Source organism: Streptomyces sp. NPDC007164, from assembly GCF_040634135.1.
In the GTDB taxonomy this organism is placed as follows: domain Bacteria; phylum Actinomycetota; class Actinomycetes; order Streptomycetales; family Streptomycetaceae; genus Streptomyces; species Streptomyces sanglieri.
This window is the reverse complement of sequence record NZ_JBEYFB010000023.1, coordinates 1-113,456: the sequence shown is the minus strand read 5'-3', so window position 1 is coordinate 113,456 and position 113,456 is coordinate 1. Positions and strand designations below refer to the sequence as shown.

At 71.2% G+C, this 113,456-nt stretch carries 100 protein-coding genes (1 of these 100 running past the window's edge); 51 read left to right on the top strand and 49 right to left on the bottom strand.

Annotation, left to right across the window (positions count from 1 at the left end):
* Positions 1-1,042, top strand: the 3' portion of a protein-coding gene (locus ABZ622_RS26040; protein ID WP_360547063.1) for a carboxylesterase family protein. The gene continues 446 nt to the left of window position 1, outside the view; only the last 1,042 of its 1,488 coding nucleotides appear in the window; its start codon lies off the left edge, out of view; the stop codon is at positions 1,040-1,042.
* A gap of 38 nt (positions 1,043-1,080) precedes the next feature.
* On the opposite strand, the gene ABZ622_RS26035 is transcribed toward ABZ622_RS26040, so the two are convergent.
* The gene (locus tag ABZ622_RS26035) at positions 1,081-1,296 is read right to left on the bottom strand and encodes an EF-hand domain-containing protein (protein WP_360547061.1); all 216 of its coding nucleotides are present in this window, start codon (positions 1,294-1,296) and stop codon (positions 1,081-1,083) included.
* Positions 1,297-1,461: 165 nt separating this feature from the next.
* On the opposite strand from ABZ622_RS26035, the gene ABZ622_RS26030 reads away from it, so the two are divergent.
* Positions 1,462-2,100: a GNAT family N-acetyltransferase gene (locus ABZ622_RS26030; RefSeq protein ID WP_360547059.1), complete on the top strand. Its 639-nt coding sequence runs from the start codon at positions 1,462-1,464 to the stop codon at positions 2,098-2,100.
* A 12-nt stretch (positions 2,101-2,112) separates the two neighbouring features.
* On the opposite strand, the gene ABZ622_RS26025 is transcribed toward ABZ622_RS26030, so the two are convergent.
* The 7 genes from ABZ622_RS26025 to ABZ622_RS25995 all read right to left on the bottom strand — a co-directional run bounded on the left by ABZ622_RS26025 (position 2,113) and on the right by ABZ622_RS25995 (position 9,520).
* Positions 2,113-2,736, bottom strand: coding sequence for an ADP-ribosyltransferase (locus ABZ622_RS26025; RefSeq protein ID WP_360547090.1), 624 nt, complete (start codon positions 2,734-2,736; stop codon positions 2,113-2,115).
* 91 nt (positions 2,737-2,827) lie between these two features.
* Positions 2,828-4,021, bottom strand: a complete 1,194-nt coding sequence (locus ABZ622_RS26020; RefSeq protein WP_360547057.1) for a hypothetical protein — start codon at positions 4,019-4,021, stop codon at positions 2,828-2,830.
* Complete coding sequence (locus ABZ622_RS26015; protein ID WP_360547055.1) at positions 4,021-4,833, bottom strand: polysaccharide deacetylase family protein; 813 nt, start codon at positions 4,831-4,833, stop codon at positions 4,021-4,023. Before ABZ622_RS26015 ends, ABZ622_RS26020 begins: the two co-directional genes overlap by 1 nt.
* Before the next feature lie 353 nt (positions 4,834-5,186).
* Positions 5,187-5,702 (bottom strand): ATP-binding protein, encoded by a 516-nt coding sequence (locus ABZ622_RS26010; RefSeq protein WP_360547053.1) that lies wholly within the window; start codon positions 5,700-5,702, stop codon positions 5,187-5,189.
* Between the two features lie 251 nt (positions 5,703-5,953).
* The gene (locus ABZ622_RS26005) at positions 5,954-6,721 is read right to left on the bottom strand and encodes an enoyl-CoA hydratase-related protein (RefSeq protein WP_360547051.1); all 768 of its coding nucleotides are present in this window, start codon (positions 6,719-6,721) and stop codon (positions 5,954-5,956) included.
* A 110-nt stretch (positions 6,722-6,831) separates the two neighbouring features.
* Positions 6,832-8,076 carry an Ig-like domain-containing protein gene (locus tag ABZ622_RS26000; RefSeq protein ID WP_360547049.1) on the bottom strand — a complete coding sequence of 415 codons (1,245 nt, stop codon included), beginning with the start codon at positions 8,074-8,076 and terminating at the stop codon, positions 6,832-6,834.
* A 214-nt stretch (positions 8,077-8,290) separates the two neighbouring features.
* Entirely contained in the window at positions 8,291-9,520 is a 1,230-nt protein-coding gene (locus ABZ622_RS25995) for an Ig-like domain-containing protein (protein WP_360547047.1), read from the bottom strand.
* Positions 9,521-9,673: 153 nt separating this feature from the next.
* On the opposite strand from ABZ622_RS25995, the gene glgX reads away from it, so the two are divergent.
* Positions 9,674-11,896 carry a glycogen debranching protein GlgX gene (glgX, locus tag ABZ622_RS25990; protein ID WP_360547045.1) on the top strand — a complete coding sequence of 741 codons (2,223 nt, stop codon included), beginning with the start codon at positions 9,674-9,676 and terminating at the stop codon, positions 11,894-11,896.
* Between the two features lie 19 nt (positions 11,897-11,915).
* Here the strand turns inward: glgX and ABZ622_RS25985 are convergent, their stop codons facing one another.
* From ABZ622_RS25985 to ABZ622_RS25970, 4 genes are read right to left on the bottom strand one after another with little or no spacing between them, the layout of a single operon-like run.
* Positions 11,916-12,566 (bottom strand): response regulator transcription factor, encoded by a 651-nt coding sequence (locus tag ABZ622_RS25985; RefSeq protein ID WP_360547043.1) that lies wholly within the window; start codon positions 12,564-12,566, stop codon positions 11,916-11,918.
* A 19-nt stretch (positions 12,567-12,585) separates the two neighbouring features.
* Positions 12,586-13,875, bottom strand: coding sequence for a sensor histidine kinase (locus ABZ622_RS25980; protein ID WP_360547041.1), 1,290 nt, complete (start codon positions 13,873-13,875; stop codon positions 12,586-12,588).
* Positions 13,876-13,907: 32 nt separating this feature from the next.
* Positions 13,908-14,705 (bottom strand): ABC transporter permease, encoded by a 798-nt coding sequence (locus ABZ622_RS25975; protein ID WP_360547039.1) that lies wholly within the window; start codon positions 14,703-14,705, stop codon positions 13,908-13,910.
* 1 nt (position 14,706) lies between these two features.
* Complete coding sequence (locus ABZ622_RS25970) at positions 14,707-15,609, bottom strand: ABC transporter ATP-binding protein (RefSeq protein ID WP_360547037.1); 903 nt, start codon at positions 15,607-15,609, stop codon at positions 14,707-14,709.
* Between the two features lie 222 nt (positions 15,610-15,831).
* Between ABZ622_RS25970 and ABZ622_RS25965 the strand changes: the two genes are divergently transcribed.
* Together ABZ622_RS25965 and ABZ622_RS25960 are read left to right on the top strand one after the other, a co-directional pair.
* Positions 15,832-17,652, top strand: a complete 1,821-nt coding sequence (locus ABZ622_RS25965; RefSeq protein WP_360547035.1) for an ABC transporter ATP-binding protein — start codon at positions 15,832-15,834, stop codon at positions 17,650-17,652.
* Positions 17,649-19,502, top strand: a complete 1,854-nt coding sequence (locus ABZ622_RS25960) for an ABC transporter ATP-binding protein (RefSeq protein WP_360547033.1) — start codon at positions 17,649-17,651, stop codon at positions 19,500-19,502. Before ABZ622_RS25965 ends, ABZ622_RS25960 begins: the two co-directional genes overlap by 4 nt.
* A gap of 70 nt (positions 19,503-19,572) precedes the next feature.
* Here the strand turns inward: ABZ622_RS25960 and ABZ622_RS25955 are convergent, their stop codons facing one another.
* Positions 19,573-20,820, bottom strand: a complete 1,248-nt coding sequence (locus ABZ622_RS25955; protein ID WP_360547031.1) for an FAD-dependent monooxygenase — start codon at positions 20,818-20,820, stop codon at positions 19,573-19,575.
* Positions 20,821-20,899: 79 nt separating this feature from the next.
* Between ABZ622_RS25955 and ABZ622_RS25950 the strand changes: the two genes are divergently transcribed.
* Positions 20,900-21,487, top strand: coding sequence for a TetR/AcrR family transcriptional regulator C-terminal domain-containing protein (locus ABZ622_RS25950; RefSeq protein WP_360547088.1), 588 nt, complete (start codon positions 20,900-20,902; stop codon positions 21,485-21,487).
* Between the two features lie 121 nt (positions 21,488-21,608).
* On the opposite strand, the gene ABZ622_RS25945 is transcribed toward ABZ622_RS25950, so the two are convergent.
* Positions 21,609-22,208, bottom strand: a complete 600-nt coding sequence (locus ABZ622_RS25945) for a LysE family translocator (protein ID WP_360547029.1) — start codon at positions 22,206-22,208, stop codon at positions 21,609-21,611.
* Positions 22,209-22,490: 282 nt separating this feature from the next.
* Between ABZ622_RS25945 and ABZ622_RS25940 the strand changes: the two genes are divergently transcribed.
* The 3 genes from ABZ622_RS25940 (at position 22,491) to ABZ622_RS25930 (ending at position 25,290) form a co-directional block, all read left to right on the top strand.
* A complete protein-coding gene (locus ABZ622_RS25940; RefSeq protein WP_360547026.1) occupies positions 22,491-23,240 on the top strand; it encodes an FHA domain-containing protein in 750 nt (249 codons plus the stop codon).
* Complete coding sequence (locus tag ABZ622_RS25935) at positions 23,237-24,775, top strand: protein kinase (protein ID WP_360547024.1); 1,539 nt, start codon at positions 23,237-23,239, stop codon at positions 24,773-24,775. The genes ABZ622_RS25940 and ABZ622_RS25935 overlap by 4 nt, the downstream gene beginning before the upstream one ends.
* A 119-nt stretch (positions 24,776-24,894) precedes the next feature.
* Positions 24,895-25,290: a peptidase inhibitor family I36 protein gene (locus ABZ622_RS25930; RefSeq protein ID WP_360547021.1), complete on the top strand. Its 396-nt coding sequence runs from the start codon at positions 24,895-24,897 to the stop codon at positions 25,288-25,290.
* A 61-nt stretch (positions 25,291-25,351) separates the two neighbouring features.
* Here ABZ622_RS25930 and ABZ622_RS25925 read toward each other — a convergent pair whose 3' ends face one another.
* Both ABZ622_RS25925 and ABZ622_RS25920 read right to left on the bottom strand, forming a co-directional pair.
* On the bottom strand, positions 25,352-25,564 hold the full coding sequence (locus tag ABZ622_RS25925; protein WP_360547019.1) for a ferredoxin: 213 nt from the start codon (positions 25,562-25,564) through the stop codon (positions 25,352-25,354).
* Positions 25,561-26,772, bottom strand: a complete 1,212-nt coding sequence (locus ABZ622_RS25920; RefSeq protein ID WP_360547017.1) for a cytochrome P450 — start codon at positions 26,770-26,772, stop codon at positions 25,561-25,563. The genes ABZ622_RS25925 and ABZ622_RS25920 overlap by 4 nt, the downstream gene beginning before the upstream one ends.
* A gap of 205 nt (positions 26,773-26,977) precedes the next feature.
* Here ABZ622_RS25920 and ABZ622_RS25915 point away from each other — a divergent pair, with 205 nt between their 5' ends.
* On the top strand, positions 26,978-27,637 hold the full coding sequence (locus ABZ622_RS25915; protein ID WP_360547015.1) for a MarR family transcriptional regulator: 660 nt from the start codon (positions 26,978-26,980) through the stop codon (positions 27,635-27,637).
* A 55-nt stretch (positions 27,638-27,692) separates the two neighbouring features.
* Entirely contained in the window at positions 27,693-28,475 is a 783-nt protein-coding gene (locus tag ABZ622_RS25910) for an isoprenyl transferase (protein ID WP_360547013.1), read from the top strand.
* A gap of 24 nt (positions 28,476-28,499) precedes the next feature.
* Here ABZ622_RS25910 and ABZ622_RS25905 read toward each other — a convergent pair whose 3' ends face one another.
* From ABZ622_RS25905 to ABZ622_RS25895, 3 genes are all read right to left on the bottom strand, one after another.
* Positions 28,500-28,709 carry a DUF397 domain-containing protein gene (locus ABZ622_RS25905; protein WP_360547011.1) on the bottom strand — a complete coding sequence of 70 codons (210 nt, stop codon included), beginning with the start codon at positions 28,707-28,709 and terminating at the stop codon, positions 28,500-28,502.
* Positions 28,710-28,819: 110 nt separating this feature from the next.
* Positions 28,820-29,029: a DUF397 domain-containing protein gene (locus tag ABZ622_RS25900; protein ID WP_360547009.1), complete on the bottom strand. Its 210-nt coding sequence runs from the start codon at positions 29,027-29,029 to the stop codon at positions 28,820-28,822.
* A complete protein-coding gene (locus ABZ622_RS25895; protein ID WP_360547007.1) occupies positions 29,026-29,856 on the bottom strand; it encodes a helix-turn-helix transcriptional regulator in 831 nt (276 codons plus the stop codon). The genes ABZ622_RS25900 and ABZ622_RS25895 overlap by 4 nt, the downstream gene beginning before the upstream one ends.
* 104 nt (positions 29,857-29,960) lie before the next feature.
* Here ABZ622_RS25895 and ABZ622_RS25890 point away from each other — a divergent pair, with 104 nt between their 5' ends.
* The 5 genes from ABZ622_RS25890 (at position 29,961) to ABZ622_RS25870 (ending at position 35,275) form a co-directional block, all read left to right on the top strand.
* Positions 29,961-30,221 carry a hypothetical protein gene (locus tag ABZ622_RS25890; RefSeq protein ID WP_360547005.1) on the top strand — a complete coding sequence of 87 codons (261 nt, stop codon included), beginning with the start codon at positions 29,961-29,963 and terminating at the stop codon, positions 30,219-30,221.
* Positions 30,218-30,673 (top strand): hypothetical protein, encoded by a 456-nt coding sequence (locus ABZ622_RS25885; protein ID WP_360547003.1) that lies wholly within the window; start codon positions 30,218-30,220, stop codon positions 30,671-30,673. The genes ABZ622_RS25890 and ABZ622_RS25885 overlap by 4 nt, the downstream gene beginning before the upstream one ends.
* Positions 30,674-30,726: 53 nt before the next feature.
* Positions 30,727-32,355, top strand: a complete 1,629-nt coding sequence (locus ABZ622_RS25880) for an ABC transporter ATP-binding protein (RefSeq protein WP_360547086.1) — start codon at positions 30,727-30,729, stop codon at positions 32,353-32,355.
* Positions 32,352-34,124: an ABC transporter ATP-binding protein gene (locus ABZ622_RS25875; protein WP_360547001.1), complete on the top strand. Its 1,773-nt coding sequence runs from the start codon at positions 32,352-32,354 to the stop codon at positions 34,122-34,124. The genes ABZ622_RS25880 and ABZ622_RS25875 overlap by 4 nt, the downstream gene beginning before the upstream one ends.
* A 119-nt stretch (positions 34,125-34,243) precedes the next feature.
* Entirely contained in the window at positions 34,244-35,275 is a 1,032-nt protein-coding gene (locus tag ABZ622_RS25870) for an alcohol dehydrogenase (protein ID WP_360546999.1), read from the top strand.
* Between the two features lie 19 nt (positions 35,276-35,294).
* On the opposite strand, the gene ABZ622_RS25865 is transcribed toward ABZ622_RS25870, so the two are convergent.
* Complete coding sequence (locus ABZ622_RS25865; RefSeq protein WP_360546997.1) at positions 35,295-36,845, bottom strand: MFS transporter; 1,551 nt, start codon at positions 36,843-36,845, stop codon at positions 35,295-35,297.
* Positions 36,846-36,982: 137 nt separating this feature from the next.
* Between ABZ622_RS25865 and ABZ622_RS25860 the strand changes: the two genes are divergently transcribed.
* Together ABZ622_RS25860 and ABZ622_RS25855 are read left to right on the top strand one after the other, a co-directional pair.
* The gene (locus ABZ622_RS25860) at positions 36,983-37,897 is read left to right on the top strand and encodes a TetR/AcrR family transcriptional regulator C-terminal domain-containing protein (protein WP_360546994.1); all 915 of its coding nucleotides are present in this window, start codon (positions 36,983-36,985) and stop codon (positions 37,895-37,897) included.
* A gap of 163 nt (positions 37,898-38,060) precedes the next feature.
* Positions 38,061-40,097 (top strand): M4 family metallopeptidase, encoded by a 2,037-nt coding sequence (locus ABZ622_RS25855; RefSeq protein WP_360546992.1) that lies wholly within the window; start codon positions 38,061-38,063, stop codon positions 40,095-40,097.
* Between the two features lie 82 nt (positions 40,098-40,179).
* On the opposite strand, the gene glgP is transcribed toward ABZ622_RS25855, so the two are convergent.
* A complete protein-coding gene (gene glgP, locus ABZ622_RS25850) occupies positions 40,180-42,786 on the bottom strand; it encodes an alpha-glucan family phosphorylase (RefSeq protein ID WP_360546990.1) in 2,607 nt (868 codons plus the stop codon).
* 594 nt (positions 42,787-43,380) lie between these two features.
* Between glgP and ABZ622_RS25845 the strand changes: the two genes are divergently transcribed.
* The 5 genes from ABZ622_RS25845 to ABZ622_RS25825 all read left to right on the top strand — a co-directional run bounded on the left by ABZ622_RS25845 (position 43,381) and on the right by ABZ622_RS25825 (position 51,702).
* Positions 43,381-45,429 (top strand): alpha-1,4-glucan--maltose-1-phosphate maltosyltransferase, encoded by a 2,049-nt coding sequence (locus ABZ622_RS25845; RefSeq protein ID WP_360546988.1) that lies wholly within the window; start codon positions 43,381-43,383, stop codon positions 45,427-45,429.
* Positions 45,426-47,132 (top strand): maltose alpha-D-glucosyltransferase, encoded by a 1,707-nt coding sequence (gene treS / locus ABZ622_RS25840; protein WP_360546986.1) that lies wholly within the window; start codon positions 45,426-45,428, stop codon positions 47,130-47,132. The genes ABZ622_RS25845 and treS overlap by 4 nt, the downstream gene beginning before the upstream one ends.
* Before the next feature lie 239 nt (positions 47,133-47,371).
* Positions 47,372-48,775: a maltokinase gene (locus ABZ622_RS25835; RefSeq protein ID WP_360546984.1), complete on the top strand. Its 1,404-nt coding sequence runs from the start codon at positions 47,372-47,374 to the stop codon at positions 48,773-48,775.
* 54 nt (positions 48,776-48,829) lie between these two features.
* Positions 48,830-51,163: a 1,4-alpha-glucan branching enzyme gene (gene glgB / locus ABZ622_RS25830; RefSeq protein WP_360546982.1), complete on the top strand. Its 2,334-nt coding sequence runs from the start codon at positions 48,830-48,832 to the stop codon at positions 51,161-51,163.
* A 185-nt stretch (positions 51,164-51,348) separates the two neighbouring features.
* The gene (locus tag ABZ622_RS25825) at positions 51,349-51,702 is read left to right on the top strand and encodes a beta/gamma crystallin domain-containing protein (RefSeq protein ID WP_329589167.1); all 354 of its coding nucleotides are present in this window, start codon (positions 51,349-51,351) and stop codon (positions 51,700-51,702) included.
* Positions 51,703-51,744: 42 nt separating this feature from the next.
* Here the strand turns inward: ABZ622_RS25825 and ABZ622_RS25820 are convergent, their stop codons facing one another.
* From ABZ622_RS25820 to ABZ622_RS25810, 3 genes are all read right to left on the bottom strand, one after another.
* On the bottom strand, positions 51,745-52,086 hold the full coding sequence (locus ABZ622_RS25820; protein ID WP_360546979.1) for a thioredoxin domain-containing protein: 342 nt from the start codon (positions 52,084-52,086) through the stop codon (positions 51,745-51,747).
* Between the two features lie 3 nt (positions 52,087-52,089).
* Complete coding sequence (locus ABZ622_RS25815; RefSeq protein WP_266912018.1) at positions 52,090-52,494, bottom strand: MerR family transcriptional regulator; 405 nt, start codon at positions 52,492-52,494, stop codon at positions 52,090-52,092.
* Between the two features lie 97 nt (positions 52,495-52,591).
* Positions 52,592-53,950 (bottom strand): cation:dicarboxylase symporter family transporter, encoded by a 1,359-nt coding sequence (locus tag ABZ622_RS25810; protein WP_266912020.1) that lies wholly within the window; start codon positions 53,948-53,950, stop codon positions 52,592-52,594.
* A gap of 166 nt (positions 53,951-54,116) precedes the next feature.
* Between ABZ622_RS25810 and ABZ622_RS25805 the strand changes: the two genes are divergently transcribed.
* The 3 genes from ABZ622_RS25805 to ABZ622_RS25795 all read left to right on the top strand — a co-directional run bounded on the left by ABZ622_RS25805 (position 54,117) and on the right by ABZ622_RS25795 (position 57,324).
* A complete protein-coding gene (locus ABZ622_RS25805) occupies positions 54,117-55,856 on the top strand; it encodes an ATP-binding protein (protein ID WP_360546975.1) in 1,740 nt (579 codons plus the stop codon).
* The gene (locus ABZ622_RS25800; RefSeq protein WP_360546973.1) at positions 55,853-56,527 is read left to right on the top strand and encodes a response regulator; all 675 of its coding nucleotides are present in this window, start codon (positions 55,853-55,855) and stop codon (positions 56,525-56,527) included. Before ABZ622_RS25805 ends, ABZ622_RS25800 begins: the two co-directional genes overlap by 4 nt.
* Before the next feature lie 158 nt (positions 56,528-56,685).
* Positions 56,686-57,324, top strand: a complete 639-nt coding sequence (locus ABZ622_RS25795) for a helix-turn-helix domain-containing protein (RefSeq protein ID WP_360547084.1) — start codon at positions 56,686-56,688, stop codon at positions 57,322-57,324.
* 46 nt (positions 57,325-57,370) lie between these two features.
* On the opposite strand, the gene ABZ622_RS25790 is transcribed toward ABZ622_RS25795, so the two are convergent.
* Both ABZ622_RS25790 and ABZ622_RS25785 read right to left on the bottom strand, forming a co-directional pair.
* Positions 57,371-58,351, bottom strand: coding sequence for a helix-turn-helix domain-containing protein (locus ABZ622_RS25790; protein WP_360546971.1), 981 nt, complete (start codon positions 58,349-58,351; stop codon positions 57,371-57,373).
* Positions 58,352-58,604: 253 nt separating this feature from the next.
* Positions 58,605-59,630, bottom strand: a complete 1,026-nt coding sequence (locus ABZ622_RS25785; protein ID WP_360546968.1) for an ATP-dependent 6-phosphofructokinase — start codon at positions 59,628-59,630, stop codon at positions 58,605-58,607.
* A gap of 220 nt (positions 59,631-59,850) precedes the next feature.
* Here ABZ622_RS25785 and pta point away from each other — a divergent pair, with 220 nt between their 5' ends.
* From pta to pyk, 3 genes are all read left to right on the top strand, one after another.
* On the top strand, positions 59,851-61,923 hold the full coding sequence (gene pta / locus ABZ622_RS25780; RefSeq protein WP_360546966.1) for a phosphate acetyltransferase: 2,073 nt from the start codon (positions 59,851-59,853) through the stop codon (positions 61,921-61,923).
* 5 nt (positions 61,924-61,928) lie between these two features.
* The gene (locus ABZ622_RS25775; RefSeq protein ID WP_360546964.1) at positions 61,929-63,221 is read left to right on the top strand and encodes an acetate kinase; all 1,293 of its coding nucleotides are present in this window, start codon (positions 61,929-61,931) and stop codon (positions 63,219-63,221) included.
* A 74-nt stretch (positions 63,222-63,295) separates the two neighbouring features.
* The gene (gene pyk / locus ABZ622_RS25770) at positions 63,296-64,726 is read left to right on the top strand and encodes a pyruvate kinase (RefSeq protein WP_124716322.1); all 1,431 of its coding nucleotides are present in this window, start codon (positions 63,296-63,298) and stop codon (positions 64,724-64,726) included.
* Between the two features lie 112 nt (positions 64,727-64,838).
* Here the strand turns inward: pyk and ABZ622_RS25765 are convergent, their stop codons facing one another.
* The 4 genes from ABZ622_RS25765 to ABZ622_RS25750 form a co-directional block, all read right to left on the bottom strand.
* Positions 64,839-66,107 carry a hypothetical protein gene (locus ABZ622_RS25765; RefSeq protein WP_360546962.1) on the bottom strand — a complete coding sequence of 423 codons (1,269 nt, stop codon included), beginning with the start codon at positions 66,105-66,107 and terminating at the stop codon, positions 64,839-64,841.
* Positions 66,097-66,666, bottom strand: a complete 570-nt coding sequence (locus tag ABZ622_RS25760; protein WP_360546959.1) for a DUF6114 domain-containing protein — start codon at positions 66,664-66,666, stop codon at positions 66,097-66,099. Before ABZ622_RS25760 ends, ABZ622_RS25765 begins: the two co-directional genes overlap by 11 nt.
* A gap of 94 nt (positions 66,667-66,760) precedes the next feature.
* Positions 66,761-67,402, bottom strand: coding sequence for a DUF6230 family protein (locus ABZ622_RS25755; RefSeq protein ID WP_360546957.1), 642 nt, complete (start codon positions 67,400-67,402; stop codon positions 66,761-66,763).
* 600 nt (positions 67,403-68,002) lie between these two features.
* Positions 68,003-68,980 (bottom strand): tetratricopeptide repeat protein, encoded by a 978-nt coding sequence (locus tag ABZ622_RS25750; protein WP_360546955.1) that lies wholly within the window; start codon positions 68,978-68,980, stop codon positions 68,003-68,005.
* Between the two features lie 318 nt (positions 68,981-69,298).
* Here ABZ622_RS25750 and ABZ622_RS25745 point away from each other — a divergent pair, with 318 nt between their 5' ends.
* Positions 69,299-69,928: a TetR/AcrR family transcriptional regulator gene (locus ABZ622_RS25745; protein WP_360546953.1), complete on the top strand. Its 630-nt coding sequence runs from the start codon at positions 69,299-69,301 to the stop codon at positions 69,926-69,928.
* A 58-nt stretch (positions 69,929-69,986) separates the two neighbouring features.
* Here ABZ622_RS25745 and ABZ622_RS25740 read toward each other — a convergent pair whose 3' ends face one another.
* The 4 genes from ABZ622_RS25740 to ABZ622_RS25725 all read right to left on the bottom strand — a co-directional run bounded on the left by ABZ622_RS25740 (position 69,987) and on the right by ABZ622_RS25725 (position 74,039).
* Positions 69,987-71,687, bottom strand: a complete 1,701-nt coding sequence (locus ABZ622_RS25740) for a methylmalonyl-CoA mutase family protein (protein WP_360546951.1) — start codon at positions 71,685-71,687, stop codon at positions 69,987-69,989.
* A 100-nt stretch (positions 71,688-71,787) separates the two neighbouring features.
* A complete protein-coding gene (locus tag ABZ622_RS25735; RefSeq protein ID WP_360546949.1) occupies positions 71,788-72,120 on the bottom strand; it encodes a DUF3817 domain-containing protein in 333 nt (110 codons plus the stop codon).
* A gap of 64 nt (positions 72,121-72,184) precedes the next feature.
* Complete coding sequence (locus tag ABZ622_RS25730) at positions 72,185-72,694, bottom strand: MarR family transcriptional regulator (protein ID WP_360546947.1); 510 nt, start codon at positions 72,692-72,694, stop codon at positions 72,185-72,187.
* Between the two features lie 10 nt (positions 72,695-72,704).
* A complete protein-coding gene (locus tag ABZ622_RS25725; protein ID WP_360546945.1) occupies positions 72,705-74,039 on the bottom strand; it encodes an MFS transporter in 1,335 nt (444 codons plus the stop codon).
* A 77-nt stretch (positions 74,040-74,116) separates the two neighbouring features.
* On the opposite strand from ABZ622_RS25725, the gene ABZ622_RS25720 reads away from it, so the two are divergent.
* Entirely contained in the window at positions 74,117-75,112 is a 996-nt protein-coding gene (locus tag ABZ622_RS25720; RefSeq protein ID WP_360546943.1) for a DUF5937 family protein, read from the top strand.
* Positions 75,113-75,169: 57 nt separating this feature from the next.
* On the opposite strand, the gene ABZ622_RS25715 is transcribed toward ABZ622_RS25720, so the two are convergent.
* Together ABZ622_RS25715 and ABZ622_RS25710 are read right to left on the bottom strand one after the other, a co-directional pair.
* The gene (locus ABZ622_RS25715; RefSeq protein ID WP_360546941.1) at positions 75,170-75,463 is read right to left on the bottom strand and encodes an MTH1187 family thiamine-binding protein; all 294 of its coding nucleotides are present in this window, start codon (positions 75,461-75,463) and stop codon (positions 75,170-75,172) included.
* Positions 75,460-75,807, bottom strand: coding sequence for a DUF3817 domain-containing protein (locus tag ABZ622_RS25710; protein ID WP_360546939.1), 348 nt, complete (start codon positions 75,805-75,807; stop codon positions 75,460-75,462). Before ABZ622_RS25710 ends, ABZ622_RS25715 begins: the two co-directional genes overlap by 4 nt.
* A gap of 247 nt (positions 75,808-76,054) precedes the next feature.
* Here ABZ622_RS25710 and ABZ622_RS25705 point away from each other — a divergent pair, with 247 nt between their 5' ends.
* The 4 genes from ABZ622_RS25705 to ABZ622_RS25690 all read left to right on the top strand — a co-directional run bounded on the left by ABZ622_RS25705 (position 76,055) and on the right by ABZ622_RS25690 (position 78,700).
* Positions 76,055-76,687, top strand: a complete 633-nt coding sequence (locus ABZ622_RS25705; RefSeq protein ID WP_360547083.1) for an AIM24 family protein — start codon at positions 76,055-76,057, stop codon at positions 76,685-76,687.
* Positions 76,687-77,337 (top strand): AIM24 family protein, encoded by a 651-nt coding sequence (locus ABZ622_RS25700; RefSeq protein WP_266912068.1) that lies wholly within the window; start codon positions 76,687-76,689, stop codon positions 77,335-77,337. The genes ABZ622_RS25705 and ABZ622_RS25700 overlap by 1 nt, the downstream gene beginning before the upstream one ends.
* A complete protein-coding gene (locus ABZ622_RS25695) occupies positions 77,334-78,098 on the top strand; it encodes an AIM24 family protein (RefSeq protein ID WP_360546937.1) in 765 nt (254 codons plus the stop codon). Before ABZ622_RS25700 ends, ABZ622_RS25695 begins: the two co-directional genes overlap by 4 nt.
* Before the next feature lie 125 nt (positions 78,099-78,223).
* The gene (locus tag ABZ622_RS25690; protein WP_360546935.1) at positions 78,224-78,700 is read left to right on the top strand and encodes a MarR family transcriptional regulator; all 477 of its coding nucleotides are present in this window, start codon (positions 78,224-78,226) and stop codon (positions 78,698-78,700) included.
* A gap of 17 nt (positions 78,701-78,717) precedes the next feature.
* Here the strand turns inward: ABZ622_RS25690 and ABZ622_RS25685 are convergent, their stop codons facing one another.
* Positions 78,718-80,178: a HAMP domain-containing sensor histidine kinase gene (locus ABZ622_RS25685; RefSeq protein ID WP_360546933.1), complete on the bottom strand. Its 1,461-nt coding sequence runs from the start codon at positions 80,176-80,178 to the stop codon at positions 78,718-78,720.
* Positions 80,175-80,837: a response regulator transcription factor gene (locus ABZ622_RS25680; RefSeq protein WP_360546931.1), complete on the bottom strand. Its 663-nt coding sequence runs from the start codon at positions 80,835-80,837 to the stop codon at positions 80,175-80,177. Before ABZ622_RS25680 ends, ABZ622_RS25685 begins: the two co-directional genes overlap by 4 nt.
* A gap of 119 nt (positions 80,838-80,956) precedes the next feature.
* Here ABZ622_RS25680 and ABZ622_RS25675 point away from each other — a divergent pair, with 119 nt between their 5' ends.
* Positions 80,957-81,577, top strand: a complete 621-nt coding sequence (locus ABZ622_RS25675; protein WP_360546929.1) for a PepSY domain-containing protein — start codon at positions 80,957-80,959, stop codon at positions 81,575-81,577.
* 21 nt (positions 81,578-81,598) lie between these two features.
* Here ABZ622_RS25675 and ABZ622_RS25670 read toward each other — a convergent pair whose 3' ends face one another.
* From ABZ622_RS25670 to ABZ622_RS25655, 4 genes are all read right to left on the bottom strand, one after another.
* On the bottom strand, positions 81,599-83,899 hold the full coding sequence (locus ABZ622_RS25670) for a protein kinase (RefSeq protein WP_360546927.1): 2,301 nt from the start codon (positions 83,897-83,899) through the stop codon (positions 81,599-81,601).
* A 25-nt stretch (positions 83,900-83,924) separates the two neighbouring features.
* A complete protein-coding gene (locus ABZ622_RS25665; RefSeq protein ID WP_360546925.1) occupies positions 83,925-86,396 on the bottom strand; it encodes a serine/threonine-protein kinase in 2,472 nt (823 codons plus the stop codon).
* Positions 86,397-86,588: 192 nt separating this feature from the next.
* On the bottom strand, positions 86,589-87,548 hold the full coding sequence (gene meaB / locus ABZ622_RS25660; protein ID WP_360546923.1) for a methylmalonyl Co-A mutase-associated GTPase MeaB: 960 nt from the start codon (positions 87,546-87,548) through the stop codon (positions 86,589-86,591).
* A 56-nt stretch (positions 87,549-87,604) separates the two neighbouring features.
* Positions 87,605-88,807 carry an acetyl-CoA C-acetyltransferase gene (locus tag ABZ622_RS25655; protein ID WP_360546921.1) on the bottom strand — a complete coding sequence of 401 codons (1,203 nt, stop codon included), beginning with the start codon at positions 88,805-88,807 and terminating at the stop codon, positions 87,605-87,607.
* Between the two features lie 134 nt (positions 88,808-88,941).
* Between ABZ622_RS25655 and mce the strand changes: the two genes are divergently transcribed.
* From mce to ABZ622_RS25620, 7 genes are all read left to right on the top strand, one after another.
* Positions 88,942-89,370, top strand: a complete 429-nt coding sequence (mce, locus tag ABZ622_RS25650) for a methylmalonyl-CoA epimerase (protein ID WP_360546919.1) — start codon at positions 88,942-88,944, stop codon at positions 89,368-89,370.
* A 242-nt stretch (positions 89,371-89,612) separates the two neighbouring features.
* Positions 89,613-93,506 (top strand): polarized growth protein Scy, encoded by a 3,894-nt coding sequence (scy, locus tag ABZ622_RS25645; RefSeq protein WP_360546917.1) that lies wholly within the window; start codon positions 89,613-89,615, stop codon positions 93,504-93,506.
* Between the two features lie 184 nt (positions 93,507-93,690).
* A complete protein-coding gene (locus tag ABZ622_RS25640) occupies positions 93,691-94,629 on the top strand; it encodes a cellulose-binding protein (protein WP_072486740.1) in 939 nt (312 codons plus the stop codon).
* A gap of 86 nt (positions 94,630-94,715) precedes the next feature.
* A complete protein-coding gene (locus ABZ622_RS25635) occupies positions 94,716-95,717 on the top strand; it encodes an ATP-binding cassette domain-containing protein (RefSeq protein WP_360546915.1) in 1,002 nt (333 codons plus the stop codon).
* A gap of 5 nt (positions 95,718-95,722) precedes the next feature.
* Positions 95,723-96,502, top strand: coding sequence for an ABC transporter permease subunit (locus tag ABZ622_RS25630; RefSeq protein ID WP_360546913.1), 780 nt, complete (start codon positions 95,723-95,725; stop codon positions 96,500-96,502).
* A gap of 204 nt (positions 96,503-96,706) precedes the next feature.
* Positions 96,707-97,831, top strand: coding sequence for an ABC transporter ATP-binding protein (locus tag ABZ622_RS25625; protein ID WP_360546911.1), 1,125 nt, complete (start codon positions 96,707-96,709; stop codon positions 97,829-97,831).
* Positions 97,828-98,688, top strand: a complete 861-nt coding sequence (locus tag ABZ622_RS25620; protein ID WP_360546909.1) for an ABC transporter permease subunit — start codon at positions 97,828-97,830, stop codon at positions 98,686-98,688. Before ABZ622_RS25625 ends, ABZ622_RS25620 begins: the two co-directional genes overlap by 4 nt.
* Before the next feature lie 17 nt (positions 98,689-98,705).
* Here the strand turns inward: ABZ622_RS25620 and ABZ622_RS25615 are convergent, their stop codons facing one another.
* Positions 98,706-99,038 (bottom strand): ATP/GTP-binding protein, encoded by a 333-nt coding sequence (locus tag ABZ622_RS25615; RefSeq protein ID WP_360546907.1) that lies wholly within the window; start codon positions 99,036-99,038, stop codon positions 98,706-98,708.
* Between the two features lie 210 nt (positions 99,039-99,248).
* On the opposite strand from ABZ622_RS25615, the gene ABZ622_RS25610 reads away from it, so the two are divergent.
* Positions 99,249-100,292 carry an LLM class flavin-dependent oxidoreductase gene (locus ABZ622_RS25610; protein ID WP_360546905.1) on the top strand — a complete coding sequence of 348 codons (1,044 nt, stop codon included), beginning with the start codon at positions 99,249-99,251 and terminating at the stop codon, positions 100,290-100,292.
* Between the two features lie 75 nt (positions 100,293-100,367).
* On the opposite strand, the gene ABZ622_RS25605 is transcribed toward ABZ622_RS25610, so the two are convergent.
* A complete protein-coding gene (locus ABZ622_RS25605; RefSeq protein WP_124716348.1) occupies positions 100,368-100,760 on the bottom strand; it encodes an SCO5389 family protein in 393 nt (130 codons plus the stop codon).
* A gap of 271 nt (positions 100,761-101,031) precedes the next feature.
* Here ABZ622_RS25605 and nucS point away from each other — a divergent pair, with 271 nt between their 5' ends.
* Positions 101,032-101,703 (top strand): endonuclease NucS, encoded by a 672-nt coding sequence (gene nucS, locus ABZ622_RS25600; RefSeq protein ID WP_360546903.1) that lies wholly within the window; start codon positions 101,032-101,034, stop codon positions 101,701-101,703.
* 137 nt (positions 101,704-101,840) lie between these two features.
* Here the strand turns inward: nucS and ABZ622_RS25595 are convergent, their stop codons facing one another.
* The 4 genes from ABZ622_RS25595 to ABZ622_RS25580 all read right to left on the bottom strand — a co-directional run bounded on the left by ABZ622_RS25595 (position 101,841) and on the right by ABZ622_RS25580 (position 106,784).
* Positions 101,841-104,318: an ATP-binding protein gene (locus ABZ622_RS25595; protein ID WP_360546901.1), complete on the bottom strand. Its 2,478-nt coding sequence runs from the start codon at positions 104,316-104,318 to the stop codon at positions 101,841-101,843.
* A 251-nt stretch (positions 104,319-104,569) separates the two neighbouring features.
* Positions 104,570-104,893 (bottom strand): STAS domain-containing protein, encoded by a 324-nt coding sequence (locus tag ABZ622_RS25590; protein ID WP_072486732.1) that lies wholly within the window; start codon positions 104,891-104,893, stop codon positions 104,570-104,572.
* Between the two features lie 237 nt (positions 104,894-105,130).
* Positions 105,131-105,979, bottom strand: a complete 849-nt coding sequence (locus ABZ622_RS25585) for a 3-hydroxyacyl-CoA dehydrogenase family protein (RefSeq protein WP_124716351.1) — start codon at positions 105,977-105,979, stop codon at positions 105,131-105,133.
* A 163-nt stretch (positions 105,980-106,142) separates the two neighbouring features.
* On the bottom strand, positions 106,143-106,784 hold the full coding sequence (locus ABZ622_RS25580; protein WP_360546898.1) for a TetR/AcrR family transcriptional regulator: 642 nt from the start codon (positions 106,782-106,784) through the stop codon (positions 106,143-106,145).
* Between the two features lie 99 nt (positions 106,785-106,883).
* On the opposite strand from ABZ622_RS25580, the gene ABZ622_RS25575 reads away from it, so the two are divergent.
* The 3 genes from ABZ622_RS25575 to ABZ622_RS25565 all read left to right on the top strand — a co-directional run bounded on the left by ABZ622_RS25575 (position 106,884) and on the right by ABZ622_RS25565 (position 109,108).
* A complete protein-coding gene (locus ABZ622_RS25575; protein ID WP_360546896.1) occupies positions 106,884-107,666 on the top strand; it encodes an ATP-binding cassette domain-containing protein in 783 nt (260 codons plus the stop codon).
* A gap of 106 nt (positions 107,667-107,772) precedes the next feature.
* Positions 107,773-108,522 carry an ABC transporter permease gene (locus ABZ622_RS25570; protein ID WP_360546894.1) on the top strand — a complete coding sequence of 250 codons (750 nt, stop codon included), beginning with the start codon at positions 107,773-107,775 and terminating at the stop codon, positions 108,520-108,522.
* A 13-nt stretch (positions 108,523-108,535) separates the two neighbouring features.
* Positions 108,536-109,108, top strand: a complete 573-nt coding sequence (locus ABZ622_RS25565) for a cob(I)yrinic acid a,c-diamide adenosyltransferase (RefSeq protein ID WP_360546892.1) — start codon at positions 108,536-108,538, stop codon at positions 109,106-109,108.
* 26 nt (positions 109,109-109,134) lie between these two features.
* Here the strand turns inward: ABZ622_RS25565 and ABZ622_RS25560 are convergent, their stop codons facing one another.
* Positions 109,135-109,680 (bottom strand): hypothetical protein, encoded by a 546-nt coding sequence (locus ABZ622_RS25560; RefSeq protein ID WP_360546890.1) that lies wholly within the window; start codon positions 109,678-109,680, stop codon positions 109,135-109,137.
* A 191-nt stretch (positions 109,681-109,871) separates the two neighbouring features.
* On the opposite strand from ABZ622_RS25560, the gene ABZ622_RS25555 reads away from it, so the two are divergent.
* The 3 genes from ABZ622_RS25555 to ABZ622_RS25545 form a co-directional block, all read left to right on the top strand.
* On the top strand, positions 109,872-111,029 hold the full coding sequence (locus ABZ622_RS25555) for a histidine kinase (protein ID WP_360546888.1): 1,158 nt from the start codon (positions 109,872-109,874) through the stop codon (positions 111,027-111,029).
* On the top strand, positions 111,026-111,679 hold the full coding sequence (locus ABZ622_RS25550) for a response regulator transcription factor (protein WP_360546886.1): 654 nt from the start codon (positions 111,026-111,028) through the stop codon (positions 111,677-111,679). Before ABZ622_RS25555 ends, ABZ622_RS25550 begins: the two co-directional genes overlap by 4 nt.
* 174 nt (positions 111,680-111,853) lie before the next feature.
* Positions 111,854-113,456 (top strand): glycoside hydrolase family 18 chitinase (locus tag ABZ622_RS25545; RefSeq protein WP_360546884.1); only part of this gene is annotated, 1,603 nt, incomplete at its 3' end.

The following is a 113,456-nucleotide window of genomic DNA, read 5'->3' as shown; positions in this document are numbered from 1 at the left end:
AATCGAGGGGTTCGGGGTGCTCCCGGACGCGCCCGCCAACCGGGGGCTGCTCGACCAGATCGCGGCCCTGACCTGGGTGCGGGACAACATCGCGGCGTTCGGCGGCGATCCGGACCTGGTCACGGTGTGCGGCGAGTCGGCGGGGGCGATCAGCATCGGCGCCCTGCTGGCCGTCCCCCGGGCCCGGGGGCTGTTCCGGCGGGCGGTGCTGCAGAGCGGTGCGCCGACCGCGCTGCCGCCGGGCGCGGGCGCCCGGCGCACCACGGAGCTGATCGCCAGGCGGCTCGGGGTGGCGGCGACGGCGGGGGCGCTGGCCGCGGTGGATCCGGCCGCGCTGCTGGCCGCGCAGACCGAGGTGACGGCCGGCGGCTCTCCGCTGACCGGCGGGAATTCCTTCCAGATCGTGGTGGACGGCGAGCTGCTGCCCCGCGATCCGCTGGAAGCGCTGCTGGACGGCGCCGCGTCCGATGTCGATCTGCTGCTGGGCTCGAACAGCGAGGAGTACCGGCTCTGGTTCGTACCCAGCGGTCTGACGGAGCGGCTGTCCGCGTTCAAGCTCAGGCTGGCGCTGCTGAAGTTCAGGGTGCCGGGCGCCACGGCGCGTACGTACCGGGCGAACCGGCCGGGCGCCACGCCGGGCGAGCTGCTCGGCGCGCTCGCCACCGACCTGCTGCTGCGGGTTCCGCTGAACCGGCTGGCCGACGCCCACGCGGACGGCCCGGGAAGCACCCATGTCTACGAGTTCGGCTGGCCGTCCCCGGTGCTGCGGCTGGGCGCCTGTCACGCACTGGAGATCGGCTTCGTCTTCGACACCCTGGACCGGCCCGACGCGGTGGCGCTGGCCGGTCCGGACGCCCCGCAGGAGCTGGCCGACGCGATGCACGCGGCGTGGGTGGCGTTCGCGGTGTCCGGCGACCCCGGCTGGCCGGGCTGGGACGACTCGCGCCCGGTGATGGGCTTCGGCCCCGGAAGGCCGGCCGTGGTGCGGGCCCCGCGCGACGCGGAGCTGCGCGGCTGGGCGCCGTACCGCGAGAGCGCCTGACCGGCGGCCCCCGGCCCGGAGGCCGGGGGTCCTAGGACTCAGTCCTTGTTCTGGGCCGCCCAGAACTCGTCGAACGTGAGCAGCCCGTCGTCGTTGCCGTCGTGCGAGTTGATGACGGCCTGGGCCACCGTCTCGGTGACGTAGGGGTCGCCGAGCTGCGCCATCACACTCTTGTACTCGACGGCCGAGATCAGCCCGTCGCCGTTCAGATCGAACCGCTCGAATGCCTTGCGCGCCGACTCTATGTCCGCCACGGTTCCGCCCCTTCGTCATGCCTGATCAATGCCTGGCCGATGCCTGACTGCCGGTGGTCAGATTAACGGTCGCGGCGGATGGCGGTCGCGGCGGCCGGTGGTCGATCATGGCCGGGGGGATCCGCTGCCCGGCGGACCACGGACCGGACGGGGAAGCGGACGCTGATGGATGACGCGCTGGCACGGATTCTGACGGCCTCGGCGCACGGCCGGTTTCCCCCGCCGGACGGTTCGACGACCGTGGTGCGGCAGCCCTCCGCCCGGGACGCGGGAGTGCTGGCGTTCACCGCGCACTCGGTGGTCTTCACCGACGAGGACCCCGACTGGGTGCGGGCCGTGCTGGCCGGCACCCCCGGCGACGAGCTCGCCGCGACGATGAATCCGCATTTTCTGAACGCGCTGCTGGCCCGGACCGGCCGGCACATGAACACCGTCGACCTGCTGACGGTCGCCCCCGCGCTGCCCGGCGGTCCGGAGATCGAGCTGCGGGAGATCGCGGACCCGGAGCATCCGCGGGTGGCGCGGGCGATGAAGTACCGGGACGAGGTCCGGGTCTGGGCCGCCGACGGCGGTGTGGTGATCCTCGGCCGGGGCGTCGCGGGGCGCTGGGAGACCGCGATCGAGGTGGCCGAGGAGTCCCGGGGCCGGCGGCTGGGCGAACGGCTCGCGCGGGCGGCCCGGCAGCTGGTGCCGGACGCGGCGGTGTGGGCCCAGCAGTCGCCGGGGAACGCCCGCAGTGTGCGGACGTTCCAGGCGGCGGGCTACCGGCCGGTGGGCTCGGAGGCTCTGTTCGTCATGGGGTGAGTGCCCGTCGGATCAGCTGCGCCACGGCTTGTAGTGCGGGTTGTCGACGCACTCGTTCATGATCTCGGTCTTGGTCGCCCGGTCGATCGGGCACGCCCCGGCGATGAACTTCCGGTCGACGCCGCCGGGGAAGGCGACCTCCACCTGGTCGGCGTACTTGTGGGTGTCGCCGATCGTCTTGTTCACGTCGATGCCGCCGGGGGCGTCGATGTAGTAGTTGAACTCGCTCTTCCACTTCTTGTACAGGTCGTGGTCGTACGTGGTGGAGACGAACGGCGACGACTGGTTGACCAGAACGTACTTCTCCACGTCGTACTGGCCGTAGTCGATGTCCCTGGCGTGGAAGCCCTCGTCGAAGATGGTCGCCGGGCCCCGGCCGTCCGCCCGGTAGAGCTGGCGGCAGTCGTTCCGGTACGAGGGCTGCGGGGTGATCCGGTCGAGGTCCACGGGGTCGGCGGCGGCGAAGAGGTGGTCGGCGACGACCGGGCAGCTGCCGGGCTTGAACGCGGCGGCGGGGGCGGCAGCGGCGGTCGGAGCGGCCGCGGGGGCGGCCTGTGTGGCGGCGGCCGGGACGAGCACGGCGGAGAGGGAGAGAACGGCAAGTGCGGCCCGGCGCCGCAGTCGAGAAGTGATCATCATGATGGTCACTGTCGCGCCGGTGCGACACCGGGCCAGGGAGCATCACCCGAAGGCGAGCGTGTCAGGCGGAGTGTTGACGCCGGTGCCGTCAGCGGAAGACGCCGGTGTGGCCGAGCGAGTACCGGCCCGGCTGCGGGTAGACGGCCAGTCCGTGCGGGCCGCTGCCCGCCGGGATGCGGGCGAGCTGCTTGCCGGTGGCGGTGTCGATCGCGTACACCTCGGCGTCGTAACGTCCGCTCAGCCAGAGGACCTTGCCGTCCGCGGAGACCCCGCCCATGTCGGGGCTGCCGCCGCCGGGCAGCCGCCATTTCTTCGCCAGCTTGCGCTGTGCGAAGTCGAAGACGGAGATGGTGCCCTCGCCGCGGTTGGAGATGTACATCTCCTTGGAGTCGCGGCTGACGTAGAGGCCGTGGGCGCCCTTGCCGGTGCGCAGCAGCTTCGGGGTGGTGAACTTCCTTCCGTCCAGCACCCAGATCCCGTCGGCGATCATGTCCGCGATGTAGAACGTCCCGCCGTCCGGCGACAGTTTGACGTCCTGCGGCATCGCGCCCTTGAGCGGCAGCTTCTGCTGGGCGACGACCTTCATCTTCGCGGTGTCGACCTTGAGGAGTTCGCCGGAGAACTCGCAGGAGACGATGAAGTACCGGCCGTCGGGGGTGAAGTCGGCGTGGTTGACGCCCGCGCAGTCGACCGGGACGGTCTTGGCCGTCTTCATGGTGTGGGCGTCGCGGAAGACCAGCTGACGGTCCATCGAGGCCATCACCACGGCGTACTTGCCGTCCGGGGTGAAGTAGAGGTTGTACGGGTCGGAGACCGGCACCGTCGGACCGGTCTTCCCGGTGGCCGGGTCGATGGCCGTGAGGCTGTCGCCGATGTCGTTGTTGACCCAGAGGGTCTTCAGGTCCCAGGACGGCACGACGTGCTGCGGCTGGCGGCCGACCTTGATGGTCTTGATGACCTTGTACGTCGCGGGGTCGATCACGGTCACGGTGTCGGAGTTGGTGTTGGGGACGTACACCCGGGACGGGAAGTCCTTGACGGCCGGTGACAGCTTTCCCGGCCGGTCGGCGGAGTAGACGTCCTTGGCGTCGAGCACCGGGGGCATCCCGGGGAGCCCCGGCGGCGCGGGCGGGGTGAGGCGGTCGGGCTTGACGGGCGGCGCGGCGGCCTCGCTGCCGACGGCCTGGACGTTCGCCTTCTCGGCCGAGGTGCCGCAGCCGGTGAGTACGGCCAGCAGGACGCCCCCGAGCAGGGCCGCGGTGTGCTTGGTGGAGGGAGACATCAGGTCAGCAGCTCCGTGGTCGTCACCGCGCGCAGTCGGCGGCGGTCGATTTCGGTGAGGAGGAGAGGCAGGGCGGCGACCGTGTCCGCGTAGCCGAAGTGCAGGCTCACCACCGATCCGTTGCGGATCTCCCCGGCCACCTTGCGGGTGACGGCCGCGGCGCCGGGAGAGGTGAAGTCGAGGGAGTCCACGTCGTAGGAGAGGACGTGCGGGTAGCCCGCCCGGGCGGCCAGCCGCTGAACGAGCGGGGTGGCGTACCGGGTGCGTGAGGGCCGGAACCAGGTTCCGATGGAGCCGGTGAGCCTGCGCAGCCGCCGGGCGCAGCCGTCGATCTCCGCGTACGCCTCGGCCTCGCCCATCGTGGAGATGTCCACGTGGCGCTGGGTGTGGTTGCCGAGTTCGTGGCCGCCGTCGAGGATGCGCCGGGCCATCGTGGGGTGTTCGTCGAGCCAGCTGCCGACGGCGAGGACGGTGACCCTGGCGTGTGCCCGTTCGGCCTCGGCGAGGACGGTGCGGGCGATGGCGGGGTCGCCCTGGCCGTGGAAGGTGAGGGCGACCCGGGCGCGGTCGCGGGGGCCGTGGTCGATCTGGACCGGCTGTCCGGGGAAGCGGTGCGGTCCGGGCGCGGGGGACGGCGGCCGGGTGGTCGCGTCGGCGGGGTTCTTCGGGCTCACCGTGTCGGTGACGGCCGCGGCCGGCGGGCCGGCGGCGTCATGGTCCGCGCATCCGGTGGTGAGGACACCGGCGAGGGCGGCCCCTGCTCCCGCGCGCAGGGCGCTGCGGCGATGCACCGGACTGTCGGAGGCGTTCATGTGCAGACACAGTAGGGGCGAAATCAGAAGAAAATAACAATTTAGGCATATGGGCGAAGCGAATGAATCACTTAACGAATCCCATAAATACTCACACTTTTGCAGGCAAGTGACCCATCACACCTGCGATTCACCCTGAAGATGTCCCACTATGGGGCCGAATGTGCCACTTGCACCTTTGGCGAAGAGGTCGCCCGTCTGCCATAGTCGGTCACACGACCGCATGACCCGAGCCCGGTCGTCACGAGCGGCCGTGAACACACCCCCCATTTCACGGCCCCCACACAGCAGCCCCCGAAGCGCCTCACCACGGCGGACCGGGGGCTGCTGTGCGTCCGGGGCGCCGGCCGGGGTCAGCGGTCGGAGATCCGCATCTCGAACCAGGTGGTCTTGCCGCGCGGCAGCAGATCCACGCCCCAGCGGTCGGAGAGCTTGTCGACGAGGAAGAGGCCCCGCCCGCTGACGTCCATCGCCTGGACCGGCATCAGACAGGGCAGCCCGCGCGAGGGGTCGCGCACCTCGATCCTGATCCAGCCCCGGCGGCGCAGCATCCGTAACCCGAAGACCCGGGCGCCGGTGTGGCGCACCGCGTTGCCGACGAGCTCCGAGACGAGCAGCACGGCGTACTCGGCGGTCTGCGGGGAGAGTGCCCACTGCCGCAGCACCACGCACGAGGTGAGCCGTCGGGCAGTGGCCGCGGACTCCGGACGGGAGGGCAGCCGGACTTCACCCTCCGTCGGATTTCCGAACAACTCCAGTACCTTGAACGCCTGTTCGTCCTCGACGACCGGCATCCAGCGCGCCGCTGTCGCACCACTGTGCGGTCGCGGCTGTTCCACACCCTCCAGGCCCGCCATGGACACCATCATGGTCGCAAGACGGGTCCCCCGTGGCCGTTCCGGAGGAATCCGCACCCCGGAACACGCCGTTCCGTGAGCGTCGTCGGGCATATGCCGCTGGCAGAATGCGACCCTTCATAGCCCCGCTGACCTGCATGAACACCCCCTCGGATGGCGGTTGACCGGGCCATCGGGAAGTCGACCCCCAAGGTTGCCCCACGGCCCGGCCAATCCGCCCGCACGGATGAACGCGCGTCATTCTGTGCCCAACTGACTTTCCGTCAGAGGAACTTGGCCTTGCCCGGACCCTCTTCGACGAAGCTGCGCATTCCGCGCTCCCGGTCCTCGGTGGCGAACAGTCCGGCGAACCAGTTCCGCTCGATGGTGAGCCCGGTGTCGATGTCCGTCTCCAGGCCGGCGTCGATGGATTCCTTGGCGGCACGCAGCGCCAGCGCCGGTCCCTTGGCCAGCTTGGCGGCCCAGGCGTGCGCCTGCTCGTACACCTCGGCGGCGGGCACCACCCGGTCCACCAGACCGATCGCCAGGGCCTCTTCGGCCCGCACGTGGCGGCCGGTGAAAATCAGGTCCTTGGCCCGGGACGGGCCGATCAGCCGGGCCAGGCGCTGGGTGCCGCCCGCGCCCGGGATCAGTCCGAGCAGGATCTCGGGCTGGCCCAGCTTGGCGTTGTCACCGGCGATACGGAAGTCGGCGCAGAGCGCCAGCTCGCAGCCGCCGCCCAGCGCGTAGCCGGTGACGGCGGCGACGACCGGCTTGGGGATCCGGGCCACCGCGGTGAAGGAGTCCTGCAGCGCCTTGGACCGTACGACCATCGCCGTGTGGTCCATCGCCTGCATCTCCTTGATGTCCGCGCCCGCCGCGAACACCTTCTCGCCGCCGTAGAGGACCACGGCGCGCACGTCGTCGCGCCGGGTCGCCTCCTCGGCGAGTTCACGCAGCCGGTCCTGGGTGGCGACGTCCAGGGCGTTCATGGGCGGGCGGTCAAGCAGGATCGTGCCGACGCCGTCACGTACTTCGAGGTTTGCGGTCATGGGGGCAGGTTAACCGTCGCTAACGACGGCGGGCCCGGTGCTGTTGGTCACAGCACCGGGCCCGCTCCGTACGGCTTGCGCGGAGTACTACGTCTCGCTTGCGCGCAGGACTACTTGGTCCACTCCGACCAGGACATGTTCCAGCCGTTGAGACCGTTGTCCGGCTGGATCGTCTTGTCGTGCGAGTTCTTCACGACCACGACGTCACCGATGAGCGAGTTCTCGAAGAACCAGCCCGCCGAGGTCGTCTTGCTCCAGGCGCCGCGCTCGTCCTGCAGACCGACGCAGCCGTGGCTGGTGTTGGTCGAGCCGAAGATGCCGGAGGCGCCCCAGTAGTTGCCGTGGATGAAGGTGCCCGAGGTGGACAGACGCATCGCGTGCGGCACGTCCTTGATGTCGTACTCGCCGCCGAAGCCGACGGTGTCACCATTCATCCGGGTCACCTTGAGCTTCTCGCTGATGACCATCTCGCCGTTGTACGTGGTGGTCGCCGGGGCGCCCGCCGAGATCGGGATGTCCTTGATCTGCTGATCGTCGCGGACGACCTTCATCCGGTGCGATTCGGCGTCCACCGTGCTGACCTGCTTGCGGCCGATGGTGAAGGAGACCGTCTTGGCCTGCTTGCCGTAGACACCGGGGCGTCCCTCGACACCGTCGAGGTTGAGCTTCACGGTCACCTTGGTGCCCGCGGCCCAGTAGTCCTCGGGGCGGAAGTCGAGCCGGTCGTTGCCGAACCAGTGGCCCTCGACCGGGACGGACGGCTCGGCCGTCACCTTGATGGCCTTCTCGACCGCCTCCGGGTCGGTGATGCCGCGGGTGAAGTGGATCGAGACGGGCATACCGACGCCGACCGTGGAACCGTCCTCCGGGGTGTACTGCCCGATGAAGGTGTTCTGCGGAACCAGCGTGGTGAAGGTGGTGTCCTTCGCCGACTCACGGCCCTTGGAGTCCTTGGCGACCGCGTGGACCCTGTACTTGGTCGCGGCGGCCAGATGCTGGTCCGGTGCCCAGCTCGCGCCGTCGGCCGCGATCTTCCCCTCGACCTCGGTGCCCTTGGGGTCGGAGACCTTGACCGTGGTCAGCTTCCCCTGGTCGGCCGAGACCTTCAGCGCCCCGTTCGTCGCGACGGAGTCCGCGCCGTCCTTCGGTGCGACGGTCACCACGGCCTGCGAGGCCGAGGTGTCCTCGGCCTTCCCCGCTCCGCCGCCCTTGCCGCCGGCGTCGTCTCCCCCGCCGCACGCCGTCACCAGCAACAGCAGCGCACCCAGTACCAGAGCCAGCAGTCCGGTGGAGCCTCGCCCGCCCCGTACGCCGTTCGCCCCGGCCGATGTCCCCGATATCGGCAGCCCGTTCAATGTGGTTGTCTCCCCTCACACGGCCTGGCCCCGCCATGGCCCCCGGGAGCCCGAAGGCTCCCTCCCCCGCGCGCTGCATATGCACGCTCAGCGAAAGATAATCACACCGGCCGTGTGGAAATGACCCCCCGGATGTCACCGTTCAGTCCCAAGTTGTCCCGGGACTTCTGCCAGGTGGCACGGGACTCCGGGGGCGGGGCGGCCCGACGGGGCCTCAGCGCAGGGCGGAGCCGGCCCTCCACCGGGTCCAGTCGAGATTCCAGCCGCCGAGCCCGTTGTCCGGCGCGACCTTTTTGTCCTTGGAGTTGACGACCTCGACCACGTCGCCGATGAGCGTGCGGTCGTAGAACCGGCCGGCCGGGGTGTCGATGCCGCCGCCCCGCACGTCCTCCAGCCCGACACAGCCGTGGCTGACGTTCTCCGAACCGAAGACGCCCTCGTCCGACCAGTAGTTGCCGTGCAGGAAGGTGCCGGAATCGGTGAGCCGGATGGCGTGCGGGACGTCCTTGATGTCGTACTCGCCGCCGAAGCCGACCGTGCGGCCGTCCATCCGGGTCACTTCGCGCATCTCGCTGACCACCATCTTCCCGTTGTACGTGGTCGTCTTCCCCGCGGCGCCCGCCGTGATCGGAATGGTGGAGACGAGTTCCCCGTCGCGGCGCACCTCCATGGTGTGCGCGGCCGCGTCGACCAGGGACGACTGCGAGCGGCCGATGCTGAAGACGACCTTCTTGTCCTGCGAGCCGTACACGTGCGGCGCGCCCTCCACGTCGCGCAGCGCCATCTCGACGGTCACCTCGGTGCCCGGCTTCCAGTAGCCGGCGGGGCGGAAGTCGAGCCGGTCCGCGCCGAACCAGTGCCCCACCACCTCGACCGGCGGTACGGCCGTCACCCTGATGGCCCGCTGCACGGCCGCGCGGTTGGTGACCGGCCGGCTGAACTCGAAGGAGACGATCATCCCGGTGCCCACCGTGGAGCGGTTCTCCGGTTTGAAGTAGCCGATGAAGCGGTGTCCGGGCACGAGCGTGCTGAAGGTGGTGCGGCGGGTGGTGCGTTTCCCCGAACCGTCCACCGCCACCGCGTGCACGCGGTACTCGGCGCCGAGCCTGAGCCGCCCCTCGCTCCCCCGGGGAGCCCAGGAGAGCCCGTCCCGCGTGATTCTGCCTGGCACCGCCCGGCTCCGCGCGTCCTCGGTCCGGGTCACCTCGACGCTCTCCAGCCGTTCCCCGTCGGGGACCTTCACCGCGAGCCGCCCGTCCGGGCCGATGTTCTTCGCCCCGTCCCGCGGGGTGACCTGGATCGCGTCCTGCGGCGGGCCCGCCGACCCGCCGAAGACCGATCCGGTGCCGGTGCAGCCGGTCAGTACGGCCAGCACGACGAGCAGTCCCGTCCATGTCGGCGCGGTGGCCCTGCTCGCCACCGCTCTCTTCGCTACGTGGTTCACGCCCGCCCAACGACGGGGGCCGGTCGGGGGAAACGTGAGTGCGGGCGCCCGGGTGGGCAGAAACAGGGGGAGGACCACACTCGGGGAGCCGCGGCCGGGACGCCGTGCGCTCCTTTTCGGTGCCGGTCCCCACGAGCCGCGGGAGGCGAGCAGGTGTCGAGCGCAGCCGAGCAAGAGGCGGTGCGGGAGCCGGGTACGGCCGCCGGGAGCCGGGCCGTACGGGGGCGGCCGCCCGCCGTGTGGCCCGGCTCCCCGACCCCGCTGGGGGCCAGGTTCCGGGTCGGTCCCGACGGGGTCGCGGGCACCAACTTCGCGCTCTGGGCCGGTGGTTCGGACTCCGTCGAGCTGTGTCTCTTCGACGCGGACGGGACCGAGCACCGGCTCGCGCTGACCGAGCTGACCCATGAGATCAGGCACGGCTTCGTACCGGGAGTGCGGCCGGGGCAGCGCTACGGCTACCGGGTGCACGGCCGCTGGGATCCCTGGACCGGGGCCCGCTGGAATCCGGCGAAGCTGCTCCTCGATCCCTACGCGCGGGCGGTCGACGGCTCTTTCACCCTTCCGCCGGAGGTGTACGGCCATGTGAGGGACTGGCCGCAGCAGCATGTCGCCGACACCGTCCGCGACGAGCGGGACTCCGCTCCGTACGTCCCCAAGGGGGTCGTGGTCCATGACGACGACGACTGGGCCGAGGACCGCCGGCCGAAGACCCCGTGGGCGGACTCCGTCATCTACGAGCTGCATGTGCGCGGCTTCACCCAACGGCACCCCGGCATCCCCGAGGAGCTCCGGGGCACGTACGCCGGTCTCGCCCATCCGGCGGCCGTCGGGCATCTGCTGCGGCTCGGGGTGACGGCGGTGGAGCTGCTGCCGGTGCACCAGTTCGCCCACGAGGACCATCTGCTGAGGCGCGGTCTGCGCAACTACTGGGGCTACAACTCGATCGGCTACTTCGCCCCGCACGCCGACTACTCGGCGAGCGGCACGGCGGGCGGCCAGGTCGGCGAGTTCAAGAGGATGGTCCGGGCGCTGCACGACGCGGGGATCGAGGTGATCCTCGACGTGGTCTACAACCACACGGCGGAGGCGGGCGAGCTCGGTCCGATGCTGTCGCTGCGCGGCATCGACAACCGCGGCTACTACCGCCTCCAGCCCGACGCCCGCCGCTACGCCGACTACACGGGCTGCGGCAACACCCTGCACGTCGTCCAGCCGCACGTACTGCGACTGATCACCGACTCGCTGCGCTACTGGGTGACGGAGATGGGCGTCGACGGCTTCCGCTTCGACCTGGCGGCCGCCCTGGCCCGCTCCATGCACGACGTCGACATGCTCTCGCCGTTCCTGGCAGTGATCGCCCAGGACCCGGTGCTGCGCCGGGTGAAGCTGATCGCCGAGCCGTGGGACGTCGGCAACGGCGGCTATCAGGTGGGCGCCTTCCCGCCGCTGTGGACCGAGTGGAACGACCGCTACCGGGACGCCGTGCGGGACTTCTGGCGCGGCGCGCTGCCCGACGTACGGGACCTCGGCTACCGGCTGACCGGGTCCAGCGATCTCTACGCCTGGGGCGGCCGGCGCCCGTACGCCTCGGTCAACTTCGTCACCGCGCACGACGGCTTCACCCTGCGCGACCTGGTGAGCTACCAGCAGAAGCACAACGAGGCCAACGGCGAGGGCAACCGGGACGGCACGAACGACAACCGGGCCTGGAACTGCGGCGCCGAGGGCGAGAGCGAGGACCCCGCCGTCAACGCGCTGCGCCGCCGCCAGCTGCGCAACCTGCTGACCACGCTGCTGCTGTCGACGGGTGTGCCGATGCTGGTCGCGGGCGACGAGATGGGCCGTACGCAGGGCGGCAACAACAACGCGTACTGCCAGGACAACGAGACCGGCTGGCTGGACTGGTCGCTGCTCGAACAGCCCGGATGGCGGGAGCTGACCGAGCTGACGGCGCGGGTGCTGCGGCTGCGCCGCAGCCATCCGGTGCTGCGCCGCCGGGCCTTCTTCTCCGGGCTGCCGCAGGCGGCGGACGGGCTGCGGGACCTGGCGTGGTTCACCCCCGGGGGTACGGAGATGACCGAGGGCGACTGGTACGCGCCGGCCGCCACGGTCGGGCTCTTCCTCTCCGGGCGCGACATCCCCGGCCGGGACGCGCGGGGCGAGCAGATCACCGACGACAGTTTCCTGGCGATCCTGCACGCCGGCCACCGCCCGGCCGGCTTCCGGCTCCCCGGACCGCCGTGGGCGCGGAGCTACGAACTGGTCCTGGACACCTCGCGGGAGGACCAGACCGCGGCCCCCGGCACCGTCCACCCGGGCGACGGGACGCTGACCGTGCCGCCCAGGTCGGTGCTGCTGCTGCGGGTCGAGGAGTGAGCGGGTGCGGGCGGCCGGGTCAGCCGAGGATGCCCCGGTCGTAGCCGATCGCCACGGCGGCGGCCCGGTCCTTGGCGCCCAGCTTGGCGAAGATATGGGTGAGATGGGTCTTCACGGTCGCCTCGCTGATGAACAGCTCGGCGGCGATCTCCCGGTTCGGCGTGCCCTTCGCGACGAGTTCCAGCACCTCGCGCTCACGGCCCGACAGCGCCTCGCTGCCCGCGGCCGCCGGGGTGCGCACCCGTGAGATGAGCCGGGAGGCGACGGCGGGCGAGAGCACGGTGCGGCCGTCGGCGGCGGCCCGGACGGCGGTGAACAGCTCGTCGCGGGGCGCGTCCTTGAGCAGGTAGCCGGTCGCCCCGGCCTCGATCGCGGGCAGCGTGTCGGAGTCGGTGTCGTACGTGGTGAGCACCAGCACCTTGGACCGGGCACCGCGCCCGGCCAGCTCCGCGATGGCGGCGACCCCGCCGCCGCCCGGCATCCGCAGGTCCATCAGAACGACATCGGGATCCAGCCGGCCCACCATCTCGACCCCCTCCACCCCGTTCGACGCCTCCCCCAGCACCCGGAAGTCCGGGTCCGAATCGAACATGCCGCGCAGACCGTCCCGTACGACGGGATGGTCGTCGACGACTACGAGCGTGATGACGCGTGCGGGTTCCTCAGCCATGGCAGGCCAACCGTACTGGTCAGCGGCCGTGCCGGACCAGGGGCACCCGGGCACTGACCGCCGTGCCCCGGCCCGGCTCGGTCTCCACCTCGACCGTGCCCGCGATGCGCTCGGCGCGGGCCCGCATGCCGCCGAGCCCGAATCCGCCCGCGCCGCCGGCCCGCGGCAGGGCGGCCGGGTCGAAGCCGCAGCCGTCGTCCCGTACGTCCAGGGTGAGTTCGTCGCCCATGAACGACAGCGTGACCCCGGCCCGGGAGGCCCCGGCGTGGCGGCCGACGTTGGCGAGGGCCTCCTGCGCGATCCGCAGGAGGGTGGCGGCTATCTCGTCGTGGACCGGCTCGACGGTGCCGGTGACGGTGAACTCGGCCCGGACTTCGTGGCGTTCCGCCCAGTCGGTGACCGTGCGCTTCAGCGCGCCCGGCAGGTCGTCGTGTTCCAGCGCCGAGGGGACCAGGTCGTGGACCGAGCGGCGGGCCTCGCCGAGGCTGTGCCGGGCGAGCGTGGCGGCGCGGTCCAGATGCACCCGGGCCAGCGCCGGGTCGGTCTCGCCGATCGAGGTCACCACCTGGAGCTGGGCGATGATGCCGGTCAGCCCCTGGGCCAGGGTGTCGTGGATCTCGGCGGCGAGCCGGCGGCGCTCGTCGGCGACGCCCGCCTCGCGGGCCTGCACCAGGAGCTGGGCGTGCAGCCCGGCGTTCTCCGCCAGGGCCTGTTCGAGGCGGGCGTTGGCCGACTCCAGTTCGGCGATGGTGTCGACCTGGGTGCGGGCGTGGTCGGCCTCGCGGTCGCCGATCCTGGCGAAGACCATGGTGAGGGTTGTGTGCAGCCCGAACAGGGCGGCGAAGGCGATCCAGTTCATCAGGGAGACCGGCGGCAGACCGCTGCCGCACTGCGCGCCCGCCATGATGACGGCGGTGGCCAGCAGCCCGGGGCGGACGGCCCGGGCCGGGAGCAGCCGCCCGGTGTCGAAGTACCCGAGGATCGCGTACACGGAGAAGAACGGGTTGCACCAGGTCAGTGCGAAGGCGATCAGGAGGCGGGCGACGTAGTAGCACTGCGGCGTCCGCGACCTGGGGACGACCATCGGCCCGACCCGCCCCCACCAGAGCTGGAGGGCGAGGGCGACGGGCACCAGCACCGCGGCGGCGTACACGTCCGCGCGGTCCATGATGAGCGGGGCGCTCACGGCCGAGACGAAGGTGCTCAGGCCGAGGAGCCCGTAGGGCCCGTACCGGAAGAACCGTTCCCAACCGTGCTCGGCGTTCACCGTGTCGTTCCGGTGTGCCGTCGCCGTGTCCCACGCCTTCATGGGGTGCAGTCTCCCCGTCCCCGGCGTCCCGGTCACTCCCAGCGGAAGAGACGGGCCGCGAGGAAGGTCACCAGAGCCGTCCACAGTGCCATCACGCCGAGCTGGGCGAAGCCGGGCCAGCCACCGGACGCCGCCCGGTCCAGCGCCTCGGAGGCGGCGCCGAACGGGGTGAACCGGACGATGGTGCGCAGGGTGTCGGGCATGCTCTGCACCGGGATCCAGACCCCGGCGGTGAACATCATCACGAGGTAGACGACCGAGCTGATGGCGGCGGACGCCTTGGCCGTACGGGCGAGGGCGCAGAGCAGCGAGCCGAGCGCCAGCACGCTCGCCACGGCCAGCAGCAGCGCCACGGCGTAGCCGAGCGGCTGCCCGGGCAGTGCGACGCCGAAGCCGGTCCGGCCGACGGCCATCGCCAGTGCGGCGGAGCCCAGGGCGGCGGCGCCGTGCAGCGCGATCTGCGCGGTGAGCAGCGCGGAGGGGCGTACCGGGGTGGTGGACATCCGGCGCAGGATGCCGCGTTCGCGGTAGCCGGTGAGGACCGGCGGCATGGCCTGGAGCCCGGCCATGATCATGCCGAGCAGCACCGCCACCGGCACGTAGAGGTCGATGACGCGCCGTCCCGCGAGTTCGTCGGTGTGCTCCCGGAAGGAGGGGATGAGACCGAGGATCGTCAGGAGCACGGTCGGGAAGACCATGATCCAGAACAGGCTGCCGGGTTCGCGGAGGAAGAGCCGGATCTCGGAGCGGAGCACCGCACGGTGCGCGGAGGCGGCGGAGGCCCTCGCGGGGGCCGTCGCCGGGGCCGGGGCCGGGTTCGCCGTGGTCATCTCAGACAGCCTGTTCTGTGAGGTCGAGGAAGGCGTCGTCGAGCGTCGCCTCGGAGACGCGGAGCCGGTGTGCGGTGATGCGGTGCCGGGCCAGCAGGGAGATCACCGCGTTGACCGTCTCGTCGGTGCCGCTGATGACGATCCGGTCGTCCTCGCGCTCCAGGGAGGCCGCGCCGGGCAGCAGGCCCAGCTCGGTGTCGGTGAGCGGCCGCGAGGGGGTGAAGGAGATGACCGTGGAGCTGCCCGAGCTGCCGATCAGGCCGGACGGGGTGTCGAGGGCGACGACCTTCCCCTTGTCGATGACGGCGATCCGGTCGCAGAGCTGCCTGGCCTCCTCCATGAAGTGGGTGACCAGCAGGACGGTGACGCCGCTGTCGCGCACGTCCTCGATCAGCTTCCAGGTGTCCCGGCGGGCCCGCGGGTCCAGGCCGGTGGTCAGCTCGTCGAGCACCACCACCCGCGGTCCGCCGACCAGGGCGAGCGCGATGGACAGCCGCTGCTTCTGGCCGCCGGAGAGTTTGGCGAACCGGGTGCCGTACACGGTGTGCAGGCCGAGCCGTTCGGCGAGCTCCCGCCAGTCGGCGGGGTCCGGGTAGAAGGCGCTGTACAGTTCGAGCGCCTCGGCCACGGTGAGTTTGGGCTGTAGTTCGCTCTCCTGGAGCTGGGCGCCGAGCAGCCTGGTGACCCGGTCGTGGTCGGCGACGGGGTCGAGACCGGCGACGCGGACCTTGCCCGCGTCGGGGATCCGCAGCCCCTCGACGCACTCGACGGTGGTGGTCTTTCCCGCACCGTTGGGGCCGAGGATCCCGAAGATCTCCCCCTCGTCGACGGTGAAGCTCACGCCGTCGACCACGGGGCGCCCGGCGTAGGACTTGCGCACCCCGTCCACTTCGATGATTGCCATGCCCACGAGCATCGGGGCGCGGCGGCCGGCGCACCATCGTCCATCGCGCTCGAAGCGGCATCGGCCGATCGGTTGATACGGGCTACGACCTGCGGGGCCGTGCGCCGGTCGGCGCCGGTCGGTTGATACGGGCTACGACCTGCGAGGCCGTGCCCCGGTCGGCGCCGGTCGGCCGAAAAACCACATGAGCGGTGTCAGCGGTGAACCGTAGTCTCGCCTGTGATGCCCGAAGAACATGCAGAGCCCAAGGATCGGTCCACCGTTCAGTCCCTGCTGCGGCTGTGGCCCTATGTGAAGCCGGTACGGCACCGGCTGTCCGGTGCCGCGCTGGTGGCGGTCGCCGCGTCCTGTATCGCCCTGGTGATCCCCCTCGTACTGAAGTGGATGGTCGACGGTCCGGTGGCGGACCGGGACCCCGGCGGGGTCTGGCTCGGGGCGCTGTATCTGCTGTTGCTGGGCATCGGTGAGGCCGCGCTCTTCGGGGTGCGGCGGTGGATGGTGGCGCGGCCGCTGGCCGGGGTCGAGGCCGCGATGCGGGCCGATCTGTACCGGCATCTGCAACGGCTGCCGGTGGCCTTCCACGACCGCTGGGCCTCGGGGCAGTTGCTCTCGCGCGCGACCACGGACCTGATGCTGCTGCGTCAGTTCCTGGCCTTCCCTCTGACGTTCCTGCTGGTCAACGGGGTAACGGTGCTGGTCGGCTTCGTCATTTTGCTGGTGCAGCAGTGGACGCTGGGGCTGGTGCTGCTCATTCCGGTCGTGCCGCTGATGATCATCTGCTCGGCCTTCGAGACGAAGTACTCGGTCGTGGCGCGCAGGGCCCAGGACCAGGTCGGCGATCTGACGACGGTCGTCGAGGAGAGCGTGCTGGGCATCCGGATCATCAAGGGCTTCGGCCGGCACCGCAGCCAGGCCCGCGCCTTCCGCGCCCTCTCGCAGCAACTGCGCACCACGGAGCTGGGCAAGGCCCGTCTCCTGGCGGCCATCTGGGCCGCCGTCACCGCGATCCCGGAGCTCGCCATCGGCGCGGCGCTGGTGCTCGGCACCGTGCAGGTCGCGGACGGCGAACTCTCCGCGGGCACCCTGGTCGCCTTCCTCTCCACCGCGCTCGCGCTGCGGTGGCCGGTCGAGTCGATCGGCTTCCTGCTGGCGATGAGCCAGGAGTCGGCGACGGCGACCGAGCGGTTCTTCGAGGTGATGGACGTGGCCGAGGAGAACGACTCGTCCGGCGTGGACGGGCCCGTGACGGGCAGCGGCTCGGCCCGGGGCGAAATGGTCTTCGAGGGCGTGGAGTTCCGCTATCCCGACGCGGAGCCCGGCTCCGTACCCGTGCTGTCCCGGATCGATCTGCGGGTCCGGCCCGGCGAGACGATGGCTCTGGTCGGGGCCACGGGTTCCGGCAAGACCACGCTCACCGCCCTGGTCCCGCGGCTGTACGAAGCGACCGCGGGGCGGATCACGCTGGACGGTACGGACATCACCACCATGCCCCGGGAACAGCTGCGCGAGCTGGTCTCGGTGGCGTTCGAGGAGCCGACGCTCTTCTCGGCGAGCGTCGGGGAGAACGTGCTGATGGGCGATGCCGGCGCCGGGGACGAGGAGTTGCGCAGGGCGCTGGCCATCGCCCAGGCGGACTTCGCGCACGAGCTGCCCGAGGGCGTCGGCACCCAGGTCGGCGAGCAGGGGCTCAGCCTCTCCGGCGGCCAGCGGCAGCGGCTCGCGCTGGCCCGCGCCGTGGTCGGCCGGCCGCGCTTCCTGGTGCTGGACGATCCGCTCTCCGCGCTGGACGTGCACACCGAGGCGCTGGTGGAGGCCGCCCTGCGGCAGGTGCTGGCGGAGACCACGGCGATCGTGGTCGCGCACCGGCCGTCCACCGTGATGCTCGCGGACCGGGTGGCGCTGCTCTCGGAGGGCCGGATCGCCGCCGTCGGCACCCATCAGGAACTGCTGCGCAGCAGCCCCGAGTACGCCTGGCTGATGTCGGGCGCCGAGGACGCGCCCGCCGAGGACGCCTTCCCCGCCGAGAAAGGCCTCACCCGATGACCAGTACGACGGCCACGGACACCGCCCCCGCCGAACCCACCGGGAGCACCGAGAGCGCCGGGGACCGGTTCGACCGGGACGATCTGCCCACCCCGGCCGGCGCGACCGGGGCACTGCTGAGGTCGCTGCTGCGGCCGTACAAGGCCCGGGTGGTGGTCGCCGCGCTGCTGCTGCTGGTCCAGCAGGCCGCGGTGCAGGCCGGACCGCTGCTCGTCGCGTATGCCATCGACAGCGCGGTGCCCGCGTTCCGGGACGAGCGGTACGGGCCGCTGATCGCGGTGGCGGTGGGGTACGCGCTGTGCTCGGCGGCGGCCGGGGGCATGCAGTACGCGTTCATCCGGATCTCCTGCCGGATCAACCAGGACGTGCTGCTCGATCTGCGCGGGCGGATCTTCCGTCATGCGCAGGCGCTCAGCGTGGACTTCCACGAGCGCTACACCTCGGGCCGGCTGATCTCCCGTTCCACCACGGACGTGGAGTCGCTGCAGGAGCTGCTCAGCGAGGGGCTCCAGGAGCTGATCGTCGTCGTCCTGTCCTTCGTCTCCATCTCGCTGATGCTGCTCTGGCTGGACTTCGGCCTGGGCGCGCCGGCCGTGCTCTCCCTCGTACCGCTGTACCTGCTGGTGCGGCGCTTCCAGCGGCGGGCCGGAGTGCTGTACTCCGGGCGGTCCACGGCGATCGCCGCGGTCATCGTGAAGTTCGCGGAGACGATGAACGGCATCCGCCCCGTCCAGGCGTTCCGGCGCGAGCCCGTCAACGACGCGCACTTCGAGAACCTCAACAACACGCACCGGTGGGCGAACGGCTCCGCGATGCTGGAGATGGCGCGTTACGTGGTCGGCTCCCGGCTGGTCGCCAACACGGCGGTCGCCGGAATCGTGCTCTGGGGCGCGTACCGGGTGGCCTCGGGCACCCTGGCGCTCGGCGTGCTGGCCGCGGCCGTGCTCTATCTGCGCCGGCTGTACGACCCGATCGACCGGCTCGGCATGTTCCTCAACTCCTACCAGTCGGCCGCGGCCTCGCTGCAGAAGATCGCGGGGCTGCTGACCCAGACCCCGTCCGTCCCGGAGGCGCCGAACCCGCGCGAGCTGCCGCCCCTGACCGGTGAACACCCGGGCCGTGAGGTCGTGTTCGACCGGGTGCGCTTCGCGTACCGCACCGGCGGCGAGGTGCTGCCCCGCTTCGACCTGACGATCCCGGCCGGCCAGACCGTCGCCGTGGTCGGCTCGACGGGCGCCGGCAAGTCGACGCTGGCCAAGCTGCTGGCCCGCTTCTACGACCCGACGGACGGCCGGGTGCTGCTCGACGGCACGGACCTGCGGGAGCTGGCCGTGGCGGAGCTGCGGCGGGGTGTGGTGATGGTGACCCAGGAGGCGTTCCTGTTCTCCGGGACGGTCGCCGAGAACATCGCGATCGGCAGCCCGGACGCGACCCGCGCGGAGATCGAGCAGGCCGCCAAGGCGATCGGCGCGCACGACTTCATCGCCGGACTGCCCGACGGGTACGACACGGACGTACGCAAGCGGGGCGGCCGGATCTCGGCCGGTCAGCGCCAGCTGGTCGGCTTCGCGCGGGCCCTGCTCGCCAACCCGGCGGTCCTCATCCTCGACGAGGCGACCAGCTCCCTGGACGTCCCCGGCGAACGGGCGGTGCAACGGGCCATGGACACGGTGCTGCACGGCCGCACCGCGGTGGTCATCGCCCACCGCCTGTCGACGGTGGAGATCGCGGACCGGGTCCTGGTGATGGAGCACGGCCGCATCGTGGAGGACGGCGCCCCCGCCGAACTCATCGCCGGGACCGGCCGCTTCGCGGGGCTGCACCGGGCATGGCGGGAGAGCCTGACATGACGGGGCGGGACCGCGGGTTCCGACGGCTCCGGACGCCGGGGTGCCCATTGATCACGACCCGGTACGTCCCCTAGGCGGCGGCTGGGACGGGGTACGCAGGGAGCTGCCAGTCGCCGCCGCGGTCCTCCTTCGAGAACCGCGCCACCAGGTCGGGGATGCGGAAGAAGCAGGCCAGCGCGGTGGCGCTCCGGAAGGCGTTGATCGCGTGCTGGTTCATGGGCATGCCCACGCGCAGCAGGCGGGGGTTCACCCCGGCCTGGATCTCGTTGACGAAGGGCCGCAGGACGCGGTCGTAGTTCGCCAGGGCGGTGGGCAGGTCGTCGGCGTGCCGGTTGATCTCACCGGCCAGGACGTAGGCGCCGGTCAAGCCGCCGGAGACGCCCATGCCGCTGTAGGGAGAGGCGCAGTGCGCGGCGTCGCCGGCCAGGACCACGCGGCCTTCGGACCAGGTGTCGGTGCGCACCTGGACGATCTCCTGGGAGTAGAAGAACGGGCTCGTCCTCATGCCCTCGACGAAGCGCTCGGTCTGCCAGCCGGCGTCGCGGAAGCGGTCGGCCCAGAACTCCTGCTGCCGCTCGACGGGTGCGCGGTGGATCGCGGAGGCTTCCGACGACTCCTCGCGCATCACGAAGTACACCTGGGTCTCGGTCGCGTTGTGGCTGCGGCGCATGATCTGGCGGCCGCCCGGGACCATGTAGGTGTCGCGGATGTTGCTGTCGGAGGCGATGCGCGGGACGAACCAGTAGGCCATGTGGATGCCGACGCGCCAGTACGGGTCGGCCCCCTCCGGGAGGAGCGCTCGCCGGATGCGTGAGCCCTGTCCGTCGGCGCCGACCAGCAGGTCGTACTCGCCGGAGGTCCCGTCCGAGAAGTGGGCGGTGACGTGGTGCTCGTCCTGGTCGAGGCCGTCGACGCTCTTGCCGAAGACGTACTCGGTGTCGTCCTTGGTCGCGTCGTGGAGGATGCGGACCAGGTCGCCGCGCATGATCTCGTACTCCGAGGTGAGGGTCTGGCGGCCCTTGCCGGAGGTGTTCGCCATGATCGTCGCCTTCGGTTTCCCGAGGGCATCGACGAACGCGACGCCCGCCTCGTCCACCAGCCGGCTGCGCACGGCGTTCAGCAGTCCCATGCGTTCGACCGCCTCGATGCCCTGCCCGCGCAGGTCGACCTGTGCGCCCGAGGCGCGCAGCGCCGGGAAGCGCTCGGCGACCGTCACCCGGTGACCGCCGCGGGTGAGCCAGAAGGCCAGCGCCTGCCCGGCGACGCCGCCACCTGCGACGAGGATCCGCAGAGAACGCTTCGTGATCTCGTCCGTCATGACGGCCACTCCAAAATCTATCGGTGATTGATTCCTTTCCAGGGTCGCCTATCACCGATAGATTGTCCATGTGACCAAGATGACCCGTGAGACCGTCGTAGCCGAGGCGCTGGAGCTGCTCGACGAAGTAGGGCTGGAATCCGTCAGTACCAGGCGGCTGGCCAAGCGCCTGGGCGTCGAGCAGCCGTCGCTCTACTACCACTTCCGGACCAAGAAGGACCTCCTGGCGGCCATGGCGGAAGCCGCCATGACCTCTCACGCCGGCGCGCCGCTCCCGTCACCCGCGGACGACTGGCGCGCATGGTTCCTCGACAACTCGCGCAGCTTCCGGCGCACCCTGCTGCAACGTCGTGACGGCGCGCGCCTCCACGCCGGCACCACCCCGACCGGCGACCTCGACCGGATCCGGCACAAGATGGCCTTCCTCGTCGCCTCCGGCGTTCCCGAGCGGGAGGCGCAGATGGCGATGCTGGCCGCCGGCCGGTACACGGTCGGCTGCGTGCTGGAGGAGCAGGCGGAGACGGGTCCGCAGGAGGACCTGCCGGCCGACGTCCCGGTCCTCGACCAGGAAGCAGCGTTCGAGGCGGGCCTCGCCCTCATCCTGGGCGGCCTCGCGCAGCACACCGCCACGACCGGCTCCACGGTCCGCCCGGAACGCGAACGCTGACCACGCGGAGCAGCGCTCGGGGTTTCACACGGGTCGGTGTGCCGCTCGCTCGATATCTGTCCACCGTTTTCGGGCGGGCCGGGCCCGGGGCTGCCTGAGCGGCACGCCCCGGCGGGCGGGCTCAGTGTGCCGCCGCTGTCCGAACCCCGAAGGCCACCAGCACGGCTCCTGCCAGGCGGCTCGTCCCGCGCCGGAATCGCGGTGTGTCGATTGCCGTGCGCGCGACGGCGATCACGCAGGTCCAGAACAGCAGCCACACCAGTACGACGGCTGCGTGCGCGATCGCGAGCGTCGCGATCTGTGGCGCGATGGGGCGGCCGGCGGTCAGGAACTGCGGCACCAGCGTGAGATAGACCGACGCCGCCTTCGGATTGAGGACGTTGGACCACAACCCCTGGCCGAATGCCCCGAGTTGGGCCCACGGCAGGTGCCATCGCCTGCGTGGCGCGGGTTCCACGCCTCGACGCGCCGAACGCCACGTGGTCACGCCCAGCCAGATGAGATAGACACCGCCCAGGAGCTTCACCACCGTCAGCGCCCGAGCCGACGACATGACGAGGGCGGACAGGCCGACTGCGGCGAACGTCGCGTGGACCAGGAGCCCGCACGCCGAGCCGAACGCGGCGCGCGCGCCGTCGGACCGCGAACCCGCGATCACCTGCTGTGTGACCAGTGTGAAGCTCGTGCCGGGGATCAAGGTCAGGGGTACGACCGCGGTCATGAAGCCGAGTACCGGATGCCACTGCACGCAACGAGCCTACGCAACGGACGTGCCCCGAACCTCCGGTTCCCCCTCATCCGGTCCGAGTCGAGCCGCACCAGGACCGACCGCACCCGACAGGAACGGAGGCGCTTCATCGGAGCAGGCGCGGGCAATTGAACGGACTTTCGCCATTTCTGGCCATTCTCCGCGCCTTCTGATGCCGGTCCCCCGTTACCGACTGAGTTTGATCATTCTCCGCCGCTACCATTCCTCTGGTTCCCTCGGGGGAAGGAATGGCACATGTACAGCATCATCGTGGTACCCGCGAACTGCGCCGGACCCGCCGATCAGATCCGTCTCGAACCCGGCGAGACACTTGCGTTCGGCAGGAATCCGGCCGCTCCGGCCGCAGCCGCGGCCCGCCGCCACCTCACCATCGAGCACGGCGGGGTCTCCCGCACCGCGGGCGAGATCACGGCCTCGGTGGCGTTCTGGACGCTCAGCAACCACAGCGCGCGGCAGACATACGTCGTGGAGAACCCGGAGGGGGCCGGTGAGCACATCAAGGTCGCGCCGGGGCGGGTCGAGGCGCCGATCCCGTTCGAGTTCTCCCGTGTGGTGCTTCCCGCCGGCGGCGATCTCCTCAACTTCGACGTCTGGGCACCACGCCACGACTACGCCGACCGGCCCGCGGACAGGTCCGGGGGCGAGGCCACCGCCCTGGCCTTTCCACTGGACCGCACCAAGCGCTATTTCCAGGTGCTCGCCGCCCTGTGCGAACCGCGACTGCGCGGCGAACCCCACGCGCCATTACCGACCGTCGACCAGGTGACCGAACGGCTGCGTCCCGTCTGGCCGGCCGCGGGCCGCGCCTCGGTCCAGTGGAACATCGACTATCTGGCGGTCAAGCTCCGCCTCAAGCAGCCCCCGGAATCCGCCGTTGGCGGCCCCCGCCTCAACGGGAAGAAAGAGACCCTGGTCGCCCTCGCTCTGCGCTTCGACCTGGTGAGCCAGGAACAACTGGACGTACTCGAAAAGCCGACGACGTGACCGCCGAGGACCATCCCACCGTCCCGGTCCCGGCCGGCTACCTCATCGGCCGCTGGGAAGTCCGCGAGCCCCTCGCCTCCGGAGCGTTCAGCAGTGTCTACGCCGCACGGGCCACCGACCCCGGCTCCGTCTCCGCCGACGGGCTCCCCGCCGACGCGGCGCTGAAGATCCTGACCACCGGCACCCGGACCCCGCGCCAGCTGAGCCACCTCCAGGAGCTGGCCCGTCGCGAGCTGGAGATCCACCGCAAGCTCCAGCACCCGCGTCTCATCCGGATGTTCGAGGCGCAGACCATCGACGATCCCGAACGCCCGGGGCTGGACGGTGCCACGGTCCTCGTACTGGAACGCGCCGCGGGCTCCGTCGAGGATCTGCTCGGCCGTTCCGGTGCCGGGCCGCTGCCCGCCGCCCCGGGACTGCTCGCCCAGATCTGTGAAGGGCTCGCCCAGATCCACCGGGCGGGCTGGGTCCACGGCGATCTGAAGCCGGCCAACGTCCTGCTGATGCCGGACGACTCCGTCCGGCTGGGCGACTTCAACCTCGCCTCCGAGATGGAAGGCACCCACGCCTACGCACCGGTCTTCGCGACACCCGACTACACCCCGCCGGAGCTTCTCTGGTCCGAGATCACCGAGCAGGGCCGGCAGATCCGCCCCACCGCCGACATCTGGGCCTTCGGCATCCTCGCCCACCTCCTGCTGACCAGGACGCTGCCGCTGCCCGGCGGCACCCCCTCCGCCCGCAGGGACAGTCTGCTGCGCTACGCACGCGGCGGGGAGGAACTGCGGCTCTCCGCGGAACTGCCCGAAGCCTGGCGGCCGATCATCACCGACTGCCTCGCCCGCAGCCACGAGGACCGGGCGGCACACGACTCCGGTTCCCTGCTGCGCCGGGTGGAGGCCGCCGCGGGCACCGGCCCGTCCCCGCGCCTCCCCCGCCTCCGCCCGCGCAGGGTGTCCCGCCGGGTGTGGGTGGCGGGCGTCGCGGCGGCGCTGATCGCCTCCGGCGGCGCGTACGCGCTGGGCAACCGGCCGCCGGACCCCGCGCTGTACGGCGCCGAGGAGCTGCGCACGGACCAGGGCGTCCCCGTCGCGTACCGCGCTCTGATCGTGGATGCCGCGCACACCTGCGAGAGCCGCGACGTCACCCCGGCGCTGATCGCCGCGCTGCTGAAGACCGAGTCGGACTTCGACCCCGGTCTCGCCGATCCGGCCAAGGACGAATTCGGCATCGCCCGCTGGACGCCCGAAGTCCTCTACTACTGGCTGCCCGAGAGCCAACGCCCCGCCAAGGTGAAGGACTTGGAGCCCCCCTTCCCCCCGGAGACCTCGATCCCGGCCGTCGGGCGCTACCTGTGCGACATCTCCCGCGCCCTGTCGAAGGACGTGCGGGGCAACCGGAAGGTGGCGGTGGCCGCCGCCTACCGGACCTCGGTCGAGATCGTCAACACCGCCGCCGGTGTCCGCCCGCAGGAACGCTCCTACGCCACGGAGATCGAGCGCCGACTGGACCAGTACACACCGGGCAGCGGCTGACGGAGCAGCACGGGTACCTCGGACGTCCGAGGTACCGCTGCCGGCTGCGGCACCGCATCGTTGCAGCTGTGCGCCGGTACAGGGGAACGGCGCAACCCGATTCACTGAAGGAGCCCGGCATGAGGACATTCCGTACGCTGCTCACCACCGCCGCAACCATGACCGCAGGTGTCGCGCTCGTGATGACACCCGGTACGGCCGAAGCGGCACAGAAGGCATGGTCCTGCCCGAGTGGCTATGTCTGCCTGTACACCGGCACCGCCGGAACCGGCCAGCGCTGCTACACGGACATCTCGATCACGGAGTGGACGACTCAGTCCTGCAACGACGTCAAGTTCATGTCGTCGTTCAACAACGGCACGGTGGCCGGCGGGGTCAACCACGTCCACGCGTACACGAAGTACTCGTACGGCGGGGGCGACTACCACTTCGTCCGCGGAAACAAGGGCCGCCTGACCAGCGACGAGCACCCGAAGGGCATCAGCATCAAGTCCATCAAGTGGACATCGAGCTGACCGAACTGCCGCGCCGGGTAACGGCCGTCGGGGCGAGTGGCGGTCGTCCAAGGGCGACCGCCTACGGGGCCGGGGCGCCGGGGTCCGACAGGGCGATCGCCCCGGCCGGACACAGGTCGACGGCCCGGCGTACCGAGTCCCGCGTCCCGGCGGGCGGCTCGGTTCGCAGCACGATCGCCCTGCCGTCGTCCTCGTCCTGGTCGAACACCTCACCGGCGGTGAACACGCACATTCCGGAGCCGACGCAACGCCCGGCGTCCACGGTGATCCTCATCGCTCAGGCCCCCAGGTGACCGGGAGGCTCTTCACCCCGTAGATGTCCGCGGTCTCCGGACGCAGGACGACCTCCTCCGGCGGTACGGCCAGACGCAGGGTGGGGAAGCGGTCGAACAGCGCGGGGAACGCGACCTTCATCTCGACGCGGGCCAGTTGCTGCCCCAGGCACTGATGGATGCCGTGCCCGAAGGCCAGGTGCCCGCCGCCCTGCCTGCGGAGGTCGAGCACATGGGGATCGGTGAAGCGCTCGGGGTCGCGGTTGGCGGTGTTGTACGACAGGATCACCCGCGATCCGGCCTCGATGGTCCTGCCTCCCACCTCGACGTCCTCCAGTGCCGTCCGCATGAACGTCTTGGCGACGCTGAGGTACCGCAGCAGCTCCTCCACGGCCCGGTCGGCGAGCGCGGGATCGGCGCGCAGCGCGGCCAGTTGCTCCGGGTTGCGCAGCAGCGCGAAGGTGCCGAGGGACAGCATGTTCGCGGTGGTGTCGAGCCCGGCCGCCAGCAGGAGCAGGGCCATCCCCTTCAGCTCCTCGTCGGTCAGATCGCTGTCGGTGAGGTCGCTGAGCACGTCGTCGGTGGGGTTCGCGCGCTTGGCGGCCACCAGCTCCGCGAGGTAGTCCTGGGTCGCGGTGTAGGCCGCGATCATGTCCTCGTCGCTCGTCTCCCCGTTCATGAACGAGTCGATCTGCTCCTGGAAGGACTCCCGGTCCTGGTACGGCACCCCCAGCAGTTCACAGATCACGATGGCGGGGATGGGCTTGGCGAACGCGGTCACCAGGTCCGCCGATGTCCCGGCCGCCTCCATGGCGTCCAGGTGGTCGGCGGTGATCTGTTCGATGCGCTCGGTGAGCAGTCGCATCCGCCGCACGGTGAACTTGCCCATCAGCGGCTTCCGGTAGCGGCTGTGCCGGGGCTCGTCCATGAGCAGGAACTCGCCGGGCGGCGCCGGGGGTGCCTGCATGTCCCCGTAGTCGATGGTCGGATGGAGCATGAGCTCCCTGCGCGAGCTGAACCGCGAGTCGGCCAGGACCGACCTGACCAGGTCGTATCCGGTGATCAGCCAGCCGGGCTTCCCGCCGGGGAAGGTGTAGCGGCTGATGGGGCTGTGCCGGCGGGCGTCGACCAGCTCGGCCGGCGGGTCGAAGGGACAACCGGACTGGCGCTCCGTGGGCATCGTCGTGACGGTGTGCAGTAACTCACCCATGATCATTTCCCCCGCTCATCTCGCGATAGTACGCGTTTGGTGATGCTTGAAAGCTACGTCGCCCTCAGAATTACTGTCAATCCACCGAAATGCATTTACGCAGTTCAGAGGCCATAAATTGATGCAATGACGATGCGGCCGAATGCAATATCGCGTTGCAATGGATGACAGCTAAAGCAATACTGACGGCATGCCAGGAGAACGGTTGACCCAGCAGGACCGCCAGCGCATCGCGGCCGGAATCGCCGACGGGCTCTCCTACTCCGAGATCGCGAGACGGCTCGACCGGCCGACCTCGACGATCAGCCGGGAGATCGGACGCAACGGTGGCTCCGGCGGCTACCTGCCCCAGCAGGCGCACCGGGCGACGGGCCGGCGAGCGCGGCGTGGCACACCGGCACCCCCGCGCGCGGCCGGGCCATCGGGTGACACGGCGGGAGAGGAGATCATCGAGGCGGCGGTCCGGGCGGGGCTGCCGAAGATGATGGCGCGTGTACACATGGACCTGCTGCTGTCCGAGGAGGGCAGGCGCACCGCGGCCGAGCTGACCCGCAGGCTGGAGGTCAGCCCCGCCTCCGTCTCCATGGCTGTGAACTACCTCGTCCAGCACGGCTATGTCCGGCGCGAGCGCGATCCACAACGTCGTCGCGACGTCTACGTGATCGACGACGAGGCCTGGTACCGATCCGTCGTGCTCAGCGCGCGGCAGACACTCGAAACGGCGCGGTCCGCGATGGCCATGGCAGAGGTGTCCGGGCCGGACAGCCCCGTGGGGCAGCGGATGGCCAAGGCAGGGGCGTTCCTGGAGCAGGTCAGCCTGGACATGCTGGAGTCGGCCGGCCGTCGGCGCGAGCTACTGGCGTGACGAATCCCCCTGGTAGGGTCCGCCGGGAGCTTCCACAATGCGATGGAGATGCTGAATGAGGCTGCTCCCGTTGTTCCTCCGCCGGCCGATCGAGGCGGTGTACGAGCGCCGACTGGCCACCACCCTTGCCGGGCTGCCACGGCCCCAGCATGTCGGGATCATGCTCGACGGCAATCGGCGCTGGGCCCGGCAGGCGGGTCACGCGGACGTCCGGGAGGGGTACCGGGCGGGCGGCGCCAAGACGACCGAGTTCCTGGGCTGGTGCGCTGCCGACGGAATCGAGCGCGTGACGCTCTTCATGCTCTCCGACGACAACCTCGGGCGCCCCGCCGAACAGCTCGGCCCGCTGATCGAGATCATCGAAGCGACCGTCCGGGACATCACGGCCGCGGGCCGTTCCTGGGAGGTCCAGGTGATCGGCTCGCTCGACATGCTGCCCGGCGCCAGTGCCCGGGTACTCAAGGAGGCCGCCGCCTCGACCGCGGGGCGCGGCGGGCTCAAGGTGGACGTCGCGGTCGGCTACGGCGGCCGACGGGAGATCGTCGACGCGGTGAAGAGCGCCTTCGAGGCACACATCGCCGCCGGTGGCGACCCTGCCGAACTGGTCGAACGGTTCGACATCGAGGACATCTCCCGGCACCTCTACTCGCCGACGGCCGACCACACCGACTTCATCATCCGGACCTCCGGAGAACAGCGGCTGTCCGGCTTCCTCCTCTGGCAGTCCGCGTATGCCGAGATGCACTGGGTGGACTGCTACTGGCCGGCGTTCCGTCACGTGGACTTCCTGCGCGCACTTCGCTCGTACGCGAGCCGCGAACGGCGATTCGGCAAGTAGCCGTCTTCGGCGCCGGAAAGGCAGTCAGACGGCGCCGAACTCCCCGGTCTTGACGCCCGCCACGAACGCGGTGAACGCGGCGGCGGAGGCGTTCAGCTGCGGACCGCCCGGGTTCTTCGAGTCGCGGACGGGAACCACGCCGAGCGGGGCGACGAGGTTGGCAGCGACCTCGATGCAGTCGCCGCCGTTGCTGCTGTAGGAGGACTTGAACCAGCGGGGGGATTCGGTCGTCACGGGGCGCCCTTTCGTAGCCGCTTGAAGCCCCGCCACGCTCCCGGCGGATCGCCAGGAAGCGTGGCGGGGCTTACGTCGCACTCGGTATCAGTACCCGCGAAGCCGACCGGTCAGACGGCGCCGAACTCTCCGGCCTTCACGCCCGCCACGAACGCGGCGAACGAGACGGCGGAGGCATTCAACACCGGGCCGCCCGGGATCTTCGAGTCGCGCACGGGAACCACGCCGAGCGGGGCGACGAGGTTGGCAGCGACCTCGATGCACTGGCCGCCGTTCTCGCTGAATGAGGACTTGAACCAACGGGGGGACTCGGTCGTCACGGGGTGCCCTTTCGTAACTGGTTGATCATGGCCACGGACGCCGCTCGCGTCAGCGCTTCGGCCTGCAGTTGATGGTAGTCCGTCAGGATGGGCAGCACCGATGGGCTGTCCCGCTCAAGATGGCCCCGATTGGCAGACTCCGCATACGACATGAGCGAGCGGTCCGGCATTGTGAGCACGGTTACCGGCAAGGTCATCGGGCGACGAACTCCGATGTCGAACGGGGCAACTTGGAGCACGGTGTTCGGTAGCTCCGCAAACTCAATCAGGCGCGCGAACTGCGCATCCATGAGGGAGCCGTCCCCGATGGGGCGGAGAAGGCAGCTCTCGTCGAGCACAACGAACACCAGCGGGGGTGGAGTTCGCGCGAGCGACGCTTGGCGCTGCGCAACCAGCGCAATCCGCTCATCTGCCTGCTCCCGCGAGGCAACGCCTCTCTTCACCGTGCTGTCTCCGAGCGCTGACGCGTACTCCGGCGTCTGGAGCAGGCCAGGTATGACGCCGACTTCGTAGAGCCTGATCTCTACTGCGCGCGCCTCGTGAGTGACGTACTCCGGGAATCCCTCAAGCAGCGCTCTGTACCTGACGGCCCGGCTCTGGCGCTCGAATCGGCCTCCGGTTCCAAATGTCCTGTCAGCACTTGCTGCGAACTGCCGAGTTGGTTTCCGTCGCCCAGTTTCGACAGCAGAAATATGGGCCCCGGAGCATCCCATGCGCTCGCCCAGTTCGTCCTGCGTCCAGCCGCGCTCGTCCCGCAAGCTGCGAAGTCGCGCCCCGAATGCCGCACTCGGCGACCGATCGGGGTCCAGTTCCTTCCGATTCACCATCTGACGCCTAACTTGCCTGTCAGTCTGCGTAAGTTGAAGACCCCCTGACTCTAAGCCACGCTGATCCCCCTTGGTAGCGGAACCGTTACGGAGAGGAGTGGCCCATGTCTGTGCAAGACGGCCCCCCGAGTGAGCAGAAGCCCTCGCAAGTCCCCGCCCCCGGCACGATGTTGGTGGACACCAGCCGTCGTGACCGGGTGGGTGAGTTCCGGGGAGTGGCCGGCCCGTACTGGTCCCTGCGGCCGGTCTGCGGCGGGACGGAGTGGGAGGCGGAGCCCGTAAACGTACGGGAGCCGAGTCCCATAGAGCGGTTGCGGGCCGAGATCTCGCGGTGCAACGCCCGGAGCAAGGGGCGGATCCTGTGACCGGCGACGTGAACACACGGCCCCGGCAACCGAGTTACCGGTGCGAAGCTCTTGCCGAAGGGCTCGTGTGCGGTACGGGCGAAACGGCGCGGTACGTCCTCGGCACCTTCCGGACCATCTCCCCCGTCCTCGCCCTGCGCTGGCTCGGCGGACAGGCCCTGTGGATCGTGGACCGGCTCGGCCTCGACGACCACCTCGCGGAGCTCCGCGCCTGGTACGAGGACCGCGAGGGCCAACGCGCCGCCCAGGCGCACATCAGGAGCGGCGCCCCGCTCCTCGTCGTCGTCCCCGACGCGGACTGCACGTACACGCTGTCCGTACGATCCGTGGAACAGGCACCCGTGAACACGCTCCGCCGCCACCTCGGGGAGGGATCAAGATCAGAAATCGCTCGTCGCGCCCCGTGCGACCCCCCGACCGCCGCAGTGCCCTTCGGTACCTGTGGTGGCTGATCGTCTGCCAGCGCCGCCGGGTCGCCGCCGGCGCGCTGCTCGGCAGCGCCTGGATGGTGTGCCTGACGCTGCCGCCGTACCTGCTGTCCCGCGCCATCGACGACGGGCTGCAACCGGGGCGGTGGCCCGCGCTGGCCGGCTGGGTCGCGGCGCTGCTGGGCGTGGGGGTGCTGAACGCCTGGCTGGCCGTCATGCGGCACCGCACGATGACCAGGGTGCGGCTGGACGCCGCGTTCCGTTCCGTGCGGGCCGTGGTCGGGCAGGCGACTCGGCTGGGCGGGGCGCTGCCGCGCCGGGTCACGGCCGGGGAGGTCGTCACGATCGGATTCGGCGATGTCGGGGTGATCGCCAACACGCTGACCATCACCGGCCCCGGTGTCGGCGCGGTGGTCGCCTTCCTCGTCGTGGCCGCGCTGCTGCTTGCCGTGTCACCGCTGCTCGCCGCTGTGGTGCTGCTCGGGGTGCCGTTGCTCGCGGTGCTGGTCGGCCCGCTGCTGGGGCGGTTGCAGGCGGTCGAGGCGACGTACCGGGAGCGGCAGGGCGGGCTCGCCGGCCGTTTCGCGGACATGGTCGGGGGCCTGCGCGTCCTCAACGGCATCGGCGGCAAGGAGGTGTACGCCGAGCGCTACCGGCGCGGCTCGCAGGAGTTGCGGGCGGAGGGGTACCGCGTCGGCGCGGTGACCAGTTGGATCCAGGCCCTCGGTGTCGGTCTGCCCACCCTGTTCCTCGGGGCCGTGACCTGGCTCGCGGCCCGGATGGCGGCCGAAGGAGCCATCAGTGTCGGCGAGTTGGTCGCGGTCTACGGGTACGCCGCGGTGCTCGTGGTGCCGGTCGAGTTCTTCATCGAGGGCGGCTACGGCCTCAGCCGCGGACTGGTCGCCGCCCGCCGGGTCGTCCGGTTCCTGGACCTGGAGCCCGATTCCGCGGGCGGCGAAGCGGCGGCGGACGGGCCAGGATCGTCGGCCACGCTCCATGATCCGGCGTCCGGCGTGGAGGTGGCACCCGGGCGGCTGACCGCGCTGGCCGGTGCCCGGCCGTCGGAGTCCGCGGCGGTGGTCGAGCGGCTCGGCCGGTTCACCGCTTCGGCCGCGACCTGGGGCGCGATACGCCTCGACGAGATCGACCTGACGCAGCTGCGCCGGCGGATCCTGGTCGCGGACAACGAGGCCGATCTGTTCGCGGGCCCGCTGCGCGAGGTGATCGGCGGCGCCCGGGACCGGGACGAGGAGTCCATCGGCCGGGCCCTGTACGCGGCTGTGGCCGAGGACATCGTGCGCGGGCTGCCGGACGGGCTCGACTCGCCCGTCGACGCGCAGGGCCGCAACCTCTCCGGGGGCCAGCGCCAGCGCGTCCGGCTGGTCCGGGCCCTGCTGGCCGATCCCGAGGTGCTGCTGGCGGTGGAACCCACCTCGGCGGTCGACGCGCACACCGAGGCGGCCATCGCGTCCCGGCTGCACGCGGCACGCGCCGGCCGCACCACCGTCGTCACCAGCACCTCACCGCTCGTGCTGGACCGGGCGGACACCGTGTACTACCTGGTCGACGGTCGCGTCGCGGCCGTCGGCAGCCACCGGGAACTCCTGGACCGGGAGCCCGGCTACCGCCTGCTGGTGTCGCGCGGTACGGACGAGGACCCCGCCGGTGAAGGAACCGTCCCGCCGTCCAGGGAGGCCGTGCGATGACCACCGCAACCGGAGCGGCGCCCCAGGCGCTGCCCGTCGCCGAACCGTCCCGGACACTCCGCGCGGCGTTCCGGCTGATCCGGCTGGACGGCCGGGTCTTCGCCGCCATGATCGGCCTCAACGCGCTGGCCGCCGGTGCCGGACTCGTCGGCCCGTGGCTGCTCGGCCGCATCGTCGACGAGGTCGGGGCGGGCGGCGGGGTGGCCGCGGTGGACCGTCTGGCGCTCACCATCCTCGGCTTCGCCGTGGCGCAGCTCCTCCTGGTCCGCTGGGCCGGTTACGTAGGACACCGCTTCGGCGAGCGGACCCTCGCCCGTATCCGCGAGGAGTTCACCGACCGGACGCTCGCGCTGCCCGCCCGGGTGGTCGAGCGGGCCGGGACGGGCGATCTGCTGACCCGGGGCACCACCGATGTCGCCATGGTCGGCGCCACTCTCCGGGACGCCGGGCCCGAGGTCCTCATCGCCGCGGTCCAGGCGCTGTTCATTCTCGGCGCGGTCTTCGTGCTCGACCCGCTGCTCGGGGCGTGCGGGGTGCTGGGGCTGCTCGGGATCTGGTTCGCCGCGCGCTGGTACCTGCGCCGGGCGCTCACCGCGTACCTGACCGAGGGCAGCGCCAACTCGGTGCTCGCGGAGCAGCTCGCGGCCACCGCCGCCGGGGCCCGCACGGTCGAGGCCCTCGGGCTTCAGCAGCGTCGTGTCACCGCCTGCGACGAGGCCGTCGAGGAGTGCTGGAGGACCCGGACCAGGACGCTGTTCCTGCGCAGTGTGCTCTTCCCGGCCGTGGACGTCTCGTACGTCGTTCCGGTGGCCGGTGTCCTGCTGGCCGGCGGCGTACTGCACGACCACGGCGCGGTGAGCCTCGGCGCGGTGGTCGCCTCGGCCCTTTATCTGCGGCAGCTCTCCCAGCCGCTGGACACCATCCTCCAGCGGCTGGAGCAGCTCCAGAGCAGCGGCGCCTCCTTCGCCAGGGTCGAGGGCCTGGCCCCGGCGGCGCATGTGCCGCCGGCCGCCTCCCCCGCACCGGCGGACGACCGGATCGAGGTGACGGACGTGCGCTACGCGTACGACGGCGGGGGCGACGTACTGCACGGTGTCGGTCTGACGGTCCGTCCCGGCGAGCGGCTCGCGGTCGTCGGCCCCTCCGGCGCGGGCAAGACCACCCTGGGCAGGCTGCTGGCGGGCATGGACTCGCCGCGCACCGGCTCGGTGACGGTGGGGAAGGTCCCGGTCGCCGGGCTGGACCCGGAACGGCTGCGCAGGCATGTCGTCCTGGTCACCCAGGAGCACCACGTCTTCCTCGGCACGGTCCGGGACAATCTGCGGATCGCCTCGGCCGACGCCACCGACGACGAACTGCGCGCGGCCCTGGCCGCGGTCGGCGCCGACTGGGCCGACGAGCTGCCGGACGGCCTGGACACCGATCTGGGCCACGGGGCGCACCGGCCGGACGGCGCGCGGGCGCAGCAGCTCGCCCTGGCGCGCGTGGTGCTGGCCGATCCGCACACGCTGATACTCGACGAGGCCACCGCGCTCCTGGACCCGAGGACGGCCCGGCACACGGAGCGGGCGCTGGCCGCCGTGCTCGAAGGCCGGACCGTGGTCGCCGTCGCGCACCGCCTGCAGACGGCCCACGACGCCGACCGGGTGGCGGTGATGGAGGACGGCCGGATCACCGAACTGGGCACCCATGACGAGCTGGTGGCGGCGGGCGGTGCGTACGCCGCGCTCTGGCGTTCCTGGCACGGCGAACGGCCGCCCTCGCCCTGACGGCCCCGCCCTCGCGCTGAAGGGCCCCGCCCCCGTCCGCACCGCTCGGCGCGCGCGGGCGGGGCGGAGCTGGTCTGCTGGTTCCGGGGGCCGTCCACCCATGACCCGGAGAGAGCCAGATGAGCGTCCCCAGTACCTACCGAGCCGCGCAGGCCGCAGCCGCCGGCGGCCCCTTCGAGATCGTCGAGCGTGCGGTGGCGCAGCCCGGTCCGGGGCAGGTCCGGATCTCCGTGGACGCCTGCGGGGTCTGTCACAGCGACGCGCTCTTCGTGAGCGGCGCGCTGCCGGGCGTACGGTTCCCGGTCGTCCCGGGGCACGAGATCGCCGGCCGGATCGAGGAGCTGGGCGAGGGCACGGAGAGTGCCTGGCGGCTGGGCGACCGGGTGGCGGTGGGCTGGTTCGGCGGCAGCTGCGGTCACTGCGCGCCGTGCAGGCGGGGCGACTTCGTGGTCTGCGTGAACCTGAAGGTGCCCGGGTGGGCGTACGACGGCGGCTACGCCGAGAGCGTGGTCGTCCCGGCGGACGCCCTGGCCCGGATCCCCGACGCGCTGTCGGCGGTCGACGCGGCGCCGATGGGGTGCGCGGGGGTGACCACGTTCAACGGGCTGCGGCGCAGCGCCGCCCGGCCGGGTGACCTGGTCGCCGTGCTGGGCATCGGCGGTCTCGGGCACCTGGGTGTGCAGTACGCGGCCGCGATGGGCTTCGAGACGGTGGCGATCGCCCGGGGGGCCGCGAAGGCCGACTTCGCGAAGGAGCTCGGCGCCCACCACTACATCGACAGCACCGCGGGCACCGGCGTCGCGGACGCGCTCCAGGCCCTGGGCGGGGCCAGGGTCGTGCTGGCCACCGCCGCCAACTCCGCGGCCATCACGGCGACCGTGGAGGGGCTAGCGCCGCGCGGCGAGCTGGTGGTCATCGGGGCGGACGCCGAGCCGCTGGGGATCAGCCCGAACCAGTTGCTGATGTCGGGCAAGGTCGTCCGGGGCCACCCGTCCGGCACCGCGCAGGACGTGCAGGACACCCTGGCGTTCAGCACCCTGCACGGGATCCGCCCGATGACCGAGACCGTGCCTTTGGACGGCGCGGAGGCCGCGTACCAGAAGATGATGTCCGGCGCGGCCCGCTTCCGGATGGTGCTCACCACCGGCTGATCCCCGGCCGCCGCGGGCCTCAGCGCGGTGTGCGGACGCCCCGGAGCAGGAGGACGGAGAGCACGGCGGCGCCGGTCATCACGGCGGCGGCACCGGCCGCGGCCATGCCCAGGCCGTGGGTGAAGGCCCGGTCCGCCGAGGCGAGCACCGTCTCTCCCAGCCGGTGCGGGAGCTGCCGGGCCACCGCGACCGCGCCGCCCAGGGTCTCGCGTGCCGCGTCGGGCACGGCGGCGGGCACCGTGGCGCTCATGTCCCGGCCGTAGACGGCGGCGCCGACCGAGCCGAGCAGCGCCATCCCGAGGGCGCCGCCGAGTTCCTGGCCCGATTCGAGGACGGCGGCGGCGGAGCCTGCGCGCTCGGGCGGTGCGGCGCCGAGCGCGAGTTCATTGGCGAGGGTCATCGCGGCGACCAGCCCGCCCGCGTAGACGGCGGACCCGGCGAGCGTCGTCCACAGCGGTGTGTCCACCCCGGTCCGGGTGAGCCAGAGGAATCCCGCGGCGGACACGAGGAACCCGCCGCCCATCACGTATCCGCGGTCGAACCGGCGGGCGAGCGCACCGCCCACCGGGGCGGCGACCAGTACGCCGAGGGACGGCACCAGGCTCCACATCGCCGCCTCGAAGGGGCTCTTGCCCAGGACGGACTGCACGTACTGGGAGAAGAACGGGGCGAATCCGACCGTGGCCGCCATGGCCAGCAGGTTGACGACGGCCGATCCGCCGAAGGCGCGGCGGCGCAGCAGGGCGAGGTCGACCATCGGGTGGGCGAGCCGGGCCTGCCGGCGGAGGAAGACGAAGCCCAGGCAGAGTCCGGCGGCGATCCCGAGGGCCGGCAGCGGCCGGCAGCCGTGCTTGGCCAGCTCCTTGATGCCGTGGATCAGTGGCAGCAGCGCGGCCAGCGAGAGCACCGCGCTCAGGGTGTCGAACCTGCCCCGGGCCGGTGCCTTGGACTCCGGCAGCAGCAGCGGGGCGAGGACCAGCAGCAGCGCCATGGCGGGCAGGTTGACGAGGAACACGGCGCCCCACCAGAAGTGTTCGAGGAGTGCCCCGCTGAGGACCGGGCCGACGGAGATACCGGTGGCCAGCACGGTCGTCCAGACGGCGACCGCCCGGGAGCGCTGTCCGGGGTCGTGGAAGAGGTTGCGTACGAGGGCGAGGGTGGAGGGCATCAGGCAGGCGCCGCCCACGCCGAGGAGTGCGCGGGCGGCGATCAGTGCCCCGGGGGACTGCGCGTAGGCGGCGGCGACCGAGGCGGCGGCGAACACGACCGTGCCGGCGATCAGCACCTTCCGGCGGCCGACGCGGTCGCCGAGCGCGCCCATCGTGATGAGGAGCCCGGCGAGGACGAAGCCGTACATGTCCAGGATCCACAACTGCTGGGTGGAGCCGGGTTCGAGGTCCGCGCCGATGGCCGGCAGGGCGTAGAAGAGGATGGAGACGTCCATCGAGACGAAGAGCAGCGGCAGCATCAGCACGCCCAGCGCGATCCATTCACGGCGCCCGGCGCGCGGGGCGGCGGGCTCCGGCGGGGCGGCGGCGGCCGGGGCCGGGGTGTGCGGTCCTGAAGTCATGGCGGGAGCACAGCAGTCGCCTCGCGTACACCGCAAACACCGTCGTAGTGCAGCTGCCCACCTGCTCCGGACTGCCGCCGGAATTCCCCGGGTTGACGGGGCGTACGCCGTAAATGGTGCACTAGTACAGTGCCCGGATGACGACCGAACCGCCCTACCTCAGGATCGCCGGTGAACTGCGCCGCCGGATGGTCTCCGGCGAGCTCGCCCCGGGCGACCGGCTGCCCTCCACGCGTGCGATCGTCCGGGAGTGGGGGGTCGCGATGGCGACCGCCACCAAGGCGCTGTCGGTGCTGCGCGGCGAGGGTCTGGTGCGGGCGGTGCCGGGGGTCGGCACGGTCGTGGCCGAGCGGGCCGCGCCGGGCCCCGGCGGCGCGGGCGGCGGGCCCGCGCTGAGCCGCGGGCGCATCGTGCGCACCGCCATCGAGCTGGCCGACGCCGAGGGGCTGCCCGCGGTGTCGATGCGCCGGGTCGCGACGATCCTGGCCACCTCCACCATGGCGCTGTACCGCCATGTGCCGGGCAAGGCGGAGCTGGTCCGGCTGATGTCGGACGAGGCGTTCGCGGAACACCCGCTGGGCGCCGTGCCGCACGGCTGGCGGCCGGGGCTGGAACTCGCCGCCCGGTGGCTGCGGTCGGTGTACGGGCGCCATCCCTGGCTGGCCCAGGCCGTGGCCTCCTTCACTCGGCCGACGGCGTCCCCGCACGCGATGCGGTACACGGAGTGGGTGCTGCGCGTCCTCGCCGGCACCGGACTGCCGCCGCGCACGAAGCTCCACATCCACCTCACGCTCTTCGCCCATGTCCAGGGACTGGCGATGGCCGGCGAGCTGGAATCGCAGGCACGGCAGGACACCGGGCTCTCCGCGGAGGAGTGGATGGAAAGAAACGAGCCACAATTCGACGCCATCTCGGCCAGTGGCGACTACCCCTTCCTCAACTCGTTGTTCGAACACGAGGAGTTCGAGCTCGACCTCGGGATTCTCTTCGAATTCGGGCTCAGGAGGACGTTGGACGGCATCGCGGTGATGATCGGCGAAACGTCCGCTTAACGAACACGACGTTTCCGGCAACGAACGAATTCCGGCCAACTTGTTGACGCGGTCCTGACAGGAACATCTTCCGGCTGACACTCTTCACCCCGTTCTGCGCTCTTCTCGCTCACCCCGGACGGCTCACCGTGCCGCCGGTACCCCCCTCGCAGAAGGAGTCCGCGTGAGATCCACGCCCAGCCGTCGTGCCACCGCGACCGGCGCTCTGATAGCCGCAGCAGCCCTCGTAGCCGTCGGAGTCCAGACCGGCACGGCCACTGCAACTCCCAGCAGCGCCACCGCGGCGACCTCGGCGGCGGCCGGCGCCGACCACGGTGCCCTGGCCAAGCAGCTCTCCCCGTCCCAGCGCGCCGAGCTGATCCGCAAGGCGGACGCGAGCAAGGCGGACACGGCCAAGGACCTCGGTCTCGGCTCGCAGGAGAAGCTCGTCGTCCGGGATGTCATCCAGGACAACAACGGCACCACGCACACGCGCTACGAGCGCACCTTCGCCGGACTTCCGGTACTCGGCGGCGACATGGTCGTCATGGAGTCCAAGTCCGGGGCGAACCAGAGCGTCACCAAGGCCTCCAAGGTGACCAGCGGTCAGCTGAAGGCCGTGGACCTGAAGGCGGACGTCGCGCCCGCCAAGGCCGAGAAGCAGGCCCTCGGCCTCGCCAAGGCCGACGGTTCGAAGAAGACCGAGGCCGACCGGGCACCCCGCAAGGTGGTCTGGATGGCGCAGGGCAAGCCGCAGCTCGCCTACGAGACCGTCGTCGGCGGCCTCCAGCACGACGGCACCCCCAACGAGCTGCACGTCATCACCGACGCGGCCACCGGGGCGAAGCTGTACGAGTGGCAGGGTGTCGAGAACGGCACCGGCAACACCCAGTTCAGCGGCCAGGTCACCCTCGGCACCGCACCGTCGTACACCCTGACGGACACGGGCCGCGGCAACCACAAGACCTACAACCTGAACCACGGCTCCTCCGGCACCGGGACGCTGTTCACCAACTCCACCGACGTGTGGGGCAACGGCAACCCGTCGAACGCCGAGACGGCCGCCGCGGACGCGCACTACGGCGCGGCCGAGACGTGGGACTACTACAAGAACGTGCACGGCCGCACCGGCATCCGCGGTGACGGCGTCGGCGCGTACTCCCGCGTCCACTACGGCAACAACTACGTCAACGCCTTCTGGCAGGACAGCTGCTTCTGCATGACGTACGGCGACGGCTCGGGCAACGCCGCCCCGCTGACCTCGCTCGACGTGGCCGCGCACGAGATGTCGCACGGCGTCACCGCCGCCACCGCCAACCTGGTCTACAGCGGCGAGTCCGGTGGCCTCAACGAGGCGACCAGCGACATCTTCGCCACCGCGGTCGAGTTCTACGCGAACAACACCAGCGACCCGGGCGACTACCTCATCGGCGAGAAGATCGACATCAACGGTGACGGCACCCCGCTGCGTTACCAGGACAAGCCGAGCAAGGACGGCGCGTCCAAGGACGCGTGGTACTCGGGCATCGGCAACATCGACGTCCACTACTCCTCGGGCCCGGCGAACCACTTCTTCTACCTGCTCTCCGAGGGCAGCGGCGCCAAGGTCATCAACGGGGTCTCCTACGACTCCCCGACCTCGGACGGCCTGCCGGTGACCGGCATCGGCCGCGCCAAGGCCGAGCAGATCTGGTTCAAGGCGCTCTCCACCAAGTTCACCTCCACCACCAACTACGCGGCGGCCCGCACCGGCACCCTCGCCGTGGCCGGTGAGCTGTACGGCACCACCAGCGCCGAGTACAAGTCCGTCATGAACGCCTGGGCGGCCATCAACGTCGGCACCCGTGACGGCGGCGGCAACCCGGACCCGGGCGGCAAGGTCTTCGAGAGCAAGACGACCGTCGCCATCCCGGACCGCGGCGCGGCCGTCTACAGCTCGGTCAACGTCACCGGTATCACCGGCAACGCGCCCAGCACCCTCAAGGCCGACGTGGACATCACCCACACCTACCGCGGTGACCTGGTCGTCGACCTCGTCGCCCCGGACGGCACCGCCTACCGGCTGAAGAACTCCTCGGCCGGCGACCCGGCGGACGACGTCCGCGGCACCTACACGGTCGACGCGTCGTCCGAGGTCGCCAACGGCACCTGGAAGCTCAAGGTCCAGGACGTCTACTCGGGCGACACGGGCAAGATCAACAGCTTCAAGCTCACCTTCTGAACCCCGCACCGGTCATGACCCGGTGACCACCGCCCGGCAGGAGCTCACGCCCCTGCCGGGCGGCTGCGCGTCCGGCGCGCACTCAGCGCATCAGCACACCCGCCCCGTCCACGGCCGCCTCCGCCGGCAGCGCCACCAGGCCGAGTTCCGCCCCGGTCGCCAGCAGCGGATGGGCCGGCAGCACCCGCACCGTGTAGCCGTACGGGCCCGTGCGGTCGAGGGCGAGCGGCCCCTCGTAGAGCCAGCGGCCCTCCAGGTCCTGGCCCCCGGCCGGCTTCAGCGGGAAGACCTGGGCGTCCGAGATCCCGTCGGCCGCGTCCACCCGGCCGGCCACCGCCTGCACCTCCACGTCGTCCGGCTCCAGCACCCCGAGGGCGACCCTGGCCCGGAGCAGCAGCGCCGAGCCCAGCTCGGCCGACCCGTCCGCCGCGGTGGGCGCCACTGCCTCCACATGGTCGACGGCCACCCGCGGCCAGGCGGCCCGGACCCGGGCCTTCCAGTCGGCGAGCCGGCGCGCCGTCCCGGGGTCCAGCACACGCCCGGCGCGCGCGGCGGGCGCGTACAGCCGCTCCACGTACTCGCAGACCATCCGGTCGGCCAGCACCTTGGGACCGAGCGTGCCGAGCGTGCGGCGGACCATCTCGATCCAGCGCCCCGGAAGCCCCTCCTCGCCGCCCCGGTCGTAGAAGCGCGGCGCGACCCGGTCCTCGATCAGCTCGTAGAGGGCGGCCGCCTCCAGATCGTCCCGGCGGTCCTCGTCCAGGGCCAGACCCTCGGCGGTCGGGATCGCCCAGCCGAAGTCCGGCTCGAACCACTCGTCCCACCAGCCGTCGAGCACCGAGAGGTTGAGGCAGCCGTTGAGCGCGGCCTTCATCCCGCTCGTACCGCAGGCCTCCAGCGGACGCAGCGGATTGTTCAGCCATACGTCGCAGCCCGGGTAGAGCTTCTGCGCCATGGCCATCCCGTAGTCCGGCAGGAACACGATGCGGTGGCGCACCCGGGGGTCGTCGGAGAACCGCACCAGCTCCTGCACCAGCCGCTTCCCGCCGTCGTCGGCCGGGTGGGCCTTGCCGGCCACCACGATCTGGACCGGCCGGTCCGGGTGGAGCAGCAGTTCCCGCAGCCGGTCGCGGTCGCGCAGCATCAGCGTCAGCCGCTTGTAGGAGGGGACGCGCCGGGCGAAGCCGATCGTCAGCACGTCCGGGTCGAGCACGGAGTCGATCCAGCCCAGTTCGGCCGGCTCCGCGCCCCGGGCCCGCCAGGAGGCGTGCAGCCGTTCGCGCACCTCGGTGACCAGCTGGGCGCGCAGCGAACGCCGCAGCTCCCACAGCTCGCGGTCGGGGACCTCGGCGGCGGAGTCCCAGCGTCCGGGTGTGCCGCCGTAGCGGTTGCGCAGCCGGAAGACCTCGGGCGCGACCCAGGTGGGTGCGTGCACCCCGTTGGTCACCGAGGTGATCGGCACCTCGGCCGGGTCGAAGCCCGGCCACAGCCCGGCGAACATCTCCCGGCTGACCGAGCCGTGCAGGGTGGAGACGCCGTTGGCCCGCTGGGCGAGCCGCAGCCCCATCACCGCCATGTTGAAGAGGCCGGGTTCGCCACCGGGGTAGGTCTCCATGCCCAGTTGCAGGATGCGTTCGACGCCCACGCCGGGGAGTTCGCCGTCGTCGCCGAAGTGCCGGGCGACGAGTTCGCGGTCGAAGCGGTCGATCCCGGCGGGCACCGGGGTGTGGGTGGTGAAGACGGTGCCGGCCCGGACGGACTCCATCGCGGAGTCGAAGTCGAGGCCGGTGCCGGAGAGTTCCCGGATGCGTTCGAGCCCGAGGAAGCCGGCGTGCCCCTCGTTGGTGTGGAACACCTCGGGTTCGGGGTGTCCGGTGAGGCGGCAGAACGTGCGCACCGCGCGCACCCCGCCGATGCCCAGGAGCATCTCCTGGAGCAGCCGGTGCTCGCTGCCGCCGCCGTACAGCCGGTCGGTCACCTCGCGTTCGCCCGGCGCGTTCTCCTCCACGTCGGAGTCGAGCATCAGCAGCGGTACCCGGCCGACCCGGGCCAGCCAGATGTGGGCGTGCAGCGAACGGCCGCCGGGCAGGGCCAGCACCACCCGGCTCGGGGTGCCGTCGGCCTCGCGCACCAGGGTGAGAGGGAGCTCGTTCGGGTCGAGCACCGGGTAGTGCTCCTGCTGCCAGCCGTCGCGCGACAGGCTCTGGCGGAAGTAGCCGTGCCGGTAGAGCAGGCCGACCCCGACGAGGGGGACGCCGAGGTCGCTGGCGGCCTTGAGGTGGTCGCCGGCGAGGATGCCGAGCCCGCCGGAGTACTGGGGCAGGGCGGCGGTCACCCCGAACTCGGGTGAGAAGTAGGCGACGGCGGCCGGGAGTTCGGCGCCCAGCTTCAGCTGTTCCTGGTACCACCTGGGGCCGTCCAGGTAGTTCCGGAGGTCCTGGGACGCCTCGGTCAGCCGGTGCAGGAACTGCTCGTCCCGGGCCAGTTCGGCGAGCCGGCCCGCACGGACGGCACCGAGCAGCCGCACGGGGTCGCACTCCGCCGCCGCCCGGATCTCCGGGTCGACGGCCTGGAACAGCTCACGGGTCTCGGTGTGCCAGGACCAGCGCAGATTGCGGGCGAGGTCGCTGAGCGGTTGAAGGGGATCGGGGAGGACGGGACGCACGGTGAATCGACGAATGGCCTTCACGTATTCCACCTTCGCAGGGGACGCGGGGATCCGAGGGGACGTACCTCGGTGCGTCCCACACGCCCGTTCCGGCACATCGGCCACACAGGTAATGGCCGATTCCGTTCCCTCATTCGGTCTTGTGGCACTCCGCACCAGAGGGAAAGCTGCCCAGTGGCGTCCGGAGGGGCACCGAAGGGCCCGCGGAACACGGGCCGGCGCCCGACACGAACAGGTCGTCACAGAAACACCCGAGTATTTGACAAACCACCGGATTGGCCCACCGAGAATCGTGGGAAGGCTTCTCCGGTACACAGCCCGAGTGCGCACCGGGTGCCACATGGAAGATGCCCGGATGCAGCAAGGATGCGAGGCATCCGCGGACCGGTTTTCACCCGGTTGACATCCGCGAAACATACCCGTGCCCCGCCCATTCGACTGCCATTCGAGTGAATGCGGACAGGAGCGGCCATGCCCACACACGGTCAGCCGTCAATTGAGCAGCTAGAAAGGACGGACCCCATCGGTCGCGGTGCGCGAATTTCGCCCTCCGCCGCTGTGCCGCGTCCCGTTCGGCCCGAGCCCCAGTCCCGGGCCCAGTCCCCAGGTGATTCCATGATCGGTCGCATTCCCGTCCTCGACGTCCGTCCCCTCGTCGACTGCGGCAGAAGGCCCGCCAAGGCCGTTGCCGGTGAGACCTTCCAGGTCACCGCGACCGTCTTCCGCGAGGGCCACGACGCCGTCGCCGCCAATGTGGTCCTGACGGACCGGGGCGGGCGCCCCGGCCCCTGGACGCCGATGCGCGAACTGGCCCCGGGCACCGACCGCTGGGGCGCCGACGTCACCCCGGATTCGGAGGGCCGCTGGACGTATACGGTCGAGGCCTGGAGCGATCCGGTCGCCACCTGGCGGCAGCACGCCGGGATCAAGATTCCGGCGGGGATCGACACCGCGCTCGTCCTGGCGGAGGGCGCCGGTCTCTACGAGCGGGCCGCCGGCGGCGTACCCAAGCGGGACGGGCGCGAGGCGGTGCTGGCCGCCGTGGACGCGCTGCGCGACGAGTCCCGGCCGGCCGCCGCCCGGCTGGCCGCGGCGCTCGCCCCCGAGGCACTGGCCGCGCTCGCCCGTCATCCGCTGCGCGAACTGGTCAGCGCGTCCCCGCCGCTGCCACTGCTGGTGGAGCGCCGACGGGCGCTGTTCGGCTCCTGGTACGAGCTGTTCCCCCGCTCGGAGGGGGCCAGGGTCGAGCGGGCCGGCCCGCCCGCGAGGCGCAAGGGCGGGGCCGGGAAGGGGCCGAAGGCGGCGAAGGCCCCGACGAGGATCGTCAGCGGCACCTTCCGCACGGCCGCCGAACGGCTGCCCGCGGTCGCCGCGATGGGCTTCGACGTGGTCTACCTGCCGCCCGTCCACCCGATCGGGACCACCCACCGCAAGGGCCCCAACAACGCTCTGTCGGCCGCCCCGCACGACGTGGGGGTGCCGTGGGCGATCGGCTCGGCCGAGGGCGGTCACGACGCCGTGCACCCCGATCTCGGCACCCTCGACGACTTCGATCATTTCGTTGCGACCGCCCGTGATCTGCGTATGGAGATCGCCCTCGATTTCGCGCTCCAGTGCTCTCCGGACCACCCCTGGGTGGAGAAACACCCGGAGTGGTTCCACCATCGCGCGGACGGCACGATCGCCCATGCAGAGAATCCGCCGAAGAAATACCAGGACATCTATCCGATCGCCTTCGACAAGGATCTGGGCGGACTGGTCGCCGAGACGGTGCGCATTCTGCGGTTCTGGATGGATCACGGCGTACGGATCTTCCGCGTGGACAATCCGCACACCAAGCCGGTGATCTTCTGGGAGAAGGTGATCGCGGACATCAACCGGACCGATCCTGATGTGATCTTCCTGGCCGAGGCATTCACCCGTCCCGCGATGATGAAGACGCTCGCGTCCATCGGATTCCAGCAGTCCTACACGTATTTCACCTGGCGCAACACCCGGCAGGAAATCACCGAATACGTCATGGAGCTGTCGGGCGAGACCGCTTCCTGCATGCGGCCCAACTTCTTCGTGAACACCCCGGACATCCTGTCCGGATATCTCCAGGACGGAGGCCGCCCGGCCTTCGAGGCGCGGGCCGTGCTCGCCGCGACGCTCTCCCCGGCCTGGGGGGTGTACGCGGGCTACGAGCTGTGCGAGAACACCCCGGTCCGGCCCGGCAGTGAGGAGTACCTCGACTCGGAGAAGTACCAGATCCGGCCCAGGGACTGGGAGTCGGCGGAGCGCGAGGGCCGTTCGCTGGCCCCGCTCATCACCACGCTCAACCGCGTCCGGCGCCGCAATCCGGCGTTGCAGCAACTGCGCGACGTGCACTTCCACTCCACCGACAACGACGCGTTGATCGCGTACAGCAAGCGTTCGGGATCGAACACCGTTCTGGTGGTCGTCAACCTCGACCCGCACCACACCCACGAGGCCACGGTCTCGTTGGACATGCCGCGACTCGGCCTCGACCGGCACGAGCGCGTGCCGGTGCGCGACGAGCTCACCGGCGATACCTATCACTGGGGCAGGACCTTCTACGTGCGCCTAGAGCCGGGCGTCACGCCCGCGCACGTCGTGGTCCTGCGACCGTCCCCGCCGACCGGAGGGTCACCCACACCATGATCGTCAATGAGCCCGTCCACGACACGTTCGAGGACACCCCGGCCAAGGACCGCGATCCCGACTGGTTCAAGCGTGCCGTCTTCTACGAGGTCCTCGTCAGGTCCTTCCAGGACTCCAACGGCGACGGAATCGGCGACCTCAAGGGCATCACCGCCAAACTGGACTATCTCCAGTGGCTGGGCGTCGACTGCCTCTGGCTGCCGCCGTTCTTCAAGTCGCCGCTGCGCGACGGCGGTTACGACGTCTCCGACTACACCGCCGTGCTGCCGGAGTTCGGTGACCTGGCCGACTTCGTGGAGTTCGTCGACGCCGCGCACCAGCGCGGGATGCGCGTGATCATCGACTTCGTCATGAACCACACGAGCGATCAGCACGACTGGTTCCAGCAGTCCCGCACCGACCCCGAGGGGCCGTACGGCGACTACTACGTCTGGGCCGACGACGACAAGCAGTTCCCGGACGCCCGGATCATCTTCGTGGACACGGAGACGTCCAACTGGACCTTCGACCCGGTGCGCAAGCAGTACTACTGGCACCGGTTCTTCTCCCACCAGCCCGATCTCAACTACGAGAACCCGGCGGTGCAGGAGGAGATCATCTCCGCGCTCCGCTTCTGGCTGGACCTCGGCATCGACGGCTTCCGGGTGGACGCCGTGCCGTACCTCTACCAGCGGGAGGGCACCAACTGCGAGAACCTCCCGGAGACCCACGACTTCCTCAAGCGGGTCCGCAAGGAGATCGATGCGCACTACCCGGACACCGTGCTGCTCGCCGAGGCCAACCAGTGGCCGGAGGACGTCGTCGACTACTTCGGCGAGTACCGGGCCGGCGGCGACGAGTGCCACATGGCGTTCCACTTCCCCGTGATGCCGCGGATCTTCATGGCGGTGCGGCGCGAGAGCCGCTACCCGGTCTCGGAGATCCTGGCGAAGACACCGGCGATCCCGGCGAACTGCCAGTGGGGCATCTTCCTGCGCAACCACGACGAGCTGACCCTCGAAATGGTCACGGACGAAGAGCGCGACTACATGTACGCGGAGTACGCCAAGGATCCGCGGATGCGGGCCAACATCGGCATCCGGCGGCGACTCGCACCGCTGCTGGACAACGACCGCAACCAGATCGAGCTGTTCACCGCGCTGCTGCTGTCACTGCCCGGCTCCCCGATCCTCTACTACGGGGACGAGATCGGGATGGGCGACAACATCTGGCTCGGCGACCGGGACGCGGTACGCACCCCGATGCAGTGGACGCCCGACCGGAACGCCGGGTTCTCCTCCAGCGATCCGGGCCGGCTCTACCTCCCCACGATCATGGATCCGGTCTACGGCTACCAGGTCACCAACGTCGAGGCGGCGATGGCCTCCCCGTCGTCGCTGCTGCACTGGACGCGGCGGATGATCGAGATCCGCAAGCAGAACCCGGCCTTCGGCCTCGGCTCGTACAACGAACTGCCGTCGTCCAACGCGGCGGTGCTCGCCTTCACCCGTGAGCACGGCGACGACCTCGTGCTGTGCGTGCACAACTTCTCGCGGTTCGCGCAGCCCACCGAGCTCGATCTGCGGTCGTTCGAGGGGCGTCGTCCGGTGGAGCTGATCGGCGGGGTGCGCTTCCCCGCGATCGGCAAGTGGCCCTACCTGCTGACACTCGCGGGGCACGGTTTCTACTGGTTCCGGCTGCGCAAGGACGCGCCGCCGAGCTGACCGGACAGCACGTCGTACCACCCGTCGCGGGGCGGTTTCCGCCGCCCCGCACGGGGCACCCTCCCCCCACATCGCACACGTACGGCCCCTTCCGGGCCCCATCTGGCGTTTCGATCCCATCGAGTCGAGTCCGTACGGACCATCCTGACCCGACACGTCCCGCACAGCCGGACAGCTATTGCCGCAATCCGGGACACTCTTCGCATCCTGTGGTGTGCCCGGGGAAAGGACGCGATGCCATGTCGGAGGCTGCATCCCTTCGGGTCGCCCTGGCCGACAGCCCAGCCCTGCTCCCGTCTCTCGCCCCCCTGCTGCACGAATGGCTGCCCAGGCAGCGGTGGTTCGCGGGGAAAGGACGGCCGGTCACCGCGTTCTCGCTGGTGTCGGCGACCGAGATACTGCCGGTGGGCACCGGGGTCGTCACCGCCGGAACCGGAACCGGGCTGCTCCATCTGCTGGTCCGGGTCCATCAGCCGGCCATGCCCGCGCAGTCGCCGGACGACTGCTACCAACTGCTGCTAGGCGTAAGGGCCGTGCTGCCGCGCCGGCTGGCGCCCGCACTCATCGGCCGGGTGACCGGGGGGCCGCTGGCGGGCCGCACCGTCTACGAGGCGCTGCACGATCCACGCCTGGCCGAGCTTCTGCTGGAACGATTCCGTACGCCCGGCACCCTGGGCGCGCTGCGCTTCGACCGGAGCGGCCCGGCCATCGCGGCGGGCCTCGCGCCCCGGGTGCTCGACACCGAGCAGTCCAACACCTCGCTCGTCTACGGCGACGCGTACATCCTCAAGATCTTCCGCCGGATCTTCCCGGGCACCAACCCCGATCTGGAACTGCCGCTCGCGCTGGCGCGGGAGGGCTGCGGGCGGGTGCCCGCCCCGGTCGCCTGGTTCGAGGCCGCCACCGCCGCGGAGCCGCTCACCCTCGGCGTCCTCCAGCCGTTCCTGAGCGGCGCGCAGGACGGCTGGCAGCTCGCCCTGCGCGCCCTGGCCGAGGGCCGGGACTTCACCGACGAGGCCCACGCGCTGGGCCGGGCCACCGCCGAGGTGCACACCGCGCTGGCCGCCGCGCTGCCGACGCCCGCCCTGCACCGCGCCCAGACCGAGCACCTGGCCGCCGCGATGGTGCGCCGGCTGGAGGCCGCCGCCCAGGCGGTGCCGGAACTCGTGCCGTACGTCCCCGGGCTGCGCACCGCCTTCGACGCGGTGGCCGCGCTGGGGCACCGGGCGCGCGACCGGGCGGCCCAACGGGTGCACGGCGATCTCCATCTCGGCCAGACGCTCCGCGCGGCCGACGGTTTCTGGTCACTGATCGACTTCGAGGGCGAACCGGCCAGACCGCTGCCCGAACGCCGCCGGCCGCAGCTCCCGGTCCGCGACATCGCCGGGATGCTCCGCTCCTTCGACTACGCGGCCCGCTCGCACCGCCCGTGGAACGCCGACTGGGCGGCCCGCTGCCGGACCGCCTACTGCGAGGGGTACGCCCGCGCGGCGGGCTCCGACCCGCGCGGCGAACCGGAACTGCTGCGCGCCCACGAGACCGACAAGGCGGTGTACGAGGTGCTGTACGAGGCACGGCACCGGCCCGACTGGCTGCCGGTCCCGATGGCCGCGATCCACCGCCTGGCCGCCGCCGACGACTGACGGCCCGACACGCGCCCCCTTCTTCCCCCGACCCCCTCCGAGGAGGCTGTCCCCGTGACCGCCCGCAAGCCGTCCCGCAAAACGCCCGCCCCCACTGATGTCCCCCGAGTCCCGCCACCGGCACCCGAGGCGGCGGCAGCCCCCGCCGCGAAACCGCGCCCCCGCCGCACCGCCGCCGGCCGGGGCGTACGGCGGGCGCACCCCCTGGACGACGGCGACCGGGGCAGGCTGCTCGCCGGTGAGCACCACGCCCCGCACGACCTGCTCGGCGCCCACCCGGTCCGCGGCGGGGTGACCTTCCGGGTGCTGCGTCCGTACGCCCGGTCGGTGACCGTGCTCGCCAAGGGGCTGCGGGCCCAGCTGCACGACGACGGCGACGGGTTCTTCTCCGGGCTGCTGCCGATGCCCGCGCTGCCCGAGTACCGGCTGCTGGTCGCCTACGACGACAACGAGATCGAGGTGCAGGACCCGTACCGCTTCCTGCCCGCGCTCGGCGATCTCGATCTGCACCTGATCGGCGAGGGGCGGCACGAGGAGCTGTGGACCGCCCTGGGCGCGCAGCCCATGGAGCACCAGGGGGTGGCGGGCACCCGGTTCACCGTGTGGGCGCCCAACGCCCGCGGGGTGCGGGTCGTCGGGGACTTCAACTACTGGGACGGCACCGGCTTCCCGATGCGCTCGCTCGGCTCCACCGGGGTGTGGGAGCTGTTCCTGCCCGCGATCGGGGAGGGCGCGCTCTACAAGTTCGACGTCTGCCGCCCGGACGGCTCGCACACACTGCGCGCCGACCCGATGGCCCGCTACGCCGAGGTGCCGCCCGCCAACGCCTCGATCGTGACGGCCTCGCACCACCGGTGGCGGGACCAGGAGTGGATGGCGCACCGGGGGGACGTCCCGGTGCACGAGGCGCCGGTCTCGGTGTACGAGGTCCATCTGCCGTCCTGGCGACCGGGCCTGACCTACCGTCAGCTGGCCGCCCAGCTCCCGGCGTACGTAAGGGATCTCGGCTTCACCCACGTCGAGCTGATGCCGGTCTCCGAGCACCCCTTCGGCGGTTCCTGGGGGTATCAGGTCACCGGTTTCTACGCCCCGACGTCCCGCATGGGCACCCCCGACGACTTCCGGTTCCTCGTCGACTCCCTGCACCGGGCCGGGATCGGGGTGATCGTCGACTGGGTGCCGGCACACTTCCCGCGCGACGACTGGGCACTGGCGGAGTTCGACGGCCGCCCGCTGTACGAGCACTCGGACCCGTCGCGGGCGGCGCATCCCGACTGGGGCACCCTGGAGTTCGACTTCGGGCGCACCGAGGTGCGCAACTTCCTGGTGGCCAACGCCACTTACTGGTGCGAGGAGTTCCACATCGACGGGCTGCGGGTGGACGCCGTCGCCTCGATGCTCTACCTCGACTACTCGCGCAAGGAGGGCGAGTGGTCCCCCAACGAGCACGGCGGCCGGGAGAACCTGGACGCCGTCGCGTTCCTCCAGGAGATGAACGCCACCGTCTACCGCCGGAACCCGGGCGCCGTGACCATCGCCGAGGAGTCCACCGCCTGGGACGGCGTCACCCGCGCCACCCACGACGTCGGACACGGCGGCTTCGGTGGTCTCGGCTTCGGGCTGAAGTGGAACATGGGCTGGATGCACGACTCGCTGGAGTACGTGTCCAAGGAGCCGGTGCACCGCAAGTACCACCACAACGAGATGACCTTCTCGATGGTGTACGCGTACAGCGAGAACTACGTCCTGCCGATCTCGCACGACGAGGTGGTGCACGGCAAGCGGTCGCTGGTCTCCAAGATGCCCGGCGACTGGTGGCAGCAGCGCGCCAACCACCGCGCCTACCTCGGCTTCATGTGGGCCCACCCCGGCAAGCAACTCCTTTTCATGGGGCAGGAGTTCGCCCAGGGAGCGGAGTGGTCGGAGGGCCACGGCCCGGACTGGTGGCTGCTCGACCCTTCGTACGCCGCGGAGAGCGACCACCGGGGCGTGCGCACTCTGGTGGGCGACCTGAACACGGTCTATGCCGAGACTCCCGCGCTCTGGCAGCGCGACACCGTTCCGGAGGGTTTCGACTGGGTGGACGGCGGCGCCGCCGAGGACAACGTCTTCGCCTTCCTGCGCCACGACGCGCACGGCTCACCGCTCCTGGCCGTGAGCAACTTCTCCCCGGTGGTGCGGCACGAGTACCGCGTGGGCGTCCCCCAGGTGCCCGGGGACCGGGTCGCCTGGGCGGAGGTCCTGAACACCGACGCAGCGCGGTACGGCGGCAGCGGCGTACTCCACGGCGGACCGCTGAAGCCCGAACCGGTGGCCTCGCACGGCCGGCCCGGCAGCATCCTGTTGACGCTGCCGCCCCTGGCGACGGTCTGGTTCAAGCCGGTGTGAGCCGGAATTCGCAGGCGCGTGGCCGATTCCTTTCCGGTGTCCGTGGCCCACGCATTCACGTTCAGGTGATTTCCCTTCGGCGCCCTCCTGAATCGGTGGCCCACTTCATACGATGCTGGTTCAGCGCCGATGTCCACGCCTGACGAAGTGGGCTCTTGGTTCCATATTCGATTCAAGGGGAAACTATGATCTCAAGAACGAGGAACGTTGTGCGCACGATGGCCGCGGCGCTCGCCGCAGCCGCCGCGTTCACCCTGGCCGGCCCGGTCGGAACCGCTTCCGCCATCGACCATGTCACCTGCGACCCGGACGCGGGCTTCCTGAAGATCTGGTCGCACAACGGCAGCGGACGCGACAGCGTGGACTGCTACGCGAATCGCGGGAAAATCGACTTCGGCGGGTGGTGGGTCGACCAGATCTCCACGGGAAACAACGACGTGAAGTACTACGACGCCAATGGCGATGTGGTGAAAATCGCCCGGAATTCGAATATCAAGTATTCGAACGTACCGAAGGTCGATGCCATCGAAATCCTGTAGGGATTTCTTCCCGGGACGTTCCGTAGTCCCGGCGCGCCCGCCTCACGCCGTCTCGAAGACCTCCTCCAGCTCCTGGAGGAGCTTGCGCCTGGGGCGGGCGCCCACCATCGACTTCACGGGTTCACCGCCCCGGAAGACCATCAGGGTCGGTGCGGCGAGCACCGCGTACCGGGCGGCGATGCCGGGGCTGGTGTCGATGTCCAGCTGGACGACCCCCATGCGCCCGGTCAGTTCGGTGGCGACGGCGCTGAGCACGGGGGCGAGCTGGCGGCACGGGCCGCACCAGTCGGCGGTGAATTCGACGAGCACCGGGCCATCCGCCGCGAGCACCTCGGTGTCGAAGGTGGCGTCGGTGACCTCGGCCACGCCCTCTGCATGAATCATCTGTCATCCTCCCAGTTCACAACGTGGTTCCGGACCGCCAGGGAGTGCCGCCCCGGCCTCCAGCTCGGCCCTGGCGAGCTGTGCGCCCACCTCGGCGCGGACCGTGCGGAGCTGTTCGATGAGCGAGTCGAGCTCGCCGAGCTTGCGCCGGTAGACGGCGAGCGAGGCGGGGCACGCGTCACCGGCCGGGTGGCCGGCCCGCAGGCAGTCGACGAACGGCCGGGTCTCCTCCAGTTCGAAGCCGAAGTCCTGAAGGGTGCGGATCTGCTGGACGAGACGCAGATCGTCCTCGTCGTACGCGCGGTAGCCGTTGTCGGCCCGCCGCGCGGGCAGCAGTCCGCGGGACTCGTAGTAGCGCAGAGTCCGCGTGGTCGTCCCGGCCCGTTCGGCCAGCTCCCCGATTCGCATGTCCCCCACGGTAGACCTTGACGCGGACGTCAAGGCAAGCGCGAAGGGCCGCCGCGGGAGTTCCCCGCGACGGCCCTGCCGACGGTGCTCGTGGTGGTTACGCCTTCGCCACCGCGTGCCGCTCGTCGCCCTCGCGCGGCTCCGGGACGCCGTGCACGTCGGCGTCCTGGTTGAGCATCTGCTCGTTCCACGGGAGCGCGCCGGAGAGCACCTTGTCCGCCCGCTCCTTGTCGATCTCCTTGGTCCAGGTGCCGACGAGGACGGTGGCCACCGCGTTGCCCGCGAAGTTCGTCATGGCGCGGGCCTCGCTCATGAAGCGGTCGATGCCGACGATCAGGCCGACGCCGTCGACCAGGCCGGGGCGGTGCGACTGGAGGCCGCCCGCGAGGGTGGCCAGGCCCGCGCCGGTGACTCCGGCGGCCCCCTTCGAGGCGACGATCATGAAGAGCAGCAGCGAGATCTGCTCACCGGCGCTCAGCGGGTCGCCCATCGCGTTGGCGATGAAGAGCGAGGACATCGTGAGGTAGATCGCGGTGCCGTCGAGGTTGAAGGAGTAGCCGGTCGGCACGGTGATGCCGACGACCGGGCGGCTGACGCCGAGGTGTTCCATCTTGGCGATGAGCCGGGGCAGCGCGGACTCGGAGGAGGAGGTGGAGAGGATCAGCAGGAACTCGCGGCCCAGGTACTTCAGCAGCGCGATCAGGTTGACCCCGGCGACCAGCCGCAGGATGGTGCCGAGCACCACGAAGACGAAGATCGCGCAGGTGAGGTAGAAGCCGATCATGATGATCGCGAGGGACTTCAGCGCGTCGACGCCGGTCTCGCCGACCACCGCCGCCATCGCGCCGAACGCGCCGACCGGGGCCGCCCACATGATCATGGCGAGGATGCGGAAGACGAGGCGCTGGATGTGGCCGATGCCGCGCAGCACCGGTTCACCGGCCGAGCCCATGGCCTGGAGCGCGAAGCCCGCGAGCAGCGCGATGAGCAGGGTCTGGAGCACCTCGCCCTCGGTGAAGGCGGAGACGATCGTGGTCGGGATGATGCCGAGCAGGAAGTCGGCGGTGGACTCGCTCGCCCCGGCGGCCTGCTTCTCACCGGCGGCGCGTACCGCCTCGGTGAGGTGGAGGCCCTGGCCGGGCTCCAGGAGGTTGCCGACGAGCAGGCCGATGGCGAGCGCGACGGTCGACATCACCAGGAAGTAGCCGAGGGCGAGGCCGCCGACCGCGCCGACCTTGGCGGCCTTGCGCACCGAGCCGACGCCCAGCACGATCGTGCAGAAGATGATGGGCGAGATCATCATCTTGATCAGGTTCACGAAGCCGGTGCCGATCGGCTTGAGCTCGACTGCGACGCCCGGGGCCGCGAAGCCCACCAGGATGCCGAGCCCCACCGCCGCGATCACGGCCAGATACAGATAGTGCGTGCGGTCCCGCTTGGCGGCTGCCACTCCCACGGGGGTTCTCCTCGGTTCGTCCGGTAACTCCCCCGTCCCTGGGGGCGCAAGGGCTGTCCGGCGGATGGGAGCCGGAAAAACCCTTGGCGAATATCTCGCTCCCTGTGACGCCGGTCACTGTTGCGTGCATTTCGTTCATCGGATTTCGGCCAGGCAGACTGTGGCCATGCGTCTCCCCCGCCCCCGTACCCGCCCGCGCAGCCTGGCCGGTCAGCTCTTCGCCATGCAGGTGGTGCTGGTGGCCGCCGTGGTGGCGGGGTGCGCGTTCTTCGCGTACGTCTCCGGCAGCGAGCAGGCGAAGGAGACCGCGGCCCGGCAGGTCAGGGCGGCCGCCCTGGCGATCGCCGATTCGCCGTCGGTGCGGGAGGCGATCGGCACCCCGGACCCGTCCGCCGTGCTCCAGCCCTACGCGGAGCGGGTCCGCAGGGACACCGGGATCGCCTTCGTCACGATCATGTCCCCGGGGCGGGTCCGCTGGACGCACCCGGACTCCGACCGGATCGGTGAGCAGTTCCTCGGGCACACCGCGCGGGCGCTGCGCGGCGAGACGTTCACCGAGACGTACACCGGCACGCTCGGCCCCTCGATCCGGGTCGTCACACCGATCCGGGACGGCTCCAGGATCACCGGCCTGGTCAGCGCGGGCATCACGGTCGAGCGGGTCTCCTCGCAGGTGCGGGCGCAGCTCGGGGCGCTGGGGCTGGCGGCGGGCGGGGCGCTCGCCCTCGGCGGCCTCGGCACGTACGTGATCAACGCCCGGCTGCGGCGGCACACGCACGGGATGAACGCCGCCGAGCTGAGCCGGATGCACGACTACCACCAGGCCACGCTGCACGCGGTGCGCGAGGGGCTGCTGATGCTCGACGGGCGGCGCCGGATCGCGCTGATCAACGACGCGGGCCGGGAGCTGCTCGGTCTTGGGCCGGGTGCGGTGGGGCGCAGGGTCGCCGAGCTGGACCTGCCGACGCCGCTGACCGGTGCGCTGCTCGCCTCCGAGGAGCGGGTCGACGAGCTGCATCTGACGGCGGACCGGGTGATCGTGGTCAACACCCGCCCGGTGGTGGGCGGGGAGCAGCGCGGCACCGTCGTGACGCTGCGCGATCACACGGAACTCCAGGCGTTGTCCGGCGAGTTGGACTCCGAGCGGGGGTTCACCCAGGCCCTGCGCTCGCAGGCGCACGAGGCGGCGAACCGGCTGCACACCGTCGTCTCGCTGATCGAACTGGGCCGGGCCGACGAGGCGGTGGGCTTCGCCACCGCCGAGCTGGAACTGGCCCAGGCCCTCACCGACCGGGTGGTGGGGGCGGTCGCCGAACCGGTGCTGGCCGCGCTGCTGCTCGGCAAGGCGGCGCAGGCGAACGAACGAGGGGTGGAGCTGGTGCTCGCGGACGACAGCCTGATCGACGACGGGGACCTGCCCGCGACGCTGCCGCACCGGGATCTGGTGACGATCCTCGGCAATCTCATCGACAACGCGGTGGACGCGGCGTCGGAGGCGGTGACCGGTGCGCCGGGACCCGGGTCCGTGCCCGCTCAGCGGGGAGCGGGTGGCGGGCGGGCCGCCCGCGCCCGGGTCACCGTCACCGCGCTGGCCGGGGAGGGCGAACTGCTGCTGCGGGTCGCCGACACCGGTGCCGGGATCGGCCCGCAGGACGCCTCCCTGGTCTTCGACCGCGGCTGGTCGACGCACGGCACCGGCCGGGGCATCGGCCTGGCCCTGGTCAGGCAGGCGGTGCACCGCAACGGCGGCACGGTCACCCTGGACGGCGGCGCGGACGGCGATCCGGAGACCGGTACGGACGGCGGCACGGACGTCGGCACGGACGGCGGCGCGCGGTTCACGGTGCGGCTGCCGCTGGCCGCCGCCGGACGCACGGCGCACACCACGAAGGAGGCCAAGGCGTGATCCAGGTACTGGTCGTCGAGGACGATCCCGTCGCCGCGGACGCCCATCGGCTGTACGTGGGCCGGGTCCCCGGGTTCACGGTGGCGGCCGTCGCGCGTTCGCGGGCCGAGGCGGTGCGGGCGCTGGACCGTACCCCGGTCGATCTGCTGCTCCTCGATCTGTATCTGCCCGACGGGCACGGTCTGCAACTGCTGCGCTCGCTGCGCGCGGCCGGGCACTCGGCGGATGTCATCGCGGTGACGTCGGCGCGCGATCTGGCGGTGGTCCGGGAGGGGGTGTCGCTCGGGGTCGTCCAGTACGTGCTGAAGCCGTTCACCTTCGCCACCCTGCGCGACCGGCTGGTGCGCTACGCGGAGTTCCGCGCGGCGGCCGGCGAGGCGAGCGGCCAGGACGAGGTGGACCGGGCGCTCGGCGTACTGCGCGCCCCGCAGCCGGCCCGGCTGCCGAAAGGGCTGAGCAGCCCGACGCTGGAGGCCGTCACCCGGGCCCTGCGGGCCGCCCCGGACGGGGTGACGGCGTCGGTGGCCGGGGAGGAACTGGGCATCTCGCGGATCACCGCGCGCCGCTATCTGGAACACCTGGTGACGGTGGGGCGCGCGGTGCGCAGTCCGCAGTACGGCCAGATCGGCCGCCCGGAGCTGTACTACCGGTGGGTGACCCAGCACCGCTGAACCCGTACGGCCCACGGCCCTTAGGACGTTCCTACGATCCGTGGATATCGGTGGAACACACCGTAGTCATTCCATGCCTTGACTCCTACGGTGGGGCCGTGCACCCGTCCCCACCGTTCAACGCCCCCGCCGCGCGCCGACTGCGCGAGGCCCTGGGGATGCTTCCCGGCCATGTCGCCTACGGTCTCGGGGCCCAGTACGGGCTCCGGGTGAGCACCGATACGGTCGTCGCCTGGGAGCGCGGGCTCGCCTCGCCGACCGAGTACGAACTCACCGCGCTGGCCGGGGTGTTGTGGTGCTCCCCGGCCGAACTCCTCACCGCCGCGCGCACCCTGCGGGAGCACCGGGTGTCCAGGGAGCTGGCCGTGGAGGAGCTGGCGCGGCTGCTGGGGCTGACCGCCTCCGCGTATCTGCGGATGGAGGAGTCGGGGCGCTGGCGCGGCAACGAACGCCAGTCCGCGGCGCTCGCCGAGGTGCTGGGGCTGACGCCCGCCGGGTTCGTGACGGTGTCCGGCCGGGACGAGGACCTGGCGGAGCTGCTGCGCGGCGCGGTGACCACGCGCTGGCAGGCCCAGCTGCGGCCGGTGGCGAAGCTGGTGCCGCTGGAGCGCGGCTTCCTCCAGGACGTGCTGGAACAACTGCACACCGACTACCAGGCGCTGATGGTGTCGACGCTGAGCTGGAGCAGCACGGGCACGGAGCGGGCCGGGACCACGGGCGACGAGGGACGGGTGTTCCTGGCGGAGATCCTGGAACGATTCTGGCGGGCGGCGGGTGTGCCGGGGCCGGACGGCTGAGGGCCTGTCGGGTGGCCTCTGACCGCCCGGCCTCCCCCGTACGCGCTCAGCCGCCGGCCGTCTCCTCGGCCACCGGGTCGAAGGAGAACAGGCTTCCCCGGTCCGCTCCGTCGCAGCCCGCCTGCACCAGCTTCGCGCCGCTCTCCTTGCTGTTCCCCTCGGCACCGACGCACAGGCGGGTGTGGGCGGGACGGATGCGGTACCCCTCGACGGGACGGCCGACGGGCTCGATCAGGAACTCCTCCGCGTCGCCGCGCTTGCCGCACCCCTGGTCCTGCAACCCGGCTCCGGCATCCCGCATCCCGTCCCAGACTCCGGTGCAGCCCAGGTCGTAGTCCGGGTGATCGGTCACGATCCGCCAGGCGTCGCCGTCCAGCGGCTTGAGGGAGAAACTCGGGATCGTCTCCTGCTCGCACGGCACCTGGTACAGCCGCCCGCTGTCGCTGCCCCGCTGCTCGGAGAGGCAGAACCCGGAGTGCACGGACCGGATCTGCACCGTCCGCCCGGCCACGGGCCCGCTCACGGGGGCGGCTTTGCGCTCGTCGCCCCGTACGAGGAGGGTGACGGTCACCGCGGCGGCGGCGAGCACGACGAGCGCGACGGCGGCCGCCACGACAGTCCTCGGCCGGCGCCGACGGGCCGGGGCCGGTCCGGGGAGGGGGACGGTGGGCGGCTCGGACGAGTGCCCGGCGGTCGCCTCCGGTGCCGCCCCGGGCGTCTCCGCCGTCCCGGCCCGCTCGCCGTGCACGGCGAGTTCCTTGCGTACGGCGAGCCAGTCCGCCACCTGCGCGGGACCGCAGCCGCAGGCCCGTACGAAGGCGGCGAGGAGTTCCTCGCGCGGCACCGACGTACGCCCCAGCATGTTGGCGATCGTGGAACGCGGCAGCACGTCCCCGACCGCTTCGGCCCGCTGGGAGAGTTCGCGGAACGTCAGACCCGACGCGTCCTTGAGCCTCCGCAACAGGGCGATGAACTCGGGTGCGCTGCGCGCCTCACGAGGATCCGGAGCTCTGCCGTCGACGACCATCTGTTGTGCCTCTTCCCTGGATTCCGCGCCCGGACAAGGTTGGGACATGTCCCGGACAGGGACAAGCCTTGTTGATCCGGTCCGCGGGCTCAAGAGTTGTTTCCGGCACCGCGGCCCGTCCGGATCCGACCATCCGGAACGGCTCCCGGGCGCCGGGGGAACGGCAAGCGGCCCTGACCGTCCACGGGGGGACAGTCAGGGCCGCCGGGTCGTCACCCCCGGTCCGCCGCCGCGCGGCCAGGGCCTGCCGGGGTCAGAAGACCGACTCGGCCTCGTCCATCCGGTCCTTCGGCACCGTCTTGAGCTGTGTGATCGCGTCGGCAAGCGGAACCATCTCGATGTCGGTGCCGCGCAGCGCGGTCATCCTGCCGAAGTCTCCCCGGTGCGCCGCCTCCACCGCGTGCCAGCCGAAGCGGGTGGCGAGCACCCGGTCGTACGCGGTCGGCGTGCCGCCCCGTTGCACATGGCCGAGAATGACCGGCCGGGCCTCCTTGCCGAGCCGGGTCTCCAGCTCGATGGCCAGCCGGTTGCCGATGCCCTGGAAGCGCTCGTGGCCGAACTGGTCGATCTCGCCCTTGCCGTACGGCATGGAGCCCTCCGCCGGGTGCGCGCCCTCGGCCACGCAGATGACCGCGAACTTCTTGCCGCGCGCGAAGCGCTCCTCGACCATCTTCACCAGGTCCTCGACCTCGAAGCGGCGCTCGGGGAGGCAGATGCCGTGCGCGCCGCCCGCCATTCCGGACTCCAGCGCGATCCAGCCCGCGTGCCGGCCCATCACCTCGACGACCATGACCCGCTGATGCGATTCGGCGGTGGTCTTGAGACGGTCTATGGCGTCGGTGGCGACGCCCACCGCGGTGTCGAAGCCGAAGGTCCGGTCGGTGGCGGAGATGTCGTTGTCGATGGTCTTGGGGACGCCGACGACGGGCATTCCGGCGTCCGACAGCATCCGGGCGGCGGTGAGGGTGCCCTCGCCGCCGATCGGGATGAGGGCGTCCATGCCGTAACGGCGGCTCAGCTCGGCGCAGTTCTCCGCGGCCTCGCGGAGCCGGTCGCGCTCCAGCCGGGCCGAGCCGAGAATGGTGCCGCCGCGGGCGAGGATGCCGCTGACCGCGTTGAGGTCGAGGGGGCGGAAGTGGCCGTCGAGGAGTCCCTTGAACCCGTCCTCGAAGCCGATGACTTCGTCGCCGTGGCCCACCACGGCGCGGTGCACGACCGACCGGATCACTGCGTTCAGACCTGGGCAGTCGCCGCCTGCGGTGAGAATTCCGATGCGCATCGTGCCTTGTCTCCTGCTCGCTAGTGCCGTGCATTTCGGGGGATGTCCACAGAATCCCCCGTACCGTGAGCCACGACGATTGTCCCATGCCGGGTCCGGACCCGGCGCTCCCCGTCGCCCCGGTACGGAGGGCCTCGCCCGGCGGGCGACGCCTCGGCCCCCGCGGGTATCGTCAACATGGCAATACCATCCCAAACCGAAATTGGACGGGAGAACACGCGTGACGCGCAGCGTGTACGTGACCGGGATCGACCGGGGAGACGGCCGGCAGGTCGTCGATCTGGGAGTCATGGAGCTTCTGACGCGTCAGGTGGACCGGGTCGGGGTGTTCCGGCCGCTCGTCCACGACGGACCCGATCGGCTGTTCGAACTGCTGCGGGCCCGTTACCGGCTCTCCCAGGACCCCGGATCGGCGTACGGGCTGGACTACCACGAGGCCTCCGCGCTCCAGGCGGAACAGGGCACGGACGAGCTGGTCTCCCGGCTGGTCGACCGGTTCCATCAGGTGGCCCAGAAGTACGAGGTGGTGCTGGTGCTCGGCACCGACTTCGCCGCCACCCAGCTCCCCGACGAGCTGGCGCTCAACGCCCGGCTGGCCAATGAGTTCGGCGCCTCGGTGATCGCGGTGGTCGGCGGGAAGGGCCAGACCGCGGAGTCGGTGCGCGCCGAGACCCGCAACGCCTACCGCGCGTACGTCGGGCTGGGCTGCGACGTGGTCGCGATGATCGTGAACCGGGTGGCGGCCGAGGACCGCGACGCCATCGCGGAGCGGCTGACGGCCACGCTGCCCGTCCCCTGTTCGGTCCTGCCCGACGACGCGGCGCTCTCCGCGCCGACCGTCGCCCAGATCACCGCGGCGCTCGGCGGCACGGTGCTGCTCGGCGACGACTCCGGGCTGGCGAGGAACGCGCTGGACTTCGTCTTCGGCGGCGCGATGCTGCCGAACATGCTGAACGCGCTGACGCCGGGCTGCCTGGTGGTCACGCCCGGGGACCGGGCCGACCTGGTGGTCGGCTCGCTGGCCGCGCACAGCGCCGGGACGCCGCCCATCGCGGGGGTGCTGCTGACCCTGGACGAGCGCCCCGGCGAGGAGATACTCAGGCTGGCCGCGCGACTCGCACCGGGCACCCCGGTCGTGTCGGTGGCCGACGGATCCTTCCCCACCGCGGCCCGGCTCTTCGCCCTGGAGGGCAAGCTGAACGCCGCGACGCCCCGCAAGGCGGAGACCGCGCTGGGCCTCTTCGAGCGCCATGTGGACACAGGCGCCCTGCTGGAGCGGATCTCGGTGGCCCGCAGCGGCCGCGTCACCCCGATGATGTTCGAGCACGAACTGCTGGAGCAGGCCCGCGCCGACCGTCGCCGGGTCGTCCTTCCGGAGGGCACCGAGGAGCGGGTGCTGCGCGCCGCGGACGTGCTGATGCGCCGCGACGTCTGCGAGCTCACCCTGCTCGGCGATCCCGACGTCATCCGCAAGAAGGCCGCCGACCTCGGCATCGACCTCGCCGGTACGCAGCTCGTCGACCCGCAGACCTCCGAGCTGCGCCAGACCTTCGCCGAGCGGTACGCGCAGCTGCGGGCCCACCGCGGGGTCACGGTGGAGCTGGCGTACGACGTGGTCGCGGACGTCAACTACTTCGGCACCCTGATGGTCCAGGAGGGGTTCGCGGACGGCATGGTCTCCGGGGCGGTGCACTCCACCGCGGCGACGATCCGTCCGGCCTTCGAGATCATCAAGACGAAGCCGGACGCCTCGATCGTCTCCTCCGTCTTCTTCATGTGCCTCGCCGACAAGGTGCTGGTGTACGGGGACTGCGCGGTCAATCCGGACCCGGACGCGGAGCAGCTCGCCGACATCGCGGTGCAGTCGGCGGCCACCGCCGCCCGGTTCGGGGTGGAGCCGCGGATCGCGATGCTGTCGTACTCGACGGGGACCTCGGGCTCGGGCGCCGATGTCGACAAGGTGCGCGCGGCGACCGACCGGGTCCGCGCGAGCCGGCCGGATCTGCGGATCGAGGGCCCGATCCAGTACGACGCCGCGGTGGAGCCGAGCGTCGCCGCGACGAAGCTGCCGGGCTCCGAGGTGGCGGGCCAGGCGACGGTGCTGATCTTCCCGGACCTGAACACCGGCAACAACACCTACAAGGCCGTGCAGCGCTCGGCGGGCGCGGTCGCCGTCGGGCCGGTGCTCCAGGGGCTGCGGAAGCCCGTCAACGACCTGTCCCGCGGCGCGCTGGTCCAGGACATCGTCAATACCGTGGCCATCACGGCGATCCAGGCACAGGGCAAGGAGTGAACCGGATGACCACCCCGACCACCGCGGGTTCCAGCACACCGGGCGCGTACCGCGTGCTGGTCCTCAACTCCGGCTCCTCGTCGGTGAAGTACCAGCTGCTGGACATGAGCGACCGCACCCGGCTCGCGGTGGGGCTGGTCGAGCGGATCGGCGAGGAGACCTCCCGTCTGGTGCACACCCCGCTGACCGGCGGCGGCGCCGAGCAGCGCGAGCGCGTCGGCCCGATCGCCGACCACGAGGCGGCGCTGAAGGCGGCGGCCCAGGAGCTGGCGGCCGACGGGCTGGGCCTGGACTCCCCGCAGCTGGCGGCGATCGGCCACCGGGTGGTGCACGGCGGCCTGCGGTTCACCGAGCCCGTGGTGATCCACGACGAGGTGCTGAAGGAGATCGAGCGCCTGGTCCCGGTGGCCCCGCTGCACAATCCGGCGAACATCACCGGCATCCGTACCGCTCGGGCCCTTCGGCCGGACCTTCCGCAGGTGGCGGTCTTCGACACGGCCTTCCACACGACGATGCCGGAGTACGCGGCGCGTTACGCGATCGACACGGAGACCGCCGACGCGCACCGCATCCGGCGCTACGGATTCCACGGCACCTCGCACGCGTACGTCTCCCGCAAGACCGCCGAGCTGCTGGGACGCGCCCCCGAGGAGGTCAATGTCATCGTGCTGCACCTGGGCAACGGCGCCTCGGCGTCGGCGGTGGCCGGCGGCCGGTGCGTGGAGACCTCCATGGGGCTGACCCCCTTGGAGGGTCTGGTGATGGGCACCCGCTCCGGGGACATCGATCCAGCCGTCACCTTCCATCTGATGCGCGTCGCGGGGATGTCGGCGGACGAGGTCGACGAACTGCTCAACAAGAGGAGCGGCCTGGTCGGGCTCTGCGGCGACAACGACATGCGGGAGATCCGGCGCCGGATCGACGAGGGCGACGAGCGCGCGGCGCTGGCGTTCGACATCTATGTGCACCGGCTGAAGAAGTACATCGGCGCCTATTCGGCGGTCCTCGGCCGGGTGGATGCCGTGGCGTTCACGGCGGGGGTCGGGGAGAACTCGGCACCGGTGCGCGAGGCTGCCATCGCCGGTCTGGAGGAGCTCGGTCCGGCGGTGGACGCGGATCTGAACGCCGTACGGTCCGGTGAGCCCCGGCTGATCTCGCCGGACTACGCGCGGGTCGCGGTGGCCGTGGTGCCGACGGACGAGGAGCTGGAGATCGCCGTACAGACCTTCGCGCTCGTCGGACCGGCCCACGACGCCTCCGGGCACGCCCACGACGCCTTCGGACAGGCCCACAACTGAGCACCCCCGCGCCCCTTTGTACCTTCCGCCAGACGGAATATTCCGTAGCGAAACAAACCGATAGGATCCGCCTCATGCGCCGTTCCAAAATCGTCTGCACACTCGGTCCCGCCGTCGACTCCCACGAGCAGCTCGTCGCTCTGATCGAGGCCGGCATGAGCGTGGCCCGCTTCAACTTCAGTCACGGCAGCCACGAGGAGCACCAGGGTCGTTACGACCGGGTCCGCAGGGCCGCCGCCGAGACCGGCCGGGCGATCGGTGTGCTCGCCGACCTCCAGGGTCCGAAGATCCGCCTGGCGAAGTTCGCCGAGGGCCCCGTCGAGCTGGTCCGCGGGGACGAGTTCACCATCACCGCCGAGGACGTCCCCGGCGACAAGTCGATCTGCGGCACGACCTACAAGGGTCTGCCCGGCGACGTCGCCAAGGGCGACCCGATCCTGATCAACGACGGCAATGTCGAGCTGAAGGTCGTCGCGGTCGAGGGCCCCCGGGTGAAGACCATCGTCATCGAGGGCGGTGTCATCTCCGACCACAAGGGCATCAACCTGCCCGGCGCGGCGGTCAACGTCCCGGCCCTGTCCGAGAAGGACGTCGACGACCTGCGGTTCGCCCTGCGGATGGGCTGCGACCTGGTGGCGCTGTCCTTCGTCCGGGACGCGGACGACGTCAAGGACGTCCACAAGGTGATGGACGAGGAGGGCCGCCGGGTCCCCGTCATCGCCAAGGTCGAGAAGCCGCAGGCCGTCGAGCACATGGAGGGCGTCGTCATGGCGTTCGACGGTGTGATGGTCGCCCGTGGTGACCTGGCCGTCGAGTACCCCCTGGAGAAGGTCCCGATGGTGCAGAAGCGCCTGGTGGAGCTCTGCCGGCGGAACGCCAAGCCGGTGATCGTCGCGACCCAGATGATGGAGTCGATGATCACCAACTCGCGGCCGACCCGCGCCGAGGCGTCCGACGTCGCCAACGCGATCCTGGACGGCGCGGACGCGGTCATGCTGTCGGCCGAGTCCAGCGTGGGCGCGTACCCGATCGAGACCGTCAAGACGATGTCGAAGATCGTCGTGGCGGCCGAGGAGGAGCTGCTGTCCAAGGGCCTGCAGCCCCTGGTGCCGGGCAAGAAGCCCCGTACCCAGGGCGGTTCGGTGGCCCGCGCGGCCTGCGAGATCGCGGACTTCCTGAACGGCAAGGCCCTGGTCGCCTTCACCAAGTCCGGTGACACGGCCCGCCGGCTCTCCCGCTACCGCGCGGCCCAGCCCATCCTGGCCTTCACCACGGACGAGTCCACCCGCAATCAGCTCGCCCTGAGCTGGGGCGTTGAGGCCCACGTCGTTCCGCACGTGGACAACACCGACGCGATGGTCGACCTGGTCGACGGCGAGCTGCTGAAGCTCGGCCGCTACAACGAGGGCGACACCATGGTCATCACGGCCGGCTCGCCCCCCGGCATCCCCGGCACCACCAACATGGTCCGGGTGCACCACGTCGGCGGCGGCAGCCGCGACTGACGCACCCGTCACCCCCGCTCGACGGCCGCGGGCCGCACTCCTGAGGAGTGCGGCCCACGGCCCTGCGCGGCTCCCGGACGGGACTGTGCCGGCCTGATCCGGACGAATGACCCTAGCCGTTGCCGCCGGTGAAGTAGTTGTGCAGGCCGGGGACCTTGAGCGAGCCGCCGAACTGGCCGGCCTGGGTCACCTTGACCTTGGTGAAGAAGGCGAAGGGCACGTTCAGCGGAGGCGGTGTCTCCGGGCTGAACGTCACCGGGATGAGGCCGAAGAGGTTGCCCTTCAGCTCCTCCGTGTACATCGTCACCGTGCCGTTGCGGATGGTGGACTTGGAGCCCTTCCGCGCCTCAACATGACCCGTCGTACCGGCCGGACCGACCGTCGTCTGGTGCAGGTTGTCGATGTCGATGGAGCTGGCGGTGAACTTCAGCACCTTCTTGACCTTGCCGCCGTACGTCTTCACCTCGACGATGCCCTTGTAGTCGAGCCCGTTGAGGGTGAGCATTGAGCTCTGCAGGATCCACGGGTCGTCCGGGAGCAGCGGGACGCCCGTCTCCAGGTCGGCCGCGGCCAGCGCCTCGGGGTCGGCGGTGGGACACGGGAAGCGCTCCTTGGCGCCGTCCGGGATGTCCTCGTCCTTCTTGGCGTCGAGCCCCTTGACGCTGTCGTCGAGCTCCTTGACCGACTTGCCGGCCTTGCCGGCCGCCTCGCGGATGGCGGCGGCCGTCTTGTCGGCCGTCTCCTTCGCGGCGTCGGTGGCCTTCTCGACGGGCTTCTTCGCCGGCTTCTCGGCGGTGTCGGTCGCCGAGGGCTTCGGGGACGCGGTGCTCGCGCTCGGGGACGGGCTCGCCGTCTCCTTGTCCGGTCCGTCGAAGAGGTCCCTGAGCGCGTCGCCGACGCCCAGCGGGTCGAGCGGGTTCCTCGACTTCGTGGGGGTGGGCGAGGCGCTCGGCGTGGCGGCCGGCGCGTCGGCCTCGGCGGCCTTCGTCTTCGCCTCCGGCTTCACCGATTCACTCGCGGACGGCGTCGTCGAGGGCTTCGGGGTCGCCGAACCGCCCTTGTCGCCGGAGTCGGTGGCGGACGGGGACGGGGACGCCGGCTTCGACGCGGACGGTGAGGGCGACTCGCTCGGCTCGTCGGAGCGGGTCACGCAGGGGCCGGGCGCGAAGGGAATGTCGGAGCTGTCGTCGGCCAGCGCGAGCTTGGGGGTGAGCCCCATGCCCACGAAGACGGCCGTCGGCATCGCGGCGAGCGCGAACGCCTTGCCCGCGGGTATGTGCAGCTTCGTCAGCAAGGACTTCCTGGGGGCCGCGTGGCGCGGTCCGACTCTCGTCCCGGAATCCTCCCCGGTCGAGTTCAGCTGCCTCTCGTCACCCCGCACGATGCCTCCCGCCGTCGTCGACCTCAACTGTCGTGTCGTACTGCTCCGGCTGCTGCTGGGGCACCGCTGCCGTGCTGTGGAACTCGGGCCCAGACTCGTGCGTACCGAGGCCGACCGCGGACTTCTCCCCCACCGCGCCGTCCGGCGCGAGGTCCGGCTTCGGCTCGCCCGGGGCCCAGGAGATGGAGAGCGCGCCGCCCAGCAGCGCGAACAGGAAGCCGACCAGGAAGCCGCCGATGTTGGCGACCGGTATCGAGATCAGTGCCAGCAGGATCGCGGCGACTCCGGCGAAGACTCTCACGATGTGGTGGAACCACATGGTGAGGCCAAGCGTGACGAGCAGGATCCCGATGATCAGGGAACCGGCACCGCCAGTGGTGGACATCGCCAGGATGACGTTGCCGAGGTGCATGTTGGCGTACGGGAAATAGGCGATGGGTAGACCACCCACCATGGTGAACAGGCCCGCCCAGAACGGCCGGTTACCCCGCCAGGTGCGGAATCCCCGCCAGAAGACGCGGAGGTAGTGCTCGTTCTGCCCTGTGGACTCGGGGCTCATGGAAAACAGCTCCCTGGAACCGGTACTGCTGTGAGAAGAGAAAGAGGTGGGCGGCCGGAGCCCCTCGGGAGCGCCCCGGCCACCCGGCGGGTGCTTAGTAGCACTCCTTGACGCCACTGTGCAGCCGCAGGCTCAGGTTGCTGAGCTTGAAGGTGCCGGCGGTGGTCGCCCATGCCGTCTGCTTCACGTTGGTCAGCGTCGCCGTCTCGGCGCGCTGCGAGAAGCCGTTCGGGTTGACCTTCTTCTCGGTACCGGACTGGATGCCGGGCTTGCCGACGTCTCCCGCGGCGACACCGATGTCGATGTGCTCGAAGTACGCGTCGGCGTCGAGCTCGGAGATGTCGAGGTAGAGGTTGGTCGCCTCAACCGGCTTCTCCGGGTCCGTACCCGCCTTCAGCACCAGCGTGACGTTGCCGAGACCGAACGGAAGGTTCGGAGTGACCACCGACTGGCACATGTTGGTGATCGTGGCATCGCTGAACCCGGACACGGCCACGGCGTGCGCCGCGTCGTCGCCCTTGAGGTCCTTGCCGGTGGCAACGCTGCCGTACTGGATGAAGTCATGGCCGACGAGCTTGTCGGTACGGACCTTGAAGCTCTGGCCGGACACGCTGAAGGACGCCGCGAGGGCACCCTGCGCGAGACCGACACCCACCGCCGCGGTCGCGACGACGCTCGGCACCATGACCAGAGCGAAACGCTTCCATCTGGTGCCGCCACGAACCTGGGAACTCATAATTTTCCTCCTTCTCGGACGTACATCTCCGGTCCGGGCCTGGGCCCGTCCTGGGATGGGAGAAGTGCTACGTCCTCGGCAAGGAGAGCGCCCGCGGACGGAGGCAGGAACCGCGTCCGAATCACCGGCGATCACCCCCGAGCGACAACCACTGGCCACGCATTCGCGCAACCTGTATCGGACAGGCCCTGCCGGACGACAGGAACCCCCCTGTCCGGAGCCCGCGCCACTGCCGCCGGCCCACTCGGTGGGGACCCAACAGGGCCGCCGCACCGACTGGCAGCCGGGCTGGCGTTATTGGACCGAGCGTGGCCGATCGTGGTGCATTCCCGCCCGTGACACAAGGGGGTTCGTTACTCGCTAGTAACGGCCCGATAACCGAAGCGGGACCGGCTGGTACCGCCCGGCCACACACGGTGGCGTCGAAGTGAAGGACGAAAGGGGGTATCGGTGCGCCAATGCGGACAGATCCCGATGCTTGATTTACTGCGAGTAACAGGCCCTCGCTTTATCAAGATTTGGTAAAGCAGAGGCGTCTCTTATCGCCCGGCCGCGAAAACGGCCGCGGTCCCCGGCGGGGTTCCGCGGCCGCTTGTCACATCAGAACAAGACCCGCGCCAGCGCGGTCCGCGCGGCGCCGACCCTCGGGTCATCGGGGCCGATCACCTCGAACAGCTCCAGCAGCCGCACCCGCGCGGCGTCCCGGTCGTCACCGAAATTGCGGCGCACCGTCTCGACGAGCCGGCCGAAGGCGTCCTCGACATGACCGCCGACCAGATCCAGATCGGCGGCGGCGAGCTGTGCGGGGACATCGGCCGGGTTCGCGGCGGCCTCCTCGCGGACCCGCTGGGCGTCCATGTCCTTGACCCGGGAGAGGAGTTCGGCCTGGGCGAGGCCGAGCTTGGCCTCGGTGTTGGCCGGGTCGTCGGACAGGACGTCCTTGTACGCCTGGACGGCACCGGCGAAGTCGTCGGCGTCCAGGGCCCGCACGGCCGATTCGAGCAGGGCGTCGTACGGACCCGCGGGCGCCTCGGCCGGAGCCTGGTCGACGCTCTCGCCGGCGGCGTCCTGGTCGACCACGATCCCGGTGAGCCCGAACCGCTCCTCGCCGACCTGGATCAGCTGGTCCAGCGTCTGGCGGATCTGGGCCTCGGGGGCCGCGCCCTGGAAGAGCGGGAGGGCCTGCCCGGCGACGACGGCGAAGACCGCCGGGATGCCCTGGATGCCGAACTGCTGCATCAGCATCTGGTTGGCGTCGACATCGACCTTGGCCAGCACGAAACGGCCGTTGTACTCATGGGCCAGGCGCTCCAGGAGCGGGCCCAGCTGCTTGCACGGCTCGCACCACTCGGCCCAGAAGTCGATGACGACCGGGACCTCGGCGGAACGCTGCAGGACATCGTTCTCGAAGCCCGCCTCATCGACATCGATCACCAGGGCGGACGGCGGCACGGCACCGCCACCACCCTGCCGGGAGGCCTCCGCACGGGCCTGCTCCGCCTTCACCTTGGCCTCGCCGGCCGCCTTCACCGCGGCGAGGTCGACGACGCCGCTCATGGACATGTTCCTAGGCTGCATGCGTACATCCTCCCCCCTTGGCGCACCGATCCGGAAAGCGATACGGGAACCGCGCCCGTCCGCCGCCCCCGCCGGCGTGCGGGGTACACGGACAGACACGGTCCGAGGGCCCCTGAAAGACCCGTTTTCGGCGCCGGGTCCCCACCCGGTGCCTGTGGCTGTCATTCGGTTGCGGCGTCACGACGGCATGGCCGTCGTCCTTACGCTACGACCCGTAGCGTAACTGCCGACCACCCCTCGCGCACAGGTGCGATCGGTGATCTGTCTCACGGCGACCGCGACCGGCCGGTTCTACTTACTGACCGGTATGGTCACGGCATGCTGAGCCGCAGCCACCCCAAACCCCCACGAACAGGACGTCCGCGCAGTGTCGCGGCCGATGAAGCGATCCTGGAGGCGACCAGGGCGTCGCTGGTCGACCTCGGCTGGTCGAAGCTGACGATGAGCGATGTGGCGACGCGGGCCGGGGTGGCCAAGACGACCCTGTACCGGCGGTGGGCGGGCAAGAACGAGCTGGTCGTGGACGCCGTCGCGGTCCTCTTCGACGAGCTGGAACTGCCCGATCTGGGCAGCCTGTCGGCCGATGTGCAGGCGGTGGTGCTGCAGTTCGCGGCGCTGCTGGAACGGCCGGAGACCCAGACGGCGCTGATGGCGGTGGTCGCGGAGTCGACGCGCGACGAGGCGCTGCGGACCCGGATCCGCGACTCGATCGTGGACCGGCAGAAGCGGCTGGTGCTCCAGGGCCGTCAACGGGCGCAGCAGCGCGGGGAGTTGCCCGTCGAGCAGGACGAGGACGCGGCGTCGACCACCGCCGACCTGATCTTCGACGTGATCGCCGGCGCGGTCGTGCACCGGGCCCTGGTGAGCGCCGAGCCCGTGGACGCGGACTGGGCCCGGCGCTTCACCGTGCTGCTGCTCACGGGGCTGGGGGCGGCGGCCTCCGCGTAGGGCGTGCCGCGGGGGCGGGACGGCCGCGCCGCCCCGCCCCCGGCCGTGCCGGCCCCGGTCAGAAGCCGGGCGGCTCCGTGTAGCTGCCCCACTCGTCGCGCAGGACGCCGCAGATCTCGCCGAGCGTCGCCTCGGCCCGTACCGCGTCCAGCATCGGGGCGATCATGTTGGAGCCGTCGCGGGCGGCGGCCAGCATCGCGTCCAGCGCCGACTTGACCCGGGCGTCGTCGCGGGCGTCCTTGCGGCCACCGAGCACCCGGACCTGCTCGCGCTCGACCTCGTGGCTGACCCGCAGGATCTCCAGGTCGCCGGTGACCGAGCCGTGGTGGACGTTGACGCCGACGACCCGCTTGTCGCCCTTCTCCAGGGACTGCTGGTACCGGAAGGCGGACTCGGCGATCTCGCCGGTGAACCAGCCGTCCTCGATGCCGCGCAGGATGCCGGAGGTGATCGGGCCGATGGGGTGCCGCCCGTCCGGGTGGGCCCGGGTGCCGCGCTCCTTGATCTGCTCGAAGATCTTCTCGGCGTCGGCCTCGATCCGGTCGGTGAGCTGCTCGACGTACCAGGAACCGCCCAGCGGGTCCGCCACGTTGGCGACGCCGGTCTCCTCCATCAGCACCTGCTGGGTGCGCAGGGCGATCTCGGCGGCCTGCTCCGAGGGAAGCGCCAGGGTCTCGTCGAGGGCGTTGGTGTGCAGCGAGTTGGTGCCGCCGAGGACCGCGGAGAGCGCCTCGACCGCGGTGCGTACGACGTTGTTGTACGGCTGCTGGGCGGTGAGCGAGACACCGGCGGTCTGGGTGTGGAAGCGGAGCCACTGCGCCTTGTCGGTCTTCGCGCCGTACGTCTCCTTCATCCAGCGGGCCCAGATCCGGCGGGCGGCACGGAACTTGGCGATCTCCTCGAAGAAGTCGAGGTGCGCGTCGAAGAAGAAGGAGAGGCCGGGCGCGAAGGTGTCGACGTCCAGACCGCGGGAGAGGCCGAGCTCCACGTAGCCGAAGCCGTCGGCGAGGGTGTACGCCAGCTCCTGCGCGGCCGTCGCCCCGGCCTCGCGGATGTGGTAGCCGGAGACCGAGAGCGGCTTGTAGGCGGGGATGTCGCGGGCGCAGTGCTCCATCAGGTCGCCGATGAGGCGCAGATGGGGCTCGGGCTGGAAGAGCCACTCCTTCTGCGCGATGTACTCCTTGAAGATGTCGGTCTGGAGCGTGCCGTTGAGCACGCCCGGGTCGACACCCTGGCGCTCGGCGGCGACCAGGTACATGCAGAAGACCGGGACGGCGGGGCCGCTGATCGTCATGGACGTCGTGACATCGCCGAGCGGGATGTCCTTGAAGAGGACCTCCATGTCGGCGGCGGAGTCGATGGCCACGCCGCAGTGCCCGACCTCGCCGAGCGAGCGGGGGTCGTCGGAGTCGCGGCCCATCAGCGTCGGCATGTCGAAGGCGACGCTGAGTCCGCCGCCGCCCGCGGCCAGGATCATCTTGTAGCGCTCGTTGGTCTGCTCGGCGTTGCCGAAGCCGGCGAACTGGCGGATGGTCCAGGTCCGGCCGCGGTAGCCGGTCGGGTAGAGCCCCCGGGTGAAGGGGTACTCGCCGGGCCAGCCGATCCGCTCGAACCCCTCGTACGTGTCCCCCGGGCGGGGGCCGTACGCGGGCTCCACCGGATCCCCGGAGAGTGTGGTGAAGTCCGCGTCACGCTTGCGGGCCTTGTCGTAACGGGCCTGCCAGCGGTGGCGGCCTTCCTCGATCGCGTCAGCGTCCATACCATCGAATTTACTAGGACGTCCTAGTAAATGTCGATGGCAAACCGCCCGGTGCTTCGCACGGGGCGGTTCGGGCGGCGCGGACCGGGGTCCGGCCGGGTCAGGCCTTGGCGGTCGCGGGGGCGGCGTCGACGATCAGCGGCTCGACCTCGCGGACGACCTTGCGCTCGACGAAGAACGCGGCCGTCGGGATGGTGCCTGAGATCAGCACCCAGAGCAGCTTGCCCATCGGCCACTTCGCCTTGGAGCCGAGGTCGAAGGCGAAGATCAGGTAGATGATGTAGAGCACACCGTGGATCTGCGAGACGACGAGCGTCAGACCCTCGCCCGTCTCGAAGCCGTACTTGAAGACCATGCAGGTGCAGAGCACCAGCAACATGACGGCGGTGACGTAGGCCATCACCCGGTACCGGGTCAGCACACTGCGTTTCATGGCATCGAGCGTAACCGGACGGCCGGGGCGATCTTGCAGCGGGCCGGGCTCTCGAAACGCCGTTCTACGTCTCTTCGAAGTCCTGGGCGGCGACCCGCAACGGGCGCAGCATCGCGAAGATCTCCGCGCACTCCTCGGCGTCGTACGCACCGAGCCCGAACTCCATGGCGACCAGGTCCCCGGTGGCCGCCTCGACCACCTCGCGGCCCTTCTCGGTGATGGACGCGAGGGTGCCGCGGCCGTCGTTGGGGTTGGGGCGCTTGGCGACCAGTCCGGAGCGCACCAGCCGGTCCACGGTGTTGGTGACGGAGGTGGGGTGGACCATGAGCCGCTCGCCGATCTTGGACATCGGCAGCTCGCCGGCCTTGGAGAAGGTGAGCAGCACCAGCGCCTCGTACCGGGCGAAGGTCAGTCCGTACGGCTTGACGACCGCGTCGACCTCGGCGAGCAGGATCTGCTGGGCGCGCATGATCGAGGTGATCGCCCCCATCGAGGGCACGGGGCCCCAGCGCTGCTGCCAGAGTTCGTCGGCGCGGGCGATGGGATCGAAGGGGAGACTGAGCGGCTTCGGCACGGCACCGACCTTACCCACTGGTCATATGCTGGTCAGCCCCGTCTCGAACTTCGGTCCGAATCCGACCGTTGGGCGCTGTTCTCCTGACTTCCAGGACGAGCAGCAGCACACAGAGGGCGCCGACCGCACCGGCTCCGGCGACCACCTGATGCACGGGGAGGAATTCGGCCGCGAGCCCGGCGAGGGCCATGCCGACCCCTTGGAGCGTCATCAGGCCGGCGGTGAGCAGGGTCATGGCTCTGCCGCGCAGCGACTCCGGAACGGCTTCGACGAACCATTGGTCGAGGCCGATGACGTACGCCCCGCCCGCCCCGGCGAGCACCAGGGCGAGCGCGGTCGCGACCGTGCCGGGGCGGAATCCGTACACCACCAGGGGCAGCAGTCCCGCGGTGGCGGCCGGCAGCACGACCAGGGCGCGCAGCCGGGGTCTCAGTGCGGCGCCGACGTACAGCTCGGCGGCGATCTGGCCGACGGGCATCGCGCACATCAGCAGCCCGAGCACGACCGGGCCGGCCCCGATCTCGTCGGCGTACGGAGCCGCCAGCGCCTCCGGTGCGACGACGAACAGCGGGGGCACCCAGAAGAGCAGCATCAGCGCGCGGATCCTGCGGTTCCCGAGCAGGCCGCGGGCTCCGGCGAGCGACTCCCGCAGCAGGGCGCCTCGGTCGTCCCCACCGGATCTGGCGGGGCGGTCCCGGGTGCCGAAGCGGAGCAGGGCCGCCGAGCAGAGGAAGGTCACCGCGGTGATCGTGATCGCACCGCGCGGCGACAGCGCGGCGAGCAGCACCCCGCCCACTCCGAAGCCGGCGAGCAGCGCACTCTGCGAGACGATCCGCAGCAGCGAGCGGCCGAGGATGTAGCGCTCGCCCTCGCCCAGGATGTCGGTGAGGGCGGCCATCCGTGTCCCGGTGAAGACCGGCGAGACGGCGGCGATCAGGCAGCGCAGCACGAGCAGTCCGCCGACCGGGGTGCCCGGCAGCACCATCACGATGACGCAGCTGGCGCAGATCAGATCGCAGGTGACGAGGACCCGGCGGGCGGGGTACCGGTCGGCGACCCCGGCGAAGAGGGTGCCTCCGACGAGGTACGGGAGAAGGCCGAGCGCGAAGGTGAGGGCGCTGAGCAGGGGCGAGCCGGTGAGTCCGTACACCAGGACGGTGAGTGCGAGCTCGCTGACGACGACGCCGAGGAGGGAGAGCAGATGCGCGGCGAAGACCGCCCGGAACTCCCGCACGGCGAAGACGGCACGGTAGCCGCCGGAAGCGGGGACGGGGGCCGGTGAGGTGGTGACGTCGGTCGCGTCGGGGGCGGGGAGGTCCGCGGGGTTTCCGGTGTCTGACGGCATGGTCGCAGCCTGGGGGGCCACGGCGGCTCTCCGTAGACTTTCGTCGCACGCCGAAAGTTATGGGGGGAGGTCCACGCTTGCCGTTCCATCTGCACCTCGACGAGAGCGATCTGCTCCGCTGCCGGTTCGCGCTCTCACCGCTCGGCGAGACCCAGGCGGCCGTGCGCCTGCTGGCCCGGCCCGAGCGGCACGGGTACCACCTGCCGTGGCTCCGGCTGATCCGCGACGCGGCCGGCGGTCTCGAACTGGGGCCGCTGTGGTTGCTGATGCCGGGGCACGGGCACAGCCCCGACTTCTTCAGCCCGCCGCCCGGTCCGGTCACCACCTTCGAGGGGGAGATCGCGGGGGTGCGGTCCATCGATCCGGAGGTGGCCCGCCAGGACATCGCGCTGTCGCTGGCGAGCCGGCCGGAGGTACTGCACTCCCCCGCCGGGCGGGCGATGCTCGCCGATCCCGTCCGGACCGTCCGGGACCTGGCCGACCTGCTGGAACAGGCCTGGCGGGTGCTGATCGAGCCGCACTGGCCCCGGCTGCGCGCCCTGCTGGAAGCGGACATCACCTACCACTCGCGACGGCTCGCCGCGGTCGGCTTCGAGCGGCTGCTGGGTGAGCTGAGCCCGCAGCTGAGCTGGTCGGAGTCGACGCTCACCATCATCGGGACGCACGGCAGGCACACCCGGGTACTGGGCGGGCAGGGGCTGGTCCTGATCCCCAGCGTCTTCTGCTGGCCGGACGTGGTCAGCGGCTTCGAACCGCCGTGGCAGCCCGCGATCGTCTATCCGGCGCGCGGCATCGGCGGACTGTGGACGGAACCCGCCGACCGCACCCCGCAGGTCCTCGCCCGGCTGCTGGGACGCGGCCGGGCCGACGTCCTGTACGCGCTCGACGAACCGGCCGGCGCGAGCGCGCTCGCGCACCGGCTGGGCCTCGCGGTGTCCTCCGTGTCGGAGCATCTGTCGGTGCTGCGTGCGGCAGGGCTGCTGACTTCTCGGCGGTACGGGCATCAGGTGCTGTACGAGCGGACTCCGCTCGGGATCGCCCTGGCGGTACCGGAGCGCGGCGGGCGGGAATGAGACGAGCCCCCGGCCGGGGGCCGGGAGCTCGTCACGGGGGCACTGCGCGGCGGGGCGTCAGTCCGCGAGGTAGCGCTCGACCGTCTCGACCTTGGAGGTCAGGCCGCCGGTGACGCCGGGGCGGATGTCGGCCTTCAGAACAAGAGAGACGCGTCCGGCCCGCGCCTCGACGGCGGCGACGGCCCGCTTGACGACGTCCATGACCTCGTCCCACTCGCCCTCGATGGAGGTGAACATGGCGTCCGTGCGGTTGGGCAGTCCGGACTCGCGGACGACCCGGACGGCGTCGGCGACGTACTCTCCGACGTCCTCACCGACACCCAGCGGGCTGACCGAGAACGCGACGATCATGCGACCACGCCTTCGCGGCGGGCGCGGGCGGCGATGACGCCGTCGGCCTCGTAGCGCTTGAGCAGCTTGTCGCCGTACAGCCCGCCGAACGGCAGCAGCGCGAGCAGGAAGAAGAGCGCGACGCGCTTCAGCGGCCACTTGGTCTTGGCCCAGACGTCGAGCAGCAGCACGGCGTAGATCACGAAGAGCACGCCGTGCAGGATGCCGAGCGGCATCATCAGGAAGTCGATGTCGGAGACCCGGCTGAGGACCGAGCCGAAGATGATCAGTGCCGGGAAGGAGAGCGCCTCGGGAATCGAGATGAGGCGCAGCCGGTGCAGGGCGGTAGCGGTCTTGATGTCCACGGGGGCACCTTCGGTGGGAGGACGGTGACAGCTTGTGAATACGGGCACAAGCGCCCCCATTGTGACATCGGCGCGGGCGGCCCACGGCGCCGGGGGCCGGATACCGGGGACCGTGCGCACCGGGTCATACGTCCCGGTTGCGTACGCATCAGGTACCGGATGCGTATCAGGGGCCTTTCCGGGCGAGAGATCCTCCTTCGGACCCTGTCCGGGCCGGGGGGCCTGCCGTTAACGTCGCTCCGTGGCAATGTTCCGACTCCAAGGCAGCAGAACGCTCGCCGTCGACCTGGCCGGTGACGCCGTCAAGGCGAAGAACGGCTCGATGGTCGCCTACGACGGCCGGATGACGTTCAAGAAGATGACCGGCGGCGGCGACGGGCTGCGCGGCATGGTGACCCGGCGGCTGACCGGTGAGCAGATGTCCGTGATGGAGGTGACCGGCCAGGGCACCTGTTACTTCGCGGACCGCGCGAGCGAGATCAGTCTCGTCTCGCTGCACGGCGACAAGCTCCACGTCGAGGCGAGCAATCTGCTGTGCACCGACTCCGGGCTGCGCACCGGCACCGCCTTCACCGGCCTGCGCGGCGGGGCGAGCGGCAACGGCCTGTTCACCACCACCGTCGAGGGCACCGGCCAGGTGGCGATCATGTCGGACGGCTCGGCGGTGGCGCTACGGGTCTCGGCCCAGTACCCGCTGTTCGTCGACCCGGGCGCCTACATCGCCCACCAGGGCAAGCTCCAGCAGCACTTCCAGTCGGGGGTGAACTTCCGGACGCTGATCGGCGAGGGTTCCGGGGAGTCCTTCCAGATCCGGTTCGAGGGCGAGGGCGTGGTCTACGTCCAGCCCAGCGAGCGGAACACCATCGGGGGCGATGTCTGATGCCGTTCCGCGAGATCAACTCGAAGATGGTCGAGGCGACGGTCGTTCCCGGCCAGAAGATGTACAGCCAGCGGGGCGCGATGCTCGCCTACCGCGGCGAGGTGTCGTTCACCCCGAACATCCAGGGCGGCCAGGGCGGCGTGATGTCCATGATCGGCCGGCGGGTGGCGGGCGAGGCGACCCCGCTGATGACGGTCGAGGGCAGTGGAACGGTGATGTTCGGCCACGGCGGCCATCACATCCAGGTCATCAACCTGGCTGGCGACACCCTCTACGTGGAGGCCGACCGGCTGCTCGCCTTCGACGGGACGCTCCAGCAGGGCACCATGTTCATGGGCTCCCAGGGCGGTGTGATGGGCATGGTGCGCGGCCAGGTGACCGGGCAGGGCCTGTTCACCACCACGCTCCAGGGGCACGGCGCGGTCGCGGTGATGGCCCACGGCGGGGTGATCGAACTGCCGATCACGCCCGGCCGCGATGTGCATGTGGACCCGCAGGCGTACGTCGCGCACCACGGCGACGTACGGAACAAGCTCTCGACCGCGCTCGGCTGGCGCGACATGGTGGGGCGCGGCTCCGGCGAGGCGTTCCAGCTGGAGCTGAGCGGCAGTGGCGCGGTGTACGTACAGGCCTCGGAGGAGAAGCTGTGAGCACACCCGTGGTCTTCGACCCGATGACGCTGCCGTCGGACGACAACGTCAACTCGTACACCTTCTGCGTGGAGCTCAAGGGGAGCCAGTGGTTCCTGCAGAAGGGCAAGATGATCGCCTATTACGGGCGGATCGATTTCAACGGCATCGGGCACGGCCGCTTCGAGCGGCTGATCCGTACGAGTTTCCACTCGCCGCTGCACGCGAGCGACTGGGTGGTGGCCGAGGGCAGCGGCAAGATGCTGCTCGCGGACCGGGCCTTCGATGTGAACTCCTACGACCTGGACGAGGGGAACCTGACGATCCGGTCGGGCAATCTCCTCGCCTACCAGCCCACCCTGGCACTCAAGCAGTCGATCGTGCCCGGTTTTCTCACCCTGATCGGTACGGGGAAGTTCGTGGCCGCCTCCAACGGCCCGGTGGTCTTCATGGAGCCGCCGCTGCGGGTCGATCCGGAGGCCCTGGTGGGCTGGGCGGACTGCCCCTCGCCGTGCCACCACTACGACCACGGCTACATGACGGGCGTGCTGGGCGGGCTGCGGTCGCTGACCGGCATCGGGGGCGCCTCGGGCGAGGAGCACCAGTTCGAGTTCGTGGGGGCGGGCACGGTGCTGCTCCAGTCGACCGAGATCCTGATGGCCGAACAGCCGACGGGCGCGGTGCCGGGGCACGCCGGGGTGCCGGGCGGCGCGGGTCAACCTGGCGCCTCACCCCGCATGCCCGGCCAGCTCGGGGACCTCCAGCGCCGCTTCGGGTTGTGAACGGTAGTCTGCGGAGTGTGACGTCGACCGTCCGCACCCCGCCCCCGGACCCGCCTCCGGACGGGTGCCGGCCGTCAGACTCTCCCACTTCGTCCAGCTTTCAACTTCTTAGGTAGAATCCATACATGGAGACCGAGACGGCCACCCGCTGGCTGAACGACGCGGAGCAGTGCGCCTGGCGCACCCACCTGGACGTCAGCAGGCTGCTGATGCATCAGCTGGAGAAGGACCTCCAGCCGTTCGGACTGACCAACAACGACTACGAGATCCTGGTCAACCTCTCGGAGTCGGAGGACCAGCGCATGCGGATGAGCGATCTCGCCGCCGCGACGCTGCAGTCCAAGAGCAGGCTCTCGCACCAGATCACCCGCATGGAGACCGCCGGCCTGGTCCGCAGGGAGAACTGCGAGTCCGACCGGCGCGGTCTGTACGCGGTCCTCACCGAGGACGGCGCGGAGACGATGCGCAAGGTGGCGCCGCACCATGTGGCGTCGGTCCGCAAGCACTTCATGGACCTGCTGACGCCGGAGGCGCTGGCGAACCTGCACGCGGCCCTGACCCCGGTCGCGGAGCACCTGCGGGGACGACGCGGCAAGATCTGACCGGAACGGGGCGGCGTTCAGCCGGCTCCGGGCAGCCGGAGCTCGAAGCGGGCGCCGCCCTCCCGTGCGTCGCCGACCGTGAGCCGGCCCCCGTGCCGGGCGGCGACGTCCCGGGCGATGGCCAGGCCGAGGCCCGCGCCGCCGTCGTCCCGGGTGCGGGCGTCGTCGAGCCGCACGAAACGTTCGAAGATCCGCTCGCGCTCCTCGGGCGGCACCCCCGCCCCGTCGTCGGTGACGGCGACCACCACGTCACCGCGCTCCGCCGGGCGCACCGAGACGGTCACCGCGCTCCGCGCGTGCCGCTGTGCGTTGTCCAGCAGATTGCCGATCACCCGCACCAACTGCCCGCGCGATCCGGCCACTTCGAGTCCCCCGGAGTCCGGCACGGACACCGTCACCGGGATCCGGTCGCCGCCGCGCTGCGAGACCTCCTCGCGGACCAGCGCACCCAGGTCCAGCACCGTACGCCCCGGCCGCTCCCCCGCGTCCAGCCTGGCCAGCAGCAGCAGATCGGCGGCCAGCGCCTGGAGCCGTACGGTGTCGGCGACCGCGCCCGGCACGTCCAGCAGCTCCGGATGGGCCGCCCCCACCTCCAGCTGGGTGCGCAGCGAGGCGATCGGGCTGCGCAGTTCGTGCGAGGCGTCCGCGACGAACCGCCGCTGCCGCTCCACCGAGGCCTCCAGGGCGGTCAGGGTCTCGTTGGTGGTCCGGGCCAGCCGGGCGACCTCGTCGCGCGAGCCGGGCTCCGGCACCCGCCGGCTCAGGTCCTCGGACGCGGTGATCGCGGCCATCTCGCGCCGGATCCCCTCGACCGGGCGCAGCGCCCGCCGGGTCACCAGCCAGGTCACCCCGGCGACGACCAGCAGCAGCAACGGCAGCCCGATCAGCATCGCGCCGCGCACCGTGCCCACGGCCTCCTGCTCGGCGGCCAGCGGGGCGCCCGCGTGGACGGTCAGGGTCACCCCGGCGGAGGTCGTCGCCCGCACGGACGCGAAACGGTAGTCGGCCGTCTCGCCGTCCACGGTGGCGGTGCCGTTGGCGAAGTCCGGTTCGTCGGAGTCGACTTCACCGCGGCCCGGGGTGCCGCCGCGGTCGTCGTCGTACGCGTCGTCGTCGCTCCCGTCGTCATCGCCGCTCCCGCCGCCGGACTGCCCGGCGGCCGGTGACGGGTCCGGGGTGACCCGGTCCGTGCCGGTGCCGGAGATGGCCCGGAGGTCCTTGGAGACGGCGACCATCCGCCCGTCCTCGTCGGTCACCTGGACCGGATGGTCCTCCTCGTCGCGCGTCTCCAGCCGGTCGTACGGCACGTCGAGGGCGAGCTGCCCGGCCACTTCCCGGGCCACCACCTCGGCCTGGAGCCCCGCCTGGCCGGTCAGGTTGGCGCGCAGTACCAGGAGCACGGAGAGCCCGGCGCCGATCAGGGCGAGGGCGACCACCACGGTGGCGCCGAGCGCGGCCCTGGCCCGTACCGACCTCACAGCGCCTCCAGCCGGTACCCGGCGCCGCGCACCGTGCGGATGGCGGCCGCACCGAGCTTGCGGCGCAGCGTGCTCACGTACACCTCGACGATGTTCGGGTCGCCGTCGTAGGCGAAGTCCCAGACGTGTTCGAGGATGTCCGCCTTGCTCACCACCTGCCCGGACCGCAGCGCGAGCTGTTCCAGCACCGCGAACTCCTTGGTGGTCAGGGTGATCTCGGCCTCGCCGAGGTGGACGCGGCGGGCGGCGGTGTCCATGCGCAGGGCGCCGACGGTGACCACCGGTGAGGCGGAGCCGCCGCCCCGGCGCCGCAGCAGCGCCCGGATCCTGGCCACCAGCACGACGTACGAGAAGGGCTTGGTCAGGTAGTCGTCGGCCCCCGTGTCCAGGCCCTCCGCCTCGTCGTACTCGCCGTCCTTCGCCGTCAGCATCAGGATCGGCGTCTCGTGCCCGGCGGCGCGCAGCGCGGCACAGACCCGGTAGCCGTTCATCCCGGGCAGCATGATGTCGAGGACGACGAGGTCGTACGTCCCCTCGGCCGCGCGGTGCAGCCCTTCGAGGCCGTCGTGCACGACGTCCACGGCGAAGCCCTCGGCGGTGAGCCCCGCGGCCAGGGACCTCGCGAGCCGCTTCTCGTCCTCCACGATCAACAGGCGCATACGCACAGGGTCGCAAACCGAACCTGAAGACGGCTTCAGGTGGCTTCAGGCTGCGTTCAGCATCACCCCGGCACTGTGGATCCCGTCGAAACCGGCCACCCGATCGGGGAGGAACCCTCATGAAGCGCAAGTTCGTCATCGCCGCAGTCACCGCCGCCGTGCTCGTCGGCGGCTCGGCCGCCACGGCGGTCGCCTTCGCGGACGACGACAGCCACGACCGCGGGGCCCGGTCCAGCGTGAAGAGCGGTGACACCGCCCGGACCGGCGTGGCGCAAGCGGTCACGGCCGCCCTCAAGGCCGTCCCCGGCACGGTCACCGAGGCCGAGCTGGACGACGAGGACGGCGGACTCGTCTGGGAGCTCGACGTGTACGGCTCCGACAAGGTCTGGCACGACGTGACGGTGGACGCGGGCAACGGCAAGGTGCTCGGCAAGCACACCTCCGACGACGGTGACGACGGCGGTGACGACGACCGCGACCGGTACGCGCCCCGGTCCGCCCCCGTCTCGCTGAACGCGGCCGTCGACGCCGCGCTGAAGGCGCAGTCCGGGACCGTGACGTCGGTCGACCTGGACGACGACGACAACCGGAGCGGCAAGGCGCCGCACTGGGAGGTCGACGTCCGGGGCAAGGACGGCAAGAAGCACGAGCTGAACGTCGACGCGAAGTCGGGCAAGGTGACGGTGGACCGGTCGGACGACGACCACGGGGACGACGACCGTGACGGGGACGACGACTGAGGGTGCCTTCCCGGCGGGCGGTCAGGGCGCGTAACCGGAGAGAACTCTTCCGTCCTCGAAGCTCAGGAAGAGCACGTCTCCCTTCGCGAGAAGGGAGACGCTTCCCGGGGGAACCCCGTCGGTGGATTCTTCCGGCCAGCCGTTGTACCGCTTGGTCGCGACCGGGATGTCCTGCCCACCGGGGGTGAACTCGTAGGACTCCAGGAAGTTCTCCGTGACGAGGTAGGCGTGGTCGCCGACGATGACCGGTGCGCCCGAGTAGTCCACCGCCTCGGGCGTCGCCCAGCTCTGGCGCCCGTCCGCCAGACCGAACGCATACACCCGTTCCTCGGTGCTCAGCACGACTGTGCCGTCCCGGGTGACAGCGGGCCGATAGGCGATGTCCACTCCGTCGGCGACGATCCGGCGGTTCTGCGGGGCGGTCACATCGACGACCGTCAGACCGCTCGGCCCCGTGCAGAGCAGCGCCCTTCCCCTCAGGACCGGCGTGCGGCAGGTGACGTCCCCGGGCCCGGTGCTCCCCGAACGCGCCCCGTCCGTGCTCTTCAGGATGGTGACGGCATCGCCGACCGCGACGAGCCGACCGTCGGCGAGGAGCAGTTCCCCTTCGTCGGCCGGGTCGTCCCACGGCTCGTCCCACTTGCGGGTGTGCGTGCCGGTGAGGCGGTGGGCGAAGATCCGGCCCGCACCCGTGCCGGTGGTCCTGGTGGCGTAGTACAGGACTCCGGCCGACTGGACGGAGTCGGTCACCCGTGCACCGCCCGCCAGCGGCTCGCGCCACTTCTCGGTGCCGTCGGCGAGGCCGAGCGCCACCAGGGCACCGTCGTCGAAGGCGTAGACGGTGGTGCCGATCACTGCGGCCACCGAGGCCGGTCCGGTGCCCGCCCTTCCTGGCCCGGTCTGCCACCGCTGCTTGCCGTTCGCCGCGTCCAGCGTGGTGATCCGCTCCGGTCCGCCACAGACCAGGGAGGTGCCCGCGATCACGCACTCGACGCGGCCGTTCGCGATCCTGACGTGCCACGGCTGCCAGCCCGCGGGCTTCCCGGAGACATCCGCGGCAGCCGTCCCGAAATCACCGGTACGACCCGCGTCCGCGCCCGGAATGACGGCCGGCCCGGCCTTCGTCCGCACGGCGTCGGAGGCCGAAGCGGTCGGCTGCGCGCCGCCACCACCGGCCCCGCCCGCCTTGTCGTCGCCCCCGCCCTCACCCTCGAAGAGCCCCGGCAGCAGGACCGCCCCCAGCACCACGCACACCACCGTGGCCACTGCCGCCAACGCGATCCACAGCCCCCTGTTGCCCTGCCGCTCCCCCGGTGCGGCCACCGGCACGACCGGCGTCGGGGCGAGGACGGGCCCGCCGGGGTGCGGAGCACCGGACGGGACCGGAGGCGCGGCGGCCGACGGCGCGGCGGCCGCGACTACGGCGCGCGCCCCCGCCGCGTGCGCCGCGAGCTGCCCCCGGATCGCATCGGTCCAGGGGAAGGGCTCCCCGACCGCCCGGCCTTCCGGCAGCAGCATGTCGGCCAGCTGCCGAGGTGTCGGCCGGGCCCCGGCGTCGCTGTGCAGGCACTCCTCGATCACGGCGCGCAACTGTGGTGGTACGCCGGAGAGTTCGGCCTCGCCCTGGGCGATCCGGAAGATCACGGCAGCCATGTCGGAGTCGTCGAACGGGCCCCGCCCGGTCGCCGCGAAGGCGAGCACCGCGCCGAGGCAGAAGACGTCCGACGCCGGTACCAGCGCCCGTGAGCCGTTGACGTGCTCCGGCGAGATGTAGCCGGGGCTGCCCACCACGACCCCGGTGCGGGTGAGCTGGGTGGCGTCGAAAGCCTGGGCGATCCCGAAGTCGATCACCTTCGGCCCATCGGCGCCGAGCAGCACATTGCCCGGCTTGAGGTCGCGGTGGAGTACGCGCACGGCGTGCATGTCGGCGAGCGCGTGAGCCAGACCGGCGCCCATCTCGCGCACCACCGGCTCGGGCATCGGCCCGCCGCGGATCACCGCCTCGGCGAGCGAGGGGCCGGGAACGTACTCCGTCGCCAGCCAGGGCAGCCGGCCGCCCGCGTCACCGCCGACGAGAGACGCGGTGTGCGGGCTGCGCACGGCACCCGCCGCGTCGATCTCGCGCCGGAAACGGATCCGGAAGCCGTCGTCGAGGTCGAGATCGGCCCGTACGGTCTTCAGCGCGACCAGCCCGCCGAGCGGGTCCGCCGAACCGGCGGGCCGGGCCAGATACACCTCGCCCATGCCACCCGCGCCGAGCAGTCCGAGCAGCTGGTAGGGGCCGATCAGCCGGGCGCGGCCGGGCGGAAGCGGCTCGATCACTTCGCGGTCCCCTCAAACGGTTCGTTCATTCGGGCAGCGGTACGGAGACCGCGGTGCCGTCGTCGTACACGACATGCACGACGCCGCCGACCGGCAGCACCTGGGGGTCGAGCAGTTCCTGCTCCAGGTCGATGCCGTTGGTGACGCTGTCGTAGGTCGGTGTCCTGGTCGGGCCAGGAGCGCCCGGAACCGGGGTCCTGGACTGTGGCCCCAGGGATCCGTCGGCGCGGATCGGAACCGTGTAAAGCGTTGTGCTGTCCGCCCAGACCAATGTGTCGGCAACGATCAGCGGGGCGGACACCGGGTTGCTCATGCCCTGTGCCGGCTTCCCGCCGAGCGGGAACCTGCCGAGGATCCGACCGCCGTCGCCGCTCACGACCACGAGTTCGTCGTGCACGTCTTCGCCGCTCCTGCGAAACGTGATCACCCGGTCGTCCAACGCGGTGAGCGTTGCCTCGGCAACGAGCGCGGGGTTCACCGGCACCTGCCCCCGCGACTTGAGCGTCCCCGCCGAGAAGCGCAGCAGGTGCCTGTCCCTACCGAAGCCCGAAGGGTCGTCGTTGGTGAAGTAGGCCGTACAGAAGGCGGAGCCACCACGCACCCGGAGGTTCCCGCACCCTGAGTTGGTTGGCTCGCCGGCCCCCTGAACGGCCTCGCCACCGGCTGTGCCGAGCAGGGTGCCGTCCTTCGGCCGGAAAGCCTTCGGCGCCTCCTCGCCCATGGCGTACACCACGCCGCCGGCGGTGGCGACCGGCCAGAAGTTGCCGCCCTGGGCGTTGGAGACGCCCTGCGGGGACAGCGGCTTTCGCCACTTCTCGGCACCGGTCTTCAGGTCGTAGGCAGCGAGGGACGCATTGTCGAACGTCGGTGCGGTGGAGGCGAAGACCAGGCCGTCGGCCACGAGCGGCGCACTCTCCAAGTTGTGCGCGCCGCCGGACCGGGCCTCCCAGCGGAGCTTGCCGGTCCGTGCGTCCAGCGACTGCAGCCGGTCACCTGCCGCGAGCAGGACGGTGTCGTCGTACACGGTGGGACGGGTGGCACCGGCCGGCATGAAGAACTGTCCACGGGGCCCCCAGCCCGCCGAGCGGGTGGTCTCCCCCGCGTCCAGCGTCCACAACCGGTGCCCGTCCGCCGCCGACAACGCCTCGTACGTGCCGTCCACCTTTCGGCAGACCACCACGTCCCGGCCCGCCGAACAGCCGATCGGCGACCCCGTGAACTTCCCCTTCCAGGACTTCTTCCACCCCGCAGGCCGGACATCCCGGCCGTACGGAACCGTGCCCGAGGCATCCGGGCCGCCGTTCTCGTCCACGCCCGCCACGATGCGGGCGGCGGGCGCACCGCCCCCGCGCGCGGCTTCTTCGGGGGCCTTCCGGTTGTCGCGCCAGGCCAGGATTCCCCCGGTCGCCGCGCCCAGCACGATCAGCGCGGCCAGGGCGGCGCCCAGCACGCGCCGGGAGCGGCGCCGGGGTGGGGCGAGGCCGGGCCCCTGGGTGGGAGCGATATGCAGGCCCGGGGTGAAGTCGGTTCCCTGGGTGGGCAGTTGGTGTGGCGCCGGGTGGCCGTCGGCAGCCACCTCCGTCGGCGTGTACCCCGGCAGCAGCGGGTGGCCCAGCGCCACGACCCGGGCGAGTTCGCGCCCGTGCTCGGCAATGTGCTGCGCCACCGGGTCCGGCCACCGCTCGGCCGCGCCGGGGTCCAGCAGCCCGGCGAGTTCGGCGGCGGCCGGGCGGGCGGCCGGGTCCGCCACCAGGCAGCGGTCCAGTACGGCCCGCAGCGCCTGCGGTACGCCGTCGAGATCGGCCTCGACGTACTTGACCCGGTAGAGCACGGCGGCAACCGGGCCGTCGCCGAAGGGGTCGCGTCCAGTGGCGGCGTAACAGAGCACGGAGGCGAGGCAGAAGACGTCCGAGGCGGGCACGACGCGTCCGCTGCCCGCCACGTGTTCCGGGGACATGAAGGCCGGGCTGCCGACCATGCGGCTGGTGGTGGTGAGCGGGGTCGCGCCGGAGTCGCGGGCGATCCCGAAGTCGATCAGGCGCGGCCCGTCCGCCGCGAGCATCACGTTGCCGGGCTTCACGTCGCGGTGGACGATCCCCGCCGCGTGGACGGCCGCCAGGGCGCGGGCCAGTCCGGCGCCCAGCATCCGTACCTCGGCCTCGTCCATCGCGCCCGCCCGGCGGACCGCGGCGGAGAGGGTCGGCCCGGCCACGTATCCGGTGGCGAGCCAGGGCACCTCGGCGTCGGCGTCCCCGTCGAGCAGCAGGGCGAGATGGGGGCCCGAGACGGACCGGGCGACGCTGATCTCGCGGCGGAAGCGGCTGCGGAAGCCGGGGTCACGGGCTACGTCGCGGCGGACGGTCTTGACGGCGACCGGGTCGCCGCCGCCGTCGTGGACGCCGAGGAAGACCTCTCCCATTCCGCCCGCGCCGAGCCGGGCCCGTACACCGTACGGACCGATCCGTCTCGGCGAGTCCTCCCGCAGCGGTCCCAACATGCGCCACTCCCCCGTCGTTACGCATGGATCGGCGGCATCCCGTACCCGTATCCGGCGGTAATCCTGCCACGGACACGTCACCTCCGGCAGCGTCGGCCGGACATGACGGAGCGGGACCGGGAGAAATGACGGGGCGGGACCGGGAGCGGCCCGCACGCCGCCCCGGTCCCGCCCGGCCGAACCGCGTCCGGCTCACCCCTCGCCGGTGAGCCCCGCCACCAGCTCGTCGGCCGCCGCGTACGGGTCGAGGCGGCCCGCCACGATGCGTTCGGCGAGCGCGCCGAGGTGGCGGTCGCCGTGCAGGTCACCGATGCGCTCGCGCAGCCGGGTGACGGCGATGGTCTCGACCTCGCGGGCCGCGCGGGCCGCGCGCCGCTCGGCGAGCACACCGTGCTCCTCCATCCACGCCCGGTGCTTCTCCAGCGCCTCGACCACCTCGTCGATGCCCTCGCCCCGGGCGGCGACCGTCTTGACGATCGGCGGCCGCCAGTCGCCGGGGCCGCGCGATTCGCCGAGGCCCAGCATGTGGTTGAGCTCGCGCGCGGTGGCGTCCGCGCCGTCCCGGTCGGCCTTGTTGACGACGTACACATCGCCGATCTCCAGGATTCCGGCCTTCGCCGCCTGGATGCCGTCGCCCATGCCGGGTGCCAGCAGGACCACGGAGGTGTCGGCCTGGGAGGCGATCTCCACCTCCGACTGGCCGACGCCGACCGTCTCCACCAGGATCACCTCGCAGCCCGCCGCGTCCAGCACCCGGATCGCCTGCGGTGCCGACCAGGCGAGGCCGCCCAGATGGCCGCGGGTGGCCATGGAGCGGATGTAGACGCCCGGGTCGGAGGCGTGCTCCGACATCCGGACCCGGTCGCCGAGGAGCGCCCCGCCGGAGAACGGCGAGGACGGGTCGACGGCCAGCACACCCACCCGCTTGCCGGCCCGCCGGTACGCCGAGACGAGCGCCGACGTCGATGTCGACTTACCGACACCGGGTGAACCGGTGAGGCCGACGACGTACGCGTTGCCGGTCAGCGGCGCCAGGGCCGCCATCACCTCGCGCAGCTGCGGCGACGCCCCCTCCACCAGTGAGATCAGCCGGGCCACGGCCCGCGGCCGGCCCGCACGTGCCTGCTCGACCAGGGTGGGGACGTCCACCATCACCGCTCCGTTCACTCGCTTCGTGCTCGTGCTCCACGTGTACCGCGTACTGCCTGTTACTTGCCCGGAACCCGGATGATCAGTGCGTCGCCCTGCCCGCCGCCGCCGCACAGCGCCGCCGCGCCGGTGCCGCCGCCGCGCCGCTTCAGCTCCAGCGCCAGGTGCAGCACCACCCGGGCGCCGGACATCCCGATCGGGTGGCCCAGCGCGATGGCGCCGCCGTTGACGTTGACCTTGTCCGGGGTGACGCCGAGGTCCTTCATCGACTGGACGGCGACCGCGGCGAACGCCTCGTTGATCTCGATCAGGTCGAGGTCGCCGGCCTCCAGGCCCTCCTTCTTGAGGGCGTGCCTGATGGCGTTGGAGGGCTGCGACTGGAGCGAGTTGTCCGGCCCGGCCACGTTGCCGTGGGCGCCGATCTCGGCGATCCAGTCCAGGCCCAGCTCCTCGGCCTTGGCCCTGCTCATCACGACGACCGCGGCGGCGCCGTCGGAGATCTGCGAGGAGGTGCCCGCGGTGATCGTGCCGTCCTTGGCGAACGCGGGGCGCAGCTTGCCCAGCGACTCCACGGTGGTCTCCGGGCGGATGCCCTCGTCCTTGGCGAAGAGGACCGGGTCGCCCTTGCGCTGCGGGATCTCGACCGGGGTGATCTCGGCCTCGAAGAGGCCGTTCTTCTGGGCGGCGGCGGCGCGCTGGTGCGAGAGGGCGCCGATCTCGTCCTGGTCGGCGCGGCTCAGGCCGAGGCGGGCGTTGTGCTTCTCGGTGGACTCACCCATCGGGATGTTCTCGTAGGCGTCGGTCAGACCGTCGTACGCCATGGAGTCGAGCATCTCGATCGCGCCGTACTTGTGGCCCTCGCGGGACTTCGGGAGCAGGTGCGGGGCGTTCGTCATGGACTCCTGGCCGCCGGCCACGACGATGTCGAACTCACCGGCGCGGATCAGCTGGTCGGCCAGCGCGATCGCGTCGAGCCCGGACAGACACACCTTGTTCACGGTGAGCGCGGGAACGTTCATCGGGATGCCCGCCTTGACCGCGGCCTGGCGGGCCGGGATCTGGCCCGCACCGGCCTGCAGCACCTGGCCCATGATCACGTACTCGACCTGGTCGCCGCCGATGCCGGCCCGGTCCAGCGCGGCCTTGATGGCGAAGCCGCCGAGGTCGGCGCCGGAGAAGCTCTTCAGCGAGCCGAGCAGGCGGCCCATGGGCGTACGCGCGCCCGCGACGATCACTGAGGTGGTACCGGTCGTTCCAGACATGAGGGGCGCCCCTTGGGATGAGGAGTGAACGAGGGTTTACTTGAATGTACTGAGCGGTACCCCGCCCGTCATCCGGCAGCGGGTGTGACGGCGCGCACGTTGCGTAACCATCCGTGTGGCGCTGCACTGGTTCCATGCTGACGCGAATCGACCACATCGGGATCGCCTGTTTCGACCTCGACAAGACAGTCGAGTTCTACCGGTCCACCTACGGGTTCGAGGTGTACCACTCCGAGATCAACGAGGAGCAGGGCGTACGGGAGGCCATGCTCAAGATCAACGATACGTCCGACGGCGGCGCTTCCTACCTCCAGCTCCTGGAGCCGACCCGGGAGGACTCGGCCGTCGGCAAGTGGCTGGCGAAGAACGGGGAGGGCGTCCACCACATCGCCTTCGGCACCGCGGACGTCGACGCGGATTCCGCGGACATCCGGGAGAAGGGGGTCAGGGTGTTGTACGAGGAGCCCCGGAAGGGTTCGATGGGGTCCCGGATCACCTTCCTGCACCCCAAGGACTGCCACGGCGTGCTCACCGAACTGGTCACGTCCGCTGCGGAGCACTGACCTCCGGATACCCGGCCCGGTAGAGTGGGCTGTTCCGGGCCGGGGCCGGGTCGGGGCCGCGCCGCGTCCCCAGCCGTTGATCTGTCACCATTCCCCGGGGGACCGTTCAGCGGTGGACGGTACTCGTTGGAGTGTCGCGACCAGGGTTGGGGTCTCCCCTGCTCAGCGGGGCATCCCCTGCTCGAACGAAGTTGCGAGTCTGGGGAAGAAGTTGAGAGCTCGGGGAAGGATGGGACCGCGCAGTGCGGGGCTACGAACGCCAGGAGAGCCACCGAGCTGACGACGACCATCTCTCGCGGTTCGAAGCCGAGATGGACCGGCTGAAGACCGACCGGGAGAAGGCCGTCCAGCACGCCGAGGACCTCGGCTACCAGGTCGAGGTCTTGCGCGCCAAGCTGCACGAGGCTCGGCGCAATCTCGCGACCCGTCCCGCGTACGACAGCGCGGACATCGGTTATCAGGCCGACCAGTTGCTCCGTAACGCCCAGATCCAGGCGGATCAGCTGCGGACCGACGCCGAGCGGGAGCTCCGCGACGCCCGTGCGCAGACACAGCGGATCCTCCAGGAGCACGCCGAGCACCAGGCGAGGCTCCAGGCCGAGCTGCACAACGAGGCGGTGCAGCGGCGCCAGCGGCTCGACCAGGAGCTGGCGGAGCGCCGCCAGACCGTCGAGTCCCACGTCAACGAGAACGTCGCCTGGGCCGAGCAGCTCCGGGCCCGGACGGAGTCCCAGGCCCGCCGGCTGCTGGAGGAGTCCCGGGCCGAGGCCGAGCAGTCCCTGTCCGCCGCGCGCGCCGAGGCGAGCCGGCTGGCGGAGGAGACCCGGCAGCGGCTCGGTTCCGAGGCGGAGACGGCCCGCACCGAGGCCGAGGCGATCCTGCTGCGCGCCCGCAAGGACGCCGAGCGGCTGCTGGACGCCGCCGCCGGCCAGGCGCAGGAGGCCACCAGCCACGCCGAGCGGCTGCGTACGTCGACGTCGGCCGAGACCGAGCAGACCCGGCAGCAGACCGCCGAGCTGAACCGGGCCGCCGAACAGCGCATGCAGGAGGCCGAGACCCAGCTGCGCGAGGCCCGGCTGGAGGCCGAGAAGGTCACCGCCGAGGCGAAGGAGGCCGCGGTCAAGCGGCTGGCCGCCGCCGAGTCGCAGAACGAGCAGCGCACCCGGACCGCCAAGTCGGAGATCGCCCGGCTGGTCGGCGAGGCCACCAAGGACGCCGAGACGCTCAAGGCGGAGGCCGAGCAGGCGCTCGCCGATGCCCGCGCCGAGGCGGACCGGCTGAAGTCCGAGGCGTCCGAGCAGGCCCGCACGGCCGCCGCCGAGGACGCCGCGGCCCAGCTCGCCAAGGCCGCCAGGAGCGCCGAGGAGGTACTGACCAAGGCGTCCGAGGACGCCAGGTCAACCACCAGGGCGGCGAGCGAGGAGGCCGACCGGATCCGCCGCGAGGCGGAGGCCGAGGCGGACCGGCTGCGCGGCGAGGCCGCCGAGCAGGCAGACCAGCTCAAGGGTGCGGCCAAGGACGACACCAAGGAGTACCGGGCCAAGACGGTCGAGCTCCAGGAGGAGGCCCGCAGGCTGCGCGGCGAGGCCGAGCAGCTGCGCTCCGAGGCGGTCGCGGAGGGCGAGCGGATCCGCGGCGAGGCCCGCCGCGAGGCGGTCCAGCAGATCGAGGAGGGCGCGAAGACCGCCGAAGAACTGCTGGCCAAGGCGAAGGCCGACGCGGAGGAGCTGCGGTCCACCGCGGGCGCCGAGAGCGAGCGGGTCCGCAGCGAGGCGGCCGAGCGGGCCGCCACGCTGCGCAAGCAGGCCGAGGAGGCCCTGGAGCGCGCCCGCGCCGAGGCCGAGCGGCTGCGTACCGAGTCCGAGGAGCAGGCCTCCTCGACCACCGCAGCGGCCGAGCAGGCGGCGGTGGAGCTGCGCGAGGAGACCGGGCGCGCGGTCGCGGCCCGGCAGGCGGAGGCGGCCGAGGAACTGGCCCGGCTGCACACCGAGGCCGAGACCCGGGTCGCCGGCGCCGAGCAGGCGCTCACGGACGCGCGCGCCGAGGCGGAGCGCCTGAGGCGCGAGACGAACGAGGAGTCCGAGCGGCTGCGCGCGGAGGCCGCCGAGCGGATCCGGACGCTGCGGGAGCAGGCGGAGACCGAGGCGGAGCGGCTGCGCGACGAGGCCGTGGCGGACGCGTCGCAGGCCCGTGCGGAGGGCGAGTCCGTCGCCGTACGGCTGCGTTCCGAGGCCGCCGCCGAGGCGGAGCGGCTCAAGTCGGAGGCGCAGGAGAGCGCCGACCGGGTGCGGTCGGAGGCCGCCGCCGCCGCCGAGCGGGTGGGCACGGAGGCCGCCGAGGCGCTGGCCGCCGCCCAGGAGGAGGCGAACCGGCGGCGCCGGGAGGCCGAGGAGACCCTCGACGCGGCGCGCACCGAGGCGAACCAGGAGCGGGAGCGGGCCCGCGAGCAGAGCGAGGAACTGCTCGCCTCCGCCCGCAAGCGGGTCGAGCAGGCGCAGGCCGAGGCCCAGCGGCTGGTCGAGGAGGCGGACGGCCGGGCGACGGAGCTGGTCTCCGCGGCCGAGCAGACCGCCCAGCAGGTGCGGGATTCGGTCAGCGGGCTGCAGGAGCAGGCCGAGGCGGAGATCGCCGGGCTGCGCTCGACCGCCGAGCATGTCGCGGAGCGGACGAAGTCCGAGGCGCAGGAGGAGGCGGACCGGGTCCGCACCGACGCGCACGCCGAGCGGGAGCGGGCCGGTGAGGATGCGTCCCGGATCCGCCGGGAGGCGCGGGAGGAGTCCGAGGCCGCGAAGGCGATGGCCGAGCGGACCGTGGCGGACGCGATCGCCGAGTCGGAGCGGCTGCGGGCGGACACCGCCGAGTACAGCCAGCGGATGCGCACCGAGGCCTCCGACGCGCTGGCCTCGGCCGAGCAGGACGCCTCGCGCAGCCGCGCGGAGGCCCGCGAGGACGCCAACCGGATGCGTTCCGACGCCGCCACCCAGGCCGACCGGCTGGTGGGCGAGGCGACGAGCGAGGCCGAGCGGCTCGGTACGGAGTCGACGCAGCGGGCCGCCGGGCTCGTCGAGGAGGCGACCCGGCAGGCCACCGGGCTCGTGGAAGAGGCGACCCAGCAGGCCACCACGCTGGTCGACGACGCGAAGCAGCGGGCGGCCCGGCTGTCGGGCGAGGCCGTGGACGAGGCCGAGCGGATGCGGGCGGAGGCGGCGGCCACCGTCGGCTCGGCGCAGGAGCACGCGGCCCGCACCCGCGAGGAGTCGGAGCGGCTGCGCGCCGAGGCGGAGTCGGCGGCCGAGCAGATGCGCGCGGAGGCCCGCCAGGAGGCGGACCGGCTGCTCGACGAGGCCCGGGAGGCCGCGGCGAAGCGCCGGGCCGATGCCGCGGAGCAGGCCGATCAGCTGGTCGACAAGGCCCGGGAGGAGGCGCTGCGCGCCGCCACCGAGGCCGAGAAGCAGGCCGACACGATGGTCGGCGCGGCCCGCAAGGAAGCCGTGCGGATCACCTCGGAGGCGACGGTCGAGGGCAACTCCCTGGTGGAGCGGGCCCGTACGGACGCGGACGAGCTGCTGGTCGGCGCGCGCCGGGACGCCACGGCGATCCGGGAGCGGGCCGAGGAGCTGCGGGCCCGGATCGAGGGCGAGATCGAGGAGCTGCACGACCGCGCCCGGCGGGAGACGTCCGAGCAGATGAAGACGGCGGGCGAGCGCGTCGACAACCTGATGAAGGCGGCGACGGAGCAGCGCGACGAGGCGGCGGCCAAGGCCAAGGAGCTGCTGGCGGACGCCAATTCGGAAGCGAGCAAGGTCCGGATCGCCGCGGTGAAGCGGGCCGAGTCGCTGCTGAAGGAGGCCGAGCAGAAGAAGGCCACGCTGGTCCGCGAGGCCGAGAAACTGCGCGCCGACGCCGAGGTCGAGGCGAAGCGTACGGTCGACGACGGCAAGCGCGAGCTCGATCTGCTGGTGCGCCGGCGCGAGGACATCAACACCGAGATCTCCCGTGTCCAGGACGTGTTGGAGGCGCTGGAGTCCTTCGAGACGCCGGGTAGCGGCGGCAAGGGCTCGGGCGGTTCCGCCGGCGGCGTCAAGGCCGGCGCCTCGGCGGGCACTCGATCGAGTGGCAAGTCGTCCGAGGGGTAGTCGCCTTGCCATCTCCCATGCTCCGTCAGGAACGTTCAACCCTCCGAGTGGCAAGAGTTGCGGGGGTTAGCCACTCAAAAGAGGTGTCATTCTCCAGATCAAAAGGGCATCCGCTCGATGACACGCCGTTCCGGCCCCTAGGATTCCCTCTAACACCTCACCGGTCTCATTCGACAGGAACCTCATGAGCGACCCTTCCTCCCCCTTCGGCTTCGAGCTCGTGCGACGTGGATACGACCGCGGTCAGGTGGATGACCGCATTACCAAGCTCGTCGCCGACCGTGATAGTGCTCTCACCCGCATCACGTCTCTGGAAAAGCGCATCGAGGAGCTCCACCTCGAAACGCAGAACGCCCAGGCCCAGGTGAACGACGCGGAGCCGTCGTACGCCGGACTCGGCGCCCGCGTGGAGAAGATCCTGCGGCTGGCCGAGGAGGAGGCGAAGGACCTGCGTGAGGAGGCCCGTCGCGCCGCCGAGCAGCACCGCGAGCTCGCCGAGTCGGCCGCCCAGCAGGTGCGCAACGACGCCGAGACGTTCGCCGCCGAGCGCAAGGCGAAGGCGGAGGACGAGGGCGTCCGGATCGTCGAGAAGGCCAAGGGTGAGGCCGGCTCGCTGCGCACGGAGGCCCAGAAGGACGCCGCGCAGAAGCGCGAGGAGGCGGATGCCCTCTTCGAGGAGACCCGCGCCAAGGCCGCCCAGGCCGCCGCGGACTTCGAGACCAACCTGGCCAAGCGCCGCGACCAGTCGGAGCGCGACCTCGCGTCCCGTCAGGCCAAGGCCGAGAAGCGTCTCGCCGAGATCGAGCACCGCGCCGAGCAGCTCCGCCTGGAGGCCGAGAAGCTCCGTACGGACGCCGAGCGCCGGGCCCGTCAGACGGTGGAGACCGCGCAGCGCCAGTCCGAGGACATCGTGGCCGACGCGAACGCCAAGGCCGACCGGATCCGCAGCGAATCGGAGCGCGAGCTGGCGGCGCTCACCAACCGCCGCGACTCGATCAACGCCCAGCTGACCAACGTCCGCGAGATGCTGGCCACGCTGACCGGTGCCGCGGTCGCCGCCGCAGGCACCCCCGCCGACGACGAGCCGGTCACCCGTGGTGTCCCGGCTCAGCAGGGCCGCTAGCCCTCAGTACGTCAGCTGTACTCCTTGCGCGCCCGGTTCCGCCCCTTGTGGTGGCGCCGGGCGCGCGGCCGTTCTAGCGTGAACGCATGATCGAGCTCGATGGCCTCACCAAGCGCTTCGGCAACAAGGTTGCCGTCGACCGGCTCTCCTGCCGGGTCAGACCCGGGATGGTGACGGGTTTTCTGGGACCCAACGGGGCGGGCAAGTCCACGACGATGCGGATGATGCTCGATCTCGACAACCCGACCAGCGGTTCGGTGCGCATCGACGGCAAGCACTACCGCGACCTGGAAGAGCCGCTGAAGTACATCGGGGCGCTGCTGGACGCCAAGTCGATGCACGGCGGACGCAGCGCGTACAACAATCTGCTCTGTCTCGCGCAGAGCAACCGCATCCCGGAGAGCCGGGTCGCCGAGGTGCTGGACACCGTCGGGCTGACCGCGGTGGCGAAGAAGAAGTCGAAGGGCTTCTCGCTCGGCATGGGCCAGCGGCTCGGCATCGCGGCGGCGCTGCTCGGCGACCCGCAGGTGCTGCTCTTCGACGAACCGGTCAACGGCCTGGACCCCGAGGGCATCCACTGGATCCGAACTCTGATGAAGACGCTCGCCTCGGAAGGCCGGACGATCTTCGTCTCCAGCCACCTGATGAGCGAAATGGCCCTCACCGCCGAACACTTGATCGTGATCGGCCAGGGCCGGCTGCTCGCGGACACGTCGATGGCCGACTTCATCCACCAGAACTCCCGCAGTTACGTACGGCTGCGCTCGCCGCAGCAGGAACGGCTGCGCGACGTACTGCACGAGGCGGGGCTGATCGTGGTCGAGACCGCGGGCGGCACGCTGGAGATCGACGGCGCGACGACCGAGGCGCTGGGCGAGCTCGCCGCGCAGCACCAGATCGTGCTGCACGAGCTGAGTGCCCAGCGGGCCTCCCTGGAGGAAGCGTTCATGCAGATGACGGCGGGGTCCGTGGAGTACCACGCGCACTCGGACCATGCCCCGGCGCCACCGCCGGCGGGCCCGCAGTGGGGCGAGCAGTGGAACCGGCAGTCCGGTGGCCCCGCCGCCGGCAGCGGCAAGGAGGTGTGACGACGATGGCATCGGTACCCGCGGTCCTGACCTCCGAGTGGACCAAGATCCGTACGGTCTCCTCGACCGTCTGGACGCTGATCTCCGCGTTCGTCGTCACCGTCGCGATGAGCGCGGCGCTCTGCGCCCTGATGAACTCCCAGTTCGACGACCTTCCGGTGGCGGAGCGAGCCACCTTCGACCCGACTCTGATCAGCTTCTCCGGCATGGTCCTCGGTCAGCTGGCCATGGTCGTCTTCGGTGTGCTGGTGGTGGGTACGGAGTACAGCTCCGGGATGATCCGCACCTCGCTCGCGGCGGTGCCCCAGCGCGGTTCGTTCCTGCTCAGCAAGGTCGTGGTGGCCGGGGTGCTGGCCCTGGTGGTCGGCATCGCGACCAGCTTCGTCTCGTTCTTCCTCGGGCAGGCCCTGCTCGGCGACCACCACACGGACATCGGCGCGGACAACGTGCTGCGCGCGGTCGTCGGCGGCGGCCTCTACATGGGGCTGATCGGGATCTTCTCCATGGGCGTGGCGACGATGCTGCGCAGCTCCATGCTGTCGCTCGGCATCCTGATGCCGTTCTTCTTCCTGGTCTCCCAGATCCTGTCGGCGGTGCCGGGGACGAAGAAGGTCGCGCGCTACTTCCCCGACCAGGCCGGTTCCAAGATCATGCAGGTGGTCCCCGACGCGATGAACAGCGGCCCGGCTCCGTACGGGCCGTGGGGCGGGCTCGGGATTCTGGTCGCCTGGGTGGCGGCGGCGCTGATCGGCGGCTATGTCGTACTGAAAAAGCGCGACGCCTGACCGCTCGCCGGGCCGGGCCGGGCCCGCGCCGCCCGACCGCGTCCGACCGGCCCGGAATCCTCGCCTCCGCTCCGCCCGGGGCGACGCGCAGCGCAACGGCTTGGCCGGAACCGTCAATGCCTGGATATCCTCCTAACTCTTACGGGGGCGTGCGGCCAGATGGCCTGGGCCCCGACGACAGATGTGAGTCGATGGGGCTGGAGCATGATCGAGGCAGTCGGCCTGACCAAGCGCTACGGTGCGAAGACGGCCGTGCACAACCTTTCCTTCCAGGTGCGGCCGGGCGCCGTCACCGGATTCCTCGGTCCCAACGGGTCGGGCAAGTCCACCACCATGCGCATGATCCTGGGCCTGGATCAGCCGTCCTCCGGCCATGTGACGATCGGCGGCCACCCCTTCCGCAGCCTGCCGAACGCACCGCGCCAGGTGGGCGCGCTGCTGGACGCGAAGGCGGTGCACGGCGGGCGCAGCGCCCGTAACCACCTCCTCTCGCTGGCCCAGCTCGCCGGCATCCCGGCCGCGCGGGTCGACGAGGTGCTCGGGGTCGTCGGTCTCCAGGACGTCGCTCGCAAGCGGTCCAAGGGCTTCTCGCTCGGCATGGGCCAGCGGCTCGGCATCGCGGCGGCGCTGCTCGGCGACCCGCAGGTGCTGCTCTTCGACGAACCGGTCAACGGCCTGGACCCCGAGGGCATCCTCTGGGTCCGCAATCTGATGAAGATGCTGGCGTCCGAGGGGCGTACGGTCTTCGTCTCCAGCCATCTGATGAGCGAGATGGCGCTCACCGCCGACCATCTGATCGTGATCGGCCGGGGCCAACTGCTCTCCGACATGAGCGTCAAGGACTTCATCTCGGCCAATTCGGCCGACTTCGCCCGGGTGCGGGTCGCGGACGGCCCCGCGGAGGGGCGCGAGAAGCTGACCGCCTCGCTGACCGAGGCCGGCGGGCAGGTCATGTCCGAGCCGGGCGGGGCACTGCGGGTCACCGGGCTGCCGCTGCCGCGGATCAGCGACGCGGCGTACGAGGCGGATGTCCGGCTGTGGGAGCTCTCGCCGCACCAGGCCTCGCTGGAGGAGGCGTACATGCGGATGACCCAGGGCGTCGTGGACTACCGCTCGACGGCGGACCAGAAGGCGGGGCTGCAGCCGCCGGCGCCGCCGCACGGCTACGCGCAGCCGGGGTACGAGGTTCCGCAGCCGCCCCAGACGCCGCAGCAGAACTGGTACGCCCCGCCGCCGCCCGGACAGAACCCGTACGCGGCAGCCCCGGCCGAGCCGGCCCCGGCCGCCCCGGACCTGACCAAGCGCGAAACCAGCGAGGACCCCCGATGACGACGCCGACCACGCCGGAGACGCAGCCGGCCCCCCAGGAGCAGCCGGCCCCGGCCCCGCAGGCCGGTTTCTACACCTCGCCGATCCCGGTGCGCCGGGCCACCCTGGGCGATGCGATCGCCTCCGAGTGGACCAAGATCCGCTCGGTGCGCTCCACGATGTGGACGCTCGGCGTGATGATCGTGCTGCTGCTCGGGATCGGGCTGCTGGCCGCGGTCGCGGTCAACACCTCCGGGACCGGTCTCGAAGAGACGCCGGTGCTCAGCTTCGGCTTCTTCGGGGTGCTGCTGGGCTCGATCTGCGTGATCACGCTCGGTGTGATGACCATCGCGTCGGAGTACGGCACGGGCATGATCCGTACGACGCTGACGGCCTGCCCCAGCCGGGCCCGGGTACTGAGCGCGAAGGCGATCGTCTTCTTCCTGCTCACCTTCGTGATCACGACCGTGACGACCGCACTGGTCGCGGTGTTGCAGACGGCGATCATCGACAGCGCGGCGCCCTCCGGCGCCGACTGGCTGCGCGCGACGGTCGGTGTCGGCCTCTACATCGCGGCGCTGGGGCTGCTCTCGCTCGCGATCGGCGCTCTCATCAGGCACTCCGCCGGTGCGATCACGATCATGATCGGTGTGGTGCTGCTGCCGCTCGTGCTGGCCATGTTCATGTTCTCGGATTCGCTCTCCGGCCTGCGGATGAAGCTCTTCGAGTACTCGATCCCGAACCAGCTCAGCGCGTTCTACGCCACCTCGGTCGCCGATTCGGGACCGTCCGGCTGGGACCCGCTGTGGATCATGCTCGGCGTCGCGGCCGTGGCCCTGATCGGCGCGTACGCCGCCCTGGACCGCCGGGACGTGTAGGGCCCGTCCCGAGGAGTTCAGTAGCGAGGCGCGTTCCTGGACCGCTGCACCTGTGTGGTGCGGCGGTCCTTCGCGTTCCAGCACGCCTTGTGCCAGTGCCTGCGGTCGTCGATGCCGCCGTACTCGGACCAGGCCACCAGGTGCGGGACGCCGGAGGGGATCTCCTGGTCGCAGCCGGGGCAGCGGTAGCGCTTGCCCGCCGCGCTCGCGCCGTTGACCGGGCGGACGGACCACTGCTCGCCCTGCCACTCCTCGGCCCGTCCCCCGCCGCCGTAACGGCCCCCCGGCTCCGCTGGGCGGCCGTCGTGGGGACTCTCGCCGCCTCGGGGGCGGTTGCGGCGCGGGGACACGTGACACCTCACGGGGCAGGCTGGGCAGTTCCCGTCCAGCGTAGGGCCATTTGGCCGACGCGGGCGTCCGGCGCCTCGCGGACGGTCTCCCGGGAGGGGTGAGTTACCGGAAAATCGCAACAACCTGCCGGTGGACCGTGCCTTTGGCACGTGTCAGACGTTGTTGCTCAATAGGGGAGAGCCGCGTCGGCCGCAAGGAGGCAATTGGCGATGCGTGTGGGAACGTTCGTACTGGCAGCCCAGTTTCCGGGGCAGGGGCCGGGGGAAGCGCTGCACCGCGCGATCCGGTCCACCGAGGTCGCGGAGGAATCCGGCCTCGACTCGGTCTGGCTGGCAGAGCATCATTTCGTGCCGTACGGGGTCTGCCCGTCCGCCGTCACACTGGCCGCGCTGCTGCTCGGCCGCACCCGCAGGATCCGGGTGGGCACGGCGGTGAGCGTGCTGTCGACCCAGCATCCGGTGGCGCTCGGCGAACAGGCCGCGCTGCTCCATCTCACCAGCGGCGGCCGGTTCACGCTCGGCGTCGGCCGGGGCGGCCCCTGGGTGGATCTGGAGGTGTTCGGCGGGGGCCTGGAGGCGTACGAGAAGGGCTTCCCGGAATCGCTGGAGCTGCTGCTCGACTGGCTGGCCGAGCCGCGGGTGGCCGGGCGCGGCGAGCGGTACGGCTTCCGCGAGGTCGCCGTGGTCCCCCGGGCCGACGAGCTGCTCGCGCAGGACGGCGGCGAGAGCCCCGGCGGCCCCGAGGTGGTCGTCGCGTGCACCTCTCCGAAGACGGTGAGGCTCGCCGCGGAGAACGGCCTGCCGATGCTGCTCGGGATGCACTGCGGGGACCAGGAGAAGGCGGACATGGTCGCCCTGTGGCGCTCCACCGCGCTCGCCGCGGGCCGCTCGCCCGAGAGCGTCCGCGAGGCCGGGCACGTGTCCGCCGGGGTGGCCCAGATCGCCGACCGCCCCGAGGAGGCGACGGAGACGCTCGTGAAGGCGATGCCGGGCTGGCTGCGACAGGGGCTGGACGCCCATGTGACGGTCGACGGCCGGCACCGGGTGATGCGCGATCCGGTCGCGTACACGGAGATGCTGTGCGGTATTCATCCGGTGGGTCCGCCACGGCTCGCCGCCGACCGGCTCGCCGCCACCGCCGAGCGGACGGGCATCACCCGCTTCGCGCTCCTGGTGGAGGGTTCGGGAGATCTGGCGGCCACGGAGGAGAACGTAGCGCGGCTGGGCACTGAGGTGCTCCCGCTGCTCACCTGACAGGTCGTAGGAGATACAGGGGCTGCCGTTCCGGAACCAGTTGCACCGATCGCGGTCCGGAACGGCAGCAAGCGTTTAGCAGTCCCGTAGTTCGGGCGACTGGTTGAGCAGCTGGCCCCTCACCGAGGTGAAGCGGGCCAGACGCTCGTCGACCGACGGGTCCAGCGGGAACACCGCGACGCGGTGGCAGTTCTGAAATGCCAGACGCACCCCGAAGTGCCGTTGCAGTGCGCCGCGGATCGCATCACTCGCGAGCGCGCGCAGCAGCTGGCCACGTGCCTGCTCGTCCGGCGGGGGCGTCTGGTTGTCGGCGAACTCTCCGCCGTCGACCTTCAGCTGAGCCACCAGAGAGCTGATCATCTCCCATGCGTAGGGCAGGGAGGTCCGGACGCAGTCGACGAAGTCGGCTTCGTCGACCTCGCCTCGCTCGGCCTGTTCCAACAGCGCCGGTGAGACGTCGAGCGACATGGGTTCTCCTCTCGCGACCCCGACGCCGGGCCGGGGCCTTACGGGCAGGGAAGGAGGACGGCGACGCAGCGTACACAGACGGCGACCTCCTGCTTCCACGGTAAGGGTGCGGTCCGGGCCGCACCAGGAGATTGGGAACACAACCGGCCAATAACGAAGGGGCGCAAAGAGGGGCAAGCCCCGACTGCGCCCCTCGTGCACCAGCAGGGTGACGGGAGTGGCAGGGGGGAGAATCGCGTGGAGCACCCCTCGTCGAGTAGCGTTGCCGACCATGCGTCTCGTCATCGCCCGCTGCTCCGTGGACTACGCCGGCCGGCTCACGGCCCACCTGCCCTCCGCTCCCCGTCTGATCCTGGTGAAGGCGGACGGGAGTGTGTCGATCCACGCCGACGACAGGGCGTACAAACCCCTCAACTGGATGTCACCGCCCTGCACGCTGAAGGAGGGCACCGGCGACACCGCGGGTGTCTGGACCGTGGTGAACAAAGCGGGCGAGAAACTGATCATCACGATGGAGGAAATCCTCCACGACTCGTCCCATGAGCTCGGAGTCGACCCGGGTCTGATCAAGGACGGCGTAGAGGCGCACCTCCAGGAGTTGCTCGCCGACCGCATCGAAATCCTCGGCGAGGGCTACACCCTGATCCGCCGTGAGTACTTCACCGCCATCGGCCCGGTCGACATCCTGTGCCGGGACGCCGCCGGCGGGACCGTCGCGGTGGAGCTGAAGCGGCGCGGCGACATCGACGGCGTGGAGCAGCTGACCCGCTATCTGGAGCTGCTCAACCGCGATCCGCACCTCGCCCCGGTGAAGGGCGTCTTCGCGGCCCAGGAGATCAAGCCGCAGGCGCGGGTGCTGGCGACGGACCGCGGGATCGGCTGTGTCGTGCTCGACTACGACGCGATGCGCGGCATCGAGGACGACAAGCTCCGGCTGTTCTGACCCGCCCTCGCCCCCTGCTCCTCACCGGTCCCCGACGCCGGACGTGCGTGTCACGTCCGGCGTTCGTGCGTTCCGGGGCGGCTCAGAGGCTGTCGGGTGGCCTTCGTCCGCCCGATCAGAGGTCGCCCGACAGCCTCTCAGGCGGTGGTCGGGCCGCTGTCCGCGCTCGCCGCCGATGAGGACGAGGAGGAGGGCCCGTTCGCCGAGTCGGAGGTGTCGGGCGAGGACGGCTCGGGCTCGGTGGCCGTGTCCGTGGGACTCGGGGATTCGGTCTCCGTCGGAGTCGCGGTCGGGGACGGGGGCTTGGTCGGCGTGGTCGACTTCGTCGGGGTGGGCGACTTGGTCGGCTTGTGCGACGGGGGCCTGCTGCTGGACGAGGTCTCCGACGACGGGGTGTCGCTCGGTCCCGTCGGGTCCGCGGACGGGGTGCCGCTGCCGCTCGGTGTGCTCCCGCTGCTCGACGGGCCGGGCGTCGCCGAGCCGCTGCCGGATGCCGTGCCGGCCGGCGTCGACCCGTCGGCCGGGCTGTCGGCCGGGACCTCGTCCTCGCCGTCGGCCGGGCTCTGCGACTGCTCGGTGGTGACGTCCTGGTTCCCCTGGACGTCGTCGTCGCCGGAGGTCAGCCCCAGTGCGACCACCGTGCCGAGCACACCGGTCAGGAGTACGCCCGCGGCCGTCGCGACCAGATTGCGCCGGGCCCCGGCGAGCACCGAGAAACGCCCGCCCCTGGCCTTCCGGCCGGCCGCCGGGGCGCCCTGCCGCGAGATCACCGCGGTGGCGTCCTCGTACGGCCTCGAAAGGGTCTGCGTCACGGACGGCTTCGCACCGACGATCGGCGCCGTCTGCTCCTCGGGGCGCGGGACGGGCAGCTCGTCCCCGGGCGGGGTGAGGACGATGGGCAGCGGGCCGCCGGAGCGGTCCGCGACCAGGGCGAGCGCGCGCCGCCCGGCCACCGCTCCGGACTTGTCGGCGAGCGCGCCGCGCATGCCGATCGAGGTCTCCAGCTCGGCCCTGGCCCGGTCCGGATTGCCGGCCAGCAGCGCGAGCACGCCCAACTCATGGTGGAAGTACGCCTCTTCGGCGACCTCCCCGGCGATCCTGGCCGCCTCCTGGCCGATCCGCAGCGCCTTCTCCCAGGCCCCCCAGTGCAGGCCCGCCGCGAAGGCCGGGGTGGCGCTGCGGGCCAGCAGCACGGCCACGCTGGTCTGCCCCGCCCCGTCGCCGGGCACCAGCTGTACCATCGCCGCGACGACGGCGTCGCCCTCGGCCGCCACCCGCTCGGGGGTGACCGAGGGGTGTCCGGCCCACCATGCGTAGTGCTGGGCCGCGGTGCGGGCCCGTTCGGTGACGTCCTCGCCGTATCCGGCGGCCTCCAGCTGGGTGACAACTCCGGCGGCGAGCCGGTAGCGGGAACCGGCCGGGGAGAGCAGCCCGCAGCCGGCCAGCTCGCCGAGCGCGGCGTCCGCGTGGGTGTCCCCGATGAGGGCCGGCAGATGGGCCTGGTGCGGCACCTCGCCGCCGAGGGCCACCGCGAAGCGCAGGGTGTCGCGGGCGGCCCCGCTCAGCCGTGAGGCGAGCAGCGCGGCGGGGGCCGCGCCCTCCCCGAGGCTGGGCAGCGGTATGTGGACGCCGTCGACGGCCCGGTCGTGCCCGAAGGGGGCGTCCTCGGACGGGGCGCCGTACTCGGCGTACGCCTCGGGGTCGGTGCGCAGCTGGTCGCGCTGACGCAGCAGGGCGGCTGCCTGGACGAAGCGCAGCGGCAGCCCCTCGGACTCGAACCAGAGGTCTCCCGCCCAGTTTGCCTCCTCCTCGGTGAGCGGGCGCTCGACGGCCCGCTCCAGCAGCTCGACCGCCGCGCCGCGGCCGAGGCCGGCGAGGAAGACCTCTTCGAGGTGCGAGTCGGTGGTGGGTGCGGCGACGTCCGGAACGGTCGCGAACAGGAAGGCGCACTCCGGGGTCGCGTCGAGCAGCTCCTCCAGCGCGGCCCCGCCGAACTCCAGGTCGTCGAGGAGCACGACGGCGCCGATGCTCCGGACCCGGTCGAGCAGCTGGGTGCGGTCGGGGCGGTGCAGCGGTGCGTCGTGGACGGCCTCGAAGAGGCCGTACAGCAGGTCGGTGGCGGTCCGCTTGTAGCCGCTGAGCCGTACGACTCCGTCCGGTGCGAGGTCCGCGCAGTCGGACGCGACGGCGTCGAGCAGTGCCGTACGGCCGGAGCCGGCCGGTCCGGTGAGCCGCACCGAGCGGCCCTGGGCCAGCAGGCGCACCAGCCGTTCGCGCTCCTGCGCGCGCTCCAGGAGCGGCAGTTGGGGGGCGGGCGGGCCCGGTGGTACGGGCGGTGCGGTGGCGCGTTCACGGTCGGCGCGTCCGGTCGCGGTGCGCCGGGCGGGCGGGCCGGGCTGCTCCCCCGGCGGGCACAGCTCGACCTCGCTGCCGTCGATCGGGTTGACGGTGAGGAGGTAGTCGCCCGATATGAGCCGGACGACGCGGGCCTGTGGCGTCGGCTGGCCGGGCTCCGGGGTCAGCTGGTCGCGGGCCGGCCGTCTGCGTCCGGGCCCCTCGCCGAAGCCGCCGTTGTCCCGGCCGTACTCTTCCGGTCCCCGGTGTGTCGGGTCCATTGCCAAAGCCCCCAGACGCGTCGCGCACGATTGCCCCTCCGGCCTCGCACGCCCCGCTGTCGCTTCCGGTCCGGTGTCCGCCCGGTGGGTTCGTCAATCGGCGGACGGCCGAACCCTAGACGGTCGCACGGTGTCCCGTCACAGTCGGGGGGTCACGCCGCCCGAAGCGCACGTTCTCGTGCGGATTGTGCGCTTTCGCCCGCGGCGTGCGACCGGGGCGCGCGGGCCCGGCCCGATCCGGACGCCAGGCCCTAGACGCGCGGCAGCGAGTCCGCGGCGATGCCGCCCTCGATGGCCAGGATGCGGTGCAGCCGGGTCGCCACCAGCAGGCGCTGCATCTGCGGCGGCACGCCGCGGAGCACCAGCCGCCGCCCGGCCCGGCCGGCCCGGCGGTGCGCGCCCATGATGACGCCGAGTCCGGTGGCGTCCCAGGAATCCAGCTCGGTCAGGTCGAGCACCAGGTCGCCGACGCCGTCGTCGAGGGCCGAGTGCAGGGCCGTACGGGCGTCCGCCGCGCTTCGGACGTCGAGGCGGCCCCCGACGACCAGCTCGGCGTGGTCGCCCCTGATGTGCATATGCGCTCCCCTGGAATGCTCCGTGGCAAAAGTTCGTCTGTCTGTTCTGTCTCTCCCACAACTGACTGCGGCAGCGACAGGGAAGTTGCCGTCTGTAAGCGAACCGATACCGAATTCACCCCGTGGAGTGACCGCGGAGCTGCGGAGGCCCGCTCGGATCCATTGATTCCGGGAGACTCCCCCGGGACCTCCGGGCCCGATCGACGGCAGATCAGGCAACCGGAGGACCGAAAACGATCAGTACGTGTAGAAGCCCTGCCCGCTCTTGCGGCCGATGTCACCTGCGTCCACCATCCGGCGCATCAGCTCCGGCGCGGCGAACTTCTCGTCCTGCGACTCGGTGTAGATGTTGCCGGTGGCGTGCAGCAGGATGTCGACGCCGGTCAGGTCCGCGGTGGCGAGCGGGCCCATGGCGTGACCGAAGCCCAGCTTGCAGGCGATGTCGATGTCCTCGGCCGAGGCGACGCCCGACTCGTACAGCTTGGCTGCCTCGACGACGAGCGCCGAGATCAGCCGGGTGGTGACGAAGCCGGCGACGTCGCGGTTGACGACGATGCAGGTCTTGCCGACGGACTCGGCGAACTCCCGTGCGGTGGCGAGGGTTTCGTCGCTGGTCTTGTAGCCGCGGACGAGTTCGCAGAGCTGCATCATCGGGACCGGCGAGAAGAAGTGCACACCGACGACGCGCTCGGGGCGCTCCGTCACGGCCGCGATCTTGGTGATCGGGATGGCCGAGGTGTTGGAGGCGAGCACCGCGTCGTCCCGGACGATCTTGTCGAGCGCCCGGAAGATCTCGTGCTTGACCTCCAGTTTCTCGAAGACGGCCTCGACGACGACATCCGCGTCGGCGACCGCGTCGAGGTCCGTGGTGGTCGTGATGCGGGCGAGCGCGGCCTCGGCGTCGGCCGCGTCCAGCTTGCCCTTGGAGACGAACTTGCCGTACGACGCCTCGATGCCGTCACGGCCACGGGCCAGGGCCTCGTCGGTGACATCGCGCAGCACCACGTCCCAGCCCGCCTGGGCGGAGACCTGCGCGATGCCGGACCCCATGAGTCCGGCTCCGATGACGGCGAGCTTCCTGGCCACGTCTGCACCCCTTGGTTTCTGTTCGCCCCTGCAGCTGGTCCCTGCACGGCCCTCAACGGTTTTTTCACATGCTCTCCGGCGGAGATTAGTACCCGTGGGGGGCGCTGGGGCCGCGAAGAGATGCGCGTCACGTCTCACATGACGGACATCACACCGGCACCCCTCATTCAGCGGCGCGCCGGGCGTAGTTGAGGACCTTTTCGCCGAGCAGGTCCTCGATGTCGTCGAGCAGGACGAGCGCGTCCCTGGACACCTCGCCGGCCCTGCGGCCGGCCACCATCTCGCGGCCGATGTACGCCATGAGCGTGCTGTGCACCCAGGAGAGCTGACCGGCCACCAGGACCGGCGTCGGGTCCCCCGGCTCCGCCCCGGACTCCTCCTGGAGAGTCGACTCCAGATGCTGAAGGGCCTCCTGCTGTACGTGCCAGAGGCGGGCCTTGAGGCCGTCCGCGCCCTCGATGACCCGCATGAAGCGTTCGTAACCCTCCATCAGGCCGACGGTGGGCGAGACGCCCTCCACCTGGATGCGCAGTTCGCGCAGTACGGCGTCGGCCGCGGACTCGCCCCGGTCCCGGCCCCGGACGAATCGCGAGAGACGGTCGACGATGCCCCGGCTGCGGTCGAGGAAGAGGTCCTCCTTGGTCGGGAAGTAGTTGTAGACCGTGTTCACCGAGACGTCGGCGGCGCGGGCGATCTCCGCGATCGTGACCGCGTCGAAGCCCCGCTCCAGGAAGAGACCGGTGGCCACGTCCGAGAGGTGCTGCCTGGTCTGGCGCTTCTTGCGCTCCCTGAGTCCCTCAGCCATGGCCCCATCGTAGGGCTCCCCTGGGGTTCCTCAATATTTGGCGATCCGCAATATTTGGCGTCATTGCAATTTTTCAGTGACTCTGTTTTTGTGGTCGCCATGCCAATCATCAGCACGTCCGGGCTCGCCCGGACCTTCGCCACCAAGGCCGGCCCGGTGGAGGCCGTACGTTCCATCGACATGACGGTCGCGGCCGGCGAGATCGTCGGCCTCCTCGGCCCCAACGGGGCGGGGAAGACCACCACCCTGCGCATGCTCACCACGCTGCTCGCCCCCACCGGCGGCGCGGCGACCGTGGCCGGCCACGATCTGCTCGCCGATCCGGCGGGCGTACGGAAGAAGTGCGGGTACGTGGCCCAGTCGGGCGGCGTCGACCCCCACATCAGCGTCCGGGAGGAGCTGGTCACCCAGGGCCGCCTCTACCAGCTCGGCAAGGCGGATGCAGCGTCCCGGGCGGCAGAGCTCGCCGCCGAACTGGGCCTCTTGGAGCTGCTCGACCGCAGGACGGCGACGCTCTCCGGGGGCCAGCGGCGGCGGCTGGACATCGCGATGGGGCTCACCCACCACCCGGCGGTGCTCTTCCTCGACGAGCCGACCACCGGGCTCGACCCGGGCAGCCGCACCGACCTGTGGGACCTGGTGCGCCGACTGCGCGACACGCACGGCACGACTGTCGTGCTCACCACCCACTACCTCGACGAGGCCGACGCGCTGGCGGACCGGCTCGTCGTGGTCGACGGCGGCCTGGTCGTGGCCGAGGGCACACCGGCCGCGCTGAAGACCCGGTACGCGGGCTCGCCCGACGCCTCGCTCCAGGAGGCGTTCCTGGCGATCACCGGGCGCGCCCCCGCACCCGCCGACGCGGCCCCCGTCGCCGTCTAGAGCGGACACCGGCCCCGGCCGCCCCGTCTCCGGACCGATGAGCCGCCGAATCACCGGACCGCCGAGTCGCTGAATCACCGAATCGCTGAATCGCTGAAGGAATCCGATGCTTCTCCACGACACCGCGCTCGTCTTCGGGCGGTACGCCCGGCAGACCCTGCGCTCGAAGTTCCAGATCCTCTTCGGCATCCTCATGCCGCTGCTCTACCTGCTCTTCTTCGGCCCGCTGCTCACCGGGCTGCCGCTCGGTCCGGCAGGTGACTCCTGGCAGGTCCTGGTCCCCGGACTGCTGCTCCAGCTGGGCCTGTTCGGGGCCTCATTCGCCGGGTTCGCCGTCATCATCGACAAGTCGACCGGAGTCGTGGAGCGGATGCGGGTCACCCCCGTCAGCCGGCTGGCGCTGCTCCTGGGCCGGGTCCTGCGCGATGCGCTGCTGTTCACGTTCCAGGCGGTGCTGCTGGTGCTCGCCGCCGTGGCCATGGGGCTGCGCGCGCCCCTGCCCGGGGTGCTGATCGGCTTCGCGTTCGTCGGGCTGCTGACGGTCTCGCTGGCCTCGCTCTCGTACGCCCTGGCCATGAAGGTCGGCACCCCGCAGGAGTTCGGCCCGGTGATCAACTCGCTCACCATGCCGTCCATGCTGCTGTCCGGCCTGATGCTGCCGATGACGCTGGGCCCCGGCTGGCTGGACGTGCTGTCGCACCTCACGCCGTTCCGCTACCTCGTGGACGCGGTGCGGGACGCGTACGTGGGCTCGTACGCCACGGCGCACATGCTGTACGGGGTGCTGGTCTCGCTCGGTTTCGCGGCAATCGCCGTGACAGTGGGCACACGCGTCTTCCGGAGAGCGGGTGCGTAACTAGGCTGACCGCATGGTCAATCTGACACGTATCTACACCCGCACCGGCGACCAGGGCACCACCGCCCTCGGCGACATGAGCCGGACCGCCAAGACCGATCTGCGGATCTCCGCGTACGCCGACACCAATGAGGCCAATGCCGTCATCGGTACCGCGATCGCGCTCGGGCAGCTCCCCGAGGACATCGTGAAGGTCCTCGTCCGCGTGCAGAACGACCTGTTCGACGTGGGCGCGGACCTGTCGACCCCCGTCGTCGAGGAACCGAAATACCCCCCGCTGCGGGTGGAGCAGAGCTACGTCGACAAGCTGGAGGCGGACTGCGACCACTTCCTGGAGCAGCTGGAGAAGCTGCGCAGCTTCATCCTTCCGGGTGGCACGCCCGGTGCGGCGCTGTTGCACCAGGCGTGCACGGTGGTCCGGCGTGCGGAGCGGTCCACCTGGGCGGCGCTGGAGGTGCACGGCGAGGTGATGAACGCGCTGACCGCGACGTACCTCAACCGGCTCTCCGACCTGCTGTTCATCCTCGCGCGGACCGCGAACAAGGAGATCGGGGACGTGCTGTGGGTGCCGGGCGGCGAGCGCTAGGGCCTCTCGTCCGGATCGGGCCGGGGTCAGCTCGACGGCCCCGGCGCCGTCTTCGGGAACAGCGTGTAGCTCCCCGCGATGACCACGTTGAGGCCGATCACGAACAGCATCTTCTGCTGCCAGGCCTGCAACGACGACACATCGCCCTCCCCGCCCACGTACCAGACGGCCGCCTGGAGCAGCGCCAGGGCCGTCACCGCCGCGACCGTCCAGCGCGCCGCGACCTTCCACTCGTGCGCCGCGCGCGCCATGCCGTACTTCGGCGGCTTCACCGGCGGCGGCCCGCCCGCGAAGCGGTGCGCGACCCGTGCGTCGACCCAGCGAATGGTGGAGTGGCCGAGCCCCACCGTGAAGCCGATGTAGACCGCGGCCAGCCCGTGCTTCCAGTCGGGCTGTGCCCCGTTCTTCAGGTCGATGGCGGTCACCACCAGCAGTACGACCTCCAACAGCGGCTCGCACAACAGCACGGCCGCGCCCAGCCTCGGCTTCTTCGCCCAGTACCGCAGCGCGAGCCCCGCGGCCAGCAGCACCCAGAAGGCGACTTCGCAGAGCACGATCAGCGTGACGATCACGGCACTTCTCCTTTCCGCTCCCCTCCAGCCTCCCGGCCGCGCCACCCGGATTCGTCGTCTGCGATGACGAACCACGACTGCATCCTTCGATGTACTCGCGCCTCGCCCCTGGTACGGACGTCCGGGCGCGGCCCGCCGTGTTGGATGGGAGGGTGCTCTCCCTTCCCCGGCCACACCACCACGACGTGCTCATGGCCACCATCGGTCTCTTCGGCGGCGTCGTCCTGTGGGCGCTCGGCCTGAGCCTCCAGGCCGACCGGGTCTTCGTCGCCCCATGGGTCTCCCTGCTGCCGCTCGCCGTCGTCTCGGGGCTCGAACTGGTCCGTCGGACCGCCCCGCAGACGGCCCTGGTCATCGGCACGCTCGCACTGGTCGCGGACCAGTTCACGGTCGGGAACCTGGCGACGGTCCTGATGTTCACGGACCTCATGTACGCCGCCGTGCTGTACGGGACACCGTCCGCCGCCCGCCGCATCCCGGTGACCACGTTCCTGATCACGATCGCGGTCACCATCGGGTTCCTGGCCTGGTTCCGCGATCCCCAGGCGCTGCTCATCGGCGTCGTCACCGCAATGGTGTCGTTCCTGCCCGCCATCACCGGCGTCAGCGTCCGCAACCACCGCGACGCCGCCGAGACGGCCCGGCTGCACGCCGAACAGACCGCGCTGCTGGCCGAGATGGACCGGGCCCAGGCGGTGACCGCCGAGCGCACCCGGATGGCCCGTGAACTCCACGACATGGTGGCCAACCACCTCTCCGCGATCGCCATCCACTCCACCGCCGCGCTCTCCATCGACGACCCGGCCACCTCGCGCGACGCACTGGGCGTGATCCGGGAGAACAGCGTCGACGGGCTCGCCGAGATGCGCCGGCTGATCGGGCTGCTGCGCACCAAGGGCAATGCGCAGGAACCGGCCGCCTCCCCCACCCTCGCCTCGCTGGACGCACTGATCGAGCAGACCCGTACGAACGCCGCTTCGAGCGGCCTGACCTGCACGTTCGAGGACACCCGTGACGAGCACGAGGCACTGCCCACACCGGTCGAGCTGGCCGCGTACCGGATCGTCCAGGAGTCCCTGACGAACGCGCTCAAGCATGCCGCGCCCGGCCCGGTCACGGTGCGGATCGGGCAGCTGGGGCAGCTGCTCACGGTGGAGGTCAGCAGTGTGTTCGGGGACCGCCCCGGGCCGCGCGCACCCGGCTCCGGGGCGGGTCTGGTGGGGATGCGGGAGCGGGTGGCGCTGCTGGGCGGCACCATCGAGGCCGGCCCCTCGGCCACCGGCGGCGGTACGAAGATCTGGCGGGTACGGGCCGAACTGCCCGTGGAGGAAGGGGCGTCGAGGACATGACGATCCGGGTTGTGGTTGCCGAGGACCAGTCGGCCGTACGGGCGGGGCTGGTGCTCATTCTGCGCAGCGCCCCCGACATCGAGGTCGTGGGCGAGGCCGGGGACGGCGAGGAGGCGGTGCGGCTGGCCCGTGAGCTGAGGCCGGACCTGGTGCTGATGGACATTCAGATGCCTCGGCTGGACGGGGTGTCGGCGACCGGGCAGGTGGTGTCCGAACGGCTCGCGGACGTACTGGTGCTGACCACGTTCGACCTGGACGAGTACGTCTTCGGGGCGTTGCGGGCGGGGGCCGTCGGCTTCCTGCTGAAGAACACCGACGCGCGCGATCTGCTGGACGCCGTACGGACGGTGGCGCGCGGCGAGGGGCTGATCGCCCCGGCCGTGACGCGCCGGCTGATCGCCGAGTTCGCCGGGGCCGCTCCCGTACCGCCGGTGAACGCGCCCGACGCCTCGGCGCTCGACACGCTCACCCGGCGGGAGCGGGAGGTTCTGGGCTGTCTCGGCGAGGGTCTGTCGAATGCCGAGATCGCGGTCCGGCTCTCCGTGGCGGAGGCGACCGTGAAGACCCATGTGAGCAGGCTGCTGGGCAAGCTGGAGCTGCGCAGCCGGGTCCAGGCGGCCGTGCTGGCACAGGAGTTGGGGATCCGGTAACCCGCCGGTAGGGCACATTCCATGGTCTGGACCTCTTGACGATTGGTCCAGACCTTCCTAATCTCACCGAGCACACTGCGGTGAGCACGCCATGACAAGGCGCGCTCAGGGCGGCGCAGGGTTTGCAGTCGACGGACCACCCCCGTTTGTCCGGACCTCACCCGAGGAGCACCGTTGAGCACTGAAACCCCCCTACGCCGGACCCGATTCAGACTCGGGACCGGCAGAGCCACCAGATCCAGAGCGGTAGCGGGCCTCACCGCGCTGCTGCTCCCGCTCGCCGCGATGGTCGGCCTGGCCTCCCCCGCCGAGGCCGCCACCTCGGCGACCGCCTCCTTCGTCAAGAAGTCCGACTGGGGCAGCGGCTTCGAGGGCCAGTGGACGGTGAAGAACACCGGCACCACCGCCCTGTCCTCCTGGACCATCGAGTGGGACTTCCCCTCCGGCACCTCGGTCGGTTCCGCCTGGGACGCCACCGTCACCAGCTCCGGAACCCACTGGACCGCCAAGAACCTCGGCTGGAACGGTTCGGTCGCCCCCGGCGCCTCCGTCAGCTTCGGCTTCAACGGCACCGGCCCCGGCGCCCCCACCGGCTGCAAGCTGAACGGCGCCTCCTGCGACGGCGGCAGCGTCCCCGGCGACAACGCCCCCTCGGCACCAGGCACCCCCACCGCGAGCGCCGTCACCGACACCTCGGCCAAGCTGAGCTGGAGTGCCGCGACCGACGACAACGGCATCAAGAACTACGACGTGCTGCGGGACGGCACGGTCGTCTCGACCGTCACCGGCACGACGTACACGGACTCCGGTCTCAAGGCCGGCACCGACTACTCGTACACCGTGCAGGCCCGTGACACCGCCGGCCAGACCGGCCCGGTCAGCGGCGCCGTCAAGGTCCACACCACCGGCGGGGGCGGCAACCCCGACCCCGGCACCGGCGGCAAGGTCAACCTCGGCTACTTCACCGACTGGGGCGTCTACGGCCGGAACTACCACGTCAAGAACCTGGACACCTCGGGTTCCGCCGCGAAGATCACGCACATCAACTACGCCTTCGGCAACGTCCAGGGCGGCAAGTGCACCATCGGTGACTCCTACGCCGACTACGACATGGCGTACACCGCCGACAAGTCCGTCGACGGCGTCGCCGACACCTGGGACCAGCCGCTGCGCGGCAGCTTCAACCAGCTGCGCAAGCTCAAGGCGAAGTACCCGAACATCAAGGTGCTGTGGTCCTTCGGCGGCTGGACCTGGTCGGGCGGTTTCGGTGAGGCGGCGAAGAACCCCGCCGCGTTCGCCGACTCCTGCTACAACCTGGTGGAGGACCCGCGTTGGGCCGATGTCTTCGACGGCATCGACATCGACTGGGAGTACCCCAACGCCTGCGGTCTGACTTGTGACACCAGCGGTCCGGCCGCGCTGAAGGGCCTCACCTCGGCGCTGCGCACCAAGTTCGGCAAGGACTACCTGGTGACCGCCGCCATCACCGCCGACGGCTCCGACGGCGGCAAGATCGACGCCGCCGACTACGCCGGCGCCGCCCAGTCCCTGAACTGGTACAACGTGATGACGTACGACTTCTTCGGCGCGTGGGACGCCAAGGGCCCGACCGCCCCGCACTCCCCGCTCACCTCGTACAACGGCATCCCGAAGGAGGGCTTCAACAGCGAGGCCGCCATCGCCAAGCTGAAGGCCCAGGGCGTCCCCGCGGCCAAGATGCTGCTCGGCATCGGCTTCTACGGCCGCGGCTGGACCGGCGTCACCCAGGACGCCCCCG

What these genes read in the sequence shown, in the direction of transcription:
- ABZ622_RS25895 (WP_360547007.1), bottom strand. Translation starts at nt 29,856, where the DNA reads ATGGTGAATCGGAAGGAACTGGACCCCGATCGGTCGCCGAGTGCGGCA.
- ABZ622_RS25595 (WP_360546901.1), bottom strand. Translation starts at nt 104,318, where the DNA reads ATGGACCCGACACACCGGGGACCGGAAGAGTACGGCCGGGACAACGGC.
- meaB (WP_360546923.1), bottom strand. Translation starts at nt 87,548, where the DNA reads ATGGTGGACGTCCCCACCCTGGTCGAGCAGGCACGTGCGGGCCGGCCG.
- ABZ622_RS25630 (WP_360546913.1), top strand. Translation starts at nt 95,723, where the DNA reads ATGGCATCGGTACCCGCGGTCCTGACCTCCGAGTGGACCAAGATCCGT.
- ABZ622_RS25875 (WP_360547001.1), top strand. Translation starts at nt 32,352, where the DNA reads ATGACCACCGCAACCGGAGCGGCGCCCCAGGCGCTGCCCGTCGCCGAA.
- treS (WP_360546986.1), top strand. Translation starts at nt 45,426, where the DNA reads ATGATCGTCAATGAGCCCGTCCACGACACGTTCGAGGACACCCCGGCC.
- ABZ622_RS25550 (WP_360546886.1), top strand. Translation starts at nt 111,026, where the DNA reads ATGACGATCCGGGTTGTGGTTGCCGAGGACCAGTCGGCCGTACGGGCG.
- ABZ622_RS25890 (WP_360547005.1), top strand. Translation starts at nt 29,961, where the DNA reads ATGTCTGTGCAAGACGGCCCCCCGAGTGAGCAGAAGCCCTCGCAAGTC.
- ABZ622_RS25750 (WP_360546955.1), bottom strand. Translation starts at nt 68,980, where the DNA reads ATGCAGCCTAGGAACATGTCCATGAGCGGCGTCGTCGACCTCGCCGCG.
- ABZ622_RS25825 (WP_329589167.1), top strand. Translation starts at nt 51,349, where the DNA reads ATGATCTCAAGAACGAGGAACGTTGTGCGCACGATGGCCGCGGCGCTC.
- ABZ622_RS25605 (WP_124716348.1), bottom strand. Translation starts at nt 100,760, where the DNA reads ATGTCGCTCGACGTCTCACCGGCGCTGTTGGAACAGGCCGAGCGAGGC.
- ABZ622_RS25690 (WP_360546935.1), top strand. Translation starts at nt 78,224, where the DNA reads ATGGAGACCGAGACGGCCACCCGCTGGCTGAACGACGCGGAGCAGTGC.
- ABZ622_RS25835 (WP_360546984.1), top strand. Translation starts at nt 47,372, where the DNA reads ATGTCGGAGGCTGCATCCCTTCGGGTCGCCCTGGCCGACAGCCCAGCC.
- ABZ622_RS25580 (WP_360546898.1), bottom strand. Translation starts at nt 106,784, where the DNA reads ATGGCTGAGGGACTCAGGGAGCGCAAGAAGCGCCAGACCAGGCAGCAC.
- ABZ622_RS25745 (WP_360546953.1), top strand. Translation starts at nt 69,299, where the DNA reads ATGCTGAGCCGCAGCCACCCCAAACCCCCACGAACAGGACGTCCGCGC.
- ABZ622_RS25805 (WP_360546975.1), top strand. Translation starts at nt 54,117, where the DNA reads ATGCGTCTCCCCCGCCCCCGTACCCGCCCGCGCAGCCTGGCCGGTCAG.
- ABZ622_RS25925 (WP_360547019.1), bottom strand. Translation starts at nt 25,564, where the DNA reads ATGAGGATCACCGTGGACGCCGGGCGTTGCGTCGGCTCCGGAATGTGC.
- pyk (WP_124716322.1), top strand. Translation starts at nt 63,296, where the DNA reads ATGCGCCGTTCCAAAATCGTCTGCACACTCGGTCCCGCCGTCGACTCC.
- ABZ622_RS25575 (WP_360546896.1), top strand. Translation starts at nt 106,884, where the DNA reads ATGCCAATCATCAGCACGTCCGGGCTCGCCCGGACCTTCGCCACCAAG.
- ABZ622_RS25680 (WP_360546931.1), bottom strand. Translation starts at nt 80,837, where the DNA reads ATGCGCCTGTTGATCGTGGAGGACGAGAAGCGGCTCGCGAGGTCCCTG.
- ABZ622_RS25755 (WP_360546957.1), bottom strand. Translation starts at nt 67,402, where the DNA reads ATGAGTTCCCAGGTTCGTGGCGGCACCAGATGGAAGCGTTTCGCTCTG.
- ABZ622_RS25960 (WP_360547033.1), top strand. Translation starts at nt 17,649, where the DNA reads ATGACCAGTACGACGGCCACGGACACCGCCCCCGCCGAACCCACCGGG.
- ABZ622_RS25715 (WP_360546941.1), bottom strand. Translation starts at nt 75,463, where the DNA reads ATGATCGTCGCGTTCTCGGTCAGCCCGCTGGGTGTCGGTGAGGACGTC.
- ABZ622_RS26020 (WP_360547057.1), bottom strand. Translation starts at nt 4,021, where the DNA reads ATGTCTCCCTCCACCAAGCACACCGCGGCCCTGCTCGGGGGCGTCCTG.
- ABZ622_RS25610 (WP_360546905.1), top strand. Translation starts at nt 99,249, where the DNA reads ATGCGTGTGGGAACGTTCGTACTGGCAGCCCAGTTTCCGGGGCAGGGG.
- ABZ622_RS25555 (WP_360546888.1), top strand. Translation starts at nt 109,872, where the DNA reads ATGGCCACCATCGGTCTCTTCGGCGGCGTCGTCCTGTGGGCGCTCGGC.
- ABZ622_RS25945 (WP_360547029.1), bottom strand. Translation starts at nt 22,208, where the DNA reads ATGACCGCGGTCGTACCCCTGACCTTGATCCCCGGCACGAGCTTCACA.
- ABZ622_RS25985 (WP_360547043.1), bottom strand. Translation starts at nt 12,566, where the DNA reads ATGGCTGAGGAACCCGCACGCGTCATCACGCTCGTAGTCGTCGACGAC.
- ABZ622_RS25950 (WP_360547088.1), top strand. Translation starts at nt 20,900, where the DNA reads ATGACCCGTGAGACCGTCGTAGCCGAGGCGCTGGAGCTGCTCGACGAA.
- ABZ622_RS25620 (WP_360546909.1), top strand. Translation starts at nt 97,828, where the DNA reads ATGACGACGCCGACCACGCCGGAGACGCAGCCGGCCCCCCAGGAGCAG.
- ABZ622_RS25590 (WP_072486732.1), bottom strand. Translation starts at nt 104,893, where the DNA reads ATGCACATCAGGGGCGACCACGCCGAGCTGGTCGTCGGGGGCCGCCTC.
- ABZ622_RS25820 (WP_360546979.1), bottom strand. Translation starts at nt 52,086, where the DNA reads ATGATTCATGCAGAGGGCGTGGCCGAGGTCACCGACGCCACCTTCGAC.
- ABZ622_RS26025 (WP_360547090.1), bottom strand. Translation starts at nt 2,736, where the DNA reads ATGATCACTTCTCGACTGCGGCGCCGGGCCGCACTTGCCGTTCTCTCC.
- ABZ622_RS25865 (WP_360546997.1), bottom strand. Translation starts at nt 36,845, where the DNA reads ATGACTTCAGGACCGCACACCCCGGCCCCGGCCGCCGCCGCCCCGCCG.
- ABZ622_RS25700 (WP_266912068.1), top strand. Translation starts at nt 76,687, where the DNA reads ATGCCGTTCCGCGAGATCAACTCGAAGATGGTCGAGGCGACGGTCGTT.
- nucS (WP_360546903.1), top strand. Translation starts at nt 101,032, where the DNA reads ATGCGTCTCGTCATCGCCCGCTGCTCCGTGGACTACGCCGGCCGGCTC.
- ABZ622_RS25940 (WP_360547026.1), top strand. Translation starts at nt 22,491, where the DNA reads ATGTACAGCATCATCGTGGTACCCGCGAACTGCGCCGGACCCGCCGAT.
- ABZ622_RS25725 (WP_360546945.1), bottom strand. Translation starts at nt 74,039, where the DNA reads ATGCCGTCAGACACCGGAAACCCCGCGGACCTCCCCGCCCCCGACGCG.
- ABZ622_RS25970 (WP_360547037.1), bottom strand. Translation starts at nt 15,609, where the DNA reads ATGGCAATCATCGAAGTGGACGGGGTGCGCAAGTCCTACGCCGGGCGC.
- ABZ622_RS25795 (WP_360547084.1), top strand. Translation starts at nt 56,686, where the DNA reads ATGCTTCCCGGCCATGTCGCCTACGGTCTCGGGGCCCAGTACGGGCTC.
- ABZ622_RS25640 (WP_072486740.1), top strand. Translation starts at nt 93,691, where the DNA reads ATGAGCGACCCTTCCTCCCCCTTCGGCTTCGAGCTCGTGCGACGTGGA.
- ABZ622_RS25880 (WP_360547086.1), top strand. Translation starts at nt 30,727, where the DNA reads ATGGTGTGCCTGACGCTGCCGCCGTACCTGCTGTCCCGCGCCATCGAC.
- ABZ622_RS25785 (WP_360546968.1), bottom strand. Translation starts at nt 59,630, where the DNA reads ATGCGCATCGGAATTCTCACCGCAGGCGGCGACTGCCCAGGTCTGAAC.
- ABZ622_RS25625 (WP_360546911.1), top strand. Translation starts at nt 96,707, where the DNA reads ATGATCGAGGCAGTCGGCCTGACCAAGCGCTACGGTGCGAAGACGGCC.
- ABZ622_RS25975 (WP_360547039.1), bottom strand. Translation starts at nt 14,705, where the DNA reads ATGACCACGGCGAACCCGGCCCCGGCCCCGGCGACGGCCCCCGCGAGG.
- ABZ622_RS25740 (WP_360546951.1), bottom strand. Translation starts at nt 71,687, where the DNA reads ATGGACGCTGACGCGATCGAGGAAGGCCGCCACCGCTGGCAGGCCCGT.
- ABZ622_RS25815 (WP_266912018.1), bottom strand. Translation starts at nt 52,494, where the DNA reads ATGCGAATCGGGGAGCTGGCCGAACGGGCCGGGACGACCACGCGGACT.
- ABZ622_RS25980 (WP_360547041.1), bottom strand. Translation starts at nt 13,875, where the DNA reads ATGAAGGCGTGGGACACGGCGACGGCACACCGGAACGACACGGTGAAC.
- ABZ622_RS25775 (WP_360546964.1), top strand. Translation starts at nt 61,929, where the DNA reads ATGACCACCCCGACCACCGCGGGTTCCAGCACACCGGGCGCGTACCGC.
- ABZ622_RS26030 (WP_360547059.1), top strand. Translation starts at nt 1,462, where the DNA reads ATGGATGACGCGCTGGCACGGATTCTGACGGCCTCGGCGCACGGCCGG.
- ABZ622_RS25655 (WP_360546921.1), bottom strand. Translation starts at nt 88,807, where the DNA reads ATGTCTGGAACGACCGGTACCACCTCAGTGATCGTCGCGGGCGCGCGT.
- ABZ622_RS25665 (WP_360546925.1), bottom strand. Translation starts at nt 86,396, where the DNA reads ATGTTGGGACCGCTGCGGGAGGACTCGCCGAGACGGATCGGTCCGTAC.
- ABZ622_RS25760 (WP_360546959.1), bottom strand. Translation starts at nt 66,666, where the DNA reads ATGAGCCCCGAGTCCACAGGGCAGAACGAGCACTACCTCCGCGTCTTC.
- ABZ622_RS25570 (WP_360546894.1), top strand. Translation starts at nt 107,773, where the DNA reads ATGCTTCTCCACGACACCGCGCTCGTCTTCGGGCGGTACGCCCGGCAG.
- ABZ622_RS25965 (WP_360547035.1), top strand. Translation starts at nt 15,832, where the DNA reads ATGCCCGAAGAACATGCAGAGCCCAAGGATCGGTCCACCGTTCAGTCC.
- ABZ622_RS25860 (WP_360546994.1), top strand. Translation starts at nt 36,983, where the DNA reads ATGACGACCGAACCGCCCTACCTCAGGATCGCCGGTGAACTGCGCCGC.
- ABZ622_RS25735 (WP_360546949.1), bottom strand. Translation starts at nt 72,120, where the DNA reads ATGAAACGCAGTGTGCTGACCCGGTACCGGGTGATGGCCTACGTCACC.
- ABZ622_RS26005 (WP_360547051.1), bottom strand. Translation starts at nt 6,721, where the DNA reads ATGACCGCAAACCTCGAAGTACGTGACGGCGTCGGCACGATCCTGCTT.
- ABZ622_RS25910 (WP_360547013.1), top strand. Translation starts at nt 27,693, where the DNA reads ATGAGGCTGCTCCCGTTGTTCCTCCGCCGGCCGATCGAGGCGGTGTAC.
- ABZ622_RS25955 (WP_360547031.1), bottom strand. Translation starts at nt 20,820, where the DNA reads ATGACGGACGAGATCACGAAGCGTTCTCTGCGGATCCTCGTCGCAGGT.
- ABZ622_RS25635 (WP_360546915.1), top strand. Translation starts at nt 94,716, where the DNA reads ATGATCGAGCTCGATGGCCTCACCAAGCGCTTCGGCAACAAGGTTGCC.
- ABZ622_RS25870 (WP_360546999.1), top strand. Translation starts at nt 34,244, where the DNA reads ATGAGCGTCCCCAGTACCTACCGAGCCGCGCAGGCCGCAGCCGCCGGC.
- mce (WP_360546919.1), top strand. Translation starts at nt 88,942, where the DNA reads ATGCTGACGCGAATCGACCACATCGGGATCGCCTGTTTCGACCTCGAC.
- ABZ622_RS25790 (WP_360546971.1), bottom strand. Translation starts at nt 58,351, where the DNA reads ATGGTCGTCGACGGCAGAGCTCCGGATCCTCGTGAGGCGCGCAGCGCA.
- ABZ622_RS25565 (WP_360546892.1), top strand. Translation starts at nt 108,536, where the DNA reads ATGGTCAATCTGACACGTATCTACACCCGCACCGGCGACCAGGGCACC.
- ABZ622_RS26010 (WP_360547053.1), bottom strand. Translation starts at nt 5,702, where the DNA reads ATGATGGTGTCCATGGCGGGCCTGGAGGGTGTGGAACAGCCGCGACCG.
- ABZ622_RS26015 (WP_360547055.1), bottom strand. Translation starts at nt 4,833, where the DNA reads ATGAACGCCTCCGACAGTCCGGTGCATCGCCGCAGCGCCCTGCGCGCG.
- ABZ622_RS25675 (WP_360546929.1), top strand. Translation starts at nt 80,957, where the DNA reads ATGAAGCGCAAGTTCGTCATCGCCGCAGTCACCGCCGCCGTGCTCGTC.
- ABZ622_RS25845 (WP_360546988.1), top strand. Translation starts at nt 43,381, where the DNA reads ATGATCGGTCGCATTCCCGTCCTCGACGTCCGTCCCCTCGTCGACTGC.
- ABZ622_RS25920 (WP_360547017.1), bottom strand. Translation starts at nt 26,772, where the DNA reads ATGGGTGAGTTACTGCACACCGTCACGACGATGCCCACGGAGCGCCAG.
- ABZ622_RS25930 (WP_360547021.1), top strand. Translation starts at nt 24,895, where the DNA reads ATGAGGACATTCCGTACGCTGCTCACCACCGCCGCAACCATGACCGCA.
- ABZ622_RS25705 (WP_360547083.1), top strand. Translation starts at nt 76,055, where the DNA reads ATGTTCCGACTCCAAGGCAGCAGAACGCTCGCCGTCGACCTGGCCGGT.